At 61.4% G+C, this 92,592-nt stretch carries 85 protein-coding genes, 1 tRNA gene, 7 pseudogenes and 1 other annotated feature (1 of these 94 running past the window's edge); of the genes and pseudogenes, 46 read left to right on the top strand and 47 right to left on the bottom strand.

From position 1 onward, the window contains the following. Positions 1-39 precede the first annotated feature (39 nt). Positions 40-1,268, bottom strand: a protein-coding gene (locus A9D13_RS01525) for an IS3 family transposase (protein ID WP_373288794.1) whose coding sequence is annotated in 2 segments (ribosomal slippage) — positions 40-977 and positions 977-1,268 — 1,230 coding nt in all. Because the reading frame shifts where the segments join, the coding sequence is not laid out codon by codon here. After that, positions 873-987, bottom strand: a sequence feature (AL1L pseudoknot). (Overlaps the previous gene by 115 nt.) A 53-nt stretch (positions 1,269-1,321) precedes the next feature. Here A9D13_RS01525 and A9D13_RS01515 point away from each other — a divergent pair. The 6 genes from A9D13_RS01515 to A9D13_RS01490 all read left to right on the top strand — a co-directional run bounded on the left by A9D13_RS01515 (position 1,322) and on the right by A9D13_RS01490 (position 8,967). Beyond that, on the top strand, positions 1,322-2,680 hold the full coding sequence (locus tag A9D13_RS01515) for a metallophosphoesterase (RefSeq protein ID WP_082922021.1): 1,359 nt from the start codon (positions 1,322-1,324) through the stop codon (positions 2,678-2,680). Beyond that, positions 2,677-3,705 (top strand): GTPase-associated system all-helical protein GASH, encoded by a 1,029-nt coding sequence (locus tag A9D13_RS01510; RefSeq protein WP_066769107.1) that lies wholly within the window; start codon positions 2,677-2,679, stop codon positions 3,703-3,705. The genes A9D13_RS01515 and A9D13_RS01510 overlap by 4 nt, the downstream gene beginning before the upstream one ends. 5 nt (positions 3,706-3,710) lie before the next feature. Then, complete coding sequence (locus A9D13_RS01505; RefSeq protein ID WP_066769104.1) at positions 3,711-4,787, top strand: TRAFAC clade GTPase domain-containing protein; 1,077 nt, start codon at positions 3,711-3,713, stop codon at positions 4,785-4,787. After that, entirely contained in the window at positions 4,784-5,638 is an 855-nt protein-coding gene (locus A9D13_RS01500; RefSeq protein ID WP_066769101.1) for a TRAFAC clade GTPase domain-containing protein, read from the top strand. The genes A9D13_RS01505 and A9D13_RS01500 overlap by 4 nt, the downstream gene beginning before the upstream one ends. Next, positions 5,638-8,301, top strand: coding sequence for a GAP1-N1 domain-containing protein (locus A9D13_RS01495; protein WP_066769098.1), 2,664 nt, complete (start codon positions 5,638-5,640; stop codon positions 8,299-8,301). The genes A9D13_RS01500 and A9D13_RS01495 overlap by 1 nt, the downstream gene beginning before the upstream one ends. Positions 8,302-8,736: 435 nt before the next feature. Next, positions 8,737-8,967: a hypothetical protein gene (locus A9D13_RS01490; protein WP_066769096.1), complete on the top strand. Its 231-nt coding sequence runs from the start codon at positions 8,737-8,739 to the stop codon at positions 8,965-8,967. Between the two features lie 10 nt (positions 8,968-8,977). Here the strand turns inward: A9D13_RS01490 and A9D13_RS01485 are convergent, their stop codons facing one another. From A9D13_RS01485 to A9D13_RS01400, 18 genes are all read right to left on the bottom strand, one after another. Then, positions 8,978-11,683, bottom strand: a complete 2,706-nt coding sequence (locus A9D13_RS01485; protein WP_066769094.1) for a conjugal transfer protein TraG N-terminal domain-containing protein — start codon at positions 11,681-11,683, stop codon at positions 8,978-8,980. Positions 11,684-11,695: 12 nt separating this feature from the next. Beyond that, the gene (locus A9D13_RS01480; protein ID WP_229665540.1) at positions 11,696-13,045 is read right to left on the bottom strand and encodes a conjugal transfer protein TraH; all 1,350 of its coding nucleotides are present in this window, start codon (positions 13,043-13,045) and stop codon (positions 11,696-11,698) included. Positions 13,046-13,133: 88 nt separating this feature from the next. Further along, positions 13,134-13,985 carry a conjugal transfer protein TraF gene (locus A9D13_RS01475; protein ID WP_082922020.1) on the bottom strand — a complete coding sequence of 284 codons (852 nt, stop codon included), beginning with the start codon at positions 13,983-13,985 and terminating at the stop codon, positions 13,134-13,136. Beyond that, positions 13,966-15,618 carry a conjugal transfer protein TraN gene (locus A9D13_RS01470; RefSeq protein WP_229665541.1) on the bottom strand — a complete coding sequence of 551 codons (1,653 nt, stop codon included), beginning with the start codon at positions 15,616-15,618 and terminating at the stop codon, positions 13,966-13,968. The genes A9D13_RS01475 and A9D13_RS01470 overlap by 20 nt, the downstream gene beginning before the upstream one ends. A gap of 74 nt (positions 15,619-15,692) precedes the next feature. Beyond that, a complete protein-coding gene (gene trbC / locus A9D13_RS01465) occupies positions 15,693-16,460 on the bottom strand; it encodes a type-F conjugative transfer system pilin assembly protein TrbC (RefSeq protein WP_066769087.1) in 768 nt (255 codons plus the stop codon). After that, positions 16,457-17,446 (bottom strand): conjugal transfer pilus assembly protein TraU, encoded by a 990-nt coding sequence (gene traU, locus A9D13_RS01460; protein ID WP_066769077.1) that lies wholly within the window; start codon positions 17,444-17,446, stop codon positions 16,457-16,459. The genes trbC and traU overlap by 4 nt, the downstream gene beginning before the upstream one ends. Positions 17,447-17,478: 32 nt before the next feature. Further along, positions 17,479-18,132 (bottom strand): type-F conjugative transfer system protein TraW, encoded by a 654-nt coding sequence (gene traW, locus A9D13_RS01455; protein ID WP_373288767.1) that lies wholly within the window; start codon positions 18,130-18,132, stop codon positions 17,479-17,481. Then, positions 18,129-18,677, bottom strand: coding sequence for a S26 family signal peptidase (locus A9D13_RS01450; protein WP_066769076.1), 549 nt, complete (start codon positions 18,675-18,677; stop codon positions 18,129-18,131). Before A9D13_RS01450 ends, traW begins: the two co-directional genes overlap by 4 nt. After that, positions 18,664-19,071, bottom strand: coding sequence for a TrbI F-type domain-containing protein (locus tag A9D13_RS01445; RefSeq protein WP_066769074.1), 408 nt, complete (start codon positions 19,069-19,071; stop codon positions 18,664-18,666). Before A9D13_RS01445 ends, A9D13_RS01450 begins: the two co-directional genes overlap by 14 nt. Then, the gene (locus A9D13_RS01440) at positions 19,068-19,484 is read right to left on the bottom strand and encodes a hypothetical protein (protein ID WP_066769072.1); all 417 of its coding nucleotides are present in this window, start codon (positions 19,482-19,484) and stop codon (positions 19,068-19,070) included. The genes A9D13_RS01445 and A9D13_RS01440 overlap by 4 nt, the downstream gene beginning before the upstream one ends. 16 nt (positions 19,485-19,500) lie before the next feature. Then, positions 19,501-22,056, bottom strand: coding sequence for a type IV secretion system protein TraC (traC, locus tag A9D13_RS01435; protein ID WP_066769069.1), 2,556 nt, complete (start codon positions 22,054-22,056; stop codon positions 19,501-19,503). Next, complete coding sequence (locus A9D13_RS01430; RefSeq protein WP_156521853.1) at positions 22,057-22,797, bottom strand: hypothetical protein; 741 nt, start codon at positions 22,795-22,797, stop codon at positions 22,057-22,059. 12 nt (positions 22,798-22,809) lie between these two features. Next, positions 22,810-23,706 carry a DsbC family protein gene (locus A9D13_RS01425; protein ID WP_066769062.1) on the bottom strand — a complete coding sequence of 299 codons (897 nt, stop codon included), beginning with the start codon at positions 23,704-23,706 and terminating at the stop codon, positions 22,810-22,812. Continuing rightward, positions 23,703-25,058 carry a TraB/TrbI/VirB10 family type IV secretion system protein gene (locus A9D13_RS01420; protein ID WP_066769053.1) on the bottom strand — a complete coding sequence of 452 codons (1,356 nt, stop codon included), beginning with the start codon at positions 25,056-25,058 and terminating at the stop codon, positions 23,703-23,705. The genes A9D13_RS01425 and A9D13_RS01420 overlap by 4 nt, the downstream gene beginning before the upstream one ends. Beyond that, positions 25,051-25,806, bottom strand: coding sequence for a type-F conjugative transfer system secretin TraK (locus A9D13_RS01415; RefSeq protein WP_066769051.1), 756 nt, complete (start codon positions 25,804-25,806; stop codon positions 25,051-25,053). The genes A9D13_RS01420 and A9D13_RS01415 overlap by 8 nt, the downstream gene beginning before the upstream one ends. Then, entirely contained in the window at positions 25,806-26,378 is a 573-nt protein-coding gene (locus tag A9D13_RS01410) for a type IV conjugative transfer system protein TraE (protein WP_066769049.1), read from the bottom strand. Before A9D13_RS01410 ends, A9D13_RS01415 begins: the two co-directional genes overlap by 1 nt. 12 nt (positions 26,379-26,390) lie before the next feature. Continuing rightward, positions 26,391-26,678, bottom strand: coding sequence for a type IV conjugative transfer system protein TraL (traL, locus tag A9D13_RS01405; protein WP_066559984.1), 288 nt, complete (start codon positions 26,676-26,678; stop codon positions 26,391-26,393). 34 nt (positions 26,679-26,712) lie between these two features. Further along, positions 26,713-27,057, bottom strand: a complete 345-nt coding sequence (locus A9D13_RS01400; RefSeq protein WP_066769046.1) for a hypothetical protein — start codon at positions 27,055-27,057, stop codon at positions 26,713-26,715. A 352-nt stretch (positions 27,058-27,409) separates the two neighbouring features. On the opposite strand from A9D13_RS01400, the gene A9D13_RS01395 reads away from it, so the two are divergent. The 3 genes and pseudogenes from A9D13_RS01395 to A9D13_RS21025 form a co-directional block, all read left to right on the top strand. After that, entirely contained in the window at positions 27,410-27,871 is a 462-nt protein-coding gene (locus A9D13_RS01395; RefSeq protein ID WP_066769038.1) for a helix-turn-helix domain-containing protein, read from the top strand. Positions 27,872-27,923: 52 nt separating this feature from the next. Beyond that, on the top strand, positions 27,924-28,160 hold the full coding sequence (locus A9D13_RS01390) for a helix-turn-helix transcriptional regulator (RefSeq protein ID WP_066769036.1): 237 nt from the start codon (positions 27,924-27,926) through the stop codon (positions 28,158-28,160). A gap of 513 nt (positions 28,161-28,673) precedes the next feature. Beyond that, positions 28,674-29,506 (top strand): annotated as a pseudogene (locus A9D13_RS21025) (IS3 family transposase); the annotation flags it as partial. Between the two features lie 209 nt (positions 29,507-29,715). On the opposite strand, the pseudogene A9D13_RS01375 reads toward A9D13_RS21025, so the two are convergent. Continuing rightward, positions 29,716-31,012: pseudogene (locus A9D13_RS01375) on the bottom strand (IS110 family RNA-guided transposase). Positions 31,013-31,165: 153 nt separating this feature from the next. On the opposite strand from A9D13_RS01375, the pseudogene A9D13_RS01370 reads away from it, so the two are divergent. Further along, positions 31,166-31,525: pseudogene (locus A9D13_RS01370) on the top strand (integrase core domain-containing protein); the annotation flags it as partial. A gap of 304 nt (positions 31,526-31,829) precedes the next feature. On the opposite strand, the pseudogene A9D13_RS01365 reads toward A9D13_RS01370, so the two are convergent. After that, positions 31,830-32,261: pseudogene (locus tag A9D13_RS01365) on the bottom strand (IS3 family transposase); the annotation flags it as partial. 148 nt (positions 32,262-32,409) lie between these two features. Here A9D13_RS01365 and tnpA point away from each other — a divergent pair. Further along, entirely contained in the window at positions 32,410-32,829 is a 420-nt protein-coding gene (gene tnpA / locus A9D13_RS01360) for an IS200/IS605 family transposase (RefSeq protein WP_066769027.1), read from the top strand. A 28-nt stretch (positions 32,830-32,857) separates the two neighbouring features. Here the strand turns inward: tnpA and A9D13_RS01355 are convergent. Further along, positions 32,858-33,085: pseudogene (locus tag A9D13_RS01355) on the bottom strand (transposase); the annotation flags it as partial. Positions 33,086-33,137: 52 nt separating this feature from the next. Between A9D13_RS01355 and A9D13_RS01350 the strand changes: the two are divergent. Next, positions 33,138-33,625 (top strand): annotated as a pseudogene (locus A9D13_RS01350) (IS5 family transposase); the annotation flags it as partial. A gap of 94 nt (positions 33,626-33,719) precedes the next feature. Next, on the top strand, positions 33,720-34,751 hold the full coding sequence (locus tag A9D13_RS01345; RefSeq protein WP_066769022.1) for an IS110 family RNA-guided transposase: 1,032 nt from the start codon (positions 33,720-33,722) through the stop codon (positions 34,749-34,751). 290 nt (positions 34,752-35,041) lie between these two features. Here the strand turns inward: A9D13_RS01345 and A9D13_RS01340 are convergent, their stop codons facing one another. Further along, the gene (locus tag A9D13_RS01340; RefSeq protein ID WP_216635474.1) at positions 35,042-35,635 is read right to left on the bottom strand and encodes a LuxR C-terminal-related transcriptional regulator; all 594 of its coding nucleotides are present in this window, start codon (positions 35,633-35,635) and stop codon (positions 35,042-35,044) included. A gap of 111 nt (positions 35,636-35,746) precedes the next feature. Between A9D13_RS01340 and A9D13_RS01335 the strand changes: the two genes are divergently transcribed. From A9D13_RS01335 to A9D13_RS01325, 3 genes are all read left to right on the top strand, one after another. Next, entirely contained in the window at positions 35,747-37,159 is a 1,413-nt protein-coding gene (locus A9D13_RS01335) for an aminomethyltransferase family protein (RefSeq protein ID WP_066769011.1), read from the top strand. Positions 37,160-37,258: 99 nt separating this feature from the next. Further along, a complete protein-coding gene (gene purU, locus A9D13_RS01330) occupies positions 37,259-38,104 on the top strand; it encodes a formyltetrahydrofolate deformylase (RefSeq protein WP_066769008.1) in 846 nt (281 codons plus the stop codon). Between the two features lies 1 nt (position 38,105). Continuing rightward, positions 38,106-38,987, top strand: a complete 882-nt coding sequence (locus tag A9D13_RS01325) for a methylenetetrahydrofolate reductase (protein WP_066769005.1) — start codon at positions 38,106-38,108, stop codon at positions 38,985-38,987. A 5-nt stretch (positions 38,988-38,992) separates the two neighbouring features. On the opposite strand, the gene A9D13_RS20765 is transcribed toward A9D13_RS01325, so the two are convergent. Further along, a complete protein-coding gene (locus A9D13_RS20765; RefSeq protein ID WP_066768996.1) occupies positions 38,993-39,655 on the bottom strand; it encodes a TetR/AcrR family transcriptional regulator in 663 nt (220 codons plus the stop codon). Positions 39,656-39,943: 288 nt separating this feature from the next. On the opposite strand from A9D13_RS20765, the gene A9D13_RS01315 reads away from it, so the two are divergent. From A9D13_RS01315 to A9D13_RS01290, 6 genes are all read left to right on the top strand, one after another. Then, a complete protein-coding gene (locus tag A9D13_RS01315; RefSeq protein WP_172808067.1) occupies positions 39,944-40,942 on the top strand; it encodes an MBL fold metallo-hydrolase in 999 nt (332 codons plus the stop codon). A gap of 69 nt (positions 40,943-41,011) precedes the next feature. Continuing rightward, positions 41,012-42,097: an aromatic ring-hydroxylating oxygenase subunit alpha gene (locus A9D13_RS01310; RefSeq protein ID WP_066768992.1), complete on the top strand. Its 1,086-nt coding sequence runs from the start codon at positions 41,012-41,014 to the stop codon at positions 42,095-42,097. A gap of 61 nt (positions 42,098-42,158) precedes the next feature. Beyond that, entirely contained in the window at positions 42,159-44,453 is a 2,295-nt protein-coding gene (locus A9D13_RS01305) for a TonB-dependent receptor (RefSeq protein ID WP_172808065.1), read from the top strand. Between the two features lie 115 nt (positions 44,454-44,568). Then, positions 44,569-45,882, top strand: coding sequence for a spinster family MFS transporter (locus A9D13_RS01300; RefSeq protein WP_082922015.1), 1,314 nt, complete (start codon positions 44,569-44,571; stop codon positions 45,880-45,882). Between the two features lie 210 nt (positions 45,883-46,092). Beyond that, positions 46,093-46,959, top strand: coding sequence for a bifunctional methylenetetrahydrofolate dehydrogenase/methenyltetrahydrofolate cyclohydrolase FolD (gene folD / locus A9D13_RS01295; protein WP_066768987.1), 867 nt, complete (start codon positions 46,093-46,095; stop codon positions 46,957-46,959). After that, positions 46,956-47,339 (top strand): dihydroneopterin aldolase, encoded by a 384-nt coding sequence (locus A9D13_RS01290; protein ID WP_082922014.1) that lies wholly within the window; start codon positions 46,956-46,958, stop codon positions 47,337-47,339. The genes folD and A9D13_RS01290 overlap by 4 nt, the downstream gene beginning before the upstream one ends. 25 nt (positions 47,340-47,364) lie before the next feature. On the opposite strand, the gene A9D13_RS01285 is transcribed toward A9D13_RS01290, so the two are convergent. Both A9D13_RS01285 and A9D13_RS01280 read right to left on the bottom strand, forming a co-directional pair. Further along, positions 47,365-48,096 (bottom strand): SDR family NAD(P)-dependent oxidoreductase, encoded by a 732-nt coding sequence (locus A9D13_RS01285; protein ID WP_066768985.1) that lies wholly within the window; start codon positions 48,094-48,096, stop codon positions 47,365-47,367. A gap of 203 nt (positions 48,097-48,299) precedes the next feature. Continuing rightward, the gene (locus A9D13_RS01280) at positions 48,300-49,175 is read right to left on the bottom strand and encodes an SDR family oxidoreductase (protein WP_066768983.1); all 876 of its coding nucleotides are present in this window, start codon (positions 49,173-49,175) and stop codon (positions 48,300-48,302) included. Between the two features lie 448 nt (positions 49,176-49,623). Between A9D13_RS01280 and A9D13_RS01275 the strand changes: the two genes are divergently transcribed. The 4 genes from A9D13_RS01275 to A9D13_RS01260 all read left to right on the top strand — a co-directional run bounded on the left by A9D13_RS01275 (position 49,624) and on the right by A9D13_RS01260 (position 54,636). Continuing rightward, the gene (locus tag A9D13_RS01275) at positions 49,624-50,757 is read left to right on the top strand and encodes an aromatic ring-hydroxylating oxygenase subunit alpha (RefSeq protein WP_066768982.1); all 1,134 of its coding nucleotides are present in this window, start codon (positions 49,624-49,626) and stop codon (positions 50,755-50,757) included. 44 nt (positions 50,758-50,801) lie between these two features. Next, positions 50,802-52,442: an AMP-binding protein gene (locus tag A9D13_RS01270; protein WP_066768978.1), complete on the top strand. Its 1,641-nt coding sequence runs from the start codon at positions 50,802-50,804 to the stop codon at positions 52,440-52,442. Positions 52,443-52,567: 125 nt separating this feature from the next. Further along, positions 52,568-53,590: an MBL fold metallo-hydrolase gene (locus tag A9D13_RS01265; protein ID WP_066768977.1), complete on the top strand. Its 1,023-nt coding sequence runs from the start codon at positions 52,568-52,570 to the stop codon at positions 53,588-53,590. 146 nt (positions 53,591-53,736) lie between these two features. Then, the gene (locus tag A9D13_RS01260) at positions 53,737-54,636 is read left to right on the top strand and encodes a fumarylacetoacetate hydrolase family protein (protein ID WP_066768976.1); all 900 of its coding nucleotides are present in this window, start codon (positions 53,737-53,739) and stop codon (positions 54,634-54,636) included. A gap of 102 nt (positions 54,637-54,738) precedes the next feature. Here A9D13_RS01260 and A9D13_RS01255 read toward each other — a convergent pair whose 3' ends face one another. Together A9D13_RS01255 and A9D13_RS01250 are read right to left on the bottom strand one after the other, a co-directional pair. Next, positions 54,739-55,584, bottom strand: coding sequence for an alpha/beta fold hydrolase (locus tag A9D13_RS01255; protein WP_066768975.1), 846 nt, complete (start codon positions 55,582-55,584; stop codon positions 54,739-54,741). A gap of 96 nt (positions 55,585-55,680) precedes the next feature. Continuing rightward, a complete protein-coding gene (locus A9D13_RS01250) occupies positions 55,681-56,637 on the bottom strand; it encodes a LysR family transcriptional regulator (protein ID WP_082922024.1) in 957 nt (318 codons plus the stop codon). Between the two features lie 122 nt (positions 56,638-56,759). Between A9D13_RS01250 and A9D13_RS01245 the strand changes: the two genes are divergently transcribed. From A9D13_RS01245 to A9D13_RS01235, 3 genes are read left to right on the top strand one after another with little or no spacing between them, the layout of a single operon-like run. Next, on the top strand, positions 56,760-57,917 hold the full coding sequence (locus A9D13_RS01245) for an iron-containing alcohol dehydrogenase (protein WP_066768970.1): 1,158 nt from the start codon (positions 56,760-56,762) through the stop codon (positions 57,915-57,917). Between the two features lie 31 nt (positions 57,918-57,948). Further along, positions 57,949-59,451 (top strand): CoA-acylating methylmalonate-semialdehyde dehydrogenase, encoded by a 1,503-nt coding sequence (locus A9D13_RS01240; RefSeq protein WP_066768963.1) that lies wholly within the window; start codon positions 57,949-57,951, stop codon positions 59,449-59,451. Between the two features lie 10 nt (positions 59,452-59,461). Further along, positions 59,462-60,559, top strand: coding sequence for an enoyl-CoA hydratase/isomerase family protein (locus A9D13_RS01235; protein ID WP_066768961.1), 1,098 nt, complete (start codon positions 59,462-59,464; stop codon positions 60,557-60,559). 95 nt (positions 60,560-60,654) lie between these two features. Here A9D13_RS01235 and A9D13_RS01230 read toward each other — a convergent pair whose 3' ends face one another. Next, entirely contained in the window at positions 60,655-61,362 is a 708-nt protein-coding gene (locus A9D13_RS01230; RefSeq protein WP_082922012.1) for a TetR/AcrR family transcriptional regulator, read from the bottom strand. A gap of 323 nt (positions 61,363-61,685) precedes the next feature. Here A9D13_RS01230 and A9D13_RS01225 point away from each other — a divergent pair, with 323 nt between their 5' ends. The 8 genes and pseudogenes from A9D13_RS01225 (at position 61,686) to A9D13_RS19960 (ending at position 71,259) form a co-directional block, all read left to right on the top strand. Beyond that, positions 61,686-63,953, top strand: a complete 2,268-nt coding sequence (locus A9D13_RS01225) for a TonB-dependent receptor (RefSeq protein WP_066768955.1) — start codon at positions 61,686-61,688, stop codon at positions 63,951-63,953. Between the two features lie 215 nt (positions 63,954-64,168). Further along, on the top strand, positions 64,169-65,338 hold the full coding sequence (locus tag A9D13_RS01220; protein ID WP_066768952.1) for a thiolase domain-containing protein: 1,170 nt from the start codon (positions 64,169-64,171) through the stop codon (positions 65,336-65,338). A 4-nt stretch (positions 65,339-65,342) separates the two neighbouring features. Beyond that, positions 65,343-66,053 carry a CoA transferase subunit A gene (locus A9D13_RS01215; RefSeq protein WP_066768949.1) on the top strand — a complete coding sequence of 237 codons (711 nt, stop codon included), beginning with the start codon at positions 65,343-65,345 and terminating at the stop codon, positions 66,051-66,053. Further along, positions 66,053-66,688, top strand: coding sequence for a 3-oxoacid CoA-transferase subunit B (locus tag A9D13_RS01210; RefSeq protein WP_066768940.1), 636 nt, complete (start codon positions 66,053-66,055; stop codon positions 66,686-66,688). The genes A9D13_RS01215 and A9D13_RS01210 overlap by 1 nt, the downstream gene beginning before the upstream one ends. Positions 66,689-66,883: 195 nt before the next feature. Further along, complete coding sequence (locus tag A9D13_RS01205; RefSeq protein ID WP_066768936.1) at positions 66,884-68,350, top strand: amidohydrolase family protein; 1,467 nt, start codon at positions 66,884-66,886, stop codon at positions 68,348-68,350. A gap of 123 nt (positions 68,351-68,473) precedes the next feature. Next, entirely contained in the window at positions 68,474-69,604 is a 1,131-nt protein-coding gene (locus A9D13_RS01200) for an MDR/zinc-dependent alcohol dehydrogenase-like family protein (protein ID WP_156521850.1), read from the top strand. Positions 69,605-69,778: 174 nt separating this feature from the next. Further along, positions 69,779-69,853 (top strand): annotated as a pseudogene (locus A9D13_RS21370) (integrase core domain-containing protein); the annotation flags it as partial. Between the two features lie 342 nt (positions 69,854-70,195). Further along, positions 70,196-71,259 (top strand): IS630 family transposase gene (locus tag A9D13_RS19960; protein ID WP_172808069.1). Its coding sequence is split into 2 segments (ribosomal slippage): positions 70,196-70,687 and positions 70,690-71,259, totalling 1,062 coding nucleotides; the frame shifts between segments, so codons are not numbered across the junction. Between the two features lie 117 nt (positions 71,260-71,376). Here the strand turns inward: A9D13_RS19960 and A9D13_RS01185 are convergent. Then, positions 71,377-71,451 (bottom strand) — tRNA-Val (locus A9D13_RS01185). Between the two features lie 107 nt (positions 71,452-71,558). Between A9D13_RS01185 and A9D13_RS01180 the strand changes: the two genes are divergently transcribed. Both A9D13_RS01180 and der read left to right on the top strand, forming a co-directional pair. Continuing rightward, positions 71,559-71,882: a DUF3297 family protein gene (locus A9D13_RS01180; RefSeq protein ID WP_066768930.1), complete on the top strand. Its 324-nt coding sequence runs from the start codon at positions 71,559-71,561 to the stop codon at positions 71,880-71,882. A gap of 64 nt (positions 71,883-71,946) precedes the next feature. Continuing rightward, positions 71,947-73,323: a ribosome biogenesis GTPase Der gene (gene der / locus A9D13_RS01175; RefSeq protein WP_066768927.1), complete on the top strand. Its 1,377-nt coding sequence runs from the start codon at positions 71,947-71,949 to the stop codon at positions 73,321-73,323. A gap of 4 nt (positions 73,324-73,327) precedes the next feature. Here der and A9D13_RS01170 read toward each other — a convergent pair whose 3' ends face one another. From A9D13_RS01170 to A9D13_RS01160, 3 genes are all read right to left on the bottom strand, one after another. Then, a complete protein-coding gene (locus A9D13_RS01170; RefSeq protein ID WP_066768925.1) occupies positions 73,328-73,789 on the bottom strand; it encodes a hypothetical protein in 462 nt (153 codons plus the stop codon). 2 nt (positions 73,790-73,791) lie between these two features. Then, entirely contained in the window at positions 73,792-74,271 is a 480-nt protein-coding gene (bfr, locus tag A9D13_RS01165) for a bacterioferritin (protein WP_066768922.1), read from the bottom strand. Between the two features lie 135 nt (positions 74,272-74,406). Then, positions 74,407-74,580 carry a (2Fe-2S)-binding protein gene (locus A9D13_RS01160; RefSeq protein WP_066768920.1) on the bottom strand — a complete coding sequence of 58 codons (174 nt, stop codon included), beginning with the start codon at positions 74,578-74,580 and terminating at the stop codon, positions 74,407-74,409. A gap of 261 nt (positions 74,581-74,841) precedes the next feature. On the opposite strand from A9D13_RS01160, the gene A9D13_RS01155 reads away from it, so the two are divergent. The 3 genes from A9D13_RS01155 (at position 74,842) to A9D13_RS21225 (ending at position 77,818) form a co-directional block, all read left to right on the top strand. Then, complete coding sequence (locus A9D13_RS01155; protein ID WP_066768918.1) at positions 74,842-75,561, top strand: ParA family protein; 720 nt, start codon at positions 74,842-74,844, stop codon at positions 75,559-75,561. A gap of 12 nt (positions 75,562-75,573) precedes the next feature. Next, the gene (locus A9D13_RS01150; protein ID WP_156521848.1) at positions 75,574-76,287 is read left to right on the top strand and encodes a hypothetical protein; all 714 of its coding nucleotides are present in this window, start codon (positions 75,574-75,576) and stop codon (positions 76,285-76,287) included. Positions 76,288-76,348: 61 nt separating this feature from the next. Then, a complete protein-coding gene (locus tag A9D13_RS21225) occupies positions 76,349-77,818 on the top strand; it encodes an SPOR domain-containing protein (protein WP_066768912.1) in 1,470 nt (489 codons plus the stop codon). 72 nt (positions 77,819-77,890) lie between these two features. Here the strand turns inward: A9D13_RS21225 and A9D13_RS01140 are convergent, their stop codons facing one another. From A9D13_RS01140 to A9D13_RS01100, 9 genes are all read right to left on the bottom strand, one after another. After that, positions 77,891-78,793: an acyl-CoA thioesterase gene (locus tag A9D13_RS01140; protein ID WP_066768909.1), complete on the bottom strand. Its 903-nt coding sequence runs from the start codon at positions 78,791-78,793 to the stop codon at positions 77,891-77,893. A gap of 125 nt (positions 78,794-78,918) precedes the next feature. Beyond that, positions 78,919-81,072, bottom strand: a complete 2,154-nt coding sequence (locus A9D13_RS01135) for a sodium-translocating pyrophosphatase (protein WP_066768907.1) — start codon at positions 81,070-81,072, stop codon at positions 78,919-78,921. A gap of 118 nt (positions 81,073-81,190) precedes the next feature. Beyond that, the gene (thiL, locus tag A9D13_RS01130; RefSeq protein WP_066768906.1) at positions 81,191-82,108 is read right to left on the bottom strand and encodes a thiamine-phosphate kinase; all 918 of its coding nucleotides are present in this window, start codon (positions 82,106-82,108) and stop codon (positions 81,191-81,193) included. 13 nt (positions 82,109-82,121) lie between these two features. Next, positions 82,122-82,580, bottom strand: a complete 459-nt coding sequence (gene nusB / locus A9D13_RS01125; protein WP_066768903.1) for a transcription antitermination factor NusB — start codon at positions 82,578-82,580, stop codon at positions 82,122-82,124. After that, a complete protein-coding gene (locus A9D13_RS01120) occupies positions 82,577-83,101 on the bottom strand; it encodes a DUF1993 domain-containing protein (protein WP_066768898.1) in 525 nt (174 codons plus the stop codon). Before A9D13_RS01120 ends, nusB begins: the two co-directional genes overlap by 4 nt. Next, positions 83,098-84,402 (bottom strand): histidinol dehydrogenase, encoded by a 1,305-nt coding sequence (gene hisD / locus A9D13_RS01115; protein WP_066768896.1) that lies wholly within the window; start codon positions 84,400-84,402, stop codon positions 83,098-83,100. Before hisD ends, A9D13_RS01120 begins: the two co-directional genes overlap by 4 nt. Continuing rightward, positions 84,402-85,079 (bottom strand): ATP phosphoribosyltransferase, encoded by a 678-nt coding sequence (hisG, locus tag A9D13_RS01110; RefSeq protein WP_066768893.1) that lies wholly within the window; start codon positions 85,077-85,079, stop codon positions 84,402-84,404. The genes hisD and hisG overlap by 1 nt, the downstream gene beginning before the upstream one ends. Before the next feature lie 54 nt (positions 85,080-85,133). Further along, positions 85,134-86,060 (bottom strand): pirin family protein, encoded by a 927-nt coding sequence (locus A9D13_RS01105; protein WP_082922010.1) that lies wholly within the window; start codon positions 86,058-86,060, stop codon positions 85,134-85,136. Positions 86,061-86,064: 4 nt separating this feature from the next. Continuing rightward, a complete protein-coding gene (locus A9D13_RS01100; RefSeq protein ID WP_172808064.1) occupies positions 86,065-86,379 on the bottom strand; it encodes a BolA family protein in 315 nt (104 codons plus the stop codon). 30 nt (positions 86,380-86,409) lie between these two features. Here A9D13_RS01100 and A9D13_RS01095 point away from each other — a divergent pair, with 30 nt between their 5' ends. After that, the gene (locus tag A9D13_RS01095) at positions 86,410-87,024 is read left to right on the top strand and encodes a J domain-containing protein (protein WP_066768884.1); all 615 of its coding nucleotides are present in this window, start codon (positions 86,410-86,412) and stop codon (positions 87,022-87,024) included. On the opposite strand, the gene A9D13_RS01090 is transcribed toward A9D13_RS01095, so the two are convergent. Genes A9D13_RS01090 through A9D13_RS01070 form a run of 5 tightly spaced genes read right to left on the bottom strand, consistent with a single transcriptional unit; the run spans position 86,999 to position 89,484 of the window. Then, a complete protein-coding gene (locus A9D13_RS01090) occupies positions 86,999-87,508 on the bottom strand; it encodes a GFA family protein (protein ID WP_066768881.1) in 510 nt (169 codons plus the stop codon). The genes A9D13_RS01095 and A9D13_RS01090 overlap by 26 nt on opposite strands. 9 nt (positions 87,509-87,517) lie before the next feature. After that, positions 87,518-87,970, bottom strand: coding sequence for an SRPBCC domain-containing protein (locus tag A9D13_RS01085; RefSeq protein WP_066768880.1), 453 nt, complete (start codon positions 87,968-87,970; stop codon positions 87,518-87,520). Between the two features lie 25 nt (positions 87,971-87,995). Next, positions 87,996-88,352, bottom strand: a complete 357-nt coding sequence (locus A9D13_RS01080; protein WP_066768877.1) for a DUF1428 domain-containing protein — start codon at positions 88,350-88,352, stop codon at positions 87,996-87,998. Then, on the bottom strand, positions 88,349-89,029 hold the full coding sequence (locus tag A9D13_RS01075; protein ID WP_066768873.1) for a glutathione S-transferase family protein: 681 nt from the start codon (positions 89,027-89,029) through the stop codon (positions 88,349-88,351). The genes A9D13_RS01080 and A9D13_RS01075 overlap by 4 nt, the downstream gene beginning before the upstream one ends. Before the next feature lie 14 nt (positions 89,030-89,043). After that, positions 89,044-89,484: a VOC family protein gene (locus A9D13_RS01070; protein WP_066768870.1), complete on the bottom strand. Its 441-nt coding sequence runs from the start codon at positions 89,482-89,484 to the stop codon at positions 89,044-89,046. A gap of 109 nt (positions 89,485-89,593) precedes the next feature. Between A9D13_RS01070 and A9D13_RS01065 the strand changes: the two genes are divergently transcribed. The 3 genes from A9D13_RS01065 to A9D13_RS01055 form a co-directional block, all read left to right on the top strand. Further along, positions 89,594-90,319, top strand: a complete 726-nt coding sequence (locus tag A9D13_RS01065) for a winged helix-turn-helix transcriptional regulator (RefSeq protein WP_066768864.1) — start codon at positions 89,594-89,596, stop codon at positions 90,317-90,319. Between the two features lie 66 nt (positions 90,320-90,385). Beyond that, entirely contained in the window at positions 90,386-91,372 is a 987-nt protein-coding gene (cobS, locus tag A9D13_RS01060) for a cobaltochelatase subunit CobS (protein WP_066769185.1), read from the top strand. 102 nt (positions 91,373-91,474) lie between these two features. Beyond that, positions 91,475-92,592, top strand: the 5' portion of a protein-coding gene (locus A9D13_RS01055; RefSeq protein WP_066768859.1) for a M28 family peptidase. Its footprint extends 511 nt past the window's final position; the window shows 1,118 of its 1,629 coding nt (coding positions 1-1,118); the start codon lies at positions 91,475-91,477; its stop codon lies beyond the right edge, outside the window.

Here is a 92,592-nt window from a genome sequence, read left to right as displayed (position 1 = left end):
TGAAGCGTCCCGGATTTTCCGGAGGCAGTTTCAATTGAGTCATGCGACCATATCGAGGTTCCCTCTAGCTGCATAGTAATTGGCTTCGGCCTCAGCGGGTGGGATGTGCCCGATGGGGCCGAACAGACGCTGGTTGTTGAACCAATCGACCCAGCGTAGCGTTGCCATTTCCACGGCCGACACGCTTGGCCATGATCGCTGCCGCCAGATCACTTCCGCCTTGTAGAGGCCGTTGATCGTCTCGGCCAAAGCGTTGTCGTAACTGTCGCCAACGCTGCCAACGGACGGGACGAGGTTGGCCTCTGCCAAGCGCTGGGTGTAGTTCATGGCCAGATATTGGACGCCCCTGTCGCTGTGATGGATCAGGCCGTCATCAGGGCCAGGCCTGCGCGCATGGATCGCCTGTTCCAGAGCATCGAGCACGAAGCCGGCGGTCGCCGACGTGCTGACCTTCCAGCCCACGATCCGGCGGGCATAGGCATCGATCACAAATGCCACGTAGACGAACCCGGCCCAGGTGTGGACATAGGTAAAGTCGACCACCCACAAAGCGTTCGGCCGGCTGACGCGGAACTCGCGGTTGACCTTGTCGAGCGGGCACGGCGCCTTGGGGTTGCTGACGGTCGTGACCGTCGTCTTGCCTCGTCGCACGCCTGCCAGCGACATGGTGCGCATCAACCGTTCCACGGTGCACTTGGCCACAGCGATGCCCTCGCGGCGTAACTGGTGCCAGACCTTGCGGGAACCGTAGAGGCCAAAGTTGTTGTCATGGACACGCCTGATCTCTTCCTTGATCTCATCATCGCGCCGGGCACGGGCCGGACGCCTGGTAGGATCTGCAAGCCGGGCAGCATGCTCGTGGTAGGAGGACGGGGCGATCGCCAGTTCACGGCAGATCGGCTCGATACCCAGTTCCTCACGGTGCGTGTCGATAAACGACATCACCATTTGCCGTGGCGGTCGAGCTCCGCCTGAGCAAAATATGCGGATGCCTTGCGGAGTATCTCGTTGGCCCGGCGCAACTCCTTCACTTCGCGTTCCAGCGCCTTGACCCGGTCCCGGTCGCTGGCGGCCTGCGCCGCTGGTCCCGCTCGTCGGCTCGCCTCCTCACGGCACCAGCGGCGCAGCGTCTCGGTCGTGCAGCCAACCTTCCCGGCAATCGAAGACAACGCTGCCCATTCCGACGGGTAATCCCCCCGGTGCTCATCCACCATTCGCACCGCGCGGTCACGAAACTCTGGCGAAAACTTGTTCCTTGTAGCGCTCATTCTGGCTCCTTCTCACAAATAGGAGCCTCCGGAAAACCCGGGACGCTTCAGACATCCACTTTGGTCAGGAGAAGGAAGGCGGCTGGGAACCGCATGACGATGTCCGCCGCGAAATCCTGTTGGATATGCGGCGGGTAAGGGAGGATGTGTTGGCCGCACCAGCGACGTCGCTGTTGCTGACCGGTGACATCGCGCAATCAGGACGCGAAGAAGAGTATAAGACCGCAAGCGACTGGCTGGCCGATGCGGCCGAGGCCACGGGTTCTCCTGCCCGCAAGATAATGGCCGTTCCTGGCAATCACGATGTCGACTTGCGCGGATTGAAAGAGGAGCATCGAGCCCTTCAAACCTGGATGAGGACAGCGCCTCTAGATAAGGTTGAGCAGGCAATGACGCAGATTCTGGGGGAAGATCGTCACCCCATTCCACGCAAACTGGCCGACTATCGTAGCTTCGCGTTCGCCCACGATACCGATTTTCAAAACTGGTCTTATCCGGTGACAACCAAGACCTTTGAGGTGAATGGTCAGAGTATTCGCTTCAAGGGTTTATGTACCGCCATGGCGTCCGACCGAGACGACGCCAAAAACTCGATGTTTCTGAGCGCTTCGCAATATCGCATTCCTCGTGATCCAGAAGTTATAGATGTCGTTTTCATGCACCATCCACTCACTTGGCTGCGTGACGCCGATAGAATCGAAAACTATCTGAACTCCAGGGCGCGCATCCTCATAACGGGGCACGAGCATCAACCAATCATCGAACCGTGCGAGCATCATGCGGGATATCAGCAGCTGCGGCTGGCTGCCGGCGCAGCCAATCCGCCGTATGCCGACGACATCTTCCGCTACAGCTACAGCTGGCTAGAATTCGACTGGGTCAATGACGACGATGGTGGAGTCTTGGTCGTGCGAGTGTATCCTCGAACGTGGTGCGAGCAGTCGACGTGCTTCAAGCCGGATGACAAACTGGTCGGCGAAGATCAGTTCGTGGAACACCGCATCCGATGCGCCATTGCAAAGCGCAACCCCGCAGCGCGAGCCGACCAGCCAAAGGAGGCGGACGTGAAAGGGGCGCACTCTGAATCGAGCGAGAGTCCCGGTTCTGATGGCTCTACGCGCGAAGGGGCCACGGCTCCATTCAACAATTTGGTGCAAGCCGTCAGCGGCAAGGCGCTGGACGATCTACGGTTCTTTTTCTGGCGCAAGATGCAGAAATCGGAACGTGCCGAGATTCTCATCGAAGTCGGACTACTTTCGGAACGCGCCAGACTAAGGCTTCCCAGCGCGGTCGAGCGGCAGGCATTCGAGGAGGCGATCGAGATCGGGTGCCTCCACCGCCTGTGGAACACCGTGATGAGACGCGCCAGTCCGTCCGACCGGCTCGACAATCCCTTCGGAGAGAACGAATGATCGAAGACATCGCCGGCTGGTATAGAACCGGCCCGGAAAATATGAGCGACGAGCGCCTCGCGCAGCGCCGCGAAGCAGCGTCCAGTCTGGCGGATCAAGTGTCTAGCTGGACGACAATTGAACAACTGGAACTCTGCGCCTTCGGTCTCGGTCACGTCCTTCCGGTTCAAGTCCTACCTAGCGTGGCTGAAAAGGTTCGCCAGACGATGGTTGAGGCACAACCATCCTTCAACCCAAGTTCCGACGCCGCCATGGGTGATGCGAGGATTTGCGCGCTCGTAGCGATAGAGGCCGCAATCGTGGCGAGATCGGGCCGAGACATTCGACTGCAGAGGAAAGAGCCTGCCATCCTACTTGCGGCGGCTCTACTAGCAGGAACGGGCTTGCGTGAGACGAGCTTAGGTTCGGGAAGTGCGGGGAAGATCCTTGCTCTTTTGGAAAGCGCGCAAAGCCTACTCGCCGCAACCGACGCCAAGCGCCGCGAAAGGCGCATAGCATCGCCGCCGGACGTATCGAAGCTAAGGGGTGCGACCGACGTGCCCTCTCTCGCGACGCAGGCCGCAAAGGCTGTCCAGCATATTTGGGAGGACTCGCTCCTCGATCGCGAGGAACTGCAGGTTCTATGGTGGACGACCAGCCGGTTCTCAATGAGCAAGTCGTCGCGATATTCCGAAATGGAGCGCGCTACGGCGGCGTTGATGTCGGGTCGCGATCTCGCGAGCCTTGTCGATTGGCCGGCCACACCGGCCTTCTCGGAACTAGCCGCGGCCATGGTCCACGAAGGGGATGACGACCCTACTGGTATGGATCTGCTCGCAACCTTCACTAGAGACGATTGGGCGAGCCTCCCGGAGTTTGACGGAGAAACCCTGCGTCCCCTCTTGCCGCTCCATTCGACGGCGGCTGAGAGGCGCGAAGGCTCCGACGCGGACAACATGCCGTCGGGATTGCGCAAGAACTTCGGTTTGAGAGATGTCGCCAGACAGTCCTTCGCTGAATCGGCACTGCTCAAAAGAGTTACGTGAGCTAAATGGAATATACCTGCTCCTTCGAGGGCTGTACCTTCGCGGAAACCGGCGTTTGCAGCGCCACTGGTGGGGGGGTGCCATGCGAACACGCGACCAAGATCGTTCCCGAAGCTGCCAGCCAGATGGATGGATCGCAGTTGGGCGACCACGAGGACGTGAGGTCCTCTGCTGCATCCGAACCCGGCGACATCGACCTGGACAAAGCCGGTAACGAGCGGCGCGAAGAGCCCGGGGTTTTCCAAGGTATATACAGCGGCGAAGAGCTCGGCACGTCGGAACTGAGAGAGCTGATGTCGGAGCGGCCCTCAAGGCTCATTGCGATCCTCGGCGAGGAGAAGTCAGGCAAGACGGGCTTCCTCGTATGCCTCTACCTCATGATCATGAGTGGAGACATGGAAGAGGCTGGCTACCTCTTCGTCAATAGCAGAACGTTGCCCGGCTTTGAGACCAGGGCCAACGCCAGCCGCATCTGGCCGGAAGACAAACCGTCGAGCCTGTCGGTGAGGACGACCAACCAGAGCCGTGAAGCCGGGTTTATGCATCTCGACCTCAAGGAAGTCGACACGGGGCTAAGGCATAGACTGCTGATGTCGGACATCCCTGGCGAATGGACAGACAAGCTGATCGGCTCGACGTCTGCTTCCGAACCGCTGGCGTTCGTCCGTCGATCGGATCACATCCTCCTCCTCATCGATGGACACAAACTCCACGGTGCTGCACGCAATCGCGAAGTGGAACGCAACCGGCTGCTGCTCGACCGGCTGGCGAAGGCGATCGAGGCATCGAACGTCCCGATGCTGATAATGGCGACCTACGAGGATGAGATGCATGACACCGATCTGCCAGGTCTGGAGCAGATCGCGGAGGAAGCACGCCATCTGGGCTTTTCTGTCGGCACCCGGCGGATATGCACCTACTCGGTCACGAGTATGCACATGGGGCACGGGGTGGCCGACGTACTCCAACACATCCTGAAAACATCTAGTCTGGCCACCACTGGGCGGGTCACCAGTAAGCCTGCCCGCATCTTCGGCTGGTCAGCCGCGATGCGGGCGGCAGCGGAAAGCATAGAGGCGTGACGACCGAAACCATCCTCTTCGCAGGCCCTTCGGCGGCCGGAAAATCCAACTACCTCTTCAGGGCGTGGCTCTCGATAGCGAAGAGTCGCGAGGGCCGACTGCGAACGAACGGAACTCCGGATGAACTCGACTACATCTGGGAAGGATCCAATCGGCAACTGTCCGGCGAGTTTGCCCAGAAGACCCAGCTCGATGTCAGCGAGATGATCGTGATCCCGCTCATGGTCGACGAGCGCAAATTGGAGCTCACCGTCCCGGACCGGCCAGGAGAGGATTGGTCCAACCTCTATTTCGATCGTCGCTTCCCTGGGCACTGGGACGAACTGATCACTTCGGCCAGCGGAATACTCTTTTTCCTCCCATCACAGATACCCGACGACCCGATTGACAGGATGCAGACCGACCAGTTCGGAGGCTCGAACGCCACCATGGCGCAGGGGAAGGACATGTCCCTTTCGGGACCGCCAATGCAGACCCTTATTACCGACGTGATTATGATGTGCGTCGAGAGGCGTAGACAGCTGAACGGGAGGCCAATGAAGCTGGGCATAGTCGTGACGGCTTGGGACATGTTGCACGACGAGGACCAGTGGATCGGACCACTCGACCACCTACGTCAGGAGCACAAGCTGCTCCACGACTTCGTTTCCACTAACGCGGACGTCCTCGACATGTCGGTATTTGGTGTGTCGCTATTCGGAGGGGACCTAAACGACGAAGAGTTCCGAGCCGAAGTCCTCGCAGGTGAGCCTTCGCGGATGGGCTACACATTCCATAATTTGCAGGGCGCGGTCGAGCGAAGCGACGATGTCCTGCTGCCCATCAAATGGGCTCTCGACGCGTTGGACTGATGATACTGGAACTTGAACAGACAGTCCACGGATATCGCCGTGGCCACGAACTGCTCGCTGGCGGCAAAGGATTGCCGAAGGCCGATCTGACTGAACTCCTCCGTCTCAGCGACCTCTCGGGCTCAATGATCGAACCAAAGTTCGACGACTACCTCACCCTCTATCCGCTACCCTCGCGATCACACTACTGCATTGCCAGGACATGGCAGGACGTCGATGCGCCGCGGAGGGGCTGCGTGTTCACGCATTCGATCCTAGTCCCCATGGACGATTGGGCCGACGGCCTTTCGGCTTTCGCCGTGGCGGCGTTGCATCGTCGGCCGTCCAACGCGAATCTCGCGAGTTTCGAAGCGGCAACGCCACCCATTGAACTTGGTCCAAACGCCGCCAACAGCTACGCCTCGAAATCCGGTGGCCCGCCCGAGGGGCCACTCCACGACTTTATCGTCAAGTATTACGAGAAGCAAAAAATTCCAATCGTATGGCCCTTCATAGATGCGGCGTGGACTGACGACCTACTATTGCGCGTCGCGGACCTGGGGCACGGACCCCTGAGGTCCCGCTTTGCAGGTTGCTCCTACGCCCTCCAGTCGAAAGCCACTGCGGAGCGCGTCTTTGACCTGATGCTTGTTCCGCGCAAGGCCATGGGCCGCTTTAGCGAGGTCTCGCCCTCCAACATCGTCGACAACACGGCGACCGTGGGCGCATCGGTGGAGAACGCCGCACAGTTCGGTGGGAGCTATGGCCTCGCCGAGGCCTTGCTGAATGGTTCGCCCGACCTGACACAGTTAATCAGAGAAGCAGGAGGTACGCTTCCGGCGTCGCGAGACACGATAGTAAAGCTCGTTCGGATCAGCGAGATGCGCGAGATGTCGAAGAACGCGTCTTCCGGTATCCTTGCCGAACTGGATCTGTGGAACGCGATAGCGCCCACGGCCGACGTCGCGATCAAGGCTAAGCGTAGCGCGCTCCTTGAAGCATGGTCGCGTCTAAAGGAACTTGAGCCTGACGATAGAATGAATTTCCTCATGTCGGTTCTCCAACGAGCGATGAGACCGTCCATGAGGCAGGCATATGCCGAGACGCGCCCCAACTGGGTTGGATCGGTTTCGATATCGGCGGAAGAGACGAGCGATGGCGTCGCTCTACTCGCGGAAAGAAGGAACGCGCCCGCTCCGTTCGTTGCGTTGGTCGCAAAATCCCTAGTAAAAGACTTGCGGATCACGAGCGAAACCTTGCCAGCTTTGGCAGTTATCGATCGACGGACTGCGCGCCGGATGATCGCACATCAGCCAACACTCCCCAAGATTATCCTCGATGCGGCCGACGCCACCAGTCAGGGGCGCGCTTTCGCAGATAGGGTCAGCAGCTGGCTCAACGATGGAATGGCTGGCCGTGCGCGACGGGCGAAGATCCACCTGCTGGGATCGCGATGGATACTTCTCCACGACGATCTCGCCAAGACCGTCCTTACGGATTTGGAAGAGACCGACGTCCACACTCTTCTCGAGACCGTGGCACGCAATCCTACAAGCTACAGCATCCCCATACGGAAACTATTGGCGGACTGTGTGAAGCGGGCCCGGAAGAAGGCGGCGGCTCATTATGTCCGGGAGGGCCTGAGGCATCATGAGGAACTGGCTTTGGCCGAGATGAGTGCCAGCGGTTTCGAAGAGGTGTTGAAGATCCTAGACCGGACGAGGGACATTGGCGACGCCGAGCTGGCCGTCGATTTCCTTCGAGGTTTCCTGCAAAGCTCCAAACTTGTGCCTACCCAGTCCGAAGCAGACCGGATGTTTGACCTTCTCGTTGCCGACCCGGCGTCAGACGACGAGATACTTTCCGGTCTGGCCCGGCGCGTAAGCGCTCGCAAGGTCGGAGCCGTCAAGGTGATCACGCCGCGTCTCGTCGAGACCCGCAAGACGTTGGCGCGTCGCCGGTTCGAATTTGTGCTGCGCAGTCGCTTTGAAAAGGGGATGGTGGATGCCAAATTCTCGGAGGCTGTCGCCGAACTTGCACGAGACGGGGCGGTAGATCGGCGGCTGGTGGACGCCATGATCGACCGCATGTTGAGTATCGCGGCGGATGGAAAGCCCCGCAAGCTGTGGTCCTCCACAAAAATTCTGCTTCAAGGGCTTCCGCCACGAACCTTTGAGATCGCCCCTGATTTGCTCCTGCAACTCGCAGGACGGACTGCAAAGAGCTTCGACGACGAGATTGTGGCATTATGGCTCGATATTCTGGGCATCACCAAGGAGCGATCACCTGCGCGATGGAAGTCTCTCGCGATCGCATCGCTCGTGTTGGCGGAACGAGAGCGGAAGGCACCTATGGGCCCCATCGTCGCAGCGACCTTCGCGCCCTACTATGCTAGTCTGCCCAAGGGTCGGAAATCTAACTGGCTTCTGGACCCTTTCGGGTTCTTTGAGGTGCCCGACCGCAGGAAGGAGGCAGCCGGACAGATCATTGAATGGTTCCATGACAGCACTTGGAGTCCCGCGTTTCTCGCTTTGGCGGCGTCAAATGCAGGAATACTCGAGAAGGTTCTGAAGATTGCCCGAAGCCAAAAGAGACATACGCTAATTGATCGTATGCGTAACGATCTTCGACAGCGTCGCATGAAGATGCTGGACTTGAGAGTTACTGATTTCGTCGAAACGTGAGCCGAGATAGCGAAATAGGGCACCAGGAGCGAGGGCACATAGCAGTGAATCGTTTCATATCGAATGAATGGCGGCTTTCGGGTCCCGCTGAGTGTGTTCGAAATGTCCAAGATCGTGCGACCGGATCCTGGCACGTAGCTGACGCATCAGCACAACCGATGGACGTCTACTATCCTGATATTGCGCTCTAAAACCTGTCGTTCCGGTTCGTCCGACATGGCGGTCGATAAAACTAGTTCCACGTCGCCTGTTGCTCCTTCGGAAGTTGACGGAAATCTCCAAAACCGGGTGTGATGGAGGTTCATCGAAGCGCCCGAGATAAGTTGCCAATTAGGTCAGAGAGTAGAGAGTGCAAAATATCGGCGAACCTTCAAGGGGGTGAAATTTCCCCTCCCAATATCATTCTGTTTCCGCTATGTTCCAAGGAGTTGCCGGATGAACGCCCTGATGCCCAACTTCGATCTTGATCCCAGAAACAAGCCTCACGGCGAGGAATGGCAGGGCTTTGCCGAGGTCGACGAGGCCATCCGCGAAAACCGCCTCGTGGAATTTCGGTTCCGCAAGTCCTGGGCCGATCCCTGGGGCCGCAAGCTTACGATAGCTGGCGGGCTGGTGATTGTCGCAGTGTTTGCGTACCTGATTGGGTCGTCCCTGCGGATATTTTAAGCCGGATCCCCTACCACTTCTTCACTTCATCCGCGGCATCAGCGCTGGCCCCGCGAGCGTCTTTCGTGGATTGCTGTAGCGCATCGCGAACCTTGCCGACACGTTCGTCCCCGTCAGATTGCACGCGGCTGACTTCGTTCTGAATTGGACCAATATCCGGGGCGCGGGGCACAGAGCCGCCGATCTTTCCGCCAACTCCTGATTGGCTCCGGACATCAGCCGAACCAGACACGTTGGGTCGCGCAACGGTTGGGCCGGAGTTCAGCACGAGTTGATCCTCGATATTGTCGCGCAGGACATCGGCGTAGCTTTCAATAAAACGGGCCTGCAGTGCCCGGCCTTCGGCGCCGAGCTGAAACGCAACATCGTCGAAGCGCGCATTGCCGTAGAAGTCGCGGTTGCGGTCGATCTCCGCCATCCCCCATTCGCGATAGGCCTGCGACAGGTTGAGCGTGCCCGAGGCGCTGTTGCTGTCAAAAAGCGAGGCCTGCTGTTCGAGGCGGTTAGCGATCTCTTCCGATCGCCGTGCTTCCCTCGTGTAGCTCTGGGCTTCGGTCAGCGAAGCATTCATTCCGCTTGCGGACGTGGAAACGGCCGAACTAGACTCTGTCCCGACGGTGCGAACAAAGCCGTCGCGCGTGCTGGACCAGTTCCGGCTATCGGATAGCTGGCGCAGGCTGCCCAGTATCCGCGACCGGTCTTCCGAGGCGATCCCGATATCGCTGTCGGACCAGGTCTTCGTTCCGCCGCCTTTGGCGCCCGCCTTCGCAGACAAAACCCCGTTCGAAACGCCGGCATTGGCTCCGGCTTCCCCACCGACAAACCATGCCGTTGTGATATCGTCGGCCGCCCGCCGCGATAGCCCGTACTGGCGCTGCAGCGCGAGCGAAGCCTGGTCGACTTCGGAGAAGGCGGTCTGGATGCTGTCGGAGCTCGACTGCCCGGTGGCAGTCTCGAAAGCCCGGCCCTGGCTGTACTGGTCACGCAGTTCGCGGAAGCGCGAGACGGCACTGCTGGTAGATTGGGCGGCGATATTGGCGAGGCTTTCCGAATTCGCGCGGGCTTCGCTCGCCATGGTGGCAAGTCGGCTCGAGACTTCCTGGCCGACCGTGGGCGTGAAGGGATAGCTCGAATTCGGGAGCTGGTCGTAGCTGGCTTCGGAATAGCTGGTCTCGACCGATCCCGAGGCGCTGACGGTGCGGGTCTGCGCCGCGCCATAGGCGAACGAGGGCGCGACGGTTCCTTGCGCGAACTGGCGGGAAAGCACATTCGAGTTCTCGAAGCTCGTATTGCCCAAGGCGACATTGCCGGTGCTGGCTTCGCGCGCCGCTTCCTCGGCGGCGTTCTGGCTGGGGTTCAGATAGCTTGTCGCATGGTGCGAGATCGCCATGGCGCCGCGCGCGACCCCGCCGGCAAGGAACGGCACCGAGGCGATGAGATAGCCTGCCAGGATGCCGATATCGCTGTTGACGTCGGCCATGCCGGTAAAGCTGGCAAGCGTCAGACCGTTGCTGCCCGCGACCGCGCTCATGTCGGCGGCGCCCTTGGCCATCAGCATCATGTGGAGGATGACGAAAAGCGGGCCCCAAGCGGCAAGGTAGAAGAAGCCGGTGACGTAGCCTTTCAAGGCAACCGGGCCCGAGCGCGGCATCAGGAACAGCGGAAAGAGCACGGGGAAAAGCGCATAGAACAGGACCGTCAGGACCACGTTCAGGAGCGGCACCCATTTCATGGCATTGCTGGCGATCGAGGAATACGTGCGCTCGGTCTGGATATCGGCGCGGGTCTGGGCATAGACATCGACGCTGCCGGCGCCGCTCGCCCCCGACATCGAATGCATCGCGCTTTCCATCGCATTTATGGTCAGCGTCTGCTGGAAAATCTCGGTCGCATTGGCCGAGACGCCGGAAAGATACTGGTAGGCGATGGGGAGATCGGCAAAGAGCTTGGCCTTGGCGAGCGCCGCATTCTGGTTGGGATAGAGCTGGCGCCCGAAGACGGTGCCCATGTCATCGACCAGCCCGGCCCATTGCGTGGACAGCGCGTTATAGGCCTCGCGGCAGGTGACGATGTCCGAAGTGACCATGCCTGTACCGGTGTCGCGCACGAGAAAGCGCTGCGCGCGGGCCTGGCTGCCCGGCGCGATCGTCGCCCAGATATCGCTGCTTTCAGCGAGGTCCTTCATCGACATGCGGCCGAGCAGCACGTCGTAGAACACGCATTGTTTGAAATGCTCGTCGAGATTGGCGGCAAATTCCGGATCGGAAATGCGCAAGGACCGCGTCGCGTCATAGAGCCGCGCGCCGTAGATCATCCCGTTCTTCGAATAGTCGAGATCGCCGGGAAGGCCGAAAACGACTTCGGCGGAGCCAGTGAGATAGTCGCCGACCTGGCTGGTGAAACTCGCCATAAGCGCAAGTCCCAGCGGCACATTGGCGACTTCGGCCGGCGCGAGGCCAGGGTTCAGCCGGTCGGTGACATGGACGTCGAGGCGCGGCACCATCAGGCAGGAATAGATGAGGGTGGCGCCGAGGAACCAGTTGATCCAGGCACGCCAGTCCTGGTTGAAGGCGAGGGTGAGCGCGGAGAGGCCCAGCCCCATGACCATGACAACCTGGATCAGGCTCTTGTAGCCGCCGTTTCCGGTCCAGGCCGCGACGGCCTGGAAGGTGCTGACGAGATAGTCGCCGCCGCCGATCGTGAAGATCTCGACCATTTCGAAATCCGATCAGTGGGTGAGCGCGCGGGTGCGAAGCCCACGCGACCAGTCGAGCGAGGCCGCCATGCCGGGCGACATCGATGCGGCAAGCACATTCTCGATAAAGGCGGTCTTCTCGATGATCTGTAGAATCGCACTGACGCGCAAATGCGTATTGGCCTGCCTGTCGGCGAGCGCGGTGCGCACGTCGCTCACCTGGCGCTGCCACATGGCAAGCTTGGCTTCGTCGGCGCCGATGAAGCTGGTCATCGAGCGTCCGGCTTCCCCGGTAATGCGCTCGAGGATCGCGAAGAGTAGGTCGACGCTGGCGATCTCTGCGAGGGTTTCGCGGTCGTCGGTCGGCATGCCGCGGCCATAAGCGGCCTGGACGGTGAGGATCTTGTAGAGCGGGACCGAGGAGACCTGGAGCAGTTCCTTCTGCGCATCGGTGATCGCAGTGTCGTCGCGGATCGCATCGACCATGCCGGTAATGAGCGCCGCGACGCGCGGACGCAGCGCTTTCGAGGCAGGCAGGTTCAGCGTCTTGAAGGTCGGATTGAGGCACTGGTCGACCTCGTCGCAATCGAACACGCGCACGTCGCCTGCGGCGGTGCCATCGAGCAGCGCGGTGACGAGCGTCGAGGAGGCATCGCCGGCGAACGGCACGAACTTGCCGGGCTCGTCATCCTTGGGCGGGATATAGATGACGGTGCCGATCAGCGTCATCGCGTATTCGGCCAGTTCGCGATCGAAGGTGCCGCCAGGATTGAAGAACGCGGATTTTTTGAGGATCGTCCAGGTGTAATTGCGGGGTACGCCGGGATTGACGTCGTCGTACTTGCCCGCGCCTTGCGCGGTGGTGGTGGCGCGCTCGCCTTTGGTGCCGCAGCCGTGTTTGGCGGCGGCATAGTCGGTGAAAACGCCCTCGCTGTTGCCGATCGCTTCGCAGATTGCCTTGTCGGCAAGGTCTCCCTTGGGCCAGACGCCGCCGACGAGGCCCTGGGCCATTTCGCAGGAATTGATGTTGAGGTTGTTCATCAACTGCGCCTTTTGCGAAAATTCCTGCATGATCTTCGAGCACTCGGGGCAGACGGTGTCGATCGCGAGGGAGAAGGCAAAACCGATCGAATTGTTGGCGACGGCTTTTAAAAGCGCGACGATCTCGCTCGCGTTGATGAAGGAGAAGGAGCCGGCGAAGATGTCGATGCCGCCGCAGCCTGCCCGCGCACGCGGCAATTGCAGGTTGGCGATGTTGGTCGTCTTCTGCGGAAAGCGCGTCCACACGTTGCCCAAACTGTAATAGCCCGCCGACTGGCCCTCGAACGCCGTTGGCCCGGTGACATTGGACGCACCGCCCAGATCGCCCAGAAACGCATCCATCGACGAGCCGACATCGGCCGAGGCGGGAGCGGCAATTGTGGAACCGACGAGCGCGAGCGGGGCAAGCGCGCCCGTCCATGGCTTACGCCTAAAAATCATATCCGGCGTCCTTGCTGGTGAGGAGGTAGATGCGGTCCTGGAGTTCGTCGGCGCTCATCACGCCGTAGCCGATCGGAATGGCGCGCTGGTTTTGCGCGTCCCAGAGGACGACCGCGGGCGTGACCTTGGGTTCGAGGCCCATGCGGGCGCGCTGGTTGGTCTCGACGGTGTAGTCGGGAAATTGCTTCGAGGGCCCGCCATCGGTCGAGATCGCGCGCACGGTGATATTCCAGGTCGATGTCACCGAACGCACGATCGGGCTCATCACCTCGCAGGCGCCGCAGCTCTGCGCGAAGAAATAGAACAGGCCATAGCGCGCCGAGAGCGAGCGCATGGCGGCATCGCGCTCGGCCTTGCGTGCATCCTGCCATTGCCGCTTGCCGAGCGTCGAGACCGGGCGCTGCAACGTGTAGTCGAGGTCGGGATCCTGCCAGATCGCGCGTTGCCAGACATCGGAGAAGAGCGCGGCCTGGTCGAGCTGGCGGCGCTGGAAACGGATATAGGCGGTGACATTGGCGGGCGTGGGCTCGATGATCGCGCGCGCTTTTAGCTCGCGCAGTTCCGCCGTGATCGCATCGAGTTTTTGGACGGCGCTTGATGCGGGCGGACCGGCAGCGTTGGTGTCATCTTCCGTCTCTTCGGGTGGGGCGCAGTAGAACCAGTAGCCGAGGCGGCGCTCCTCGCAATAGAAGGCGTCACTGCCGTCGCCGGTCGCGACGAACGGTGCGTCGACCGACTTTTCACTGGCCAAGGCAACCTTGGGTGCCGCGACCACGATCGCGGCGAGCAGCGTCAGGGCGGCGGCAAGACGGCGCCAGATGTCAGGAGCCGGAACGGGCATAGTAGTCCTCGATTTTCTGCTGGATATCGCTCGCCGCCTCGAGCTCGTCGGGGAGGCGCGCGGCGGCGGTGAACTCGGCGTAGACTTCGGAGAAATCCATCCGGCTCAAATCAAGCCGCGCGAACTCATCGATGGTGAAGCCTCTACATTGCTCGTCCTTGGGCTTGTCCCAGGGCTTGTTCAGCTGCACCCGGCCCTGTTCCTGAAGGATCCGGCTGAGCTTGGATTCAAAGCAGCAATAGACCTTCTTCTTGGTGAGACAGACGCCGAGGAAACTGTCCGAGCAATAGGTTCCGACATAGGCGCACAGGCCTTGCGAATCGCGCTCGTGGAGCAGCACTTCCGCGCGGCTGCAGCCCAGCGAGACGAGGAGCTGCGATCCCGGCAGCAGCGGAAATCCCTTGCCCTTGCAGCAGTTGAGGACCCCGAACACCTTGGACGAGCAGGTGTTGCGGGTGCCTTCGAAGAGCCGCAGCGTATCCGGATCGAATTCGCGTCGGGCCTGGTCCATGGCGTTCAAGGCCACGACCGCGTCCTTGAACTCGTCATTGGGGGTGCGCTCGATCGTTTCGCACGAACCGTCGATGCAATAGACATCCCCGTCGCAGATATACTGGGTGGTGGCGGTTTCTTCGTCGGGCAGCGGGCAGTCGTAGACGCGCTCCCAGGTCCGGCAGGGTTCGCCCGCGAGGCAATCCTCGCGCACCAGCGTGCAGCCGGGCGTGGTCTCGAGCGTGCCGCAATCCTCGGCGGCCGAATAGCTGTTGCAGGTGTAGCTGCGCTCCCAGGCCCAGCAGGGTTTGGTGACCGATTGGCCATCGATGATCCGTGTCACCGGATCGGAATCGGTGCAGGTCTCGACCTCGGGGGCGCAGGTATCGTCGGCGTCGAGTCCGGTGCAGGCGCTCTCGTTGCGCGTGGTGACGAGCACGTCTTCGAAGCTCGTCGCATAGGGCTCGAGCGGCGGGACGGTTTCGCTGCACGAGAGCACGTCGACGCGCAAGGTACAGTAGCAGCCCCAGTAGTAGCCCGACCAATAGCCGCAGATCGGGATCGACTGGGTGACCGTGCAGGTGTCAGCCGGAAAATTGCCGCAATAATAGGGACTGGTGGGATCTATGCCCGATCCTTCGACGCAATAATACTGGTAGCGCGTCTGCTGCTCGATCCGCGCTTCCAGGGCAATCGGGCAGGTGAGCAGGTCCTCACTCGCGGTGTAACCGGCATTGCAGGTGGCGTAATAGCGCCCCGGTGACGCGGTCCCGCCGGGGAGCGGAACGCAGGACCCCTGGCTGCCGGTCACCGACATGCCGCTCGTGTAGGACAAGGGATCCCCACTGATGGTCGTGCTGCGCGCGAGCACGGCCTCGATGTCGGCGGAATCGAATGTGGAGCGGCTTTCCATGGACACGCGTATCACACGGTAGCCGGTGTGGGCCGGCGCGGCGCTGGCGGCGCGGGATGTCAGGCTGTCGGGATCGTCGCCATAGGCGCTTTCGATAGGATCGGCATCGTAATTGGGGATGCGCGAGGGATCGGGTGTCGTCGTGGCCGCTTCCTGCGCTCGGGAAGCAATCGATCCGGCGAAGGCCTTGCCGTCGGCTTTCGCCTGGTCGGTCGTGGTCTGGGCCATGCCGGCATCGATGGCACCAAGACCCGAGGCGATGATGAGCACCAGCGCGAGCGTGGCAGCGGTTCCAGCACGGATCATGGTCGGTCTCCTCTCAGCCGGGCGAGGTGATGCGCGGCGATCCGCGCGCCGGGGCCATTGCCTTGCGCGAAAGTCTCAAGGACATGGGCGAGCGTGACATTGCCGCTCATCCGATCGTGCGGCGGGACATTGCTCGTGCAATCGAACCCGTCGCAAAGCGCAAAGTCGCTCGCGGCAACGACGTAAGTCGGGACCGCCTCGACGCCGAAAGCGCGGAATAGGCGTGGGTCGATGCCGACATGCTCGAGTCGCGCACTGTCTTGCGCGATGGGCGCGAGCGCGGCGGTCAGGCGTTTGGCGCTGCCTTGCGGAAATCCGCGCAGCACGACCACCCCGCCGGCCTGACCGACATCGGCGATCATCGCGGCAAGCGCGGCTTTGGGCATCGACGTGCTGGCAAAGGCAATTAGCCGGGGCTGGCCCGCAAGCTCGGCCTCGGCCATCTCGCCCGCATCGGCGATCAGCCGGTCGAAATCGAAGGCCTGGCCGTCATCGGGCTTGCCGGCAAGGACTTTGGCAGCAGCAGTAAAACGCGCGCCGTTGTCGGCACCGTCTTGCGCGGTCGCTTTCGCTTGCTCGGTCACTGCTTCGGCGCGGCGGCGCGCTTCGGCGGCGAGCGCTTCGGCATCGCTCGCCTGCGCCTTGGCCTTGGCGCGAATCGCGGCGAGATCGAGATCGGGTTCGTGGACTTGCGCCGAGGCGGCGGCAAAACCGGCGGTGATCGCGAGGCTGGTGAGCATGGCGAGGGAGAGCTTGTTAGTCATAGCGCGCAGCAGTTCCGCTTGCGCCAGACGAGGTAGCCCATGTCCTCGCCGATGGCGGGATAGACCTGACCTGCCGACATGAAGGTGGTCGAGGCGCCGATGGGCGCGCAGGCGTAGCGCCCGCTCGTCTGGGGATTGGGATTGGTGGCCTGGAAGCGGTATTGCTGCTTGCGCATCACCGGCATCAGATATTTGCCGCAGAGGCCCGTCGAGCCCATCGTGCCCCAGGCGGCGAGTTCGCGGTGGAGCTTGTAGGCAAAGCGCGAGAGCACGAGGCGCGAAGCCTGGACATGCCCGATCGTTGCCGAGACATTGCCATTCAGCGGATACATCGAGCCCTGACATCCCGCGCACCAGAACAGCTTGTCGCTCGGCAGCTTGCGGGTCGCCTCGACGCAATCGGCAGCACAAGCCGCCAGCGCCAGCGGATTGGCGAAGAGCACTGCCTCCGGATTGATGATCGCGGTGAGTTCGGAATCCTGCCAGAGCGGATCGAGCTCGGAGATATAGAGAATGTCGACCGAGCCGGATTCGAGGCACAGGAAATCGGCGACGAGCTCCATCCAGTAGATCAGCGGATAGGCGTACCAGTGGACGTGCCACTGCGAATGGTACTGCGTCGCGCCGCCCACCGCCGACGGCCCGGCCATGGTCTTGAAGCCGATGTCGAAACCGGGATCGAGCTTCATTCCGCCCAGATTGACGAAGCACCAGGGCTTCATCGACACATCGGCAAGCCGGACCGGCTCCCAGAACCCCATGGCGATGCCGGGGCGCAAACCGCAGAGGCATACGGGCAGATCGGGATTGTCGGGATCGGGCCGGTTCGATGGCCAGATTTTTAGCGAACCGACCGAGATCGGGAAGAGGCAGGACCAGCAGATATCGGTGATCGGGTTCACGAAACTGCCGGTGCAGCGTCCCGGACCGGCATCGGCGCGCGCCGGCGTGGCGGCAAGCGCAAGGCAGGCCAGAATGACGATCATCAGCCGAGCGATCAGAGGGCAGGGGCGATACGTCATGGCTGGCCATCCCGTTTCCGCGGCAGAGAGTGTTCACGGATCTGGAGCTGGCGGCCCTGCTGTTCGACGACGGCGGGAACCGCGCGAATGCCGAAGCGGTGCACCAGCTTGCCGTCCTGGTCGAACCAGAACCTGCGCTGGCGGGATTTCATCAGCTCGAGCGGTGCGCCCGCCACGAGGATGAATTTCGCCTTGTTGCTGTAGGTCCTTGTCGCCCAGGCGAGCTGCTCGGGATCGTCGCCATCGAGAAAGACGAGCGGTTGGCGCAGCGACACGCTGTCGAGCGGATTGACGCGGGTGCCGGCGGCAATGACGACGCGGCCCTTGTCGTCGGTGATGGCCTCGCTGACAGAAATCGTCGGATCGAACAGCCAGCTGCGTGGCGTTTCGGCACGCGCGAGACCGGCGACCGGGTTCGGCCGATTGACGCGGGCGATCGTGCGCTGCTTCAGCCGTTCATTGAGTTTGCGGGTTTCCCCGCTGGCCTCGAGCGCGGCGAGGCGCGCGTGGATCTGCGCAAGCAGGTCGGGTTCGGCGATGGCCCAGACCGTGCCCTGCTGGCCATAGTCGCGCGCGGAGGCGGGACTGGTGGCGGCAAGGCCGACGAGCGCAAACGGCAGAACGAGGGCGAGGCGGCACGACCGGATCACAGGATCGGCCTCCCGACCCCGAGAATGCGGTTCTTACAAATCCAGCCAATCGCGGCGTAACGGCTGTCGAAGGAATCGGGATGGTCGGTGCCGACATAGTAGCAACCATCGGGGATCGTGCCCGTCGGCCCCAAGGCGAGGACTTCGCCCTTGCGGCTTCTCGGCTTGGCCGTGGCGACGATTTCACCGTTCACAGCGAAGGTCCGGCCTTGCCGCGTTACCAAATCGCCGGGCATGCCCAGCACGCGCTTGCCGAAAGGCTGCGGCCTTTCCCCGAAATGCGCGGTCAGTAGGTCGGAGGGCGGCGGCGCAAACAGCACGATCCTGCCGCGCGTCGGCGCCGCGTCCTTCTCCAGCCAGATCGCCCAATGCGGCAGCGAGGGGCTGGCATTGATCATCAGCGCGTGGCTCTGTGCAAAGCCATGGAGCGAGGTGAGCGCCAATGTGGCGGCGCCCAGACCCGCGAGGAGAGCAAGACGCGGCCAGATCCGGCGCGCGCGGGGCCGGGGCCGGAGACGGGGGAGGTGACGATCAGCGTGCGGCATGGGCGAGGTTCTCCATCCGCCGCGCGACATCGGCGCGCACGAGCGGCGTCATGTCGCGCGCCTGGCCCGCGAGCACGGCTTCGCCGACGAGCACGGTGCGGCCATTCCGCCCCAGCGCATCGACCGAGGCGTCGATCGCTTCGAGGTAAGCGGCGACGCGCCGCTGGCTTGCTTCGGGGTCGGTGCCGCTCCGCGCTTCGGCCTCGACGAAAGCGCCGATCAGCCCCGACAGTTCGACGGTCACGACCTCGCGGCTTTGCAGCGCCAACAGCGTGCGCGTTGTCCAGGCGCTCCAGAGCAGCGCGGCAAGCAGCAGCACGCCAAGTGCGAGCGAGGCGAGCGGGACGCCGAAGACCTGCCGGCGCGCACCCGATGGGATGAGACCCGTCGTCATCGTGCATCGTCCCGGTGGGCGGAATTGCCGGTGACGTCGGCGAGGAACGCCGGAAGCCGCCACATCGCGATCAGCGTGGTGCTCGAGATCAGCACGACTTGAATCGTCTGCGAAAGTGCGAGCTTGCGCGACGCGTCGGCGGCGATCCAGCGCGAAGCCAGATTGTCGACCTGCCAGAACAGCACATCGAGATTGCCGCCCGAGATTGCGAGGAAAAAGAGGATCGGCAGGCCGAAGGCCATCAGCCAGCAGGTGCCGAGAAAGCCGCAAGCCTTGAGGCTGAGGTAGGCAATATCGGCGCCATGCCGGCGCCAGCGCGCGAGACGCTGCGGCAGGGTTGCGTTCGGGTTTTTAATCCGCGTTGGCGACGCGGCCAGCGCGCGGTCGGCGGGGGTGGTGATGTGCATGTTCATGGCAAAAATCGGTCCTTCAATCGGGAGTGTGCGTTTCGGGAAAGGCGATGCGCTCGATGGCATCGGCGAGCTGGTGGCCGCGCGCGATCTCGTGTTCGATCGCGGCGAAGGTTCCGGGCGAGCTCGAAAACAGCGTCGCCGAAAAGGGATCGAGGACGAGCCGACCGATCGCCTCGGTCTCGGGGCCCTTGATGAAGACTTCGGAATAGTCGGTGCCCGAGCGCTTCAGGCTGCGGATCAGCGTCTCGGAGCGGTCGTCCATGTCGAGGCGTTTGGAGGCCTTGAAGTCGGCGATCGTCTCGCTCTTCTGCTGTAGGATCAGCATCCAGTCGCTGTTTTCGAGCGCCGCGGTCGCGCCGTCGGACTTGTAGTAGTCGTTGAGGGACTGGGTCGCCGTCGCAAGCGCGCCGCCATACTTGCGGCAGGTGCGGGCATAAGTCTCGACGAACTCGCCCATCGACCCGCCTTTCAGCAGGCTCCAGGCTTCGTCGATCAAGAGCAGTTTCTTCACCGACCGGTCGCTGCGGGTCATCGCCTGGCTGGTCATGAACATGATCGCCGAGAGCACGACCGCGCGCAGCTCCTCGCGTGCGGCGAGATCGCTCATCTCGTAGACGATGAAGGGTGCGTTCGCCTCGAGGCTCGCCTGGCCCTCGAAAAAGGCGCCATAGGTGCCGCCTTGCATGAAGGGCGCGAGCGCGGTCGCAAGATCGTGCGCGGCGGGCTTGTCGGACGCGGCCAGCGCTTCGCCGACCGCGGTGACGCTGGCGGCAGGGCCGTGCGCGGACCAGACTTCGTTCACCGCCTTGTCTATGAGCCCGCGTTCGGTGTCATTGAGCGGCGCGCTGTAGCGCGCCATCTGGCCGATAATGGCCTTGACCATCGCGAAGCAGTCGAGCCGGTAATCCTCGTCGTCTTCGGCGCGAGTGGCATCGATCATCGAGAAGGGATTGAGGCAGAACCCCGAGGCAAGGGTGAACTCGACGAAGCGGCCGCCCTGCAATTTGACCGAGTGCTCGAAGCTCCTCCCGTCGTCGATAACGACGACTTCGGCGCCCGCCCCGCGCAGCGCCGCGCACATTTCCTGGAGCAGGACGGACTTGCCCGATCCCGACTTGCCGCAGATCGCGACATTGTGGTTGCCCGCCTCGTTCTCGAAGGGCGACCAGTAGAAGGGCTGCCCACGTCGTCCGACGAGCAGAAGATGCGGCAGCGGTCCGCCCAAATATTCGCCCTGCATCGGAGCGATATGCGCCGCCGTCGTCGACAAGAGCGTGCGCATGCGTTTGAGGCGCGCCATGTCGGAGGCAAGGCCATCGGCGAGGGTCAGCGGCAGCGCGGCGACAAGCCCCTGGATCTGCAGGAAGCGCTCGTCGGCAAGATCCCATCCGGCCGCCTTGTAGATCGACTTGATCGCGCGCTCGTGCCGGTCGCCTTCGCCCAATGGCGAAAAGCTGGTGAGCCCATAGAAGACTTTGACGAGCCGCCGGCCTTCCTGGAGCTCCGCCTGGACATGCTGCCATTCGGCGGACTGTTCGGCGAGGCGGGGGAGGAAGCGCGCGCTTTTGGAGCCCGCGAGCGTGGTCGTGCGCATGAATTTGTAGCCGGCCTTGGCTTCGGCGGCCTGGCGGTCAGGATAGACGAGGCAGAGCATCGTCGCAGCAGGACAAGGAAAGCGCAGCTTGTCGGTAAAGAGATCGCCGATAAGCCGCGCGCATTCCCAAGGCGCCCAGCGCGCCGGCATGTTGCGCACCGCGTAATGGCGCACGTCGAAGGCATCGGGATAGACCGTGCCGATTTCGGGCACGCCGTCGTGCTCCTCGCCGGTCGCGCGGAAGCGCTCGGTCGCAAGCACGAGCCGGTCGTCCTCGACCGTCAATTCGATATCGCGGCGCAGGATTTGCGACGCGATCGAATCGTGCGGGTTATAGGCCAGCGCATCGTCCTGCGGCGCGGTTGTCGGCGAGGTGAGATCGTCGACCAGCGCGATCAGCGCTTCGGGCTGCACTTCGCTGACGCCGAGATTGAGCGATTTCAGCATCGAGACCAGCCCGTCGCGGGCCTGCGCGAGTTCGTCGCTCGGCACTTGGCTTTTCGACGGCACGCCGACCGAGATCACGACCTGGTGATGGCGGGCGTGGAAGGGGGCATCGCTCGAGCCCGATTTCCAGACAAGGCCGTAGAGCCGGCGCGCGCGGTGACGCGCGATCGCTTCGTAGACCCCGCCCTGGAGGTAGCGCGGGGCAAACCAGGGCGCGACGATCCGGCTGATGCGCGGGCTCGCATAGTGGAGGATCTGGACGCAGGCCCCTTCGGGGAGGCCTTCGGAAAACCACGCGCCCAATATCTCGCCGGTGCGCTCGTCGGCGCCGATCAGCGGCGTGACGGCAAGGACAAAACCTTTCGAACGCGCGTTCACATAGAGGCGCGATGCGGGGTCGAAGACCCGGTAGGGCAGCCAGTCCGAAAGCATGTCGAGCATGAGCGCGGGGCGCGCGGCCTCGCCATGTTCGGCATCGCCAAGGAGGCCGGTGAGCACGCGGTCGGCCAATGTTCCGATCGAGAGCGTCATTTATTTGGACTCCTTTTGTTCTCTTGCGCTTTGCGCTGCGATCACGGCGTCGAGGTTGGGAAACCCGGGACGCGGGGTGGGCGGAGGTGCAGAAACACGCACGGGGTCAAAATGCCGGGAGACCCGATCGGGCGGGACGGTGCCTTCTCGAGATCCCCCGGCTGCCGGCAGGGGTGGGCCGGCATCTGCCTCGCGCGCCTCGGAGGGGACCGGGGGAGGAAGCGGCGAGGTAGTGGTAAAAGCTTGCGCGACGAACGGATCGTCCGACGGCGGCGCAGTGACATCGGCGCGCGCATCGGCCCGTTTATCGACAGCGCCTTCGGCGTCGCGGATCTGGCGCTTGATCGCCCGCAGCAGCGTTGCCGGACGGCCCCTGGCGGAATTGCCCTGCAGCTCGGCGGCCCAGCGCGGGGTCTCGACGACAATCCAGGCGACGGCTTCTTCGTGGAGTGTGCCCGAAGCATCGACATGTGTCGGAAAGATCACCTTCAGGCGCCGTTCGGCGGTGCGCGAGCTATCGCCCGGCGTGATCGGACCGGAAGCGAATGTGCGTGCTTCCGGGGCCGGTTCTGAGCCGGCGATCCCGGTTACCGCGTCCTTGTCGGTGACCGCGGTCGGCGCGCAGGTGCCTTTCAGCGCCCGGCAGGAAAAATCGCCTTCGATATTGGTGCCAAGCCCGACGCATCCGCTGGCGGTGAAAAGCATGGGCAGGAGCGCGAGGGGGCGGAGGAAATGGGTCATGGGTAGGGCTCCTCAGCGGGGCTGCGGGGTGGCGGTAAGAAAGGCGCGCAAGGCTTCGGCGGGGCGATAGCCCTCGAGCACCGCGCCGTCGGAAGGCCGGACGATCACCGGCGTACCGCCAAATCCATGCGCCCTGGCAAAAGCTTCGTTCTCGTCGAGTCCGGAGGCATCGCAGGGTTGGGATGTGGCCAGCGCAACCCCGGCATAGGCCATATGCAGCGAGACTTCGGGCCGCTTGGCGCAGAGCACCTGTTCGGCCAGCTTGCGGCTCTCGGCGCCGAAGATCGAGATCGGGCGTTCCTCAACCCGCGCGCCGATCGCTTTCAACTCGGCCTCGAGCTTCTTGCAGTAGCCGCAATGGAAATCGGAAAAAACCGTGACGCGCGGCCCGTCCTCCGAGCCCCAGTGAATCGCGCCCTTGTCGGACAGTTTCGACAGGTCGACCGTGGTAGGCGTCGCGTCGCGGGTCGGTGCTGACGGATTGTCGCTGTCCGCTTCGCTGCGCCGTGCGGCGCCCGCGGCCAGCAGGTCGGGATTAAGCTCGAGCAGCCGCGCGGCGGTGAGGTCCTGCCGGGTCTCCATGTCGTAGACCCGGCCAATCACCAGATAGCGTGCGGATCTGTCGACATAGAACAAGGTTTGCTTCGAGGCGACTTCGCACAGGCCTCCCAGACCCTTGCAGACGATCGCGTCGATCGCGGTCTTGGGCAGCCGGAGTTTCAGCGCTTCCTTGACGGCCTCTGTTGTCGCTGCACTCGTCTCTTGCGCGAAACTTGCCACGCCCCATCCGGTCGCGCCCGAGAGCGCGAGGACAGCCAGCGTCGCCGCGGCGGGTTTGATCCAGCTGGAGCGGCCAAGCGTTCGGGCGCGAGTGCGCAGGCGTTCGGCAAAGTGGGGCTTCGGGGTCATTGGGCATTCCTCACGAAGGCGCCGTCGAGAAACACGATTTCGACTTCAATGCCGGTCGGCATCTCGACGACGGGTTGGTATTGTTCGGCGCGTTCGATGAGGTACTTGCTCACCGTATCGGCGGCATCGCCCGCGCCCTGGCCGAGACCGCCGGCGAGGATGTCGGTGCCCGAGAGCTTCGAGCGCGTGCCGTCGGAATTGGCGGTGATCCCGGAGAACACCGAATTGGCGTTGGCCGAAAAGCCGCGCCCGAACCCGCCGACGATGCCGGCCAGCAGCGCCTGGCTGATCAGCGAGCCCTCGCGGCTGACAACCCGGCCGCGCACCCCCGACTTTCCGGAGAAGGCGATGAAGCCCTTGACCTCGGAAACCGCGACGCGGCCGCCGGGCTGGTCGCAGGTCATGCGCGCCAGCTTGACGTAGACCTTTTCCGAAGAGAGGTCGCCGCGCGCCGCGCCATTGACCACGCAGCCCTCGATCCGGGTGGTGAGGACGCGCCCGTCCTGCAACACCGAGCGGGCCGGGCCGGTGATGCGCAGCACGACGGGCAGCGGATCGGTCTGCGAGGCAACGCCCGCCGAGGCATCGACCCCGACGATGACGCGTGCCGGCGCGTAGGAATTGGGCGGCAGGTATTCAGGCGAATCCTCGATGACCAGCGGCTGCGCTTCGGCGCGGCGCACCGAGGCGCCGGCAACATTCTTGTCCGACGCGAAATTGAGCAGCCGGACACCGGCAGGCGTTCTGCCATCGAGACCCGAAGCAGGGCCCGATTGCGCCGAACCGACGGGAGAACCCAGGCCGCGCGCGTCGTAGCCGCCCGCCTGTGGGCCATAGGCCGGGGGCGGCGGTGTGGCCGTTGCTGCCGTCTCGGCCGTTGCGAGCCGGGTTTTCAATTCGGCATTCTCCGCCGAGATGGCATCGATCGCGGCTTCGCCATCGGCGCGCATCATTTCGTTCTCGGCGCGGATCGCCTGGAGCTGGGCTTCGAGTTCACTGCGCGGCAACTGGTTCTCGGCAAGCTTCTTCTGCTGCTGTTCGACATTGCCAACGCGGTTGTCGAAGACCGAGACGAACTCGCGGTTGGCAATGTCGCGATTGACGAGGCCCGCGGTCTCGATCGTGCGCGCGCCGTCGGGATCGCCGGAATTGCCATCCTCGCCGCCGAAGATGATCCAGCTGCCGCCCAGTAGCGCGACGGCGCCAAGCGAGGCGAACAGCATCTTCTGCCGGCGCTGGGTGCGCTCGTTGATATTGCCGGCGGCCTGGATTTTGCCCGATGCGGATGCGCTGGGCACCTTGGTGCTATCGGCCTTGGGAGCGCTCGCCTGCGGCTTGGTCGCATCAGTCATGGGAGAATGCTCCAGCATCGGTGACGAGGTAGGCGCTGGTCGCTTCGCCGGGTGCAAGCTCGTCCTTGCCGAAGGCGAGGGCGAGGGTGCCTGCCGGCGCCAGCGCATCGGCATCGAGCGTGACAGGTCCATCGGTACGGTTGGCGATGCGCAGCACCTTGCCGGTGAAGGCTGCGCCGCGATAATCGCTGACCAGCTGGATCTCGAAGTCGCCGACACGGGCCGGCAAGCCGCCAAGGCTGCGGATCTCGTAGCCTTCGATCAGTTCATCGCTCGCCATCGCGCGGATCAGCCGCACGGCGGTGTCTTCGGGCGCGCTTGCCTTTTCGAAGCGTACGGCAGCGTTCTGCCCAAGCGCCGGATTGGTGATGAAAACCTGCTGCGCGCCGACCGCCTCGATGCGGCAGGCAAACTTGTAGACCTGGCCCTTCTTCGTGGTCGCAAAGAAGCTGATCGAACGGGCGGCGAACGTCTCGGGGATCGAGACATAGATATCGCCGCGCAGCGGTTCATTGCTCACCGCGAAATCGCTATAGGGATAGCCGCTCGAGATCTTCGAGACGCTGGCGAACTGGTCCTCGACCAGCGCGAAACGGGTCAGTTCGCGCTGCGACACCGTGCAGTCAATCGCTGCGCCGTCGGCGGCCTGCTTGAACTGGTCGGCAAGCGCCGGCGTAGTACCCGCAAGAGCAGTGGCGATAGCGAAGCCTGTCAACGACAGGCGCGGGATAGGATTGAGCGAGGGCATCAGCCAGCCTCCTTCTGGTCTTTGTCCGTAGAAATTTGCGCGAACCCGGCAAGCGCGAGCCGAAGGCCCCGATAGGTCCAGGTGAGGCGGAACCGGCGTTCGTCGCTTGCGATCACTTGCGAGCCGACGAACGTCTTGAGCTTCCCCGACACTTCGGACGACAACCCCTTGGGATCGACCGTCATCTGCGTGATGACGAAAGCCTGGCTGACGTCGGAGCCGCGCTGCTCGGCAACGATCTTGACGAGGTCGGCCTTCAGTTTTCCGCGATGCGCGGGATCGGCGACATCGAGGATCGTTTCCATCCAGTAGTCGAGGCCTTCGGGGCTGCGATTGAGGAGCATCAGCGCGACATCGCGGGTGACGAGCTCGAGGTAGTCGGCTTCGACCCCCGCACTGGAGACCGTGAGCGGACGCTCGAGCGTCGGCAGCAGCACGACCTCGCGGGCACGGGTCATGGCTAGGCCGGTCGCGACGACAAGCGCGACGGCAAGCCCGGCGGTGGTGAGCGCGAACATGTTGCGCTGGCGCAGCAGCACCTGCTGGCGCTCGTGGGCAAAATCATGGAGCATGGCTTGTCCTCCTCAGCCCGCCAGGCGGCGGCAGTGGGAGGGCGGCGTTGCGACAAGGCCGGTAAAGCCTGCCGGCAGATACCAATAGGCGGCATGGAGAAGCCAGGAGCTTGTGCGTCCTGCCTTTGCCTTTCGCAGAGCGAACCAGGCTCCCATGGCAAGCGCAATGCCGATCAGTATGTGCTGGGCAAGGATCCCCCAGGCGAAGGGGATGATCATCCCGGCAAACTCGTCGATGGTCCAGAAGCCAATGAGCTCCGGATCGTCGAGACGCCGTGGGATCATGTACCGGTCTGCCATCGTGGCCGCCCTCCCGTCGTGACCGCAAGCGGCGTCAGATCACCGCGGTCACGACAGAGGTGACGATGGGAACGCCCGTGCCGACGCCAATCCCGACACCGACCGGCACCGCGACCTGGCCGAGGGCAAAGCGGCCCGATGCTAGTGCAATCAGGCCGCCAGCAAGGCTGAGCACGGTGATGATCTTGCCACCCGAGCCTTCGAGGAAGTCGGTAAACATGGTGAGCGCCGGATTGAAGGTGGTGTCGGCGCCGGCATAGGCGGTGCCGCCCACCAGCGCGGCCAGTGCAATCGGCAGTGCAAGGTTTGCCGCCTTGGCGAGGACGGGCTTGCTGCGTGCAGACTTCAGTGCTGCAGCGGGAAGGGAAGGGGTATGCATGAAGGAAACTCCGGTTCGTTGAGCGTCTGTGAGCCAGCGGTCGACCCGCTGTGTGATCCTTCATGCGGCTAGGAAATCGGTGTAGGAAAGAGGAAAGCGTAATCCGGACAATGCTACGGACGAATATGGACTATCATTGGAGTTGGTGATGGACGTCGGTGACGACTAGGTAAGCTGAGATCGACTGTATTGCCGCAGAATCACGCGTCTTCTGTCGACGAATCACGACAACGCCTTGCTCTCGTCATCAATCGACTAAAAACCAGATGTTCCATTAATGTTCTTTATTGTTTCCTACAGACGGTTGGGGCGTTATGGCTGCGAGTCGCGATAACGACAGCGAGGCAGAACGATGACCAGGCAGGTGCAAGGACAAGGTTCGGACAACGACCGGATCGCGCGCGTTCTGGCCCATGCCGTCGATAGCGCGGGGCGTTCGCGCGCCGATCTTGCCGCCGAGGCCGGCATGCACCGCGAAACCCTGACCCGGCTTATTCGCGGCGAGCGGCCGATCAAGCTCGAGGATGCCGCGCGGATTCTGTCGGTCTGCGGTGTCCCCGTTCGCGCGACGCTGATCATGGCGCTGAACGGCGAGGAGGAACGCGCCTGCCAGTGGATGCGGCATGATGTCGGGGCATTTCTGGAAGAGTTCCTCGTGACGCTGCCGGGCGCGCTTGAGACCACGCTGGGAGATCGCTGCGATGAATTGCGGCCGCGCTGGGCGAAAGGGACTTCGCAGCTCGTGGCGCGAATGCTCGCCAATCACATCGACGATTTTGCCGCGCGAGATGTGACCGCGCAGTTGGCGCGGTGAATGGGGATGAGCCTGTTTTGGAGGGGGCCGCCTTCGAACGAGGTGAACTGTGATGACGAATGATGTTGCGAAAATTGAGGATGATGATGTGCAGGTTGGTGTCGCTCGGCCGCAGCGGTTGCTGCGCCTGCCCGAGGTCATGCACCGGGTCGGGCTCAAGCGGTCGGCGATCTACCAACGCATGAGTGAGGGGCGGTTTCCGAAATCTAGGTCTCTCGGGCTGAAATGCGCGGTCTGGGTGGAGAGCGAGGTGGAGGAGTGGGTGTCGAACGTTGTATCAATCGATTGAAAATCGACGTGATTGCCCTATTGAATGGCGTATTCGGACCTGACCCCCGCTCTATCACCTCACATCTGGGTATTCGAAGCTAACAGTGCTGCATTGAAGTGATGTTGGCGATCTGAACACGGCCGCATGGGCCGGGACGGCCCGAGGGGCTGTCGAGTGCTATGACTCGATCGACTGAGTGGGACCTGGCCCAGCGGACACCATCAGGGCCAGCGGCGATCAAACCACCGCAACGGTAGGCCGGACAGATGACATAGGGTAATCGCGGGGATGGTAGCCAGCGCGATTGTGATGCTTTGGAAGGGTGGCTGCCTCCCGGTAGGATGAAAAACGGGCTCACGATTGTGACCGGGCCCAGCATCAAACGGAAGACAACCATGGAACAGTTTATCGGCCTCGACGTGTCCTTGAAAGACACTTTCATTTCGGTACGCGAAGGTGGCCTTCCCCCGGAAAAGTGGTCCATTTTGAGAGTTAGGATTTCGGCTATTTTGAGCTTGGAAGGAGCTTTGAATGGCACGGAAGAGATACACGCCGGAGCAGATCATCGGGATGCTGCGCGAGGCCGAGGTTCGGCTTTCGCAAGGGGAGAAGATCGGTGCGATCGCCCGATCGCTGGGGATATCAGAACAGAGCTATTACCGCTGGCGGCGTGAGTATGGCGGGTTGAAGGTCAGCCAGGCGAAGCGTCTGAAGGATCTGGAGAAGGAGAACCAGCGGCTGCGCAAGGCGGTGTCGGATCTGACGCTCGACGCCTTGATCCTGAAGGAGGTTGTCGAGGGAAAGTACTGAGCCCTTCGCGACGCAGGCTGGCCATCGACCATGTGCAGGAAGTCATCGGCGTGTCCCAGCGCCGCGCCTGCCGGGTTGTTGGCCAGCATCGTTCGACCCAGAGGAAGCCGGCCAAGCCACGTGTCGATGAGAAGCCGTTGACGGCAGCGATCATCCAACTGGCCTCGCAATACGGTCGCTACGGCTACCGGCGGATTACGGCCCTGCTGCGCAATGACGGCTGGGTCGTGAATGCCAAACGGGTCGAACGCATCTGGCGTCGCGAAGGGCTCAAGGTTCCGCAAAAGCAACCGAAGCGTAGGCGGCTTTGGCTCAATGATGGATCGTGCGTACGGCTACGTCCGCAATATCGTGGCCATGTCTGGAGTTACGACTTCGTGGCTGACCGCACCCATGACGGAAAAGCCTTCCGCATGCTCACGGTGATCGATGAACACAGCCGGGAATGCCTGGCGATCCATGTCCAGCGCAAGCTCAGGAGCGACGACGTGCTGGCCGTCCTAACGGACCTGTTCCAGCGTCACGGTCCACCCGATCATATCAGATCGGACAACGTCCTATGTTGGGAAGCAGCAGCGGCAACAGGCCAGCAGGTCTCATTGCGCCGATCAGGATCGGCGCTGATGTCTTTTTGATCCAGATGGCTTCCATCGTCAAGGAATGTGCTCTCGGCCATAGCAAACACAGGATCCATCGATCTTGGGGGTCGTGGTCCTCACCGTCCTTAAGATGAGATGCAGATGCCAGATGGAAGGCCCGAACATTATCTACAGGGTCGCAGCTGCGCCCTCACGGCTCCACAGAGAGGGGTCCTTCCATCTGGTGTCCGCCCGTTCCAGGAACGGACGGTACTCGGTTCCCGTCTTGATGACGGCGTGTGCGACGCGCGCCATCTTGGCGGTGAGTGCAGTCATCGCCTTGCGGCGGCGATCAGGGTCGTTGGCATGCCCGGCGACGTATCGCCCAAGCTTGTCGCGAAAGCTGTTGTCGCGCTGTCGGATGGCAACTTGGGTTGCCATCCAGAATGTACGGCGGAGCCGAGCATTGCCGTACTTTGAAAGCTTGGTCCGCCCGCGGAATGTGCCGGACTGACATGTGGCAAGATCGAGCCCGCAGAACTTCAGGAACTGGCGGTGGTGAGCAAATCGTCGAAGGTCGCCGGCCTCGGCCAGGATCGTCAGGGCATTGATCGGTCCGATCCCCGGGATCATGCGCAGCAGCTGGTAATCGCGGTTATCGCTGAGCATGGCATGGGCAGTTCGCTCGATCTCATCGCGCTGCCGGATCAGGCTGCGGGCTTGATCAATGACCATGCGAAACATGGTGATCGATACCGAATCCTCATCGACAGGCAGAGCCACGGATGCGCAAGCCGTCTCGTAAATATCGTTGATCAACCGAGCCTTGGAGACCTTCCGGCCGACCAGCGTCCAGGCTTCGCGTGTGAAGTCTTCCTGGCCGAGACCCGTCATGCTTCCTGGTGTGGGAAACCGTTCGAGCAGCGCCAGGAACCAGTCGGAGCGGCTATTGCCGGCGAAGCGCTCGATCTCCGGGAAATACAGCGGCAGATAGTGCGTGAGTATCCGATGCCAAGTCTGGGTCTTGGCCTTCGAAATGGCTTCGTGCGTCTTCGACATCTCCTGCAGATCGTTGATACCGGCGGCCAGCGGATCGACGTAGCGCTGGGTCGCGCCGATCTGCAGCATGTGCAGGATTACCTGGGCGTCCTTGGAATCGTTCTTGTCCCAGCCATTGTGCAGAGCCTCGCGCGTCCGGGCCAACGCGACCGATGAAATCAAGCGAAGCTCGAATCCCGCAGATAGCAGCCGGTGTGCCAATGTGCGGTGGTAGTTGCCGGTGGCTTCGAAGCCGACGATGACAGGTCTGCCGATGTCCGCCAGGTCGGCCGCCAGACGGTCGTAATCCGCCTTGGTGGCCATCACCGTCATACGCCGCCGCCGGCCACCCTCCGGGCGTTCAATTAGCACCTCCTGACGGTGCTTGGACATATCGATGGCTACCAGCACGGCATCGGCGGGAGTAGAACTAAGCTTGGTCATGGTCGGTCAGTCTCCAAAGTGTTGAGTCGACAACTTCACTTTAGAGACCTGCTGGCCGGTCATGGCCGCCTTGATAAAGCCGGCGGGCGCTACGCGCCCTTGTCTTCATCAAGGCAATGCAGCCCTTCGTTGGGCTGCTTCCCAATGTGCTATGGCGCGGAGTTTACCGCCCATGCCGTCCGCGACTGGCTGGGCAGGATCGGCGTGAAGACACTCTACATCGAGCCCGGATCGCCATGGGAGAACGGCTATAACGAGTCCCTCAACGGCAAGCTCAGAGACGAGCTGTTGAACGGGGAAATCTTCTATACCCTGAGGGAGGCAACCATCCTCATCGAACGCTGGCGACAGCATTACAACACGCTGCGTCCGCACAGTTCGCTCGGCTACCAGCCGCCAGCCCCAGAAACGATCTTGCCTCGTCCTGCCGGCCTGACCTACGCTGCGCTCCGGTCAGTCCACCAGGACGACCACGTTCGCCGGAACTCTAACTTATCCGGTGGACCACCCTGATGGGGCAGGCCACCGCCTGTTAAGCCGTGGAGGCGAAGGCGACATTTCAGCCCTCGGATGCGGATTAACCGGTTCGTGTTCCTCAACCTTCCAGCGCTACAGCCTCGGGGACCATCTCGGCGTAACGGCTTCGCCTCAATCCCCTTTACCTGCGGGCTACGTCACCCTGCCAGTTGACAGCAGGTCACCGCCGCTTGGGCTCATGCCCCCTCACAGCAGAGGGCAAGGCATTCGTTCAATTCCTCCTTTCTCCTTTGCATTCCAACATACGCCTCCCGGATCATCCGGGACGAGGCGCACCGCAGGTGATGTCGGTAACCCAGACCCGGACTTGCGCAGCAACGTCGAACTGGCGATCCAGCGTGTTGTCGACCGCCAGGGACGGCTTGCCACCATAGCTGCCCGGCCGACTCTTGTAGCCGATTTGCGCCTTGATGCCCGCCAGTCTGGTCAGGCGCGCGATGCGGTTCGGACAGGCTGTCTCGCCCTGATCGAGCAGATCATCGTGCAGCTTGCGATAGCCATAGACCTTACCGCTGTCGTTCCAGGCCTGCCGGATCAATTCTGTCTGCCGAGCATCTTCCCGAGCCCGCTGGCTCAATGGGCTCTTCTGCCAAGCGTAATAGCCACTGGGCTGCACCGCGAGGCACCGGCACATTGCCCGCACACGGAAACGATCGCGATGCTCGGCGATGAACGCGTATCTCACTTTGCATCTCGAGCGAAATACGCGGTGGCTTTTTTTAGCGTCACGCATGGGGAGCAACCCCTCCGACTTCAGTCGGATATTGGCTTCAGCCATGGACTCGCTCGATAGCAGGTATCCTCGGGAAAGTGAGACCGCCGGGAGGGCGTGAAGTCTCACTTTCCCGAGGATACCTGCTATGGGCTATTCGACCGGTTGCCACACGACCTTTCATCATCGCTACCATCTCGTTTGGGCACCGAAGTATCGGTTCAAGGTGCTGCATGGCGAAGTGCGGATCAGGGTGCGAGACATCATCCGGCAGGTCTGCGCCGAAATGGGCGTGACGATCATCAATGGCGCGCTGTCTCGCGATCACGTCCATATGTTCGTCGAAATCCCGCCGCATGTCTCGGTCAGCGACTTCGTGCGTCGGGCCAAGGGGCGATCATCACGCAAGATACAGCAAGAGTTCGAGCATATCCGCAAACGCTACTGGGGCCAGAGGTTCTGGCAGCGCGGCTACTTCTCAACCACGTCCGGCAACATCACCGATGACATCATTATGCGCTATCTCGACCGCCATACCCACAAGGACGGCTTCAGCCCCGCGCCATGAACCTACCGGCGTCAGCCGGTCAGTCATTCAGAATGTCGCGCTCCTCGGTCACCCACGCCAGCTCGCGCTTCAATCGCCGGATCTCGCCATCCTTCGCGTCGTCTTCCGGCCGCTGGGCGAATTGCCGCTTCCAGACATAGAGCGAGTGCTGGCTGACGCCGAGCCGCTCAGAAACCTCCACTACCGGATAACCCCGCTCGATGATCTGGGCCACCGCATCACGCTTGAACTCATCGCTGAAATTGGGCTTCCCCATCGTCGCCTCCTGTCCTCAAAATTAGGATCGAAGGCGTCCAGAAATCTAGGGGCTACTCAATGCGACCTATCTCAAGGCCCACCGCACGGCTTCCAGCCTTTGGGCAAAAAAGGGGATCTCGGGCGCCTGATCGGACGGACCAGGGGCGGCATGAACACCAAGCTGCACGCCATCACCGATGCCAACGGACGTCCTCTGAGCTTCTTCATCACAGCTGGCCAGGTCAGCGACTACACCGGAGCGGCGGCTCTGCTCGACGACCTGCCAAAAGCAGAGTGGATGCTGGCCGACCGGGGCTATGACGCCGAGTGGTTCCGCGACGCGCTCGAGCAGAAGGGCATCAAGCCCTGCATTCCCGGCCGTAAATCCCGCTCGATGCCCGTCAAATACGACAAGCGCCGATACAAACGCCGCAACCGCATCGAGATCATGTTCGGCCGCCTCAAGGATTGGCGCCGTGTGGCAACGCGATACGACCGCTGCCCAAGCGTCTTCTTCTCCGCACTCACTCTGGCCGCAACAGTGCTCTTCTGGCTGTGATCAACGAGATGGGGTGGTTGCCGCCCTCCCTGACGGCATCGCAATGTGCCAAAAATGTGGTGTTGAGTGCCACTGAGCGGAAAAGACGGCAACCATGACGAAAGATACAATGATTGGCGTGGATCTGGCAAAGGCTGTTTTTCAGCTGCACACTGCGTCGATGACGGGAGAACCGAAGTTCCGCAGGAAGCTATCGCGGCGGAGTTTTCCCAAGTTCATGGCGGAACAGCCTCCTGCAATGGTCGTGATGGAGGTCTGTGGCAGCGCGCATTACTGGGCACGCGAGATGACCAAGCTTGGCCATGAGGTGAAGCTGATTGCACCGCGGTACGTCAAACCGTTCGTGAAGCGCCAGAAAAACGACGCGGCGGACGCCGAGGCGATTGTAGTCGCGGCCCAGCGGCCCGAAATGCGCTTCGTTGATCCAAAGTCCGCTGAGCAACAGAGCCGGGCGATTTTGTTTCGTGCTAGAGAAAGGCTCGTCCACCAGCGCACCGAACTGGTCAACGCGCTCAGAGCCTGCCTTTATGAATACGGCCACCTTGTTCCGCAGGGGATCCACCAGATCACGCGGATTGCCGAAATCCTGAATGCGCCGAATAACGATCTGCCCGATTTAATGCGTGAGGAATGCCGCGACCTGCTGGAGCAGATCGCCGAGCAGACGCTTCGCATCAACGCCCGAACCGCGAAGATCAAGGTTCTCGCGGCTGAGGCTGACACAGCGCGGCGCTTGCAAACCATTCCCGGGGTTGGCCCATTGACCGCGTTGGCAGTCGAAGCTTTTGCCCCACCTATGGAAAGCTTTAGCTGTGGTCGCGACTTTGCGGCCTGGCTTGGCCTTGTTCCACGCCAGTTCTCCTCAGGAGGTAAAGAGCGCCTTGGCCGCACCTCAAAGGCAGGGCAGGCCGACATCCGCAGACTGCTGATCATCGCCGCGATGTCGCGTCTGAACTGGATGGGCTGTAAATCAATACCCGACGATTCGTGGCTAGCGCGCATGGTAGCGCGAAAGCCGAGGATGCTCGTGGCGATCGCTTTAGCCAACAAGACGGCACGAACCATCTGGGCTATGATGACGAAGAATGAAGATTACCGAGATCCGGCGCAGGCAGTGGCGGCATGAACAACCTGCCGGCCGCCGAATAAGGGAGGTGTGAGAAGGCGACGACCCGAATGGGCAAAATGATCGAACAGATCTGGGTCAGAAAAACCAGTTCAGGACTCTGAGCGATATAGCTCGTCAATGAGATTTGGATCTGATCCGCAGATCACCATACCGGCCAGCGGCTTCTGAATATGCCGCAATCAAAGGCCTTACAGAAAACCGCACTCGAACACCAACCCACAGATTCAGAAACTTCTTGCATCCCGGGCGGCAACCACAGAAGTCCTGAGCCTAGGAATTAAATGCCTTTACGCCGGAAGGCCTGACAATTTTGCAAGCATTTCCGCCGAGTTCCTTGCTCCGAGTTTGTTCATGAGCCGGGATCGGTGGGCTTCGACGGTGCGAGGAGAGATCAGCAATCGGCGCGCAATCTCCTTGTTGGTGAGCCCTCCTACCACAAACATTGCGATTTCGCGTTCTCTTCGGGTGAGCGATGCAACGGGTCTGTGGCCGGACAGATCGATTGCAGCAGTTACACATTTCGCAAAAGGTTCATGGGGTGTAAGCGAACGACCGTGTACCTGGCACCAAAACTGAGTGCCGTCGCGCCGCGTCATAATGCGTTCGTCAGCATAGTTCGGTGAACGCTGCATCCCGTTGAGCCAGAGCCGACCGAGCGTTTCGAATTCTTCAGGCGAGGCATGCAATATGGCCAACGACTGGCCCGCGAGTTCGTGAGGCCTATAGCCGAACATGCTCGCAAAGCTGGGTGAGCACATCTCGATCACGCGTGCACTCGTAATCACGAGGCCGACCGGCGCATTCTCGAACGCGAATTGAGCCAAGTTTCCCATCGGCGTGTTCCTCTCGAATAGCGTGTTTGCACGAATAGTCAAATTCATTCCACGAAGCGAAACTCCTCTTTCAACGCCCGCTTCAAATGACTTGGTCGGGCAAAGAGATTTCTGCCGTGCCGATATGTGCCGGGGACGATGAAAGAGAGAGGACTATCGATGGCTGCCAACAATTATCCATCGCTGCAACATCTGCTGGACGCCACGCCCGATCTGGTCGGCTATTTCCATAATGATACGTTGTCACCGCATTCGATAGGCCGGCCGGGCACAGTTCCAGTCCCTCTCGAAATCACCAACTGGCGTGATGAACAGCGGGCCTGGCGCGAATCCGTGCTGCTGTTCGATCAGTCGCACCATATGCCGGAAACGTTCCTGGGGGGGCCGGACGCCGAAAAGCTGTTGTCTCATCTGGGCATCAACAGTTTCGCCAAGTTTGCCCCTCTGCGTGCCAAACAATACGTGTGTTGCAACCATGACGGTTTCGTAATCGGTGAATGCGTGTTGCAGTTGCTTCCGGACGGCACGTACGAACTTATGAGCGGCATGTATGTCCAGAATTGGCTGCAGTTTCACGCGGAAACAGGCAGGTACGACGTCACTTTGGAGCGCGATCCTCCGACGGGCCATGGTTCGGGCGGGCGCAAGATGTACCACTTTCAGCTCGAAGGTCCACTCGCGCGGGATTTGTTCGCGGAGGCGATCGAGGGGGAGATGCCGGACATACCCTTCTTCCGCATGGCGACGGCGCGCATCGCGGGATGCGATGTATATATCTTGCGGCACGGAATGGCCGGGCATCTTGGTGTGGAGATATCCGGTCCATTCGCCGAGGGCGAGAAAGTTCGAGCGCACCTCATGGCGATCGGCGAGAAGTACGGCATCCGTCATTCCGGCGTGAAGACCCAATACAGCGCGCTCGGTGAATCGGGCTGGCTCGGCTATCCAATTCCCGCCGTCTATACCGATCCGGCACTTGCCGATTTTCGCAAGTGGCTGCCCGGCGATTGCTGGGAAGCCCAGTCGCAGCTGGGAGGAAGCCTCGTTACGCCGGATATTGCGGACTACTATGTCACGCCCTGGGACCTCAATCTCGACAAGCTATTGAAGTTCGATCACGATTTCATCGGCCGTGAGGCTCTGGAGCGCATGGCGACACGCACCGATCACCGGCGCAAGGTGACGCTGGTCTGGAACCCGGAAGATATCCTGAAGGTGCAGGGTTCGTTGCTGGAACCCGGCATTCCCTGCAAATACTTCGAAATGCCGAAATCGTCCTACGCGTTTCAGCAATATGACGAGGTCCGCGACACCAGTGGTGAGCGCGTCGGCTTCTCGAACTTCGTGGGCTATACCGTCAACGAGGCGAAATTCCTTTCCGTTGCGGTCGTCGATGCGCGGTGCGCCGCACCGGGGACCGAAGTTTTGGTGACTTGGGGCGAGCCAGACGGCGGTTCGCGAAAGCCTGTGGTCGAACGGCACCGGCAATCCACGATCCGCGCGACCGTCGCGCCCAATCCCTACGCCCGATCCGCTCAGCAGCACAAGAACGCGGGCCTGATCAACGCCTGATCGTCGCCTTTTTTCGCGAAGTCCGGCGCAATTGCCAACGGCGCGACCTGCACCGGTGCCGACCACAGTCGCGGCCGCGCCGGAAAGGAGGAGCACATCATGCAAGAATTCGTTTTAACCCTTAAGTGCGAGGGCCGGCGCGGGGTCGTGTCTGCCGTTGCGGCAAAGCTTCTCGCCCACGGCGGCAATGTCGTCGAAGCGGCCCAGTTCGACGATCCGCTCACCCGGCTGTTTTTCATGCGGGTGGTCTTTACATTGCCCGGCGCAGAGGGGGATTTCGCCGCGAGCTTTGCCGAAACCGTCGAACAATATGGGCTCGACTGGAATCTTCGCCCGGCGCAGCGTCCGTCAAAAGTACTTATCCTCGTGTCGAAGTTCGATCATTGCCTGCACGACCTTTTGTACCGGATGCAGATCGGCGAGCTCAATCTGGAATGCGTCGGTATTGTCTCGAACCATCCGCAGGACGCGCTTTCGTTCAAGCTGCCAGACACGGTCACATTTACTCATCTCCCGATCACCAAGGTTACCAAGCCGCAGCAGGAAGCACAGATCAAGCAGATCGTGATGGATACAGGCGCCGATCTGGTCGTCCTGGCCCGTTATATGCAGATTCTGTCGAACGATCTTTCCGAATTTCTATCGGGCCGCTGCATCAATATTCATCACAGCTTCCTGCCCGGATTCAAAGGGGCAAAACCCTACCATCAGGCCTATGAACGCGGCGTCAAGATGATCGGAGCAACGGCGCATTATGTGACCAGCGATCTCGATGAAGGGCCGATTATCGCGCAGGACGTGGCGCAGGTTACCCACGCCGATACCCCGCAGGATATGGTGCGAAAGGGGCGTGATGTGGAACGGCGCGTTCTCGCAAACGCGGTGAAGATGCACATCGAGGGGCGCGTCATGTTGGACGGACCCAAGACGGTGGTGTTTGCCTGAGATGGCTGTTCAGCACGAACCGCACCGTTCGATAAGCGCGAACGGCCGGGCCGTCGTGGCGCGCATTCCCGCATCGATAGAGGTGTCACCGAAACAGGCGATCCAGTCGTCGGACCTGCCCTCGCTGTTTCCGGCCGGCACCAGAGTGTATATCACCGACATCGCTCCGGTGGATTGCGGCGATCTCGTCGACGCGGCGTGCCGAGTGCGGGAACTTGGCTACGAGCCTGTGCCGCATTTCGCAGCGCGAAGGATCGCTGACAGGGAAACGCTTGCCAATCGCCTTGCCGCACTGAGTGCGGAAGCGGGTGTTTCCGATGCGCTGGTCATCGGGGGTGGCCCCCGAAAGCCGGAGGGCATTTACCATGCCACCTTGGATTTGCTCGAAACCGGACTTTTCGATCGCTACGGGATAAAGGATATCGCGGTTGCCGGGCATCCGGAAAGCAGTCCGGATTTTTCGGACGCTGAGGCCTTGGAACTCCTGAAGTTCAAGCAGGCTTTCGGTGAGCGGACCGGTGCCGACATGCGCATCGTCACCCAGTTCGGTTTCGATGCGCAACTGTTCATTCGATGGGCCGAGGGGCTAAAGGCGTGCGAAATCGACATTCCCGTACACCTGGGGGTGGCCGGACCGGCGAAGCTGCCGACACTCATCCGGTATGCCGCCGCGTGCGGGGTAGGCAATTCACTTGAATTCCTGACAAAGCAGGCTGGAAAGCTGACATCTCTGGTATCCGGATTTGTGCCGGACACGGTGGTCGCTCCGGTCGAGCGTCACTGGCGCGACGATCCCGATTGCCCCATCCGTCAAATTCATGTCTTCGCGTTCGGCGGGCTGAAATCAGCTTCTGCCTGGCTTCGAGAGCGAGGCAGCTGGTAACGAGATCAGTGGTTCATGCATTTCAGGGCCAAAGCCCTGATCCCTGCCGTGCAGAACGTGACGATCAGTTCCGTCACCTCATCCACCGACAGGCAAGGCGATTTGGGCATGATATCGTCCAGCCAGTCGTCGAGCAGGTGACTGGAATAGACGGTATCGATCACGAACGAGAACGCCCACACCGCGTGGGTTCTGGACAGCTCCGGACATGCGGCGACCAGTAAGCCCATCCAAAGTTGCCGAGCTGTATTCCATTCGATGCGAAGGTCCAGATCGTGGTGGACGATAAATGCCCGTCGTTCGCGGATCAGCCGGATCGCAGCACGTCCTTCTGCTGATGCGAAGGCCAGCGCAACGACGGGGCGGGCGAAGATGCGTATGATCTCATCAAGATCCGGATTGCGGTGCATGGTGCCGCGCGCTTTCGCCAAGGCATCGTCACGCTCTCTATTCAGAGAGCGCCAGATCTTCGACTGGATTTCGTGAAAGAGCTGTTCCTTGCGGCCGAAATAGCGGTTGATGAGGCTGAGCGGGACGTCCGCCCCGTTGGCAATGTCGCGCAGGGACGTCCCGTCGTAACCTCGACTGGAAAACAGCGCCAGCGCGCTTTCTTTGAGACGCTGGAAACTTTCCGACTTTGTCGTCCTGCCGCGGACTGCGCTGGTCAATGACACGCTCCTGCAGATGGATTGGGCGATAGGTCCCTCTCGCCATAGGGCAGTGCGGGGCAAGGGCACAAGTAGGTGCGGACAAACCGTTTCAATCGGAGGGTGTGGACGATCGTGCACAGATAGCGATACCAAAAATAGTTGATTGATCGTACAAGCTTGTTGCAGCTCAAGCGGCGGTCGCGGACGCAGGTAAGTGCAGCAGGTTCGCAGCAAAGACGGAGCTTGCCGGTCCGCATGACAGGCAGGTGTGAGCGCCGACAGAGGGCTTGAAAGGAGCATCGTATCGTGGACGGAGTGCGTGATTTCGGTAATGGTTGCCTGTGCTATTTGCAGGACTGCAATCAGGGCAGTGGCTGGGGTTGGAGCAACTCGGGCCTTATCGTGGATGGCGATCAGGCAGTATTGATCGACACTTTGCGCGACGAGCGGCTGACGCATCACATGCTGGAGGAATATCGCGCGGCGACCGGCCTCGCGGCGCGGGACATCAATACGCTGGTCAACACTCATGCCGACGGCGATCATACTTTCGGCAACCGGCTGATGGAACATGCCCGAATCTACGCCACGCCCGAATGCAAAGACGGCATCCTCGCTCGCCCGCCCAGTGCCTTTCAGGGCCTGCTAGAAAACCGGCCCGAAGGCATCATAGGCGATTTCATTTTCGAACTTTACGGACCGCCGTTCGATTTCACCGGCATCGACCCCAAACTTCCGACCGATCTGGTCAAAGAGGACATGACGCTCACGGTCGGTGACAAGAAAGTCGAACTGATCAAGGTCGGCCCCGCGCATACGCCGGGTGACATGCTTGCCGTCGTGCCGTCCGAACGGACGGTGTTCACAGGCGATGTCGTGTTCTTTACGAATACGCCTGTGCTCTGGTCGGGGCCTTGCTCGAACTGGATCGCCGCGCTTGACCACATTCTGTCGCTCGACATCGAAACAGTCGTTCCGGGCCACGGTCCGGTCACTGATAAAAACGGGGTGCGGAAAACCAAGGAATACCTCGTCTATATTCAGGCAGAAGCGCGCAAGCGTTTCGATGCGGGAATGCCGATCGAGGAGGCGATCCAGGATATCGCACTTGGCGAGTTCGAAGATTGGGGCGGGTCCGAGCGGATCGTCGTCAATCTCAATCGGCTCTATTGCGAGTTCGGCGGCAAGGAACCGGTCACCGATTTCGGTTCCATGATCGCGATGATGGCGCCGTATGCGGAGCGTGCGCGCAAGCGGCGCGCCGGCTCTTCTCCGGAGGCTCCGAAAAGCTGCTGCCCGCATTAACGGCAGCCCATCTGCAAGGCACGAAAGTCGCCTGTAAAAAAGCCAATAGAGGATGTCGGGAAGAGGCCAATGCCTTTCGTTTACAATGCCTGGTACGTAATCGCGCTGCCCGATGAGGTGATCGATCGGCCGCTGGCGCGGACCGTGTTGGGTATGCCGTTGGTGTCGTTTCGCCAGACCGACGGTGCCGCGGCGGTACTACTGGACCTCTGCCCACATCGATTTGCCGCGTTGAGCGACGGTTCTGTCGCAGGCGGCAGGTTGCAATGTCCCTATCACGGGCTTCAATTCGATGGCGGGGGGCGGTGTGTTCACAACCCGCACGGTAATGGCGCGCGCCCGTCCACGCTTGACGTGCGATCCTTCCCGGTCGTCGAACGCGACGATCTGATCTGGATATGGGCGGGTGACGCAGGCGATGCGGATCCCGCCGATATTCCCGACTTCAGATGCCGCGTCGATCCCGACCTGGGCCATGTCGGCGGCTATTTCCATCTTGGCTGCAACGACAGGCTGTTGCTCGATAACCTGATGGATCTCGGGCATGTTCAATATGTTCACAGCAGTAAAATGCAGTCCGATGGCTTTGCGCGGCACCGTCGTGATGTGGTCCGAGAGCGCCGCGATATTCATGCGTTCATCACCTATCCGTCCGCCGCGCCGAATGCATTGACGCGGCGTATGCTGCCCGACGCGCCGGAACTGGTCGACGGATGGAGTGATGTGCGCTGGTTTCCGGTCAGCGCCACGTTGAATTATGTCGCCTATGCCCCCGCCGGATCGGCGAAGGAGAGCAGCCGAGGAGCATCTGGGACGCACATTCTGACCCCGGAAAGCGAGGGGGCGACGCACTATTTCTTCGGGTCGTCGCGCAACTTCGCCATAGACGACCCTGCCATCGATCAGGTGCTGCGCGAATGGCAGATTCAGGCGCTGACGCGCGAGGATAAGCGCGTGGTAGAGCAGGTCGAGGCGCGCTCGGCCTATGCGCGGGCCCACGAGTTCACGCCTGCCATGCTGAGCTGCGACGAGGCAGCCGTTCGTGTGTCGCGCGAAATCGATCGGCTGGAGCGGGTGGAGCGAGAGCGAGCATCGACCTCGCACGTCGCGCCGATTTCAACGACCGCCGATCGCAGCACCGGATTGAGAGGGTAACGCCCCAGGCGGCACCAACCGACGACACGAGTATCAAACGATAATGAATGGGAGCGATAATATGAGAATGCGTTTCTTAATGTCGGCCTCCGCATTGTGCACAGCAATGCTGCCGGCCCTGGCAATGGCGCAAAGCGCCACAACGCAGGATCTTCCGGACGACAGCTCCGGGCAGCTCGACGATTCGGGCATCGGCGATATCGTCGTCTATGGCGAACGCAGGAGCTTGGGCCAATCCGCGCAGAAGGTTCCGATCGCGATCACCGCGATGGATCCTGCGCTGTTGCGTTCTGCGAACACGGTCGATGTCACCGATCTCGGCGCGCTGGCCCCCAACGTCCAGACGCCGACTGCCGGAACGACGCCCGGTTTCCCGAACTTCGCCATTCGCGGCATCGGCATCAACTCCTCCATCCGCAGCGCCGACCCTGCCGTAAACGTCATTCAGGACGGCATGGTCGTGGCCTTTCTTGCGGGATCGCTGCAGAGTACTTTCGATCTGGAATCGGTCGAAGTCCTGCGCGGTCCGCAAGGAGTGCTGTTCGGGCGCAACGCCACCGGCGGCGCGATATCGCTGCGCACGCGGCGGCCGCAGCGCGATTTCCAAGTTCTTGCCGATGTGAGCTACGGCAATTTCAACACACTGACCGCCAATGCCAGCGTCGAGGGTGCGTTGGGCAGTGATGCGGTCATGGGCAAACTGGCGGTGCTCTATCGCCGCAGCGACGGCATGTACAAAAATACCAACGACGGCATCTGGGAGCCGGCGAGCGGAAACCCGTCTGGCGAACCGATTACCCACGAGACCGGACGGCTGGGCAAGCTGGACCAGGTCACGATCAAGCCGACCGTGCTGTTTGAAATCGGCGACAAGCATACATTGACGCTGTTCGGCCAGTATCAGCGCAACAATGATGACGACACGTCGTTTCCGCGCAACTTCAGCCCCGACAAAGGCGCGGCAGTCCCGCTTCAGTCGGTTTACGGCTTCACGCCCACTGCCGAGGGATACGATACGAATATCGACGATGGCGGATATTACCGGCTCCGCGCAGGCCATATCATCGCCGAACTCGTCAACGAGTTCGAAGGCGGGGCGAAGTTGACGACCGTCGCCGCATGGCGCCGGGTCAAGCTGGATAACAGCGTCAACTTCTATGGCGGCCCGGTGCCGTTGTTCTATCTTATCGATAATCCGGAACGCAGCACTCAGCGCAGTGTGGAGACGCGGCTCAATGTCCCTCTCACCGACGATGAGCTGGATCTGACCGCCGGACTTTTCTATCTCAATTACGATATGTATCTTCAGGAAAACCGGCGCATCTTGTCCGCTGCCGTGCCGACCGAAACATTCAACTACATTCAAGGCGCGTTCGATCAGGATGTGAAGGCATTAGCTGCATTCGTCAATGTCGACTGGCGACCGACCGATCGGTTGACGATTTCGCTTGGTGGCCGGTTCAGCAAGGATACCAAAGACTTCAACGGTGCGCCGCTCACGCTGTGCGGCGGGCCGGGGCTGACCGACTGTGGACAGACCTTCTATCGCGTAAAAAAGAGCTGGACCGATTTCTCGCCACGCGCGGTAGTCAACTATCAGGCTACGGACGGTGTCATGGTCTACGCCAGCTATACGCAAGGTTATCGCAGCGGCAATTTCAACAGCCGTGTCAACAATAGCGCTGACTTCTCCGCGGCCAATTTCACGCCTGCCGATCCCGAAGATGTCGAAGCCTACGAGGTAGGTATCAAATCCGACTTGCTCGACAGGAGGCTGCGCGTCAACGTTGCGGGATTTATTCAGGATTACAAGGATGTCCAGCAGGTATCGACGCTTAACATCGCCGGTTCCGCGCCGATTCAGACGCTGGTCAATGCGGCAAGCGCCGAGATCAAGGGGTTAGAGACCGAGATCATCTTGCAGCCGGTTCGCCCGCTGCGTCTGCAAGCGAATTTTGGCTATACCGATGCCAAATTCAAATCGTTCAATGTGCCGGTGCCGGGTGTCGACGATCCAAAAGACCTCGAGTTTTCGAGAATACCGAAATACACCGTGACGTTCGCGGCCAATGTCTCCATCCCTGCGGGCGTGAACGATATCGAAGGCCGCGTGTCCTACGATTACCGCTCGGGTTTCGATTCCGATCTTGCGAACTCGCCGGAGCTGCGAGTGGACGGCTACGGGTTGCTCAACGCCAACCTGACATACGTGGCCGACAACTGGAGCCTAGGCATCTGGGGGCGCAATCTCGCTAACGTTGCTTACGCCGAAGCCAAAGGGCGAGCATTCTCCTACGTTGAGTGGGGCGGGCAGCCGCGCACGTTCGGCGTTCGTGTGACCGGAAAGTTTCGGTAGAGGCACAGCAGGTTTTTTAAAGAGGTGCGGCGGCGGGCGTTCGTGTGATTGATGATCGCCTGCCGTCGATCACGGCGGACAAAGTCGCCGCGACGTTTGTTCGGGAGATTGACGAGTGCAAGTGATTTCGCGCGGATACGCATTGACGGTTCTGACCGCTACGCTTGCGCTCAGTTTTGTCGACCGGCAGATTCTCTCGCTTCTCGTCGCGCCGGTCAAAAGTGAACTTTCGCTTTCCGATCTTCAGATCAGCCTGCTTCACGGGCTGGCGTTTGCGTTTCTTTATATGTTGCTGGGATTGCCGTTTGGCTGGCTGGTTGACAGACGAGACAGGAAGAAGATCATTTTTGCCGGCGTAGGTTTCTGGAGCGTGGCCACTGCCTCGTGCGGGCTTGCCCGGAATTTTGGCGAGTTGTTCCTGTCCCGGATCGGCGTGGGCGTAGGTGAGGCGTGCCTGCAACCTGCGGCCTATTCGCTGCTGGCAGATGCCTATCCCCCCGAACGATTGTCCAGCACACTTTCCATATTTTCGTTGGGTAGCTGGCTGGGCGTAGGGGGGGCCTTCCTTCTGGGCGGTCAGGTCGCAGGTATCGCCGAGACGATATCGGCTATGTCCGGTCTGGACTGGTCGGGTTGGCGATGGCTGTTCATTTTGCTGGGAGCATTGGGCATTCCTGCCTGCCTGGCGATCGTGCTTGTTCGCGAACCTGTTCGGCAGCGTGGCCATCAGGCGCAGCCGCTGTCGGAGACGGCGGCATTCCTCAAAGCGCGGGCAAAGCTGATCGTGCCCCTGTTTCTGGGTTATGCCATCATTCTTCTGAACGTCTATGCCTTCCTGGCCTGGTCTCCGGCGCTGCTGATGCGCGTCTATGGGTGGACGCCGCCCGAAGTGGGGTACGGCCTCGGCCTTTGTGCTCTTTTGCTGTGCCCGGTCGGTGCCTTAAGTGGCGGCATGATTGCCGACCGGCTGGTGCGGCGCGGGGTAGTTGCGGGACCGGTCGTCATCGGTGCTGCCGAAGCGGCACTTTTCCTTCCCTGCCTGGCTGGCCTGGCCTTCGTCTCCAGCGGGCAAGGGGCGATGGCTTTGCTTGCCGTGTGTTTCGTTCTCGGACCGCTCGCCCTTGGTTCGGGAATCGCTTCTGTGCAGATGATTACGCCGCCGCAGTTTCGGGGGCAGCTGTCGGCGGTTTATCTTCTGGTGTCCAGCCTGCTTGGCGTAGCAGGCGGGCCCGCGTTGACCGCGTTATTCACCGATCGCGTCTTTCGTGACGAACTTCGCGTGGACGACTCGCTCGCAATGGTCAGTATCACCACTCTGCCTATCGCCTTTGTTTGCCTTGTCATCGCGGCGCGCCGGTTCTCGTTTTCGCGTTCTGACGTGGCGGAAACTGTATCCTCGGACTTTGCCCGAAAAATGGACGTCGTCTGATGGGCTTGAACGTGGACCAGATCGCGGCCCGTGCTGCACGGGCCGACCTGATGGTCACCGATCTTTGCGTCGTCGCACGCGAGTACCGGAAACCTCCAGTCCATCTCGCCGAACTCGCGCCGAAAGTGACCCTGGGTCACGTCCATCCAAATAACCCAGCGCGCCTCATGGGTCGACCGGCACATCCTCGATTGAACAGGCGCCGGGTCTGTGGCTGAGATTATCGACGGCAAAACACTTGCCAGACATCTCGACGCGCAGACGGCGAACGACGTCCGTCAGATGATGGGCGGACATGGCATTCGGCCGGGGCTGGCGGTGGTCCTGGTCGGTCATGATCCGGCAAGTGAGGTCTATGTCGCCCGCAAGGTCCAAGCTTGCGAGCGCGTCGGTATCGACAGCTTCGAGCATCGATTACCGGCAGACACGTCACAGGAAGCGTTGTTGACCCTGATAACCCGTCTCAACATCGATCCGACGATCCATGGTATTCTGGTTCAGGTTCCCTTGCCTGCACATATTGACGCCGGCGTTGTATTGGGAGCGATCGATCCATCCAAAGACGTCGATGGCTTCCACCCCGTCAACGTCGGGCGACTGTCGACCGGGGCTGGTGGCCTCGTCCCGTGCACGCCCTTGGGCGTCATGAAATTGCTGGACACCGTGTATCAGGACCTGACGGGCCTGAATGTCGTTGTCATCGGAAAATCCAATATAGTCGGCAAACCCATCGCGATGCTGCTTCTTGAGCGTGAAGCGACTGTCACCGTCACCCATATCGAGACCAGAGGATTACCCGATATCGCGCGACAGGCCGACGTCATAATCGCAGCAGCCGGCTCCCCCCGCCTGGTTCGCGGTTTCTGGGTCAAGGAGGGGGCAACGGTCATCGACGTGGGCATCACCCGCGTTCCGAACGAACATGGGAAAGACCGTTTGGTCGGTGACGTAGCGTTCGACGAGATTGCCCACGCCAGAGCCGCAACCCCTGTGCCCGGTGGTGTAGGTCCGATGACGATCGCCTGCCTTCTGGCGAATACGGTACTGGCTGCGCAACGTGCGATTGGGGGCGCATGAACAGTTCTCTGCCTCCTACCCAGTCAATCTGGGTGCGCCTGAAAGGGTACGAAGTCCTTGCCGATGTCGGCATCAACCCGGACGAGGCGAACCGTACTCAGCCTTTGATCATTTCTGTCGAAGCAGAGGTCATCGCCAAGAACATTGGTTCAATTGTCGATACGCTCGACTATCGCAACATCGTTTCTGCAATTGAAAGCCTGGCGCGGAGTCACATTCCCCTGATCGAGAATTTCGGCTGGCGGCTTGCCGCGCTTTGCCTGGAGGCAGGTAATGTGAACAGAGTCAGCGTCGAGATTGATAAACCCTTCGCGCTTGCCCGTGGAATGGCGGGCGTCAAAGTCGAGATAAGGAGACGGGGCGGTATCCATGGCGGATAGTCTTCCCGCCCGTCAATTCATGTCGTCACCATGGCAACGCGCCATCCATGTTGACGAACGCTCCTGCGTGGCTGCCGTCGGTCATCAAGGCGAACTTGGCTGGGGCAGCAGCGCCTTCCGCGGTCGACCAACCTAGATTTCCGCTCAGATCCGTGTTGGTTAAACCCGGGCAGACCGAGACGGCGGTTATTTTGCTGCCGCTCAGTTCGGCGTTCAACTGAACCGTAAGCATGTTGAGCGCGGTCTTAGATGCATTATAGGCCAGGAGGCGAACGTCATAGAACGGGTTCGTCGGATCCCCATTCAATGCAAGCGAGCCAAGGCTGCTCGAAAGGTTGACGATGCGTCCGGCAGCCGACTTGCGCAGCATGGGCAACGCCGCCTGAGTGACAGCCAATGCGCCAAAGAAGTTGGTATCGAATATTTGCCGCCCGATTTCGAGCGACGTCACGCTCGGCGGTCCATCGCCCTTCGGAGCGATGCCGGCATTGTTGACGAGGATGTCGAGACGACCGTGGTCGGCCTTTATTTCGGAAATTGCGGAGGCAACGCTCTCCCGTTCGTCGACGGCGATCTGGATGGAGGCGACGTTCAGCCCGCTGTACAACAGTTCGTCGGCAGCGGCCTTGCCGCGCGCGGCGTCTCTGGCTCCCATCAACACAAAAACGCCAGCTTGCGCCAACTGCCGGGCTATCTCCAGCCCGATCCCTTTGTTCGCACCAGTGACCAGTGCGATCCGCTTCATACCATTGGACATAAAAGAAATCTCTCCATCAAGATTTTGCCCCGGCCTGCCGCTGTCTGAGCTGGTCGGAGCGTCACGAACTGGCAGCAAGGCCTTAGCTGGCGGCGCTGGCTGACAGAGTGCGTTGCAAGGTCAGGAATTTGCCGATCGGTTCGCGCCGCACTTGAGGCGAAGGCGTCCATTATCACTTTGCGATGGTGGGCGCCTATTGCACTTCACCCCGCGTCGGTTGATCGAGTGTGGAGGCTTTCGTGCATGGCCGTGGAAAAATCCGAGGGTTCGCGGCCAAGAACCATGCGCAGGACATTGCCGTTTCCGGCCAGGCCATGACCATCATAATGCTCGAACATCAGCTTGAGTTCGCGAACTTGCCCCGGCGTATAACCGCGTGCCTTGGCAACGAATGCCGCCAGCTTGTCCGGATCGGCCTTGTATGTCTTCACCTGCCTGCCGAGGATGTCCGACAGGATGCTCCCCATTTCCACAAAGGTCAGTAATTCCGTGCCGGCCAGTTCGTACGTGGCAAAGGAATGGCCTTCGTTCGTGTGGATCATTGCGGCGGCCTCGGCCAGATCGCGTTCGTGTATCGGTGTGAAGGGCTTGGTGATGTCGAAGGAGGGCATCAATTCGGCGGTCTCATGGTCGAAGAATGCCAGCGCGGTCTGGGAATACATCCCTGGCTGAATGATCGTCCAATCCAGCGTCGAGTGGCGGAGTAGCTGTTCTGTTTTTGACTTGCGGAAATGATGCGGCATGTCCGGCGTCGCCGGGTGCATAACCGAGTGATAGACGATGCGCCGCACACCCGCCTTTCCCGCTGCCTCGATAATATTGCGCGCGTAGTCCGGATCGCCTGGATCGAGGGAAGGCGGAATATAGTGTATGGCGTTGGCTCCTGCAAACGCTGCAACCAAGGATTCGACGTTCCGGCAATCGCCGTGACGGACTTCGATCCGATCGGCAATCGGCCCCATCAGCCGTGCCTGTCGGGTTATGCCACGCACGTGCACGCCGCGCCCGACAAGGGCGCCGATCAGCTGCTGGCCTGTCAGTCCGGTGGCGCCAATAACGGCGATCGCTGGTTTAGTCATTGAATTCTCTGAAATTTGCTTTTGGCTACTCGATGGTTGTCTCTCAAGTCCCCCGATCCGTCAAATTATTTGCTTGATCGTACAACTACTTTATCATGTCCGATTATCCTGTGTGGAGCGAATATTCCGACCGATGCGAAAAAGCGGGGTGCCACTTTCCGCAACTTCGGGAGGATGTGGGTGGGAAAGTGTCCAACCTGGATCGTGTCTCTTGTCGTCGCCAGTGCGCAGGCGAACTGCACGTACGCTCCGGGTACTCGCGAGGGGTAGGGCGGTGCCTCTGGCATCGGCGATTTATCGTGCAGTGCGAGTGTGGACTAAGATCGATTATTGTCTTGCGCGTACGAACAAAAAATGTTGCACAACCATGTTGCCGACCTTATCCTGTTTATGAAAAGTCGCTGAGCATCCGTGTCGCGGCCGCGTGAAGAATATATTGGGAGTTGAGATGTCTGTTCCGGTCAACCTCGGCAGAGCCGTGGCAAAATCTGATGAGATCTATCCGCTTCAGGCAAGCCGGTTCTATCCGAAAGAACAATGGTACGTAGGCGCTTACAAATCCGAATTGGTCGAAGGTCAGACTTTGGCGAGGACGATCTTCGGCGAGCGCGTGATCTTCTTTCGCGGCGAGGGCGGCAAGGCTACCGCTGTTTCCAATCTTTGCGTCCATCGTTTCATGCCGCTCGATGAAGGGAAAATTGTGGATGGCCGGCTGGTCTGCCCGTATCACGGCTATGCATATGGCGAGGACGGCCGCTGCGTGCATGTGCCTACCGGCGGGGCACCGTCACCCCATGCGCGCTTGCGACATTATCCCGTTCGGGAGGATGGGCCGTTCGTGTGGATCTGGACCGGCTCTGTGGAAGGGGCAGGTGAGGTCGATATCCCCGATTTGACAGACATCGGGCTATCCGATGCATCTGACGGCTGGACGACTGCGGTTGCGGAGCGGCTGCATATGCAGGCGCGCGCGCCATTGCTGGTCGACAACCTGTTCGACCTGTCGCACATCGCCTTCATTCATGTCGACTCGCTGCCAGGTGCAGGCGGGCTGGCGATGATTCCGCCGATGTTCGACCGGAAGAGCGATCGGTTCCGAGTCGGGCGTTATGTTCCCAACTTTGTGGCAAAGCCGGATACCGTCATTGGTGATACGATGCCGATGATCGTGGGGCAGCCCGTGTATGCCGCGCTGCTCACGGATTTCTACAGTCCGGCGGTCATCAATTCGTCCGGTCCCTGGGCGAACGAGCTTGTCGACGGCGATCAGCCCGGCGAGTCCATCGCAAAGCTGAATTTCGTTCATCTCATCACGCCGGAAACCGAGAATTCGACACATTACTTCAACGTGGTGACGCGGGATTATCATCCGGACGATGAAAGTCTTTCGGCGCGGCTGATCGCTCAGACCGACCGGGTGCGAAGGGAAGACGTGGGTTGGCTGGAGCAGATCGAGAAGATCGCCGACAGGATGAGTGCAAAAGGCGAAATCTCGTCGAAGGCGGATGAAGGCTCGCTGAAAGTCAGGCGACATCTCAGGAGTATCATCGAGGCCGAACTGGCGGTATCCGCAGCGGAGTGAAGGCGGGTTTGTCACATGGACATCGTCATGAGGAGAAGGTGTAGATGAACATCGCCCATGCCCCGACGGCAGGAGATGCACGCAAGGCGCATTTTACCCCGCTATCTCCGATATCGTTCCTCCCGCGCACCGCTTTGGCCTTCCCCGATCACGTCGCAATCGTGCATGGCGACCTGCGCCAGACTTGGAGTGAAACCTACCGGAGGTGCCGGCAGCTGGCGTCGGCGTTTCGAGGACGCGGGATCGGTAAGGGCGATGTTATCGCGGTGATCGCGCCGAACATTCCCGCGATGTACGAGGCGCATTTTGCCGTCCCCATGGCAGGGGCGATCCTTAATACACTTAATACGAGGCTGAAGGCGGCGGAAATCGCATTTCAGCTTCGCCACGGCGGTGCGCGCGTCCTGCTGGTCGATCGCGAATTCAGCGAACTCGTGGCTAGCGCTTTGCGCGATTTCGAAGATCCGCCGCTTGTGATCGACGTTCTCGACGAAACTTATGACGGCGCGGGTCAGGCGATCGGGGCGACGGATTACGAGAGGCTGCTTGCGGAAGGTTCGGACGATTTCGAGGCCGACTTGCCCGAAGACGAGTGCGAGCCAATTTCGCTCAACTATACGTCGGGGACCACGGGCGACCCCAAGGGCGTGGTGACGCATCACCGCGGTGCGCATCTTAATGCTCTGTCGCAGATCGTCACCTGGTCGATGCCGCAAAATCCGGTGTATCTCTGGACGCTGCCGATGTTCCATTGCAACGGATGGTGTTTCCCCTGGGCGGTGGCGATTCAGGGTGGCACCAATATCTGCGTCCGGCGCGTGGAACCGGCTCGCGTCGTGGATCTCATCGAATTGCATGGCGTTTCGCATATGTGCGGCGCGCCAATCGTTTATTCGATGTTGGTCGATGAACTTGAGCGACGCGGACGGGTTTTGTCCAGCCGGGTCGACTGCATGATCGCGGGCGCCGCACCGCCAAGCGCGTTGATAGAGGCGGGGGATCGGATGGGGTTCGACTTTCTCCACGTCTATGGCCTAACCGAAGTGTACGGACCTGCTGCCGTCTGCGTGAAGCAGCCGGGCTGGGCGGATATGCCGGTCGAGGATCGTGCGCGCCTCAACGCGCGGCAGGGCATGGCCATGGTTTCTCAGGAAGCGATGTGCGTTCTCGATCCTGAAAAGATGGAGCCGGTGCCGGCCGACGGCGAAACGCAAGGCGAAATCATGTTTCGCGGAAACGCCACGCTGCTAGGATATCTGAACAATCCCGAAGCCACCGCCGCGGCTTTTGGTGGGGGCTGGTTTCATACGGGGGATATCGCCGTCGTCGACCCCGACGGTTATGTACGCATCACCGACCGGTCGAAAGATGTTATCATTTCCGGCGGGGAGAATATCTCTTCGCTGGAAGTCGAGGATGTTTTGCACAAGCATCCCGCAGTTTCCGTCGCAGCGGTTGTTGCCATGCCTCATGAGAAGTGGGGCGAGGTGCCCTGTGCATTCATCGAACTGCGCGCGGGCGAAAAAGCCGAACCGTCGGAATTGCAGCAATTCTGCAGGGAACGCCTGGCCGCATTCAAGGTCCCCAAAGTGTTCTCGTTCGAAGAGCTGCCAAAGACGTCGACAGGCAAGGTCCAGAAAGCAATTCTTCGCGACGCGGCCGGACGACTCGTCCCACCGGCATAGCACTTCAACGCAATCTTTCGCACAGGACCAGAGTTCGGACGCCTGTTATTTGATTGTACGTACAAAAAATATTAGGTGCGGTATGTCGATTCGTGAGCAGACACCGGGCCGAAGAGGAGAATGACGTGATTCCAGGCAAATACGAAAAAGGCCTATTTCAGGTCGGTGCCAATACCTATGCCTATGTCCAACCGGACGGTATCTGGGGGATGAGCAACGCCGGTCTGATCTCCGATGGCGAAAATTCGATGCTGGTCGACACGCTCATGACTCTGGGCCTGACCGACGAGATGCTGACGACCATGGCGGATGCGGTTCCGGCGGCGAAGAAGATCGACGTTCTGGTCAATTCGCACGCCGACATCGATCATACATACGGCAACCAGCTGGTCGACGGTGCCAGAATTGTTGCCTCGCAGGCCACAGCGGACGAATTCTTCAAGGTAAAGCCTGAATATCTGCAAAGCCTGATCGACAACGATGACAGCGAAGGTGGGCGGTACATCGCCAAGGTGATGGGCAATCACCTGTTCGATTACAGCGGGATCGTTCTGACCCCGCCGACGGAAACATTTGATAGCGAAGCAACTCTCTCCGTCGGGGACAAGACGGTCAAGCTGTACAACGTCGGCCCCGCGCACACTGCCGGGGATACGCTGGTGCATTCCGTCGAAGACAGGGTCGTCTTTACCGGCGACCTGCTTTTCCTTGGCGTTCATCCTGCCATCTGGGCCGGGTCGATCGAAGGCTGGATAGCAGCCTGTGACAAGATGCTGTCGCTTGATGTCGATACCATTGTCTCCGGCCATGGCCCGGTGACGGACAAGCAGGGTGTTCGTACGTTTCGCGAATACCTCGTCACAATCCGCGATGAAACGCGCAAGCGTTTTGATGCGGGTTTGTCTGTAGAGGAAGCCGCATTCGATCTCGCACTATCGTCGCCATTTGACGAATGGATTTCGCCCGAACGCATGGTTGGTACGGTCAATTACCTTTACCGCACCTTTGGAAGCACAGAGACGATTGACGACTTCGTCGGCGTTTTCGGTGCGCTTAGCCGCTATGCCAAGCGCAAGGAAAACCTCGAACTGGAAGGTTCGCATGTTCACGACGCCTCGTGCCAGCACGGTGCCGACTGCAAGCATTGAACTTACTCGTCGCGCCGGCAGCCATCGCGCGGCGTGACAACCTTGTTCCCTGACGATGGGGAAACAGGGGGTGAGGCTGCAGGGAAGGTTTCCTGCCCTCTCCCTGATCTGGCCTGTCCGATGCAGGTATGAAATGGAGTCCAAAAATGCGCCTGGTCACATTCGAATTCGGTAATGACGAAAAAATCGGCGCTTTGGTCGATGGTGGTGTGCTGGATCTCGCATCGGCGGGCACTCGCGCGAATCGCCCGGTGCCTGACTCTATGCAGGCGCTTATCGAAGCAGGTGACAGGGCGTGGGACAACGTGCGCGCGTTGATCGCGGATTGCCCGGCAGAAGATGTGGTTGAGAGCCCGAAGCTGCTCAGCCCGCTGCCCCGCCCTATCCGCCTTCGCGATGCAAGCCTGTTTCACGAACACATGGAAATTGCGCTCGGCAAGATCGGGAAGACGATGCACGAGGAATTCCGGCGTCAGATCATCTACTATAACGCGAACCACCTCGACATCTACGGCCCGGAAGCCGAGCTTCCCTGGCCGGCGCGTTCGAACTGGATCGACTACGAACTGGAATGGGCCTGTGTGGTGGGGCGGACCGCAACCCACATCACGCCCGATACGGCGCGCGATCATATCTTCGGTCTGACGATCTTCAACGATTGGTCCGCCCGCGATCTTCAGCTGCCTTTCATGGAATGCGGCCTTGGGCCTGGCGGGGGCAAGGATTTTGCGAACGGCCTTGGTCCATGCATCGCCACGCTGGACGAGTTTGACGACATCTACGATCTCGCGATGACTGCGCGGATCAATGGTGAAGAGTGGACCCGCGGCACCACCGGCTCGATGTTCCACAAGTGGGAAGACGCACTCATTGGCCTCAGTGCCGATTATCCGATCAGGGCCGGCGAGATCATTGGATCGGGCACTGTGCTGAGCGGGTGCGGGTTCGAGCTGGATCGCAAGCTCGCGATCGGGGACCTCGTAGAACTGGAAATCGAAGGAATCGGGGCACTCCGCAACCGGATCATTGCCGACAACCGGGGCTGATAGAGCGGAGCGCGTCTCGCGATCGCGAGCGCACCCGAATCAAAACACGGCTGTCGGTCGAATGGATAAGACCGCGGGTCAGCCTTTGCGAAGACCACGTGGTCATTCGCGAAAGAATGACATCAGGGCGTCGCTCGTTTCTCGCGGGGCCTCCTCCGGTACGAAATGGGCGCCGGTTACCGACTGGCCGGTTATATCTTTGCACCACTTTCGCCAGACCGTCATAGGCTCTGCCTTTGCGACTGTCCCTTCACGCCCCCAAAGGACCAGCGTCGGCGCCTTGATCTGCCGCCCGACGGTGCGATCTTGCGCGTCTAGAATGCGATCCACGTGCCAGCCTGCCCGGTAATCGTCACATGATGCGCGCAGCGTTTCCTGGTTCCGAAACGCCGCGATGTAGTCGGCCATGCTTGGTTCGGGAAAATTGAAGTTCTCGCCGCTCCATTGCTGGAACTTGCGGTGAATGTAGTGATCGCCGCTTCCGGCGATCAACGTTTCGGGAAGGGGCGCGGGCTGGGCCAGAAAGTACCAGTGATACATGTCGAACCCCGTCTGAGGTCCGGCGTTATATACATCAACCGTAGGCAGGATATCCATGACGCACAATTTCCGGACAGCTTGCGGGCTGTCGAGTGCAAGCCGGTAAGCCACGCGTGCCCCCCGATCGTGCCCTGCCACAAAGAATTTGTCGTGGCCGAGGGCGGACATCGTAGCGATCTGATCCCGTGCCATTTGGCGTTTCGAATATTGAAGATGGGTGCCATCGCCGGCGGGCTTGTCCGAGCGACCGTATCCGCGCAGATCTGGCATGACGAGTGTGAAATGTTCAGCCAGTGACGGTGCCACCATTCGCCAGATCATTCGGGTTTGCGGATAGCCATGCAGGAGCAGCAGAGGTGGGCCGTTTCCGCCCACGAGCGCATCGACGGTAATGCCGTCGCCGGGCAACCTGACGCGGTCGAAACCGGGAATTAGACCCGTACCGGTAAGTCGAGCGGTCGATGAGTCTGAAGGTTTGACCGGGGGCACTTGAATGTCCTTCGCTTATCGTGATGCGCAGCCCGAGCTTTCGGCAAGAGTATTTGGCGGGTAAGTGCTGTTCGGCCAGCGCGTGAAGAAATCGTCCGCTTCGGCTAAAAGGCTGCGAACGAAGCGCCTGGTCAACCGGACAGGGCCGCTTTCCGCGACATCGGCGTCGGCAACCATCCAGTAGGACCGCATCAGCGACACCTCATCGGGGAGTACAGCCACCAGTTCGGGCGCATTTCGGGCCACGTAATCGGGCAGCACGCACAGACCGAAACCGGAAATCGTCGCGCTAAGCTGCGCTTGCAGGCTGCTGTTCTGCAGCCGCGCGCGAAGGTGCGGCTTGATCTCCGGCAAGTAGTTCAGCGCGCGCGTGAAGATGAGATCGTCGACGTAGCCGATAAAGGGATGGTCGCCCAGATCGTCGCGCGTGCGTATCGGCCGGGCACCAGCAAGGTAATCGGCTGAGGCATATACGAACAGGCGGTAATCGGTCAGGTGTTCTTGCACGATATTGCCGGTCTGCGGCAATGCCATCGTGATGGCGATGTCCGCCTCGCGCCGTGACAGTGCCACGATCTGTTGAATGGTGATCATTTCCAGCGACAACTGCGGATGGGCAGTCGCAAGCTCCCCGATACGCGATGCCAGAAAGAAGTTGCCGAACCCTTCCGGCGCGCTGATCCGCACCGCTCCTGTCAGCCCGTGCTGCTGTCCGGAGGCGGTCTCATCGATCTTCACCGCCTCTGCTTCGATCGCACTTGCCATCTCCAGTAGCGCCTCGCCATGCTGCGTCATGTTGTAGCCACGCGGATTGCGCTCGAACAACTTGAGGCCCAGCGCCGCTTCGAGCGCGGTGATCCTGCGGCTCACCGTTGCATGGTCGGACCCCGTCCGTCGCCCGGCAAGCGAGATGGTGCGCGAGCGCGCGACGGCGAGAAAGAAGCGCAAGTCGTTCCAGTTGAAGGCAGACATCTTGATGTTCAATCCTGCACAGATTTTGCGCCATATTGATTATTTTCGTGTTGATTTGTCGATGATAGGGCTGTGGTCAAGATGCAGTCAATTGCTGGCTGAAAGAAAAGGGAGACAAGGTCTTGGCTTCTATCATGCTCCCCCGCGCCATGCGTATCGGCAGTGGTGCCATCAACGAATTGCCGGAGGCACTGGGCCAGCTGGGCCTGAGTTCACCGGTTATTCTGACCGACGAATTCCTGGCAGGCAGCGGGGCTTTGGACAGGTTGCTGGACATCCTGAAGCGTGCGGACATTGCCGCACGGGCGTTCACCGAGGTTGTTCCCGATCCCACGGTCGCTGCGGTCGATGCGGCGGTCGATCTCCTGAAAGAAGGTGATCACGATTGCGTTATCGGGTTCGGTGGCGGAAGCCCGATCGACACGGCAAAAGCCGTTGCGATCCTTGGTTCGCGCGGGGGCACGATGCGGCAACGCAAGGCTCCACACCAGGAAAATGAGCCGGGCTTACCCATTATCGCCATCCCGACTACGGCGGGGACCGGATCGGAGGCGACCCGCTTTACGATCATCACCGACGAAGCGAATGATGAAAAGATGCTCTGCGCAGGGCTTGCCTACCTGCCGACGCTGGCCATCGTCGACTACGAACTGACACTTTCGAAACCAGCGCGGCTGACCGCCGATACGGGCATCGATGCGTTGACCCACGCGATGGAGGCGTACGTCTCCAAACTTGCAAGCCCGTTTTCCGACAGCATGGCGCTGGCAGCGATGCGGGCGATCTGGCCGAATCTGCGCCGAGTGTGTGAAAATCCGGGCGATCGCCACGCTCGCGAAGCGATGATGATCGGCTCATTGCAGGCAGGTATTGCCTTTTCGAACGCTTCGGTTGCGCTGGTTCACGGAATGAGCAGGCCGATCGGCGCGCATTTCCATGTGGCGCACGGCCTTTCCAATGCCATGCTGCTGCCCGTCGTAACCGCTTGGTCGGCGCCCGCCGCGCTGTCCCGCTATGCCGACTGCGCCAGGGCGATGGGGGTGACTGGTCCGGCGGAGGGCGATCAGGATGCTGTCGGTCACATGGTTGAGGCGCTTGGCGTGGTTAATCGCGACCTCGGCGTGCCCACGCCGAAAAGTTACGGCATCGACGAGGCTCGTTGGAACGAACTGCTGCCGATCATGGCGGAACAGGCACTGGCCTCCGGGTCGCCGGCCAACAACCCTCGAATTCCCAATCTTGACGAAATTCAGGCGCTTTACCGCGAAGCCTGGGTCTGAACGTCAGGACAATCAGAATTCAGGAGTCTTCATGACCAAAGCCAATGTGATCGAACATGTGATCTATGGGTACGATGCGGGCGCAAGTGATAACCGCTCGGACGTATTCAACCCTGCAACCGGCGAAGTTTCCGCACAGCTTGTCCTTGGTGGAGAGCAGGAGGTGAACCTTGCGGTCGCGGCTGCAAAGGATGCATTCCCGGCTTGGGCGGCGACACCGCCGCACGTGCGGGCGCGCGTGCTGTTTCAGCTGCGCGACCTGATCGAACGCGATCTCGACCGGCTCGCCGGTATCATTACCGCCGAACATGGCAAGGTGCACTCTGACGCGAAGGGTGAGGTGATCCGCGGGCTTGAAGTCGTCGAGTTTGCGTGCGGCATTCCGCAGATGATGAAGGGTGAATATTCGCAGCAGGTCGGCAACGGCATCGACGCGGTCTCATTCCGCCAACCCCTCGGTGTCGTTGCGGGGATAACCCCGTTCAACTTCCCGGCGATGGTTCCGATGTGGATGTTCCCGGTTGCGCTCGCCTGCGGCAACTGCTTCATCCTGAAGCCTTCCGAACGCGATCCGAGCCTGGCCAACGAAATCGCAGATCTCCTTGCCAAGGCGGGATTGCCAGACGGCGTTTTCCAGGTGGTTCACGGCGGCAAACCGGTCGTCGACGCGATCCTCGATCACCCTGATATCGAGGCGGTATCCTTCGTCGGTTCGACGCCGATCGCCGAATATGTGTATCGCCGGGGCTCCTCGGCGGGCAAGCGCGTGCAGGCACTCGGCGGGGCAAAGAACCACATGGTCATCATGCCCGATGCCGATCTCGACAAGGCGGTCGACGCGTTGATGGGTGCCGCTTATGGATCGGCCGGCGAACGCTGCATGGCCATTTCGGTTGCCGTGCCTGTGGGCAAGGAGACGGCGGATGCGCTGGTTGCAAGGCTGGCAACCAAGGTGCGCACGCTGAAGGTTGGAGCGGGTACGGATGACGAGGCGGAGATGGGGCCGCTTATCACCCGGGAACATGCTGAAAAGGTTCTGGGATACGTCGATATCGGCGTATCCGAAGGTGCGGACCTCGTCGTCGATGGACGCGGTCTGAAAATCCAGGGGTACGAAAACGGATTCTTCGTCGGCGGTTCCCTGTTCGACAATGTCACGCCGGACATGCGGATCTACAAAGAAGAAATCTTCGGGCCGGTCCTTTCGGTCGTACGGACGGAAAGTTTCGAGGCAGCGCTGGATCTCGTCAATGCCCACGAATTCGGCAACGGCACTTCCATTTTTACGCGAGATGGCGACACGGCGCAGGCATTCATGGGGCAGGTCCGGGTCGGCATGGTCGGTGTCAACGTGCCGATCCCGGTTCCGATGGCTTTCCATTCGTTCGGCGGCTGGAAGCGATCGTTGTTCGGCGATCACCATATGCATGGCCCCGAAGGCGTGCGCTTCTACACCCGGCTGAAGGCCGCGACCCTGCGCTGGCCGAAGGGTATCCGCGAAGGCGCGGAATTCGTCATGCCGACGTTGAAGTAGGAGGCGGCGAATGAACGATCAGCAAGCCGAACATGAAGTCGGGGCGGAAATCCGTGGGCGGCTTGGCATTCTAACGCTCAATCGTCCTAAGGCGCTGAATGCCGTGAATCGCGCAATGGTGGAGCGGCTCGATACCATTCTGACGAATTGGGCGCATGACAGCGACGTAGATGCTGTCATGCTGCGCAGCGTAAGCGAGCGCGCGTTCTGTGCCGGCGGTGACGTGCGGACGATCGGCGCGCCTGCCGATCCCAAGGAACGAATGGCGCTTGGCCGCGCGTTCTTCGGGACGGAGTATGGGGTCAACTACCGCATCAACTCCTATCCTAAGCCGTTCATCTCGCTGATCAATGGCATTGCTATGGGCGGGGGGCTGGGCCTTTCGATGCACGGCTCCCACCGCGTAGTCAGCGAGGATCTGCGGCTGGCCATGCCCGAAGCCATCCTCGGCCTGTTTCCGGATGTCGGCGCCACCTGGTTTCTCAATCGTTGCCAAGGCGCGGTGGGCAGGTATCTGGCGCTGATCGGTCCGCACCTCGGAGCCGCCGATGCACTGGCCGTGGGGCTGGCGACGCATCACGTGCTCAAGGCTAATTTCGATGCACTGATGGACGCTTTGGCGAAGGAGCCGTTGATCGACGCCTCGGTGGTCGAAACCACGTTGAACAGGCACTCGGCAACGCTGCCGGCTGGTAACCTAGCCCCTCAGATAGACCAGATCAACGAAATCTTCGGAAACGACGATCTCGATGCGGTTGTTGCACAGCTTCGCACTGAAGCTTCGACTGCAGGTTGGATTGCCGAGGCTTGTTCGGTCGTCGAACGCGCATCACCCACCAGTCTGCGGGCTACATGGCGGCGCATAGTGGAGGGACGCGGTCAAACTATCGAGCGCGTTCTGGCTGATGATTTCCGCATGGCGGTGCGGATCGTCGGGGGGCACGATTTCGCCGAAGGCGTACGGGCGATCCTGATCGACAAAGACCAATCTCCCAGCTGGCAGCCGGCCAATATCGCGGATGTCAGCCGGTCTGATATTGATGCGCTGTTGGCACCGTTTGAAGGCTCGGCGGAACTAACGCCTTCCTCCAGTCAGGCAAACGGATAACCGAATCCGTGCGTACCGTCGTGTTGGAGCAATGGGTCTGCGGAAGGAAAGTGGCCAGGGCAATTGCGGACGTGTGCTTGAAAAAGCTGTCCGCATCATGTGCGGCCAGATTCGACGGTGACGGGGATGGCGGTCTTTTCCGCCAAGATCTCCGGGCGCAGTGCAGCTACAAGTCCGGAGGCAATGAAATGCACCAGTTGGTCAGTCGGGTCTCCCGATTTTAGCTCGCTGTTTTTCAACCCGGTAATTCGCTTCAAACGCTCGCTCCCCGCGTGATTTACGACCAAGGCGCCTGTAGCGAAGTGGTAGGCTCGTGCGATCTGCGCTTTCGATGCTTTCGGCGCGGCTTTCTGGAGGAGCGCCATCGTCTTTTCAGCCAGTGGATCAAGGTGCTTTGCAACCACGCCGCGGTCGGCTTCATTCGGATCAAAGATCTCGCGCGCAAGCAATTGCGCAAACGGCTTGCCGTTCGGCATGTTGCTCAGCGTCATCATCGGGCCGACGAATGCCGCCGCGATCAAGAGGAAGGTCTGATAGATGTCAGGCTGGATTTCCACCTTTTGCAGCAGATCGTGTCGCTGAGCCTGAAACTGCGACATACGATGATCGAAGATCGCTTGATAGACACCCAGCTTGGTGTCGAAATGGTAGGTCACCAAGGCGAACGGCACTTCCGCCGCAGTGCCGATCTGGCGCATGGAAACACCGTCGTAACCGGAGGCGGAAAACAGCCGCTCCGCTTCACTCAGGATTCTCTTGCGGGTGAGCTCGCTACTCGGGCGAGGAACTCTTTTGCGCGGCATCAATCATCCTTTTGCCCTCAATGGATGGAAGATTGCTCCAAATCAACCGTACAAACAACGACGATAAACTCGGCAAGGCTTGCTATACGTAGAAAATAGCTGTACGTACAATCAAACTTTAGGTTTGACGATGCGGGGGTGGATTGCAAGCGTTTAGATCCGGGTAGTGACAAGGTCGCTCTGTGATCGAGGAAGCCGTGATAGGCTGGTTGGCTGTGCCGACACTGAAAACTGCCGGCGGCATTGAGATCGTATCGAAAATCGATCGGACTTCGAGATCATATATTTAGATATATATTTTATAAAATCATGAGGATACTGAGATGTGTAAAGTAATCATGGGCGGAACTCTAAGCTTGATTGCTCTCGCGGTTGCAACAAACGCGCACGCGCAAAGTGTCGCCCCGACCGACGCGGAAGTGCAGGCAGTCCAGCAGGATGACGGCCCTGTGATCGGCGAAATCGTCGTGACAGCGCAAAAGCGCTCTGAATCACTTCAGAAGGTCCCGCTTGCGATCACCGCTGTAACTTCCGCCGAGCTCGACCGAAGCGGCATCAATGATTTGCAAGGGGTCGTCGCTACAGTCCCGAACCTGAATCTGGGTCAGCAGTTGGGTATGGCCAAAATCGCGCTTCGTGGCATCGGCCTTGAGAATATCTCGGCGGGTGCGGAAGGCAGTATTGCGTTTCACCTGAATGGTGTGTTCCTGTCTCGGTCGATCGCCGCTCTTGCAAGCTTCTATGATGTCGAGCAGGTCGAAGTTCTGCGGGGGCCGCAGGGCACCCTTTATGGGCGTAATGCCACTGGCGGTTCGATCAATATAAACACGCGAGAGCCGACGTGGAACTCATCCGGCTATTTCCGTCTTACTGCCGGCAATTATGGCCGCGTCACGACCGAAGGGGCAGTGAGTGGCGAGATTGTCCCGGATGTACTGGCGGCGCGGATCGCATTCCAGACGCAGGATCGGGACGGTTTTGGCGAAAATACCGTGACCGGCACGGAAATCGACGATCTTCGCACACGGGCCATCAGGGGAACCCTGCTTTTCACGCCGACAGACCGCCTGTCGGTGAATGTAAAGGCCGACTATTTTCATGAGAAGGACCGGGCGGGCGGCTATCACGCGCTGGGCGCTGCGGGATTCGAGCAGATTGGCGGGCCCGACGGTCCGATTACGCCGATTGTTCCTGTGGGCATTCAATGGGGCGGTTCATACCCCACGAACTTGCGTGACATAAGTAACGAGGAAGATCCGCGCAACAATGTCGAATTCTGGGGAGTAAGCGGCAAGATAAGCTACGAGCTTTCGAGCGATATCGAACTCAGCTCGCTGACGGCTTATCGCTGGACCAACAACAGTGCGCAAACTGACCTGGATGCCACTGGCATCGCGGTCGCCAAGCAGTTCCAATATGAATTGAGCAAGCAATTCAGTCAGGAGTTTCAGCTTTCAGGGCAGGCCAACCGGCTGACATGGTTGCTGGGCGTATATTACTTCCATGAGAATGATGCGGGTTATCAGTTCACGCCGTTCAATAACGCGAGTCCGGCAGTCGGCTTTCCTATGCCCGGCACTTTCGTGCAGGGTTATCTGGCCAAGGGGTACATCAAGACCGATGCTGTGGCCGTTTTCGGGCAGGGCAGTTATGAAGTCACCGATGATCTCACGCTGACTCTCGGCGCGCGTTACAGTTCGGAAAAGAAGACTGACCACGACGAGCTGTCGTTCGACGTCCTCACGCCTTATACCGGACCGCAGGGCTTTCCCGATCCGCTGGGGGTTGCCGATCGTAGCAAGCGCTGGAAGTCGTTTACTCCGCGTGTGGCCATCGATTATCAGGTCACGCCTGATGCATTGCTCTATGCATCATGGTCGAAGGGATTCAAGTCGGGCACTTACAATCTGGGTGCCTTGCAGGATCCGGTCGTTCCAGAGCGGATAAGTGCTTTCGAGGCCGGTGTCAAATCGCAGCTTTTCAACCGCAGACTGCGGCTCAATCTTGCTGGTTTCTATTACGACTATAAGGACCTCCAGATCGGCAAGGTCGTTGGTGCCCAGCTGGCGTTGGAGAATGCGGCAACGGCCGAAATCTACGGACTTGAAGCGGAACTTCGCGCGACCGTTACGGAAAACTTCGAGATCAATGCCAACGGCGCCTGGCTGCATGCCCGTTTCGACGAGTATACCAGCGAGGATCCATCAAGTGCCTATCTCGGTGAGATCGATCTTTCCGGCAATGCCCTGTCGCAGGCTCCAGACTTTACGGCTGCTGCCGGTGCGCAGTACCGCATTCCCTCGAACCTTGGCGATTTCACGTTGCGCGGCGAAGTCGCATGGCGGGATCGTACCTACTTCACTCCGTTCAACGTCGATTATGTCAGCCAGCCCGCGAACACCAAGTTCAACGCTTTTCTGAACTGGGAATCGAATGACGGGGACTGGAACGGACAACTGTTCATGAAGAACATCACGAACAAGACCGTAATCGCCAACAGTCTCATCAGCTGGGTCGGTGTGGGTTTTGGCGTCAACGGATATCTGGAAGAGCCGAGGACTTATGGCGTGACTGTCGGGCACAGGTTCTAAGGCTCCGCGTGAACCCGGGCACCGGGGCCCCGGTCCGGGACGCAAATCGCGCTTGGGCCGGGGGCTAGGTCATCCGCTTATGGTGGGGTGGGATTGAGGCGGCCGTATTACGTCCGTCGCGTCGCCCACTGGGTTCGGCCGCTAAGCGCAGTGATTTGACGCGGTCGGGTTGCAGAAGTATATAAATTGTACGTTCAATCAATTAGGGTTTTCCGATGAGTAACGCTGTTATCGTAGGCTGGGGTCATACCAAATTCGGCAAGTTTGATGCCTTGTCGCTGGAAGATCTGATCGTATCTGCCGCGCGCGAAGCGATCGAGGATTCCGGGATCGACGCAGCTGAGATCGACGCCGTGTGGCTCGGCCAGTTCAATTCGGGGCTGGTGCCTGACGGCTTTTGTTCGTCCATGATCCACGGTGCAGACCCGGCTCTGCGTTTCAAGCCGGCGATCCGCTGTGAGAACGCCTGTGCATCGGGCGCCGCGGCACTCTATTCCGCGCTGGACGCGATCGATTCCGGCCGGATCCGTGCAGCATTGGTAGTGGGCGCCGAAAAGATGACGGGGCTCGACACCGCTGGTGTGACAAAGGCGCTTTCGGGCGGCAGCTACCAGCGTGAAGAGAGCGGAGTTACCTTCCCCGAAATCTTCGCACACTATGCACGGGCATACGCACAGGAATATCAGGACCCGTCCGAGGGCATGGCCCGGATCGCGGTCAAGAACCATGGCAATGCGATGCGCAATCCGCTGGCGCAGATGCACAAGCCGATCGATCTCGACTTTGCCCTCAATGTCTCGGATCGCAATCCGATGATCGCATCACCGCTCAAGCTGAGCGATTGCTCGCTTGTCTCCGATGGCGCGGCGGCCCTTGTCGTCGTGCACCGCGATCTGCTCGATCAGTTTCGACGAGCCGTGGGTTTCCGCGCGGTTGCGCAAGTCAACGATCTGCTGCCGCTTTCCGCAAAGCGCCTCGTTGATTTTGAAGGTCCTGGCCGCGCGTTCGCACAGGCCTATGCGCAGGCCGGATTGAGGGTCGATGACATCGACTTTGCCGAAGTTCACGATTGTTTCACGATCGCCGAATTGCTGACGATGGAAGCCATGGGACTCGCGGATCGCGGTAAGGCGTCTGCCGCGTTGGCAGATGGCGTGACCGAGCGTGACGGACGTCTTCCGATCAATGTGTCGGGCGGCCTCAAGTCGAAGGGGCACCCCGTCGGCGCAACCGGTATTTCGATGCACGTAACTGCCGCCCGGCTTTTGACGAACGAGGCTGGCGACATGAACCTTCCGCAGACCCCGGACATCGGTCTGTGCTTCAACATGGGCGGTGGCGCAGTGGCAAGTTGCGTATCGATCCTCGAACAGGTCAAGGGTTAGCGGCGTGGCGAGCAAGGTATTCCCCGATGCCGCCGCCGCACTCGACGGGCTGCTGTTCGACGGTATGCAGATCTGTTCCGGGGGCTTCGGCGTTTGCGGCATTCCCGAACGGTTGATCGATGTCCTGGTCGAAAGCGGCGTGCGCGATATTACGATTGCTTCGAACAATTGCGGCATCGACGGCGTCGGGCTCGGCAAATTGCTGCTCACCAAACAGATCCGCAAAATGATGAGTTCCTATATTGGCGGTAATGCGGAGTTCGAGCGGCAGTTTCTAAGCGGTGAACTGGAACTGGAATTCTGTCCGCAAGGCACCCTTGCCGAACGTTGCCGCGCCGGGGGCGCGGGCATCCCGGCATTCTACACCCGCACCGGCGTGGGAACCCTGGTCGCCGAAGGCAAGGAAGTGCGCAACTTTGGCGGCGAAGACTACCTCATGGAACGGGGAATCTTTGCGGATCTCGCCATAGTGAAGGCGTGGAAGGCGGACGAGAGCGGAAACCTGATTTTCCGCAAGACCGCCCGTAACTTCAACGAAGTGATGGCCACTGCGGCCAAAGTCTGTGTCGCCGAAGTGGAAGAAATCGTCCCTACCGGTTGCCTGGAGCCTGACTCCATCCATATTCCAGGGATCTACGTAAAGCGGCTGGTCTGCGGCGCGCCTTACGACAAGGTCATCGAATTTCGAACGACCCGTACTGAGGACGCTGTCTGATGGGCTGGAGCAGGGACCAGATCGCGGCCCGTGCCGCGCAGGAAATCGGTGACGGCTATTACGTCAACCTCGGCATCGGTATACCGACACTCGTTGTCGATCACATCGGGCCGGATCAGGACGTTACGTTTCACAGCGAAAACGGACTGCTCGGCATGGGGCCGTTCCCGCTTGAGCACGAGGTCGATGCCGATCTCATCAATGCTGGCAAGCAGACAATTACCGAAACGGCGAACAGCGCATACTTCGGGTCGGCGAGCAGCTTTGCAATGGTGCGTGGAGGCCATCTGGATATAACTATCCTGGGTGCCATGGAGGTTTCCGAAGGCGGGGATATCGCCAACTGGATGATCCCCGGAAAGTCCATCAAGGGCATGGGGGGTGCGATGGATCTGGTCGCCGGCGTGCGCCGCGTAATCGTCACCATGGAGCATGTTTCGAAGGACGGCACGCCCAAGTTCGTACGCGAATGCGCACTGCCGCTGACCGGCGTCAACTGCGTCGACATGATCGTCACGGACCTTTGCGTATTCGCCCGCGAAGACCGTCAATCTCCGTTCCAACTGATCGAACTCGCGCCAAACGTCACTCTCGATCACGTCAAAACCAACACCCGGGCATTTTTCGAAGCGTAGAGCAGGCCGGTGATGCCTGATACGAAATTACGCACTCTTACGCGCCCAACACTCAGGACCTCGCCGGGCGGAGCAACATCGGTACATTCACACTGCGCCCTTTTCCTGTCGTTGGCTTTTCAATTCAAAGTCAGTCGCACGCGCGGAGGAATTTCGTCCTTTGCAGTCGGCGCAGATACGGGAAAGAGAAGGGATATGGTTCGGCAATGCAGAACGCTTATCCGCGGAGCCGCGATGTTAAGCATCGATCCCGATATTGGCGACTTGCCTTGCGGTGACATTCTGATCGTCGATGATCGCATTGCCGAAATCGCCCCATCGATCTCTGCGGATGACGCGGAAATAGTCGATGCTTCCGGCATGATTGCCAGCTCTGGCTTTGTCGATACGCACCGCCATACCTGGCAGACCCAACTCAAAGGGGTCGCCATCGACTGGAGCCTGTTCGATTACGTCTGTCTGATGCGATCGATGTATTCAGTCTGTTACAATGCCGAAGACGCGTATCTTGGCAATTATGCAGGTTCGCTGGAGGCGATCAACGCGGGCATCACCTGCCTTGCCGATCACAGTCATCTCCAGATCAGCGAAGCGCATTCGGACGGGCTGGTTCAGGGGATGGAAGATTCCGGCATTCGCGGAATCCTCTGTTACGGCGTCTATCGCAACCCGAAATATGTACCGGGGGATGCGCTTACCGAACAAATAATCGCCGGAGACGTCGCAGGTCCACTCGAAGATTTTCAGAAGTGCAATGCGCAACGCATCCGGGAAAAGTTCTTCCCGTCGAATGATGGCCGGTTGCAGTTCGGCATAGCCAGTAGCGAATTTACTGTCGCCACGGACCCGCAATCCATGATCGACGAGGTCCGCTGGTCGAGGACATTGGAGCCCGCCTGGATCAGCATGCATGTGGGGTTCGGTGTGAATGAGAATTTCCGGGTTGTCCCGACCCTGCATCAGCAAGGCCTCATGAACGATGATCTACTGCTTGTTCACGGCTCGTTTCTGACGGACGGCGATCTCGCTCTTGTCCGTGATTTTGGCGGTGCGCTGTCTACCACGCCGGAAACCGAGTTACAGATGGGCATGGGCTATCCGGTGCTCGAACGCGCGGCGGCGTGCGGCATGATGCCGTCTCTCGGCATTGACATTGCTTCCAATTTTGCAGGCGACATGTCCGCGCAAATGCGGCTGATGCTGCAAACCATGCGTTTTCGTCACTACGAAACGGCCAATGCCGGTCTGCCCGTTGCTTCGCGGTATGCTGCGCGAAACATGCTGGAATTCGCGACCCTGGGTGGCGCGCGTGCAATGGGCTTGGACGGCTATACTGGCAGCCTGACGCCAGGCAAGAAAGCCGACATCATCCTGCCCGACACGAAGAGCGTGAACATGAGTCCGGTGGCAGACCCGGTCGCGGCGCTCGTCTTCTATGCCGATGTGGCCGACATCAATTCTGTCTGGATCGATGGCGTTGCCCGCAAGCGTCATGGCCGCCTGACGGGCGTGGACTGGAAGGCTGTACGCGGGAACCTCGAAAAATCGCGGGACCGGATCATGCACGGTTACAGCAAGATATCCGAAGATGTCGTTCGGCAGGCCTGGTCGCCGCATTGGGGAGTAGGTCTGACAACGCCGACGATCGGTCCGGCAAGCTGACTATCCGAGATCCGCTCATGCTCACTATGCGCGTGAGTTTTGCCAATTCGCGGAGATTGGCGACTGCCGCCTACCGAAATTTCCGGCGTGTTCGCGCCCCTTACAACATCATGGAGACAAGTCTTGAACCAGAGCCGAATGAATATCGAGCTACAATCCACACTCCGGAAAACGGGTGAGGTTGAACTTCGTCTGGTGGAACAGGAACTTGCCGAACCGGCACGGGACGAGATTGTCGTAAAGCTGCTCGCTACGCCTTTCCATCCTGCGGACATGAGCCTGATGTTTGCACGCGCCGACGTGGCTACGGCAAAGACGGTCGTGTGCGGCGACAGGTCAATAACGAAGCTCCAATGTTCCGAAGGAGCCGCTCAGGCGCAGTCTGCTCGCCGGGACTTGCCGATGGCCGTGGGAATGGAAGGGGCCGGTGAAGTCGTCGCTGCAGGTTCCGATCATGCGGCACAGGCGCTTATCGGTCGGGTCGTCGCGATCATGGGTGGCGGAATGTACGCGCGCTACCGCATTGTCCGCGCGGCCGACGCTCTTGTCATGCCCGATGGTGTCGTGCCGTCGGAAGCGGCCGCGGCCCATATCAACCCGCTGACCGCTCTCGGGATGATTGAAACGATGCGGATTGAGGGCTTTTCCGGCCTGGTTCATACTGCGGCATCTTCGACCGTCGGGCAAATCCTGTGCCGCTTGTGCGATGAGAGCAAGATTCCGCTCGTCAATATCGTGCGCAGGTCCGAGCAGGTCGACTTGCTGCGTTCGATTGGTGCAGAACATGTCTGCGACACAAGCGATCCCGGTTTCGAGGACGGCCTGCTGCGGGCGTTGCAGCAAACGGGCGCGACCCTAGCTTTCGATGCAACCGGCGGCGGCGATCTGGCAAGCCGCATACTGGCGCTCATGGAGCGGGCAAACGCACCGCAAGGCGGGTATCACCACTACGGTTCTGCCGTGCGGAAGAAAGTGATGATCTACGGCACTCTCGATCCCAGCCCGCTGATGTTGCTGAAAAATTATGGGCTGGCCTGGGAGATAGGTGGCTATCTCGTCTATCATTTCATGGACCGGATCGGCACCGAAGGCGTCGACCGCCTGAAGGACAAGATCGCAGCCGGGATCAAGACGACTTTCGCGGTAAATTACAGCAGAACCATATCTCTCGCCGATGCTTGCGATCCAGCAACACTCAATGAGGCGGGAAGACGCGCAACAGGCGAGAAGTTCCTCATTGATCCCAGTCTCTAAGAGTCTGATTCAAAATTATCCGGTTTAATTTCATAGTCTTGCGATGCGGCGGGTGAAGAGCTGTATTGAGGCGATGAAGAGCCATGCGGTTGCCGATGCGATGGTCTGTGAGTAGCCCCTAGATTTCTGGACGCCTTCCGCTTTCAAAATCTGCTGTCGCTCGAACTCGACGGGCGACAGCATTACAACACGCTGCGTCCGCACAGTTCGCTCGGCTACCAGCCGCCAGCCCCAGAAACGATCTTGCCTCGTCCTGCCGGCCTGACCTACGCTGCGCTCCGGTCAGTCCACCAGGACGACCACGTTCGCCGGAACTCTAACTTATCCGGTGGACCACCCTGATGGGGCAGGCCAATGGCGCGCGGTGAGTCCTTAAGGGACCCGGTCTCCGCTGTCTGATTTACGGCGGCACTAATATTGGCGAGGACCACGCAGTGATGCTATCCAACGGGACCAATGATCAGAACACTCCGGCAACTCGTCGGCGCTCCTAGCGCTTATACCAACCTGCGGTGAGGCTGACTCACGTGGGGGATTCCCAAACTGGTGAAAGTCTGAATCTATGGTGCCCTGGATATGGAGGGCGTGACCATGGGATCAGCGATCGGCTTGCGGGATGATTTTGAAGGAGCAGCCTTGAGGCGATTGGCGCGCGGGTCGAAGTGCGCGAAACAGACCCGTCGGCTTTTGGCGTTGGCCGAGATTTACGACGGCGGTAGCCGGGCTTCAGCGGCGCGGATCGGTGGGGTGGGTTTGCAGATCGTGCGTGACTGGGGGGTCCGGTTTAACGCCCAAGGCCCCGATGGTCTACTTGACGGCAAGGCACCGGGCAAACCGTCGCGGCTCAACGATGCTCAGCAGCGGGCGCTCGTCGAGGCGGTCGAGCGCGGTCCGATCCCGGCGATCCATGGCGTTGTCCGCTGGCGGCTGATCGATCTGGTCCAGTGGCTGCATGAGGAATTTGCAGTGTCGCTCGATGAAACGACCGTGGGGCGCGCGTTGAGGAAGCTGGGCTACGTCAAGCTGACGGCGCGACCGCGCCATCATGCCCAGAACGAACTTGCCATGGAAGCCTTCAAAAAGGGGGCTTTGCCGCCGAGCTGGCAAAGGTCAGAACAGCCCTCCCGAGAGGCACGCCCATAGAGATATGGTTCCAGGACGAAGCCCGTATTGGCCAGAAGAACAAGATCACGCGCCGCTGGGCCAGGCGCGGGACGCGGCCATCGGCCCCAAAGGATCAGCGGACGAAATCAGCCTATATCTTTGGCGCGATCTGCCCGCAACAGGGCAAGGGCGCAGGGCTGGTGCTGCCCTTTTGCAATACCGAAACCATGGCGCTGCATCTGACCGAAATATCGCTCATGGTCGCCCCCGGGGCTCATGCGGCCGTGCTGATGGATCAGGCCGGTTGGCACACGACCGGCAAGCTCTTCGTGCCCGACAACATCAGCATCATCGCGCTGCCAGCCAAATGTCCCGAGCTGAACCCGGTCGAAAATATCTGGCAGTTCATGCGCGATAACTGGCTATCGAACCGCGTCTTCACATCCCACGACAACATCGTCGACCACTGCTGCGAGGCGTGGAACAAGCTCGTCGATCAACCATGGCGCATCATGACCATCGGACGCCGCAAATGGGCGCGTGGGTCGTGATCAATGCAGGTTGGTATGAGTCGGCTAATATCGTGATCTGTTAGTAGTATAGACAAGCCAACCTTTCATGCTTGTTTCATGGGGCGGTCAAGAGCGCGCCCTAAGTTATTGAAAAGATGGTGGGCGCGGCAAGGATTGAACTTGCGACCCCACCCGTGTGAAGGGTGTGCTCTACCACTGAGCTACGCGCCCGCCGGTTGGTCAGGGGTGAAATGAATCACTCGCCCCGGCAGAGGCGCGCCTTTGCCAGAGCGCGAAGCCGTTGACAAGCACTGCGTTGGCGCTAGAGGCCCGAACCTATGACCGAAGACAGCAACAACACGCCTGAAAGCCCCGAAACTCCGGCGACCGGTGGCAGCGACGTGCCGCCCGATCACCTGGCGATCGATCCGCGCAGCGAGCATTTCGATGCAGACACGCTGCGCCGCGGCGTCGGTATCCGGTTCAAGGGCGCGGTGCGCACCAATATCGAGGAATACAACATCCCCGAAGGCTGGGTGCGCGTGCAGGCCGGCAAGACCATGGACCGCAAGGGCCGCCCGCTGACGATCAAGCTGTCAGGCCCGGTCGAGGCCTGGTTCGAAGACCTTGGCGACAACCCGCCGGTCAACAAGGCTGGCTAAGCTTTCTTGCGCCGTTCTTGCATTTAGCTTGCAAGGTGGCGCGTTGAACGCCACCTGAGGCTCCATGCTACCCGAAGTCGTCATCATCGGACGCCCCAATGTGGGCAAGTCGACCCTGTGGAACAGGCTCGTCGGCAAGAAACTCGCCCTGGTAGATGACCAGCCGGGGGTCACGCGCGACCGCCGTTTCGGCGAAGCCGAACTGCTGGGCCTGAAATTCCAGATCGTCGATACGGCGGGTTGGGAAGACGACGAGGCCGAAACGCTTCCGGGCCGCATGCGCAAGCAGACCGAGGCGGCACTGGTGGGCGCGGCGATGGCGTTGTTCGTGATCGATTCGCGTGCAGGCGTCACGCCGCTCGACGAAGAGATCGCCCGCTGGCTGCGCGAACAGAGCGTGCCGGTGGTGCTCGTTGCCAACAAGGCCGAGGGCAAGGCAGGCGATGCGGGGCTATATGAAAGCTTCGCGCTGGGTTTTGGCGATCCGGTCGCACTCTCTGCCGAACATGGCGAAGGCGTTGCCGACCTGTTCGAGGCTATTCTGCCAATCCTTGATCCGCTGCAGCCTGAAGAGGCTTTTCCCGAAGAGGACGACGGCGAGGAAAAGCCGCTTGGCCCGTTGAAGCTGGCGATCGTCGGCCGCCCGAATGCGGGCAAGTCGACGCTGATCAACCGGCTGCTGCAGGAAGACCGCCTGCTGACCGGACCGGAAGCGGGCATCACCCGCGATTCGATCACCATCGACTGGCATTGGACCGATCCGCGCGATGGCGTGATGCGCGATGTGAAGCTGATCGACACCGCCGGCATGCGCAAGCGCGCCCGCGTGGTCGACAAGCTGGAGCGCATGGCCGTCGCCGACGCGCGCCACGCAGTCGATTTCGCCGAAGTCGTCGTGCTGCTGCTGGATGCGACGCTGGGTCTTGAACATCAGGACCTGAAGATCGCGGCCCATGCGGTGGAGGAAGGCCGCGCCCTGATCGTCGCCATCAACAAATGGGACGTTGCGGCGGAGCCCTCTGCCCTGTTCAACGGCATCCGCGCCGCGCTGGATGAAGGTCTGGCGCAGGTGCGCGGCGTGCCCTTAGTCGCCGTGTCGGCGAAGACGGGGAAGGGCACGGACCAGCTGCTGCAGGCTGCGCACGACATTCGCGAACAGTGGAATCGCCGCGTGCCGACCTCTGGCCTCAACCGCTGGTTCGACGATGCGCTGGCCGCCAATCCGCCGCCAGCACCGGGCGGCAAGCGGATCAAGATGCGTTATATCACCCAGATCGGCGCGCGCCCGCCGCGCTTCGTTATCTTCGGTTCGCGGCTTGACCAATTGCCTGAAAGCTATCGCCGCTATCTGGTGAACGGCATTCGCCGCGACCTGGGATTCGGGGCGGTGCCGGTGCGCCTCAATCTGCGCAGCGCGAAAAACCCCTACGCGAAGGACTGAGGCGTCAGCTGGCGCTGGCCTCGCTGCAAAGCCGGTCGAATTCCTCTGCGCTCAGATGGGCGCGCAGCGTGTCGCTGTTTTCCGACCATTGCGCCGTCGGGTCCGACCGCAGCGCACAGACCGCGCGCAGCGCATCGCCGCGGCCGGCTATGTCGCGATAGGGGGGCAGCCCCTCGATCCGCACCCCATGGCCATCGACCCGGCCAGCGACGCTGCCCACGAATTCGCTTTCCGGCCCCCTGACCAGCAGGTCGCCGCTGGCGGCATCGGTTTCGATCGTGGTCGGCGCGTGTGCGGACAGGGCAAGCCACAGGCCGATCAGCACGGTCGTGCCCAACAGCACGATCGCGGTCAGCATCGCCCATTTGAAACGTCTGGCGCGCGCCGCCTTCAGCGCCGCGCCGATCGGTGTCGGCGTGGCGGGGCGGCCTTCTTCCCAACTGTCCGTGGGCGTGTGTTCTTCCACGCTCAGCCCTCGGCGGGCTTGCTCTGGATCTGGACGTAGTTGGGCAGGCCCATCCGCTCGATCATCTCGAACTGGGTTTCGAGGAAGTCGACATGCTCCTCCTCGCTCTCAAGGATACGCTCGAAAATCTCGCGGCTCACATAGTCGCGCACGCTTTCGGAATATTCGACCGCATCGCGCAGCAGCGGGATCGCCTCCATCTCCAGCGCGAGATCGGCCTTGAGGATCTCCTCGACCGTTTCGCCGACCTTCAGCTTGTGCATCGCCTGGAAATTGGGAAGCCCGTCGAGGAAGAGAATGCGCTCCGCCAGAATATCGGCGTGCTTCATCTCGTCGATCGATTCCTCGCGCTCCTTGTCGGCCAGCTTCTCGATGCCCCAATGGTGCAGCACGCGATAATGCAGCCAGTACTGGTTGATCGCGGTGAGTTCGTTGGTGAGCGCCTTGTTGAGGTACTCGACGACTTTGGGATCGGATTTCATGGCAGCGGATATCCTTGCAGCTTTTGGCCCCTGCCGCCCGTCATGGCCAATCGGGTGCACCCGATGCAAGCATTATCGCTCCTTGTGCAGGCCTGTCGCCCGCGCTTCGCGGTGAATGTCGATTCGGTAGCGTACTCACGCAGCGCGGGCGCGCTCCTCGTCGAGGATCTCGTCTGCTTCCTCGAAGCACTGGCGGCACTGCGGCTCCAGCCCCATGCAGCGATAGACCGCTTCGGCCCCTCCGCAGCAGCCGCGGGCGGCGCTCCTCAGGTCAGCTTCGCGGACAGCGTTGCAGATGCATACGATCATCTTGGAATCCAGCCTCTCATGCGGCCTTTGTGGCCTCTCGAATCAAGTTCTAATGAGAATTGATTGCAAAAGCAAGGATGATGCAAGCCGCTCGCAATAAGCGTGCGGCCAAGCGTGTCCGGCATGCGGCCTGATGCCCCCGGCTTATGCGAATTTTGTGTTTGTCGTCCGGAATTTGGGGAAATCCCGGTGCGGTTAACCCAAAATTAGGTTTGAGCAGCAAGATTAGGGGCAAGTCGAAATTGCACAGGGGGAATACTGGTGCGCGTTCTTGCATTGGCATCACAGAAGGGCGGTTCGGGTAAGACCACGCTGTCTGGCCATCTCGCCGTCCAGGCCCAGCGCGCGGGCGCCGGCCCGGTCGTGCTTATCGATATTGACCCTCAGGGTTCGCTTGCCGACTGGTGGAACGAGCGTGAGGATGAATTCCCCGCCTTTGCCCAGACCGCCGTGGCGCGCCTCGCGCAGGATTTGCAGATGCTGCGGCAGCAGGGTTTCAAGCTGGCCGTGATCGACACGCCGCCCGCCATCACCATGGCCATCCAGTCGGTGATCTCGGTCGCCGAACTTGTCGTCGTGCCGACTCGTCCCAGCCCGCACGACCTTCGCGCCGTGGGTGCCACCGTTGACATCTGCGCCCGTGCGAACAAGCCTCTGGTCTTTGTCGTGAACTCCGCCCTTTCAAAGGCGCGCATCACGTCTGAAGCCGCCGCTGCGCTGGCGCAATACGGCACCGTCGCCCCGGTGGTGCTGCATCACCGCACCGATTTCGCGGCATCGATGATCGACGGCCGCACCGTGATGGAGATCGATCCGCACGGCCGTTCCGCGCAGGAAATGGAACAGCTCTGGGCTTTCCTGTCCGAGCGTCTGGAAAAGAACTTCCGCCGCAATGTCTTTGCCGGCCAGCAGGGCCCGGCCCCGGCAGCCGGTGCACCGCGCACGGGTGGTGGCTTTGGCCGCCGCGCGGCCGGTTCGTAAGCGGGGGCAGCCATGAACGGAGTGACCATGCAATCGATGCCTTCAGGTCTGCTCGCCAAGAAAGGCGCGGCAAAGCCGGCGATGCGTCGCCAGAACCAGATTCAGCAGGCCGGTTTCGGCAACGGCAGCCTTGCAGGCATGTCGGGCTGGCTGACCGGCGCCGAAGACGACTGCGGCTGGAACGACATGGGCGATACGCCCCAGGCGGCACCTGCTGCCAGCGTCATCGGCCTGACGCCCGTCAAGGATACCGGCGATTCGCTCTATCTTCATTCGAACGGTGAAGACTGGGACGAAGCCGAAGGTTATGACGAGGATCAGCGCGCCGAACCCGGCTGGCAGCCCGCCGCGCCCGTCTCGTCCGCACCGCTTGCCGCCAATCCGGTCGGCGCGATGCAGGACCGCCTGCGCGATGTCGCCGCCCCGACGCCGGCTTATGCCGCCCCGGCACCTGCCGCGGCCTATTCGGCTCCCGTCTACGACGAACCGGCTGGCCCGGTTGGCCTGTTCGGTCATATCAAGGCGGGCGTTGCGCATTTCTTCGCAATGATCTTCGGTCGCGGTCCGATCCTCGTCGTGCACCCCGATCACAAGCTGCGCGAGATGATCCTGGACGCTGCCGCCCGCGAAGGCGTCAGCGAAGCCGAGATCGCCGAACGCGCGATTGCCAAATATTGCAAACCGGCCAAGAGCGGCTTTACCTCGAACGTGATGGGCAACGCGTAAGCGCCGCCCCCACGACGATAAGACGCGAAAACGTCCAGTTCGAAACAGGGACATAAGTCAGATGACCACGAGCTTCCGCAAGACCGGCGCCGCAGCATGCGCCCTGATCGCCCCGCTGGCGCTGGGACTGGCGCTGCCCGGTGCCGCCCATGCCCGCGACAATGCCGAAAAGGCAGAGCGGGCGCTGGACCGGGAAAATGCCGACAAGGCAGTGTCTTATGCCGAGCGTGCCGTGGTCGAAAACCCGCGCGATCCGCAGCTGCGCGTGCTGCTGGGCCAGGCTTACCTCAAGGCTGGGCGCATGGTTTCGGCCCGCGACTCGCTTGCCTCGGCGGTGGAGCTGGGCGACATCAGCCCGCGCACCGCGCTGATGCTGTCGCTGGCGCAGGTCGGCTCGGGTGAACAGCGTCTCGCGATCGGCACGATCAACATGCAGGGCAGTGCCATTCCGGCGGCCGATCGCGGACTCGCTCTCGCCCTCGCGGGTGAAACCGCGCGCGGCGTCGAAGTGCTGTCCTCGGACATTCGCGCTGGCAATAATACGCCGAAGAGCCGCCAGAACCTCGCCTATGCGCTGGCCCTCGATGGCCGCTGGCGCGAAGCGCGCGCCATGGCCGCGCAGGATGTGCCCGCTGGTGAAATCGGCGCGCGCATCACCGAATGGGCCAGCACCGCCCGCGTCGACATGTATGCCCAGCGCATTGCCGCGCTGATGGGCACCGATGCGGTGGATGATGGCGGCATGCCGACCCATCTCGCGCTTTCGAATTCGGCTCCGGCGATGCCGGCTGCCAAGCCCGCACCGAAGATGGCCGAGGCCGAGCTGCCGCCCGTGGCAAAGCCTGCCCCGGTGGCGAAGCCCGCGCCCGCGGCGAAGTCCGCTCCGGTGAAGATTGCCGAGGCCGCTCCGGTCAAGCCCGCGCCAAAGTCTGCCGCTGCTCCTGCGCCTGTCGCAAAGCCTGCGCCGAAGCCCGAGCCGGTCATCGTCGCTGCGCTTCCGCCCGAGCCGGTCAAGCCTGCGCCGAGCAAGCCCGCAGCGACCAAGCCTGCCGCTGAAAAGCCGCAGATGGTCTCGCTCGCCGTGATCCAGCCGCAGGCCTCCAAGGTTGCCGAAAAGCCCGCTCCGGCCGCGAAGCCCACGCCCAAGCCCGTGGTCGTCGCATCCGCGAAGCCCGCACCCAAGCCGGCCGCAAAGCCTGCAGCCAAACCGGTCCTGCCAACGCCCGCCGCCAGCGGTACCCATGTCGCGCAGCTCGGCTCCTATGCCAGCGAAGACGCGGCGCAGGCAGGCTGGAAGGTGTTTCAGTCGCGCTATGCGAACCTTCGCGGCGCAAAGCCGGTGATCACGAAGGCCAGCGTCGAGGGCAAGGACTACTGGCGCGTCGCGGCAGGCGGCTTCGATTCGAAGTCGGCCTATCAGATGTGCACGGCGGTGAAGGCGAGCGGCAATGGCTGCATCCCGATCGCCATGAAGACCGACGGTTCGAACGGCACTGCAGCGCCCAAACAGCGCCTTGCCAAGGCCGACTGAGCCAACTCGACATCCCTGATGGACGGGAACGGGGCCTGCCGCATGCGGTGGGCCCCGTTTTTATGGTGTCGATCAGCCTTTGGGCTTGATCGGGCGGATCAGCCCTTCCTGCGCGGTCGACGCGACCAGCCTGCCATCGCGGGTATAGAATGATCCGCGATTGAACCCGCGCGCGTTTCCGGCCCACGGGGAATCAAGCGCATAAAGCAGCCAGTCGTCGGCGCGCGCATCGCAGTGGAACCAGATCGCGTGATCAAGGCTCGCCGGGCGCACCTTTGCGGATGTCGTCAGGGAAATATCGTGCGGGAAAAGCGAGGCGGACAGCAGACCGTAATCGCTGAGATAGGTAAGGACGAGGCGATGGATTGCCGGATCGTCGGGGAGCGGCGCCATGACCTTGAACCAGACGAATGCAGGTGCGTTCGAAAGCTGCCCCGACAAAAAGCGATCGCCCGGAATGCGGACCTCATAGCCGCGATTGCGCCGAAGATTGCTGAAGCCGTCCTTGTCGCCGGTCAGGCGGCGGATCACTTCGTCCTCCCGCTCCAGATCTTCGGGGCCGGGAACATCGGGCATGGGCGCGGCGTGTTCATAGCCGTCTTCGTGACGGTGAAAAGAGGCAATGAGATTGAGAATCGGCACGCCGTTCTGCGCCGCGATCACCCGGCGGTTTGAAAAGCTGCCGCCGTCGAAATCGCGCTCTACCGAAAATTCGATCCGATAATCCTCGTTCCCGCCGCGCAGGAAATAGGCGTGCAGCGAATGCGGACGGCGATCATCCGCGACTGTGAGTTGCGCCGCTGCCAGTGCCTGCGCCACCACCTGCCCGCCGAAAATGCGACCGATCCCGCCCAGCTTCCGTTGGCCGAGAAAATGGTTCTCGGTCTGTTGCTCCAGCGTGAGCAGTCTGACTAGCTCCGCGACCTTTTCGGTCTCGCTCATGCCTTCGGGGAAGGGTTGTTCATCGTTTTCCATTGCCGTCCGAGATGGCGTGGGAGCCGGGTCCCGTCAATGTTGCACCTGCGATAAGAATTGCCCCCGCCAGCCGCGCTCGGGAATTGCGGCTGGCGGGGGCGTCAGGCCTCCGTGTGGAAGCGGTCTTAAGCGGCGAGTGCTGCCAGCAGCAGCAGGGCCACGATATTGGTAATCTTGATCATCGGGTTGACGGCTGGGCCGGCGGTATCCTTGTAGGGATCGCCGACGGTATCGCCCGTCACCGCGGCCTTATGGGCTTCGCTGCCCTTGCCGCCATGATTGCCGTCCTCGATATATTTCTTGGCATTATCCCACGCGCCGCCGCCGCTGGTCATCGAAAGCGCCACGAACAGACCGCCCACGATCACGCCAAGGAGCAAAGCGCCCAGCGCGGCAAAGCCGTTCTGCGGCCCTGCGACCAGAGTGATCACGAAATAGACCACCACCGGCGCCAGCACCGGCAGCAGCGAAGGCGCGATCATCTCCTTGATCGCGGCCTTGGTGACAAGATCGACCGTGCGCGCGTAATTCGGGCGCGACGTGCCCGCCATGATGCCGGGATCGGCGGCAAACTGGTCGCGCACGTCCTTGACCACGTCGCCCGCCGCGCGGCCCACCGCCGTCATGCCCATCGCCCCGAACAGATAGGGGAGCAATGCCCCCAGCAGCAGGCCGACGATTACATAAGGGTTCTCAAGGCTGAAATCGACGTCGAGGTTCGGGAAGAACTCGGCAAGGTCAGTGGTATAGGCCGCGAACAGCACGAGCGCGGCAAGGCCTGCCGAACCGATGGCATAGCCCTTGGTCACCGCCTTGGTCGTGTTGCCCACCGCGTCCAGCGCATCGGTCTTTTCCCGCACGGCATCGTCGAGGCCAGCCATTTCGGCAATGCCCCCCGCGTTGTCGGTGACGGGGCCATAGGCGTCGAGTGCTACGACCATGCCCGCCAGCGCCAGCATCGCGGTCGCCGCATAGGCGATCCCGATCAGGCCCGCCAGCTGATAGGCGATGACGATGCCCGCCACGATTACCAGCGTAGGGAGCGCGGTCGATTCCAGGCTGATGGCAAGGCCCTGGATCACGTTCGTGCCGTGGCCGGTTTCCGATGCCTTTGCGATGGACTTGACCGGACGATAATTGGTGCCGGTGTAATATTCGGTGATCCAGATGATGAGCCCGGTGATGACCAGCCCCAGCATCGCGCACCAGAACAAGGCCCAGCCGGTGAAACCACCCACTTGGCTTGCCATGCCTTCCTCGGCCAGCGGAGCGCCGGGATCGACGTTCATGACCATGCCGCCGATGACCGCGTTCATGTCGCCCAAAGCCAGCTGCATCATGAACCAGATCGCCGGGATCGACAGCACGGCGGTGACAAGGAAGCCTTTGTACATGGCGCCCATGATGTTGGTCCCGCCACCCAGCCGCACGAAATAGGTGCCGACGATACTGGTCAGGATACACGCACCGCCGATCAGCAGCGGCAGCACCATCAGGCTGCCGAGCATGTCGCCCGCGCCCTTCAGCAGCAGCGCGGTGAGCACCATGGTTGCGCCCACGGTCACGACATAGGTCTCGAAAAGGTCGGCAGCCATGCCAGCGCAGTCGCCGACATTATCACCGACATTATCGGCGATGACGGCAGGGTTGCGCGGATCGTCCTCGGGGATGCCAGCCTCGACCTTGCCGACAAGATCGGCGCCGACGTCTGCCGCTTTCGTGAAGATGCCGCCGCCCAGACGCGCGAAGATCGAGATCAGCGACGCGCCGAAGGCCAGCGCGACCAGCGCATCGACCACGGTGCGGTCCTCGCCGCCCACGGTCTTGCCCATCACGGAAGTGAGATACCAGTAGAATACCGAGATCGCGAGCAGGGCGAGGCCTGCAACCAGCATGCCGGTAATCGCGCCCGCGCGGAACGCCAGTGTCAGCCCTTCCTGCAGTCCCTTTTGCGCTGCAGCCGCTGTTCGAACGTTTGAACGGACCGAGATATTCATCCCGATAAAGCCCGCCACGCCCGACAGTACCGCGCCGACAACGAAGCCGGTCGCGCTGATGCCGCCAAGGAACAGGCCGACGATGACTGCGACGATTACGCCGACGACAGCGATGGTCGTATATTGACGCTTAAGGTAAGCCTGCGCGCCTTCCTGGATGGCGGCGGCGATTTCCTGCATCTTCTCGGTGCCGGCGGGTGCTCCCAGCACCTGTCTGCTGGTGACGAATCCGTACACTACGGCCAAGAGGCCGAGTATTATCGCGATCGTGACATGATTCACTTCGCATCCCCTCCTATGTCTTGCGCGCCGCTTTTGCGCGGCGTCACATAAGGGGAAAGCTACACGCTAAATGGCGCGGCGCAAGCGACCACGCGGGCATAAGTTACAAGGCTGTGAATTATTTGCCCGGCACGCGGGCATTATGCCGAAAGCCCAATGCACTACCTGAAAGCGGCGGCGAGCCGTCAAGCAGCAGCGGATGGCCCCCGCGCGGCTGGACCTTGCCGATGCGCGTCGCCTCCACCGGGGGTGTGCTGCCTTCGGGCAGGGTGAAGAGCAATTCGTAATCATCGCCCCAACTCATCGCCTCACGCCTGCGGCGGGCGAGGGCAGGGGTGATCGGCACTGCGCCTGTTTCGATCGCGATGGTCACATCGCTCGCATCGGCCATGCGCGATGCGTCCAGCATCAGCCCGTCGGACACGTCCATCATCGCGCCCACCCATTTCGCCAGCGCCCGCCCTTCGGCAAGGCGGGGCGTGGGTCGGCGATAGGCGATGCTCTCGCCGCAATCCTTGCTGCCCGATTGCAGCGCCTCGAATCCGGCGAGGGCCGCGCCGATGGTGCCGGTGACCCAGACCGCCTCGCCCACGCATGCATCCTTTCGCGCAGGGACCGGGCGGCGCAGCGGTTCGCCCAGTGCGGTGATGCCCAGCACCAGCGGTGCGTCCATCCCCTTGGCCGCGACGGTGTCGCCGCCCAGCAGCGGCACGTCGAATGCGGTAAGCGCCTCGCCCAGCCCGGTCACGAAGCTGGCGTTCCATTCCGCCGTGCCCAGCATGTATGACAGCATGATGCCGACCGGCTTGCAGCCCTTTGCCGCAAGGTCGGAAAGGTTCACCGCCACCAGTTTCCACGCGACATCGGCCGGGTTCTGGCCAACCAGCCAGTGCACCCCTTCGATCATCGTGTCATGCGTCAGCACCAGCGCGCCGGGCGCGGTGTTGATTACGGCGGCATCGTCGGTCAGCCCGCGCGCGGCGGGATCCAGCGCCAATGCGCGCAGGGCGGACAGGAAACCGTCTTCGCTATCCATCTGCCGCTTCGCTTCAGGCCCGCGCGTCCTTGCCGATGGCGTCCAGGATACCGTTCACGAATTTCGCTTCGCGCGCTTCGAAAAAGGCGTGGGCGACATCGACATATTCGGTGATGACCGCGGCCTTTGGCACATCGGCGCGGCCGATCAGCTCATAAGTGCCTGTACGCAGGATCTGCACCATCGTCTTGTCGAGGCGGGTCAGCGTCCAGCCTTCGGCAAGACGGCCCGAGATCAGCGTGTCGATTTCTTGGCGGCGGGCGTCGACGCCCTTTACGATGTCATCGAAAAACGCGACCTCGGCATCGGCATATTGCTCGTCTTCGATCTCCGCGCCCAGACGATGCTGGTGAAACTCGTCGAGCAGCCGCGCGAGCGGGGTTTTTTCCATGTCGATCTGATACAGCGCCTGCACCGCGGCAAGGCGGGCGGCAGAGCGCGATTTCGAACGGGAATTGGCTTTGGCGTTCATATTGGCATGGTCCTCAGCGCGCCCATATAGTCGCGCTTGCCGATCTCCACCCCCATGGCGCGCAGCAGCGCATAGGCGGTGGTCACGTGGAAAAAGAAATTGGGCTGGGAAAAGGAAAGCAGGAATTCCTCGGCCACAAAGGGGATGACGAATTCCTTGAAGCGGAATTCCATCTTCTTGCCGATGAAGCCGTCGAGTTCGGACGGGTCCAGCTCTTCCAGCTGCGATAGCGTGTCTGCGATCACCTGCTTCATCTCGGCGAAGCTGCGCGGGGGCGCGTTCAGGTCGGGCGAATACACGCCCTCGCGCACGCCCTCGATCGCGCCGATGGAATGGCTGGTGGCCGACTGCACCTGATAGGCGAAATCGAACATGTCGGGCGCGAGCTTCTGGCTGCACAGCCCTTCGTCATCCATGCCAATCTCGGCGCAATGGCCGGCGGCCTTGTCGATCAGGCCGTCCAGCGCCTCCAGCATCTGGATCCAGGTGGGGACGAGCGCGTGATGCAGCGAAATGCTCATTTCGTTTCTCCCTCTTCCAGCCTGACCGCGATGGAGCGGGCATGGGCCGGCAACCCTTCGGCCTCTGCCAGCGCGACGGCGGCAGGTCCGATGGCGGCCAGCGCGGCTTCGTCCAGCTCGATGAAGCTGGTACGTTTCATGAAGTCCAGCACCGAAAGCCCGCTGGCAAACCGCGCGCGGCGGCCGGTGGGCAGCACGTGGTTGGGGCCTGCGACATAATCGCCGATGGCCTCGGGCGCGTGGCGGCCGATGAAGACGCTGCCCGCATGGCGGATCGATTCCAGCAGCGGTTCGGGATTGGCGACGGCCAGCTCGACATGCTCTGCCGCCAGCGCATTGGCGAGGGCCGGTGCCTCGTCGAGGCTTTCGACCTCGATGATGACGCCGTGATCCTTCCAGCTGGCTTCGGCGACCTTGCGCGTTTTCAGCATGGCCAGTTCGATACCGACGCGGTCGGCAACGCGGTCGGCGAAATCATTGTCGTCGGTGATCAGGATCGACTGCGCGTCGGGGTCATGCTCGGCCTGGCTCAACAGATCCGCCGCGATGTGGCGGGCGCGATTATCCTTGTCCGCGATGACGAGGATCTCGCTCGGCCCCGCGACCATGTCGATGCCGACGGTGCCGTAAAGCTGGCGCTTGGCTTCGGCGACCCATGCGTTGCCGGGGCCGGTGACGACATCGACCGGCCTGATCCGTTCGGTGCCATAGGCGAGCGCGGCAATCGCCTGCGCCCCGCCGACGCGCCAGATCTCGTCCACGCCAGCCAGATGCGCGGCGGCGAGCACGAGGTCATTGACCTGACCGCCGGGCGTGGGGGTGACGATGACGAGCCGTTCGACGCCCGCGACCTTGGCCGGAATGGCGTTCATCAGCAGCGATGACGGATAGGCCGCGCGTCCGCCCGGCACATAGAGCCCCGCCGCATCGACCGGCCGCCAGATCGCGCCCAGCCGCACGCCCTGATCGTCGCGATAGTCGCGGCGGGCGGGAAGCTGTTCGCGGTGATAGGCGGTGATCCGCTCCGCCGCGGTTTCCAGCGCCTGACGCAATGTCGGGTCCAGCGCCTTGAACGCAGCCTCGCATGCCTCGGGAGCGATGCGCCAGTCGGCTTCGCTGGCGGGCGTCCACTTGTCGAAACGGGTGGTGAAATCGGCCAGCGCGTCGTCGCCGTCGGCCTTCACCTTGGCAAGTATGCGGGCAACGTCGCGGCTGACATCATCGTCCGCGTCGCGCCGGTCGGCGACGATGCGGGCGAAAGCCTTGGCGAAATCGGGGTCGGAGGTCTTCAGCCGCTTCATCAGGCGGCCTCTGCCGTGGCGGTGCTTAGTGCCCGGAACTTCTCGACCAGCGGGCCAAGGCGGGTCGCATCGGTCTTGAACGCGGCGCGATTGACGATGAGGCGGGCCGACACATCGACCAGCCTTGCCGTTTCGACCAGCCCGTTTTCGCGCAAGGTCGTGCCGGTGGAGACGAGATCGACGATCCGCCCCGCCAGACCCAGCGAGGGCGCCAGTTCCATCGCGCCGTTCAGCTTGACGCATTCGGCCTGCACGCCGCGCGCTTCGAACCAGCGGCGGGTGATGTTGGGATATTTGGTCGCGACCCGCATGTGGCTGGTGCCCCGCTGCTCTTCGGCGACGCCATCCTTCGGCTCTGCGATCGACAGGCGGCAATGGCCGATGCCAAGATCCACGGGCGCGTAAAGATCGGGGTAGTCGAATTCCTCGATCACGTCCGAACCCACGATCCCCGCCTGCGCCGCGCCATGGGCGACGAAGGTGGCGACGTCGAAAGCGCGCACGCGAATGATGCGGATCGAGGTGTCCTCGCACGCGAAGGAGAGCGAGCGGTTCTTCTTGTCATGGAACCCTGCTTCCGGAACGATTCCGGCACGCGCCATCAGCGGCAGCGCCTCGTCGAGGATGCGCCCCTTGGGCACGGCGAAGGTGAGCGGTTGGTTCCGGGTCTCTGACATGATGTGCGCGCCTCTACGCGCTGGTGCGGATTCGCGCAATCATCCGCGGGATTCTCAGGGGTAGCTAACCGTTTTCGGCACATCGGGCAGGGGAATGAACTCCACTGCATCGCCCGGAACCTGCCCGAACGGGCCGGACCGATCTTTCTCAAAGGCGCGCCAGTCTTCCTTGGCCTGGTTGAGCCGGTCGCGCGAGGAGGAAACGAAGTTCCACCACACATGGCGGCGGGTCATCGCCTCGCCCCCCATCAGGATCACGCGGCCCCCGGTTTCGGAACGCAGGGTCATCGCCTTGCCCGGACGCAATATGGCAAGCCGATAAAGATCCAGCGCCTCGCCATCGACACTGGCTTCGCCGCCGACCAGCATCAGCGCCCGTTCGTCGGCGTCCGCCTCGATCGGGATCGCGCCGCCGGGGCCCAATGCGATATCCGCGTTCACCGTCTGCGCATGACAGGTGGTGGGCGCGCTCTTGCCCCACAGGCTGCCCATGATGACGCGGGCCGAAACGCATGTGTCCTCGATCACCGGCAGGTCGGCAGCCCCAATGCTTTCGAATGCAGGTGCGATCTCTTCCTTGTCCTCGGGCAGGGCGAGCCATGTCTGCGTGCCATAGATCCTGCCGCCTACTTGGCGTTCGCTCGCCGGAGAGCGTTCGGAATGAACGATGCCGCTGCCCGCTGTCATCAGGTTCACAGCACCCGGACGAATGGTCTGGTCGCTGCCCAGCGAATCCTTGTGATCGATCGCGCCCTCGATCAGATAGGTCACGGTCGACAGGCCGATGTGCGGATGCGGACGCACATCCATGCCGGTGCCGACGTCGTATTGCGCCGGGCCGAACTGGTCGATGAAGACGAAGGGGCCGACCATGCGGCAACCGGGTTGCGGCACCGCGCGCCGCACGTCAAACGCGCCAAGATCGTGGCTGACGGGATCGACCGCCTGGATGATGCTGCTCTCGGGCGTCAGTTCGCTCATGTCCCTATGCCTCCCCGGGGGCGCGGGCCTTGATGGCCAGCGCATGGACCCGCTGGCCCGGAATATCGCCCAGCGCCGCGATCACGGCGCGCTGGCGGGCAAGACGGTTCTTGCCGGTGAATTCGGCGGATTCGATGGTCACGGTGAAATGCGATTCCCCGCTGCCGTCGTCGCCCATGTGGCCCGAATGCATGGCGCTGTCATTGCTGACATCCAGCGCGGTGGGCGCGAAGGCCTGCGTCAGAAGCGTGCGGATCTCGGTTTCGATGGGGCCGGAAGAGGACATGATGAGCCTGTCTGTTTGAGCGGGGGGTTCCATTTGGGGCCTCTTGCCATCATCTCAAGGGCAATGAAACGAGACAGGTTCCACGGACGATTCGAGAATGAGGGGCGCGAATGCGAAGCGCCGGGTTGCGGCGAAGCAGGCGAGTTCCGTGCGCCGGGCAGTCGCGGTTCGGGGTTCGACGGACCGGGCGACTGGCGCTGGTTCTGCCTAGACCATGTGCGCGCCTTCAATGCGGGCTATGATTTCTTTGAAGGAATGAGCGCGGACGAGATCCTCGACGCGCAATCCCCCGCCTATGGCTGGAGCGCGGCCGGATCGAAAAGCCGCAATGCCTTTACCGCCACGGCCGGGATCGACGGCATGCCGCGCTGGGCCGATTTCGACGATCCGCTGGATGCGATCAGCGCACGGGCGCGGAACATCAAGAGCCGCGCAAGGCAGGGCTGGGAGCGCGAGGCGAAGGCCCGCGACATCGGCCTGTCAGGGGCGGACAAGGAGGCGCTGGACACGCTGGGCCTTGGCTATGACGCCGACCGGCCCGCGCTGCGCCGCCGCTATTCCGAACTGGTGCGCCGCTATCATCCCGACCGCAATGGCGGGGACCGCAGCCACGAAAACCGGCTGCAGCGCGTCGTCGGCGCCTATCAGCACCTCAGGAAGGCGCAGCGTTTCGCGTGAGTTCGCGTAAGGCCCGGTAACGTTCGGCGCGGTCCGGCCCGAACAGATCGTCGTAATCCCGGCTCGAATAATAGGCTTCGCGGGTTTCGGCACCGTCGGGCAGCACGACCCATGGCAGTTTCGAGCGGGTGAAGATTTGAATGTCGGGCGGAAAGGCGCCCGGATCGTCCAGCGTGCCGGTGCGCACGAAGCTGCAAAGATCGCCCATGCCGCCATAGATGCTCCACACTGCGACATGGCATTTGGGGCAGCGGGCGATGCGCTGGCCCTTGCCGCTGTTCGACGGGGTTTCGATCAATTCGACCTCGCCCCGCGTCAGTGACAGATGTTCGCTCTCGATCAGGCCGTTGAGGGCGAACGCGCTCCCGGTTTCGCGCTGGCAGCAGGCGCAGTGGCAGCAGTGCACGGCGAAAGGTGGGGCGGCGATCCGGTAGCGGACATGACCGCAGGCGCAGCCCCCTTCGGCGAGTGTTTCGTCAGCCATCTATCCGCCTCATCCCTCGCATATTTGCGCGAGATGGTCTGCCACAGCGCCCCAGCCCTGTTCAAACCCCATTTCCCGGTGACTGTTCATCGCCTCCTCGCTCCAATGCCGGGCGCTGGCGGTGTAAAGCGTGCCGTCGCCATCGGCAGCCACTTCCCATGTGCCCACCATGAATGGATCTGCCGGGACCGGACGGCCCGTATCGGGATCGATCCGGACCGCATCGGTCACGGTGAAACGCTCGCCCTCCACCCATTCCAGAAACACGCCTTCCTGCGGCATCTTCTCTCCATCGGGGCCGTGCATGACCATGGCGCTGCGCCCGCCGGGGCGGCGTTCCTGCGCGACCATGGTGATGCGCCACGGGGCGGGGCACCAGAATTCCTCCTGCCGGTTCGCCAGCACGTCCCACACTTTTTCAGGCGGGGCATTGATGTGGCGGCTGATTGTCAGCTCGTGCATGTCCTCTCTCCCTTGCCTCCGGCTCTTATCGCCCTAGCGTGACGATGGGTTTGAAGTCGCCGAAGATCATGCGCTTGCCGTCGAATGGCATCTCGCCCAGCTCCTTCATGATCGGGTCGGTCATCATCTTTTCATGCGCGGCGTCCTTGGTCGCATTGTCTGGCCAGATGACCCACGAAAACACGATCTTCTCGCCCGCCTCGGCAGCGACTGCGCGGCGGAAATCGGTCTGCTTGCCCTCGGGCACATCGTCTTCCCAGCACTCCACCACTTCCAGAGCGCCCCATTCCATCAGCTTTGCATCGAAGCTTTCCGCCGTCTTGAGAAAGGCGTCATATTTGCCCTCGGGTACGGGGATCACGAAACCCTGTACGATCATCATCCATTCTCCCTTTTCGGTGCATTGGTATCGTCGAACCCTGCCAGCTGGTCCGCCAGGGCCTGTTGGTAGGCTGGCCGGGCGGTGGCGCGCGCGACATAGGCTGCCAGCACCGGATGTCCCGCCAGCAGGCCCAGCGCGTCACAAGTCCTGAGGACCGTGACCATGGCGATGTCGGCAATCGAGAATTCTCCCGCCACCCATTCGCGCCCGCCAATCGCGGCGGCGAGTTCGCCATAACGGCGGTTCAGGTTTTTCAGCACGGCGGGGCGGCGCGCCTTCGCCCAGTCTTCCTGCGCGTAAAAGCCATCGATCACGGTGATCGGGTCCTGCGCCGGCTCCACGCTGTTAAGCGCGGCGAACAGCCACGTCAGCACATCGGCCCGCGCCTGGCCCGCAGCGGGCAGCAGCTTGCCCGTCCTTTCGGCAAGGTGGAGCAGGATCGCGCCGCTTTCGAACATGGCGATCTTTCCGTCGCGGATCGCGGGGACCTGTAAAAAGGGCTGCTGCGCGCCATAGCCATCAGGTTTGGCCATCACGCTGATAAGGTTTTCGCGATAGGGCAGGCCCATCTCTTCCGCCGCCCAGCGCACGCGCAGATCGCGCACCAGCCCCACGGCAAAGGGTGGCACCCAGTTATAGGCGGTGATTTTCAGTTCGGCACCGGGATCGATCGGCATCGGGGGCTCCTGCGTCAGCCCTGCGGGCCTTCATCAGCACTGCGGGGGGTGGTGTCGGGGATGGCGGACATGTCCATCCAGAACGGCTCCCACACATGGCCATAGGGGTCGAGGATGGTGCGCTGGTACATGAAGCCGTGATCCTCGGGCGGGTTCACATCGGCGCTGCCGCCATGCGCTGCGCCGGCCTCGACCATGGCGTCGACCGCATCGCGGCTTGGGCAGGTAAGGGCAAGGCTGACCTCGCTCGATCCGGGCGGGCAGATCGGGCGGGTGGTGAAGCCCTGCCATTTTGCATGTGTGAGCAGCATCACGCTGATCGCGTCATTGAGTTTCACCGAAGCAGCGGTTTCGTCGGAGAACATCGGGTTCTTCTCGAACCCCAGCGCTTCGTAGAAGGCGACGGCCCGGTCCAGATCGGCAACGGGCAGGTTCACGAAAATGCTCACTGTCATCGGCGCTCTCCGAGGCGGTCGTCGGGCTGCGTCCCCCGCCGGTTTTCTTGCGAATCATAGCCCGCGTTCTGCTTGCGATTCGTGCGCCTCGAGGTTACAAAAAGCAACTATGAAGTTTCAGAAAGAAAGTAATCCAGTTTCGGGCGACGGCGGCAAGGCGCGAATCGAGGCCCATGGCCGCTGGTATCCCGATGCCTGCGCGGCCAGTTTCGCCCTTGAATTGATGGGCGAGCGCTGGTCGATGCATGTCATGCGCGAATTGATGTTGGGGCCGCGCCGCTTTTCCGACATTCGCGCCGCATTGCCCGGCATCAGCGCCAAGGTGCTGACCGAGCGTCTGGCGCGGCTGGAAGAACTGGGCGTGCTGATCCGCCGTAAGCTGCCGCCGCCCGCCGCCGCGCAGGTTTATGAATTAACGCCATGGGGGCTGGAGGCGGAGGACGTGATGCAGGCGCTGGGCCGCTGGTCGGTGCGCTCGCCATTGCATGATCCGACGCTGCCGCTGACTGCGGTATCGGCGATGCTGTCGCTAAGGACCATGATCGATCCGGCATCGGCTGGCGGGCGCAACGCGGTCATCGGTTTCGAATTCGGCGAAGACCGCTTTGTCGCGCGGCTGGCGGATGGCGATCTCACCATTGCCCGCGCCGAAGATCTGGCTGAAGCGCAAGCCGTTTTCCGCGCGGACACCGCCGGCGCGATGCTGCCTTTGTTCTATGGCAAGCGCGACGCGGACGAGGTCACGGCCATGACCGGGCTGGAAATCATCGGGGATCGCGCTGCGGCGCTTCGTTTCGCCGCGCTGTTCAGCCTGCCGCCCAAGATTGGGACCTGATCATTTGTAGGATAGTTTTAATCGCGGTTGCAGCAAGCCGCGCCCATGTATAACCGGGGCCTTGCGATGAACGAACTCATTAAAAACACCAACAGCCACGAAACGCTGATGCAGGCCCCCGATATCGAACTCGACGTGCGCGAGACGTTCGGGATCGACATTGACATGAAGGTGCCTGCCTTCAGCAAGGCTGACGAGCGCGTGCCCGATGCGGACGACGCCTATGTCTTCGATCCGGACACCACGCTGGCGATTCTGGCAGGCTTTGCCTTCAACCGCCGCGTGATGGTGCAGGGCTATCACGGCACGGGCAAGTCGACTCATATCGAACAGGTGGCATCGCGCCTCAACTGGCCTTGCGTGCGCATCAATCTCGATGCGCATATCAGCCGTATCGATCTTGTCGGGCGAGACGCGATCGTGCTGCGCGATGGCCTCCAGGTCACCGAATTTCGCGAAGGCCTGCTGCCATGGGCGCTGCAGACGCCGACCGCGCTGGTGTTCGACGAATATGACGCGGGTCGGCCGGACGTGATGTTCGTGATCCAGCGCGTGCTGGAAACGGCGGGCAAGCTGACGCTGCTCGACCAGAACCGCGTGATCCGCCCGAACCCGTGGTTCCGCCTGTTCGCCACCGCGAACACGGTCGGCCTTGGCGATACCAGCGGCCTTTATCACGGCACGCAGGCGATCAACCAGGGCCAGATGGACCGCTGGAACATTGTGGTCGGGCTGAACTACCTGCCCGAGGAAACCGAGGTGAACATCGTTTCGACCAAGGTTCCGAACATGGACAAGGAAACGTTGGCCAAGATGGTGCGCACCGCGGACCTGTCGCGTCAGGGTTTCATCAACGGCGACATCTCCACGGTGATGAGCCCGCGCACGGTCATCAGCTGGGCGCAGAATACCGAGATCTTCAAGGATATCGGCTTCGCCTTCCGCCTGTCGTTCCTGAATAAGTGCGACGAGACCGAGCGCATGCTGGTGGCGGAATATTACCAGCGCGTCTTTGGCGTCGACCTGCCCGAGAGCGTCGTTTCGCGCGCTTGACGCCTGCCTGGCGGACGAACAGTCGACAGCAATCGTTGAACGGCCCTTGTGCATGGGCGGATAGGCTTTAGCCTTGTCCGTTCAGGCATTTGGGGGCTGTTCATGCTGAAGACTTTCCTGCGCTGCGGCGCTGCATTCCTTGTCGTGTCGACCACGATGGCCGTACCGTCGGCACAGGCCGATGAAGCCAGCACCGCCCGGCTGGAACGCGATGTGCGGATGCTGGCCGACGATAATATGGAAGGGCGAGAGGCAGGCACGGCCGGTTACGCGATGGCCGCAGGCTATGTTGCCGGGCAATTCGCCGCGATTGGCCTGACCCCTGCGGGCGATGAGGGCACCTATTTCCAGTCCGTCCCGCTGGTCGAACAGGTAAAGGGGCCGAAAGAAGCCTATTCGCTGACCATCACCGGCAAGGATGCGCCCAGCGGCATGCAGGCGTGGGTCGATTACGGCATGAGCAGCAAAGCCGGGTTCGGCACGGGCGAGATCTCGGGCGAGATGGTCTTTGTCGGCTATGGGCTGGTGGCCCCCGAATACGGGCGCGACGATCTGGCCGGCGTGGACCTTAAAGGCAAGATCGCGGTACGCCTGTTCGGCGCGCCCAGGTTCCTCGGCAGCGAAGAGGGAGCGCATTACCGCTCCACCATCGGGCAGCGCCTGTCGGATGCCGGGGCGGTCGGCATGATCGTCCTGTTCACGCCGGGGCTGGAGCAATTGCAGCCCTATGAGCAGTATATCGAGCACGCCCATGACGGCACCAATGTCAGCTGGCAGCGCGAAGATGGCACCGGCTTTACCACTGCGTCCAATATCGTCGCAGGCGCCGTACTTTCGCCCGAATATTCAAAGGCGCTGATGGATGGGCAGCAATTGGGTTGGGACCAGATCGTCGCGGCAGAGGCGAGCGAGCAGGGCGCTCTTCCCGCATTCGCCATGGGTCAGAGCGCGACGCTCAGGTTCTCCTCCACCACCAAGGTCACGAAAAGTCCCAATGTCGTCGCCATGCTGCCCGGCACCAATCCGGCACTTGCCGATCAGGCCATTTTGCTGACCGCCCATCTTGACCATGTCGGCATTCAGCCGACGGAGGAAGAGGGCGATGACGAGATCTATAATGGCGCGATGGACAATGCCGTCGGCGTCGCCTCGCTGATGGAGGTGGCGCGCACTCTGGCCGCCAATCCCCCGGCGCGGCCCGTCATCTTCACCGCCCTCAC

This window comes from Croceicoccus mobilis (assembly GCF_001661965.1).
GTDB classification, from domain to species: Bacteria; Pseudomonadota; Alphaproteobacteria; order Sphingomonadales; family Sphingomonadaceae; genus Croceicoccus; species Croceicoccus mobilis.
This window is presented reverse-complemented; position numbering and strand designations above follow the sequence as displayed.

What these genes read in the sequence shown, in the direction of transcription:
- A9D13_RS01510 (WP_066769107.1), top strand. Translation starts at nt 2,677, where the DNA reads ATGATCGAAGACATCGCCGGCTGGTATAGAACCGGCCCGGAAAATATG.
- A9D13_RS01505 (WP_066769104.1), top strand. Translation starts at nt 3,711, where the DNA reads ATGGAATATACCTGCTCCTTCGAGGGCTGTACCTTCGCGGAAACCGGC.
- A9D13_RS01495 (WP_066769098.1), top strand. Translation starts at nt 5,638, where the DNA reads ATGATACTGGAACTTGAACAGACAGTCCACGGATATCGCCGTGGCCAC.
- A9D13_RS01490 (WP_066769096.1), top strand. Translation starts at nt 8,737, where the DNA reads ATGAACGCCCTGATGCCCAACTTCGATCTTGATCCCAGAAACAAGCCT.
- A9D13_RS01485 (WP_066769094.1), bottom strand. Translation starts at nt 11,683, where the DNA reads ATGGTCGAGATCTTCACGATCGGCGGCGGCGACTATCTCGTCAGCACC.
- A9D13_RS01480 (WP_229665540.1), bottom strand. Translation starts at nt 13,045, where the DNA reads ATGGATGCGTTTCTGGGCGATCTGGGCGGTGCGTCCAATGTCACCGGG.
- A9D13_RS01475 (WP_082922020.1), bottom strand. Translation starts at nt 13,985, where the DNA reads ATGCCCGTTCCGGCTCCTGACATCTGGCGCCGTCTTGCCGCCGCCCTG.
- A9D13_RS01470 (WP_229665541.1), bottom strand. Translation starts at nt 15,618, where the DNA reads ATGGCCCAGACCACGACCGACCAGGCGAAAGCCGACGGCAAGGCCTTC.
- trbC (WP_066769087.1), bottom strand. Translation starts at nt 16,460, where the DNA reads ATGACTAACAAGCTCTCCCTCGCCATGCTCACCAGCCTCGCGATCACC.
- traU (WP_066769077.1), bottom strand. Translation starts at nt 17,446, where the DNA reads ATGATCGTCATTCTGGCCTGCCTTGCGCTTGCCGCCACGCCGGCGCGC.
- A9D13_RS01450 (WP_066769076.1), bottom strand. Translation starts at nt 18,677, where the DNA reads ATGCCGCACGCTGATCGTCACCTCCCCCGTCTCCGGCCCCGGCCCCGC.
- A9D13_RS01445 (WP_066769074.1), bottom strand. Translation starts at nt 19,071, where the DNA reads ATGACGACGGGTCTCATCCCATCGGGTGCGCGCCGGCAGGTCTTCGGC.
- A9D13_RS01440 (WP_066769072.1), bottom strand. Translation starts at nt 19,484, where the DNA reads ATGAACATGCACATCACCACCCCCGCCGACCGCGCGCTGGCCGCGTCG.
- traC (WP_066769069.1), bottom strand. Translation starts at nt 22,056, where the DNA reads ATGACGCTCTCGATCGGAACATTGGCCGACCGCGTGCTCACCGGCCTC.
- A9D13_RS01430 (WP_156521853.1), bottom strand. Translation starts at nt 22,797, where the DNA reads ATGACCCATTTCCTCCGCCCCCTCGCGCTCCTGCCCATGCTTTTCACC.
- A9D13_RS01425 (WP_066769062.1), bottom strand. Translation starts at nt 23,706, where the DNA reads ATGACCCCGAAGCCCCACTTTGCCGAACGCCTGCGCACTCGCGCCCGA.
- A9D13_RS01420 (WP_066769053.1), bottom strand. Translation starts at nt 25,058, where the DNA reads ATGACTGATGCGACCAAGCCGCAGGCGAGCGCTCCCAAGGCCGATAGC.
- A9D13_RS01415 (WP_066769051.1), bottom strand. Translation starts at nt 25,806, where the DNA reads ATGCCCTCGCTCAATCCTATCCCGCGCCTGTCGTTGACAGGCTTCGCT.
- A9D13_RS01410 (WP_066769049.1), bottom strand. Translation starts at nt 26,378, where the DNA reads ATGCTCCATGATTTTGCCCACGAGCGCCAGCAGGTGCTGCTGCGCCAG.
- traL (WP_066559984.1), bottom strand. Translation starts at nt 26,678, where the DNA reads ATGGCAGACCGGTACATGATCCCACGGCGTCTCGACGATCCGGAGCTC.
- A9D13_RS01400 (WP_066769046.1), bottom strand. Translation starts at nt 27,057, where the DNA reads ATGCATACCCCTTCCCTTCCCGCTGCAGCACTGAAGTCTGCACGCAGC.
- A9D13_RS01395 (WP_066769038.1), top strand. Translation starts at nt 27,410, where the DNA reads ATGACCAGGCAGGTGCAAGGACAAGGTTCGGACAACGACCGGATCGCG.
- A9D13_RS01390 (WP_066769036.1), top strand. Translation starts at nt 27,924, where the DNA reads ATGACGAATGATGTTGCGAAAATTGAGGATGATGATGTGCAGGTTGGT.
- tnpA (WP_066769027.1), top strand. Translation starts at nt 32,410, where the DNA reads ATGGGCTATTCGACCGGTTGCCACACGACCTTTCATCATCGCTACCAT.
- A9D13_RS01345 (WP_066769022.1), top strand. Translation starts at nt 33,720, where the DNA reads ATGACGAAAGATACAATGATTGGCGTGGATCTGGCAAAGGCTGTTTTT.
- A9D13_RS01340 (WP_216635474.1), bottom strand. Translation starts at nt 35,635, where the DNA reads ATGAATTTGACTATTCGTGCAAACACGCTATTCGAGAGGAACACGCCG.
- A9D13_RS01335 (WP_066769011.1), top strand. Translation starts at nt 35,747, where the DNA reads ATGGCTGCCAACAATTATCCATCGCTGCAACATCTGCTGGACGCCACG.
- purU (WP_066769008.1), top strand. Translation starts at nt 37,259, where the DNA reads ATGCAAGAATTCGTTTTAACCCTTAAGTGCGAGGGCCGGCGCGGGGTC.
- A9D13_RS01325 (WP_066769005.1), top strand. Translation starts at nt 38,106, where the DNA reads ATGGCTGTTCAGCACGAACCGCACCGTTCGATAAGCGCGAACGGCCGG.
- A9D13_RS01310 (WP_066768992.1), top strand. Translation starts at nt 41,012, where the DNA reads ATGCCTTTCGTTTACAATGCCTGGTACGTAATCGCGCTGCCCGATGAG.
- A9D13_RS01305 (WP_172808065.1), top strand. Translation starts at nt 42,159, where the DNA reads ATGAGAATGCGTTTCTTAATGTCGGCCTCCGCATTGTGCACAGCAATG.
- A9D13_RS01290 (WP_082922014.1), top strand. Translation starts at nt 46,956, where the DNA reads ATGAACAGTTCTCTGCCTCCTACCCAGTCAATCTGGGTGCGCCTGAAA.
- A9D13_RS01285 (WP_066768985.1), bottom strand. Translation starts at nt 48,096, where the DNA reads ATGTCCAATGGTATGAAGCGGATCGCACTGGTCACTGGTGCGAACAAA.
- A9D13_RS01280 (WP_066768983.1), bottom strand. Translation starts at nt 49,175, where the DNA reads ATGACTAAACCAGCGATCGCCGTTATTGGCGCCACCGGACTGACAGGC.
- A9D13_RS01275 (WP_066768982.1), top strand. Translation starts at nt 49,624, where the DNA reads ATGTCTGTTCCGGTCAACCTCGGCAGAGCCGTGGCAAAATCTGATGAG.
- A9D13_RS01270 (WP_066768978.1), top strand. Translation starts at nt 50,802, where the DNA reads ATGAACATCGCCCATGCCCCGACGGCAGGAGATGCACGCAAGGCGCAT.
- A9D13_RS01260 (WP_066768976.1), top strand. Translation starts at nt 53,737, where the DNA reads ATGCGCCTGGTCACATTCGAATTCGGTAATGACGAAAAAATCGGCGCT.
- A9D13_RS01250 (WP_082922024.1), bottom strand. Translation starts at nt 56,637, where the DNA reads ATGTCTGCCTTCAACTGGAACGACTTGCGCTTCTTTCTCGCCGTCGCG.
- A9D13_RS01240 (WP_066768963.1), top strand. Translation starts at nt 57,949, where the DNA reads ATGACCAAAGCCAATGTGATCGAACATGTGATCTATGGGTACGATGCG.
- A9D13_RS01235 (WP_066768961.1), top strand. Translation starts at nt 59,462, where the DNA reads ATGAACGATCAGCAAGCCGAACATGAAGTCGGGGCGGAAATCCGTGGG.
- A9D13_RS01230 (WP_082922012.1), bottom strand. Translation starts at nt 61,362, where the DNA reads ATGCCGCGCAAAAGAGTTCCTCGCCCGAGTAGCGAGCTCACCCGCAAG.
- A9D13_RS01225 (WP_066768955.1), top strand. Translation starts at nt 61,686, where the DNA reads ATGTGTAAAGTAATCATGGGCGGAACTCTAAGCTTGATTGCTCTCGCG.
- A9D13_RS01220 (WP_066768952.1), top strand. Translation starts at nt 64,169, where the DNA reads ATGAGTAACGCTGTTATCGTAGGCTGGGGTCATACCAAATTCGGCAAG.
- A9D13_RS01210 (WP_066768940.1), top strand. Translation starts at nt 66,053, where the DNA reads ATGGGCTGGAGCAGGGACCAGATCGCGGCCCGTGCCGCGCAGGAAATC.
- A9D13_RS01205 (WP_066768936.1), top strand. Translation starts at nt 66,884, where the DNA reads ATGGTTCGGCAATGCAGAACGCTTATCCGCGGAGCCGCGATGTTAAGC.
- A9D13_RS01180 (WP_066768930.1), top strand. Translation starts at nt 71,559, where the DNA reads ATGACCGAAGACAGCAACAACACGCCTGAAAGCCCCGAAACTCCGGCG.
- der (WP_066768927.1), top strand. Translation starts at nt 71,947, where the DNA reads ATGCTACCCGAAGTCGTCATCATCGGACGCCCCAATGTGGGCAAGTCG.
- bfr (WP_066768922.1), bottom strand. Translation starts at nt 74,271, where the DNA reads ATGAAATCCGATCCCAAAGTCGTCGAGTACCTCAACAAGGCGCTCACC.
- A9D13_RS01160 (WP_066768920.1), bottom strand. Translation starts at nt 74,580, where the DNA reads ATGATCGTATGCATCTGCAACGCTGTCCGCGAAGCTGACCTGAGGAGC.
- A9D13_RS01150 (WP_156521848.1), top strand. Translation starts at nt 75,574, where the DNA reads ATGAACGGAGTGACCATGCAATCGATGCCTTCAGGTCTGCTCGCCAAG.
- A9D13_RS21225 (WP_066768912.1), top strand. Translation starts at nt 76,349, where the DNA reads ATGACCACGAGCTTCCGCAAGACCGGCGCCGCAGCATGCGCCCTGATC.
- A9D13_RS01140 (WP_066768909.1), bottom strand. Translation starts at nt 78,793, where the DNA reads ATGGAAAACGATGAACAACCCTTCCCCGAAGGCATGAGCGAGACCGAA.
- thiL (WP_066768906.1), bottom strand. Translation starts at nt 82,108, where the DNA reads ATGGATAGCGAAGACGGTTTCCTGTCCGCCCTGCGCGCATTGGCGCTG.
- nusB (WP_066768903.1), bottom strand. Translation starts at nt 82,580, where the DNA reads ATGAACGCCAAAGCCAATTCCCGTTCGAAATCGCGCTCTGCCGCCCGC.
- A9D13_RS01120 (WP_066768898.1), bottom strand. Translation starts at nt 83,101, where the DNA reads ATGAGCATTTCGCTGCATCACGCGCTCGTCCCCACCTGGATCCAGATG.
- hisD (WP_066768896.1), bottom strand. Translation starts at nt 84,402, where the DNA reads ATGAAGCGGCTGAAGACCTCCGACCCCGATTTCGCCAAGGCTTTCGCC.
- hisG (WP_066768893.1), bottom strand. Translation starts at nt 85,079, where the DNA reads ATGTCAGAGACCCGGAACCAACCGCTCACCTTCGCCGTGCCCAAGGGG.
- A9D13_RS01105 (WP_082922010.1), bottom strand. Translation starts at nt 86,060, where the DNA reads ATGAGCGAACTGACGCCCGAGAGCAGCATCATCCAGGCGGTCGATCCC.
- A9D13_RS01100 (WP_172808064.1), bottom strand. Translation starts at nt 86,379, where the DNA reads ATGGAACCCCCCGCTCAAACAGACAGGCTCATCATGTCCTCTTCCGGC.
- A9D13_RS01095 (WP_066768884.1), top strand. Translation starts at nt 86,410, where the DNA reads ATGAAACGAGACAGGTTCCACGGACGATTCGAGAATGAGGGGCGCGAA.
- A9D13_RS01090 (WP_066768881.1), bottom strand. Translation starts at nt 87,508, where the DNA reads ATGGCTGACGAAACACTCGCCGAAGGGGGCTGCGCCTGCGGTCATGTC.
- A9D13_RS01085 (WP_066768880.1), bottom strand. Translation starts at nt 87,970, where the DNA reads ATGCACGAGCTGACAATCAGCCGCCACATCAATGCCCCGCCTGAAAAA.
- A9D13_RS01080 (WP_066768877.1), bottom strand. Translation starts at nt 88,352, where the DNA reads ATGATGATCGTACAGGGTTTCGTGATCCCCGTACCCGAGGGCAAATAT.
- A9D13_RS01075 (WP_066768873.1), bottom strand. Translation starts at nt 89,029, where the DNA reads ATGCCGATCGATCCCGGTGCCGAACTGAAAATCACCGCCTATAACTGG.
- A9D13_RS01070 (WP_066768870.1), bottom strand. Translation starts at nt 89,484, where the DNA reads ATGACAGTGAGCATTTTCGTGAACCTGCCCGTTGCCGATCTGGACCGG.
- A9D13_RS01065 (WP_066768864.1), top strand. Translation starts at nt 89,594, where the DNA reads ATGAAGTTTCAGAAAGAAAGTAATCCAGTTTCGGGCGACGGCGGCAAG.
- cobS (WP_066769185.1), top strand. Translation starts at nt 90,386, where the DNA reads ATGAACGAACTCATTAAAAACACCAACAGCCACGAAACGCTGATGCAG.